Below are 115,343 nucleotides of genomic sequence, written 5' to 3' on the forward strand. Positions count from 1 at the left end.
CCAGATGTGGAAGCCCGGTAACGGGTGAAGCTGACTGGTACTAATAGGCCGAGGGCTTGTCCTCAGTTGCTCGCGTCCACTGTGTTAGTTCTGAAATAACGAACAGCTGTGTTCATGCCAGCGTTCAAATTTCATAGTGTTTCGGTGGTCATAGCGTTAGGGAAACGCCCGGTTACATTCCGAACCCGGAAGCTAAGCCTTTCAGCGCCGATGGTACTGCAGGGGGGACCCTGTGGGAGAGTAGGACGCCGCCGAACAACCCGCCCTTTTAGCTCAGTCGGTAGAGCGTCTCCATGGTAAGGAGAAGGTCAACGGTTCGATTCCGTTAAAGGGCTCCACTGAAAAAGGCCCCCGCCAATTGGCGGGGGCCTTTTTTGTTTTCCGGCACGGACACGCTCCTGCCGTACGGCCGGCAGGGCCGCCGAGGGCCGGAGGGGCGGGCCGTAGCCGAGCTGCCTACCATGGATGTGAAGGGTAGATAAGGTACGTCCGGCGGCTTCGAGGTGCCCCCACGGGCCGCTCGGCTGGCCCAGGAGGCGTGATGACCGTACCCCCCGACGCAGCGGCACCACAGCACACGCAGGGCGACCCCGAGGACGTCCTCAAGCACATCGGAAGTACGTGGCACTGGGCGCTCGGCTTCGCCCTCGCGACCCTGATCCCCGGCATCCTGGTGCTCGTCTGGCCGGACGAGACGCTGCACATCCTGGCCGTCATCATCGGTCTGCAGTTCCTGGTGGCGGGCGCCTTCCGGTTCGTCACCGCCTTTTCGCACAGCAGCGACGGGGGCAGCAGGCTGGCGGGTGTCCTGATCGCCATGCTCGCGTTCCTGGCAGGCGTGCTGGTGCTGCGTCATCCGATGCAGACGATCGGCGCGCTGAGCTTGATCATCGGAGTGTTCTGGCTGCTGTCCGGAGTGCTCATGGCGTTCACCGCGATCGCCGACCACACGCTCGTGCACCGGGGCCTGCAGTTCGGCCTGGGTGCTCTCGGCGCCGTCGCCGGAATCGTCGTGCTCTGCTTCCCGGTGGACTCCGCGGTGGCCCTGACCCGGCTGCTCGGACTCTGGCTCGTCCTGCTGGGCGTGTTCGAGCTGGTGATGGCCTTCGCACTGCGTTCCGCCACCCGCCGGGTCACGCCGGCCCGTCCGGGGTGACCCGGCGGGCGCCGACGTACTCGTACTCTCCTGAACCTGGGCTCGGCGCACGCCGAGCCCAGGTTTCTTGCGGAGACACGCGCCGGCTGTTCGCCTATTCGCCCGTGCGCTGTTCCGGGACGCGGAAGGCGAGGATCGCCATGTCGTCCGACGCGGGCTCTGCGGCGAAGCGTTCCACGGCGCGCAGGACACGGGAGGCGACCGCGCCCGCGGTGAGGCCCGTACACGTGGTGAGGACCTCGGCGAGGCCGTCGTCGCCCAGCATGCGGGTGCCCTCGCGGCGTTCGGTCACTCCGTCGGTGACGCAGAGCAGTACATCGCCGGGGTCGAGGGTGAGGGTCTGTTCGTAGAGGTCCAGGTCCTCGATCACGCCCAGCAGCGGCTGCGGGTCCGCGGCCGCGTCGACCTGGCCGTTCGGGCGCAGGCGCAGCGGCAGCGGGTGGCCCGCGCAGACCACCTTCATCAGGGCGCCGCCGTCGGGCTGGGGGTGCAGCTCGCCGTAGAGGAGGGTGAGGAAGCGGCTGCGGGCGCCCTCGTCGAGGATGGCCGCGTTGAGCCGCTCCAGTACGGCCGGGCCGCCGAGGCCCTCACGGGCCAGCAGGCGCAGTGCGTGCCGGGCGAGGCCGGTGACGGCGGCAGCTTCCGGGCCCGTACCGCAGACGTCGCCGATGGCGAAGCCGTACGCGCCGTCGCGGATCGGGAAGACGTCGTAGAAGTCTCCGCCGACCTCGTTGCCCTCGCCGGCCGCGCGGTAGATGACCTCGACCTCCATGCCGGGGATCGCGGGAGAGCCGGGCGGCAGCAGGCTGCGCTGGAGGGAGCGGCTGATCGCGGTGCGCTCGGAGTAGAGGCGGGCGTTGTCCAGGGCCAGGGCGGCCCTGCGGGAGAGGTCCTCGGCGAGTTCGAGGATCTCCTGGCGGAAGTGTTCCTCGCGCGGCTTGCCGAGGGTGAGCATGCCGATCACGCGGTTGCGGGCGAGGAGGGGGAGGACCACGGTCTCGCCGCCGACCGCGAGGGTCGCCTCGGCCCACGGGCGGGCGCCGGCCTCGCGGACCGGCTCGGGCGGGCTGACCCGGGAGAGCAGCTCCTTGAGGCCGTCGATGCGCTCCTCGTCCTCGTGCAGGACGTAGGAGAGGTACGGGTCGGAGGATTGGTCGGCGATCGTGTAGACGGCGCACCAGGTGGCGAGGGTCGGGACGGTCATCTGGGCCATCAGGGCCAGGGTCTGGTCCCGGTCGAGGGTGCCGGCCAGCAGGTCGGAGGCTTCGACGAGGAAGGAGAGGGAGCCGCGGCGCAGGCGTTCCAGTTCGCCGAGTCGGGCGGACTCGACGGCGAGGGCGATGCGGTCGGCGGCGAACTGGAGGTGCAGGGCCTCTTCGTTGGAGTAGCGGCCGGGGGTCTCGGCGGCGACACCGAGGGAGCCGGTGAGGCGGCCTTCCACCTTGAGGGGGACGGTGACGGCGGAGCGCATGCCGGTGGCCTCCAGGAGCGGCACGGCTCCGGGGGAGGCGATGAGGTCGTCGTGGACGGCGGGCATGCGGGCGGAGCCGTAGCGGTTGGTGCCGGCCTCGACGGGGACGCGGGCGAAGCGCTGGCGGGTGGAGGGCAGGCCGGTGGTGGCGCGGACCTCCAGCTCCGTCTCGTCGTCGGTGGCGAGCAGCAGGAAGGCGGCGTCGGCGTCGAGGAGGTCGCGGGCGCGCTCCACGGTGCGCTGGAGGAGCCCGTCGAGGTCGTCGGGGGCGGGGGAGCCGATGAAGACCTCGAAGGGGTCCGTGGGGCGGGGATCGGTGAAGTGGCCGCTGTCGGAGGTGGGCACCCGTACCGGGGTCTGGAGCAGGGCGCGCTCGTCGTCGTGGACGAGGAGGCAGACGATGGACGGTTCGCCGTGGGCGTCGCGGACCCGCAGGTGGGAGGCGAAGACGGGGATGACGCGGCCGTCGGCGCCGCGGACGCCGTAGCTGCCCTCCCAGCGGGACAGGCGCAGGGCCTCGGCGATGCCGGTTCCGGTGCCGGGGGTCTGGGGCCAGGCGGCGAGCTCGGCGAGCGGGCGGCCGAGTGCCTTCTCGGCGGGGTGGCCGAAGATGTGCTCGGCGTCGTCGTTCCAGGCGGAGATGGAGTCGGCCGAGTCGATCTGGAGGACGGCGACGCGGACCCGGCTGTCGGCCAGGGGCAGCAGCTGGTCGGGGACGACGGGGCCCGCGGAGCGGGTACCGACCGGCCGGTCTGGCAGGTCCAGGCGGAACCACACGTGCTTGTGGGTGGCGGTGTACTCGACGCCCCAGCGGGTGGCGAGGGCGGCGCAGAGCATCAGGCCGCGGCCGTTCTCGCGGTCGGGGTCGGCATAGGGGCGCTCGCCGGGGTGCTGGAGCGGGAGCTCACGCTCCGGATACCGGTCGGCGACCTCGACCCGTACGCCGCCCTCGGCGCGCAGGCACAGGACCTCGGCCCGGGTGCCGGCGTGGACCACGGCGTTGGTGACGAGCTCGCTGGTGAGGACCACCGCGTCGTCGACGATGTCCGCGAAGCCCCAGCCGTGCAGGGTGTCGCGGACGAACCCGCGGGCGGCGGCGACCGAGCGCCCGAGGGGATCGAAGCTGGCAGCCGCCCGTGCCGTGATCACGAGTCTCCTTCGACGCGGTTGGACATCGGGTGCCAGGTTACTTACCTTCGCGGTCGGCATGGTGCCGTCGTCGGGGATTCCACCCGCAGGGTACGGCGGGTGTGCGATGGTGCCGAAGTGTTATGGCCGGGTTCGGCCAGGGTGAAACACTGGGCAGGCTTGCAGAGCCGGCTTGTGACGAGTCAGGCGTCCGGTGGAAAAGTGGTCGACCCTTTCGGGAGGGACACGGTGGAGTCTGGCGCAGCGGTACGGCGTACGGGAACGCGGCCGAAGGGCGGACGTTCCCGGCGCAGTGGCACGACGGAGGTCGATACCGCCGCACTGAACCGGCTGCTCACGGCCCTGGTGTCGATGCGGGACGGGAATTTCCGCAAGCGGCTGACGGTGTCCGGCGAGGGCGTGATGGCGGAGATCGCCGCCGTCTACAACGAGGTCGCCGACCGCAATCTCCACCTGACCGGGGAGTTGTCCCGGGTGCGGCGGATGGTGGGCCGCGAGGGCAAGCTGAGCGAACGGCTGGAAACGGGTGCCTGTGAGGGTTCCTGGGCGGCTGCGATCGATGCCTCGAACCAGCTGGTGGACGATCTGGCCCGGCCGGTGTCCGAGGTGGGCCGGGTGCTGTCGGCGGTGGCCGAGGGCGATCTGGACCAGCGGATGGATCTGCGGACGCAGGCGGCCGAGGGGGCCGGGCATCCGCTGCGCGGGGAGTTCCTGAAGGTCGGGCGCACGGTCAACAACCTGGTCGACCAGCTGTCGGCGTTCACCGACGAGGTGACGCGCGTGGCGCTGGAGGTGGGTACCGAGGGCAAGCTCGGCGGTCAGGCCCAGGTGCGTGGGATGTCGGGTTCCTGGAAGGATCTGACCGACTCCGTCAACACGATGGCGTACCGGCTCACCGCTCAGGTGCGTGACATCGCTCTCGTCACGACGGCGGTCGCCAAGGGCGATCTGTCGCGCAAGGTCACGGTGCACGTGGCCGGCGAGATGCTCCAGCTGAAGAACACCGTGAACACGATGGTGGACCAGCTGTCGTCCTTCTCCTCCGAGGTGACCCGCGTCGCCCGCGAGGTGGGTACCGAGGGCGAGCTGGGCGGCCAGGCGAAGGTGCCCGGGGTCGCGGGTGTGTGGAAGGACCTGACCGACTCGGTCAACACCATGGCCGGGAACCTGACGGCCCAGGTGCGCGGCATCGCGCAGGTGACCACGGCGGTCGCGAACGGCGATCTGTCGCAGAAGGTACGGGTCAGCGCGCGCGGCGAGGTGGCGCAGCTGGCCGAAACGATCAATCAGATGACCGAGACGCTACGGACCTTCGCGGACGAGGTCACGCGCGTGGCCAGCGAGGTCGGGGCCAAGGGTCTGCTCGGCGGCCAAGCGCAGGTGCCGGGGGCGGCGGGGACGTGGAAGGACCTGACCGACTCGGTGAACACGGTCTTCCGCAACCTCACCACGCAGGTGCGGGACATCGCGCAGGTGACGACGGCGGTGGCGAACGGCGACCTGTCGCAGAAGGTCACGGTCGACGTGGCCGGCGAGATGCTGGAGTTGAAGAACACCGTCAACACGATGGTGGACCAGCTGTCCTCCTTCGGCGCGGAAGTGACGCGTGTGGCCCGTGAGGTGGGCGTCGAGGGTGAACTGGGCGGCCAGGCACAGGTGCCGGGGGCCGCCGGGACGTGGAAGGACCTCACCGACTCGGTCAACACCGCCTTCCGCAACCTCACCGGGCAGGTGCGCAACATCGCCCAGGTGACGACGGCGGTCGCCAACGGTGACCTTTCGCAGAAGGTGACCGTGGACGTCTCCGGCGAGATGCTCCAGCTGAAGAACACCGTCAACACGATGGTGGACCAGCTGTCCTCCTTCGCCGACCAGGTCACGCGGATGGCGCGGGACGTGGGTACGGAGGGCCGTCTCGGCGGCCAGGCCCGGGTGGAGGGGGTGTCCGGCACCTGGAAGGAGCTCACCGACTCCGTCAACTTCATGGCCGGGAACCTGACCTCGCAGGTGCGCCAGATCGCCCAGGTGACGACGGCGGTGGCGCGGGGCGACCTGTCGCAGAAGATCGACGTGGACGCCCGGGGCGAGATCCTGGAGCTGAAGAACACCATCAACACGATGGTCGACCAGCTCTCGGCCTTCGCCGAGCAGGTGACCCGGGTGGCCCGGGACGTGGGTACCGAAGGCCGGCTGGGCGGTCAGGCGCAGGTGCCCGGGGTGGCCGGCGTATGGCGCGACCTGACGGACTCCGTGAACGGCATGGCCGGGAACCTGACCTCGCAGGTGCGCAACATCGCGCAGGTCGCGACGGCGGTGGCGCGCGGTGACCTGTCGCAGAAGATCGACGTGGACGCCCGGGGCGAGATCCTGGAGCTGAAGAACACCCTCAACACCATGGTCGACCAGCTCTCGAACTTCGCGGAGCAGGTGACGCGGGTGGCGCGTGAGGTGGGTACCGAGGGCATCCTCGGCGGCCAGGCGGAGGTGAAGGGGGTGTCCGGTACCTGGAAGGACCTCACCCAGTCCGTCAACTTCATGGCGAACAACCTGACGTCCCAGGTGCGCAACATCGCCGAGGTGACCACGGCCGTGGCCATGGGCGACCTCTCCAAGAAGATCACCGTCGATGCCAAGGGCGAGATCCTCGAACTGGTCACCACCGTCAACACGATGGTGGACCAGCTGTCGTCCTTCGCGGAGCAGGTGACGCGGGTGGCGCGCGAGGTGGGCTCCGAGGGCATCCTCGGCGGCCAGGCCCGGGTGCGCGGGGTGACGGGCATCTGGAAGGACCTGACCGACAACGTCAACCTGATGGCCAACAACCTGACCTCCCAGGTGCGCAACATCTCGCAGGTCTCGGCGGCGGTCGCCAACGGCGACCTGACGAAGAAGGTCACGGTCGAGGCGCGCGGCGAGGTCGCGCAGCTCGCCGACACCGTCAACACGATGGTGAAGACGCTGTCCTCGTTCGCGGACGAGGTGACCCGGGTGGCCCGCGAGGTGGGTACGGAGGGCCGCCTCGGCGGCCAGGCGCACGTGCCGGGCGTCTCGGGGACGTGGAAGGACCTCACCGACTCGGTGAACTTCATGGCCTCCAACCTCACCGGTCAGGTGCGGCAGATCGCCATGGTCACGACCGCCATCGCCAAGGGCGACATGACCAAGAAGATCGACATCGATGCCCGCGGCGAGATCCTGGAGCTCAAGACCACCATCAACACGATGGTCGACCAGCTGTCCTCCTTTGCCGACCAGGTCACCCGTGTGGCCCGCGAGGTGGGTACCGAGGGCATCCTGGGCGGTCAGGCCCGGGTCCGGGACGTCGACGGCACGTGGCGGGACCTGACCGAGTCCGTGAACGAGATGGCCGGCAACCTCACCCGGCAGGTGCGCGCGATCGCGGCCGTGGCCACCGCGGTGACCCGCGGCGACCTCAACCTGAAGATCGACGTGGACGCGGCGGGCGAGATCCAGGTCCTCCAGGACAACATCAACACGATGATCGCGAACCTGCGCGACACCACCTTGGCCAACAAGGAGCAGGACTGGCTCAAGGGCAACCTCGCGCGGATCTCGGCCCTGATGCAGGGCCGCCGGGAGCTCGACGACGTGGCCTCGCTGATCATGAGCGAGCTGACCCCGGTGGTCTCCGCGCAGCACGGCGCCTTCTTCCTGGCGCTGCCGGCCGGCGGTACCACCGAGATCGGGACGGAGGGGGGCGCGGACGGCTCGTACGAGCTGCGGATGCGCGGGAGTTACGCGTACGCGGGCGGCCAGATGCCCATCTCCTTCCGGCCGGGGGAGGGGCTGATCGGGGCGGTCGCCGAGGAGAAGCGGATGATCCTCGTCGAGAACACCCCGCCGGGCTACCTGAAGATCTCCTCGGGGCTGGGCGAGGCTCCGCCGGCGCATGTGATCGTGCTGCCGGTGCTCTTCGAGGGGAAGGTGCTCGGCGTCATCGAGCTGGCCTCCTTCACGCCCTTCACCCAGATCCAGAAGGACTTCCTCAGCCAGATCGCCGAGATGATCGGTACGAGCGTCAACACCATCAGCGTCAACTCCAAGACGGAGATGCTGCTGAAGCAGTCGCAGGAGATGACCGAGCAGCTGCGCGAGCGCTCCGACGAGCTGGAGAACCGGCAGAAGGCGCTGCAGGCCGCCAACGCGGAGCTGGAGGAGAAGGCCGAGCTGCTGGCCCAGCAGAACCGGGACATCGAGGTGAAGAACACCGAGATCGAGGAGGCCCGGCAGGTCCTGGAGGAGCGCGCGGAGCAGCTCGCGGTTTCGATGCGCTACAAGTCCGAGTTCCTGGCGAACATGTCGCACGAGCTGCGGACCCCGCTCAACTCGCTGCTGATCCTGGCCAAGCTGCTCGCCGACAACGCGGAGGGGAACCTCTCGCCGAAGCAGGTGGAGTTCGCCGAGACCATCCACGGCGCGGGTTCTGACCTGCTGCAGCTGATCAACGACATCCTCGACCTGTCGAAGGTCGAGGCCGGGAAGATGGACGTGTCGCCGACCCGGATCGCGCTGGTCCAGCTCGTGGACTACGTGGAGGCGACCTTCCGGCCGCTGACGGCGGAGAAGGGCCTGGACTTCTCGGTACGGGTCTCCCCGGAGCTGCCCGCCACGCTGCACACCGACGAGCAGCGGCTGCTCCAGGTGCTGCGCAACCTGCTGTCCAACGCGGTGAAGTTCACCGACACCGGGGCGGTGGAGCTGGTGATCCGGCCGGCCGGCGCCGATGTGCCCACCGCGATCCGCGAGCAGCTGCTGGAGGCCGGTTCGCTGCGGGAGGCGGACGCGGACCTGATCGCCTTCTCGGTCACCGACACCGGGATCGGGATCGCCGCGAGCAAGATGCTGGTGATCTTCGAGGCGTTCAAGCAGGCGGACGGGACGACGAGCCGCAAGTACGGCGGCACCGGGCTGGGGCTGTCCATCAGCCGGGAGATCGCCCGGCTGCTGGGCGGGGAGATCCACGCGGCCAGCGAGCCCGGCCGCGGGTCCACCTTCACGCTGTACCTGCCGCTGCACCCGAGCGAGCTGCCTCCGCAGGGGTACGCGCCGCCGACCCCCGGTGGCGCCCGCGGGGAGCTGTACCGCAGGTCGCCGGCCGCGGGCCGGCCGGTGCTGCCGGGCACCCAGGCCGGGCCGGCGGCCATGCCGTCGGTGCAGGCGCAGCCCGTGCGGCCGGCGCTGTCGGCGGCCGAGCCGGCCGGGCAGGGGCAGGGCGGCGGGGCCGCGCTGTTCCGGCGGCGGCGCAAGGCGGCGAGCGATCTGGAGCCGCGTACGGCGGTGCCGGGCCAGCCGAACGTGGTGGGGGCCGAGGACGGCTGGGGCAGCGCGGACGAGGAGCTTCCGGTGGTGCCCCGGACGTACGACTTCCACGGCGAGAAGGTGCTCATCGTCGACGACGACGTCCGCAACGTCTTCGCGCTCACCAGCGTGCTGGAGCAGCACGGACTGGCCGTGCTGTACGCGGAGAACGGGCGGGAGGGAATCGAAGTCCTGGAGCAGCACGACGATGTGACGGTCGTACTGATGGACATCATGATGCCCGAGATGGACGGGTACGCGACGACCTCGGCGATCCGGCGGATGCCGCAGTTCGCCGGGCTGCCGATCATCGCGCTGACGGCGAAGGCGATGAAGGGGGACCGGGAGAAGGCGATCGACTCCGGTGCTTCCGACTACGTCACCAAGCCGGTCGATCCGGACTACCTGCTGTCGGTGATGGAGCAGTGGATGCGCGGCAAGTGATCGCCGGGAGAGCGGAAGGGCGCCGATCGCCGACCCACTGCGCCCGGAGCGGTGTGAGAGGGCTGTGAACGGGGAACCTTCTGCTCTCCCACCGCGTTTCCGCTTCGTGCACAGTGACATCTTGGTGACAGGGTGTGGCGATCTCGGGACTGGGGCTACGATGACCGGCACAAGGACGGACGGCGCAAGGATGCCGTCCTCTGGGGCGGGGCCCGGCGCACAGGCCGGAGCCCGGAGCCGGGGAGGCCCCATGCCGGGGCGAGGAGGACAGGGCATGGTGCAGAAGGCCAAGATCCTCCTGGTCGACGACCGGCCGGAGAATCTGCTGGCGCTGGAGGCCATCCTCTCCGCGCTCGATCAGACACTGGTCCGGGCGTCGTCGGGGGAGGAAGCGCTCAAAGCGCTGCTGACGGACGATTTCGCGGTCATCCTGCTGGATGTCCAGATGCCGGGCATGGACGGATTCGAAACCGCCGCGCACATCAAGCGGCGGGAACGGACCCGGGACATCCCGATCATCTTCCTCACCGCGATCAACCACGGTCCGCACCACACCTTCCGCGGTTACGCGGCGGGTGCGGTCGACTACATCTCCAAGCCGTTCGACCCGTGGGTGCTGCGGGCCAAGGTCTCGGTCTTCGTGGAGCTGTACACGAAGAACTGCCAACTGCGCGAGCAGGCGGCTCTGCTGCGGCTCCAGCTGGAGGGTGGCAACAGTTCCAACGGCGTGGACGCGAGCAAGGAGACGGCCGGACTGCTGGCCGAGCTCTCCGCGCGGCTCGCGGCCGTCGAGGAGCAGGCCGAGGCGCTCACCAAGCAGCTCGGCGAGGACTCCGCCGACGCCGGCGTGGTGGCGACCGCGGCGCACCTGGAACGCAAACTCACCGGGCTGCGGCGGGCACTCGACGCGCTGGAGCCCGGGACGGCCGGAGGGGCCTCGGTCCTGCCCGCGCAGAACTGACCGTGCGCGGGTCGGTACTGGCGGTGTGTCAAAGCGCCTACGGAGCCGACGACACGAACGGGTGAAGGGGTGGGCACGCGTGTCCACCGGCGCGCGCACCGGTAACCTCGGGCCCATGGCCTCACGTACGTCCGGTAAGGGTTCCCAGAGCACCGCGGGCACCGCGAAGGGCCGCACCGGCCGTACGACGGCGCCGGCGAAGAAGGCCGCGCCCGCGCGCAAGGCCCCGGCCAAGAAGGCCGCGGCCGCCAAGCGGGCCCCGGTCAAGAAGGTCGCGGCCAAGCCCGCGCCCTCCCCGACCGGGGGCGTGGTGCGGCTGGTGCGCGCCGTCTGGCTGGGCTGCGCGCACGCGGTCGGCGCTGTCTTCCGCGGGATCGGTCAGGGGGCCAGGAACCTCGACCCCGCGCACCGCAAGGACGGCGTGGCGCTGCTGCTCCTCGCCCTCGCGCTGATCGTCGCCGCCGGTACCTGGTCGAATCTGAGCGGTCCCGTCGGGGATCTGGTCACGATGCTGATCACCAGTCTCTTCGGACGGCTGGATCTGCTCGTGCCGATCCTGCTCGGCGTCATGGCGGTGCGTTTCATCCGTCATCCCGAGCAGGCCGATGCCAACGGCCGCATCGGCATCGGGCTGTCCGCCCTCGTCATCGGCGTCCTGGGCCTGGTCCACATCGCCTGCGGGGCGCCCGGCCGGGACGAGGGCACCACCGCGATGCAGAACGCGGGCGGACTCATCGGCTGGGGCGCCTCCAAGCCGCTGATCTTCACCATGGGCGCGCCGCTGGCCGTGCCCATGCTGGTGCTGCTCACGATCTTCGGGCTGCTCGTGGTCACGGCGACCCCGGTCAACGCGATCCCGCAGCGGCTGCGCAGGCTCGGCATCCGGCTCGGGATCATCGCCCCGAACGAGTACGACGAGGGCTACGGCGAGGACGCGGGCGCCGCCGGCGAGCGGCACGACCCGGAGCAGTGGCGGGCCCGTGGCGGAGCCGGTGAGGGCTCCGGCGACCCGGCGGACGAGGCCGAGGAGGAAGCGCTCGCCCGGCGGCGCAGGCCGCGCAGGACCCCGGCCCGGCCCGCCATGGAGCGGGGGATGGACGCCGTCGACGTGGCCGCGGCGGCCGCCGCCGCGCTGGACGGGGTGGTCTACGGCGGAATGCCGCCCTCCCCGCTCGTCGCCGACCTCACGCAGGGGATCGCCGTCGAGCGCGACGGCGCGGAGCTCACCGCTCCGGTGCCGACCGCCCGCGCGGAGCGTCCCGTACCGGACACCACCCCGGCGAGCGCCCCCGAGAGCGCCTCCGAACCGGCCGCCGGGCCGCCGCACGCCACCACCGCCGCGGCCTCCGGGACGCTGTCGGTGCCCGACCTGACCAAGGCCCCGCCGCAGACCCAGGCGCTGCCGCCGCGCGCCGAGCAGCTCCAGCTGCGCGGGGACATCACGTACGCCCTGCCCTCGCTGGACCTGCTGGAGAAGGGCGGGCCGGGCAAGACCCGCAGCGCCGCCAACGACGCGGTGGTCGCCTCGCTGCGGAACGTGTTCACCGAGTTCAAGGTCGACGCGGACGTCACCGGCTTCACCCGGGGGCCGACGGTCACCCGGTACGAGGTCACCCTGGGCGCCGCGGTCAAGGTCGAGCGGATCACCGCGCTGACCAAGAACATCGCCTACGCGGTGGCCTCGCCGGACGTCCGGATCATCAGCCCGATCCCGGGCAAGTCCGCGGTCGGCATCGAGATCCCGAACACCGACCGCGAGATGGTCAACCTCGGTGACGTGCTGCGCCTCGCGGACGCGGCCGAGGACGACCACCCGATGCTGGTCGCGCTGGGCAAGGACGTCGAGGGCGGCTACGTCATGGCCAACCTCGCCAAGATGCCGCACGTGCTGGTCGCCGGTGCCACCGGTTCCGGCAAGTCCTCCTGCATCAACTGCCTGATCACCTCGGTCATGGTCCGGGCCACCCCGGAGGACGTCCGGATGGTCCTCGTGGACCCCAAGCGGGTCGAGCTGACGGCGTACGAGGGCATCCCGCACCTGATCACGCCGATCATCACCAACCCCAAGCGGGCCGCCGAGGCGCTCCAGTGGGTCGTGCGCGAGATGGACCTGCGCTACGACGACCTGGCCGCCTTCGGCTACCGGCACATCGACGACTTCAACCAGGCCATCCGGGACGGCAAGATCAAACTGCCGCCGGGCAGCGAGCGGGAGCTCAGCCCGTACCCGTACCTGCTGGTGATCGTCGACGAGCTCGCCGACCTGATGATGGTGGCTCCGCGCGACGTCGAGGACTCGATCGTCCGCATCACCCAGCTGGCCCGCGCGGCCGGCATCCACCTGGTGCTCGCCACCCAGCGGCCCTCGGTGGACGTGGTCACCGGCCTGATCAAGGCGAACGTGCCCTCGCGCCTGGCCTTCGCCACCTCCTCGCTCGCCGACAGCCGGGTCATCCTCGACCAGCCGGGCGCCGAGAAGCTGATCGGCAAGGGCGACGGGCTCTTCCTGCCGATGGGCGCGAACAAGCCGGTCCGCCTGCAGGGCGCCTTCGTCACCGAGGACGAGATCGCCGGGATCGTCCAGCACTGCAAGGACCAGATGGCGCCCGTCTTCCGGAACGACGTCACCGTCGGGCAGAAGCAGAAGAAGGAGATCGACGAGGACATCGGCGACGACCTCGACCTGCTGTGCCAGGCGGCGGAACTGGTGGTCTCCACGCAGTTCGGGTCCACCTCGATGCTCCAGCGCAAGCTCCGGGTGGGGTTCGCGAAGGCCGGGCGGCTCATGGACCTCATGGAGTCGCGGGGAATCGTCGGCCCGAGCGAGGGTTCGAAGGCGCGCGACGTCCTGCTGAAGGCCGATGACCTGGACGGAGTGCTCGCGGTCATCCGCGGCGAGGCCCATCCGTAATGAAATTCCGGGCAACCGTTTCCCTTGGGCCCGCGTCAAGTTGAAGAGAGGTGGCGGTAGGCGCGCGAGATCGCTCACAGCGCCGGGCCGCCGCACCCGAGCATGACCTCCCTTCGCCATTCGGATGGCGTATGGAGTGCACCCTCCGGTTGCTCCACCCTTTCGTCACCCCCCTAGACTGGACTTCCAGCAGGTGGCTACACGCTCGAAAGGCGCCCACGTGTCCATCGGCAACTCCAACTCCCCCGAAGAAGAGCGGCCTTCGACCGACGACCGGTCCGAGGACCGCATCGTCGAACGTCCTGTCGAAGGACCGTCCATCGGGACGGCCCTCAAGAAGGCCCGGATCGCCGCCGGGCTCACAGTCGACGAGGTCAGTTCCACCACCCGCGTGCGCATCCCGATCGTGCACGCGATCGAAGAGGACGACTTCACGCGGTGCGGCGGCGACGTCTACGCCCGCGGTCACATCCGTACGCTCGCCCGCGCCGTCAACCTCGATCCGGCACCCCTGGTCGAGAGCTACGACGCGGCCCACGGCGGCCGGCCGGCACCCACGCCCGCCGCGCCGATGTTCGAAGCCGAGCGGATCCGCCCCGAGCGGCAGCGGCCCAACTGGACCGCGGCCATGGTCGCCGCCATCGTCGCCGTGATCGGCTTCGTGGGCTTCACCGCCTTCAGCGGTGGCGACGAGAAGGCCAAGCGCCCGGTGGCGGAAGGTTCCGCCTCCCCCAAGCCCGCACCCAAGCAGACCGGCGCCAAGCCGGTCCCCCAGCCCCCGCAGACCCCGCAGGCGCCCAAGCCGGAGCCCTCGGACAGTGCGATCGCCGCCGCGCCCAAGGACCTCGTCACGGTGGTCCTGACGGCCGACACGGGCGAGAGCTGGATCTCCGCGAAGGACTCCACCGGCCGGCTGCTCTTCGACGGCACCCTCACGCAGGGTGAGTCCAAGACCTTCACGGACAAGGAGTCCGTCGACCTCGTGCTCGGCGACGCCGGGGCCGTGAAGCTCTTCGTGAACGGCAAGGAGATCAAGGACGACTTCCAGCCGGGTCAGGTGGAGCGTCTGAAATACACGAAGGCCGACCCTGCCCAGGACCAGCCGCAGGCGGGCTGACGCGGGACCGCCCTAGGGCGGAAGGCTTGAATCCGGATCCCCGGGGTGCTGCGCCGCACCCCGGGGATCTTGCTGTACGGGGACTTGCGGCAGGGGCCGACGCCGGGACGAAGTAGTCTTGAGTCCATGCCCGAACGCCGTACCGTCGCCCTTGTCACTCTTGGCTGCGCCCGTAACGAGGTGGACTCGGAGGAGCTCGCAGGCCGCTTGGCGGCGGATGGCTGGGAGCTCGTCGAGGACGCCGCCGATGCGGACGTAGCCGTCGTCAACACCTGCGGCTTCGTCGAAGCCGCCAAAAAGGACTCCGTAGACGCCCTGCTGGAAGCCAACGATCTCAAGGATCACGGCAAGACCCAGGCCGTCGTCGCCGTCGGCTGTATGGCCGAGCGCTACGGCAAGGAACTCGCCGAAGCGCTCCCCGAGGCCGACGGAGTCCTCGGTTTCGACGACTACGCCGACATCTCCGACCGCCTCCAGACCATCCTCAACGGCGGCATCCACGCCTCCCACACCCCGCGCGACCGGCGCAAGCTGCTGCCGATCAGCCCGGCCGCGCGCCAGGCCGCCGACGTCTCCCTCCCGGGCCACGCCCAGGAGCCGGTCGCCGAGGCCCCCGCCGACCTGCCGGACGGGCTCGCGCCCGCCTCGGGCCCGCGCGCACCCCTGCGCCGCCGCCTGGACAAGAGCCCGGTCGCCTCGGTCAAGCTGGCCTCGGGCTGCGACCGGCGCTGCTCCTTCTGCGCCATCCCGTCCTTCCGCGGCTCCTTCATCTCCCGCCGCCCCAGCGACGTGCTGGGCGAGACCCGCTGGCTCGCCGAGCAGGGCGTCAAGGAGATCATGCTGGTCTCCGAGAACAACACCTCGTACGGCAAGGACCTCGGCGACATCCGGCTGCTGGAGACCCTGCTGCCGGAGCTGGCCGAAGTGGACGGCATCGAGCGCGTCCGCGTCAGCTACCTCCAGCCCGCCGAGATGCGGCCCGGCCTGATCGACGTACTCACCTCGACGCCCAAGGTCGTGCCGTACTTCGACCTGTCCTTCCAGCACTCGGCCCCCGACGTGCTGCGCGCCATGCGCCGCTTCGGTGACACCGACCGCTTCCTGGAGCTGCTGGACACCATCCGCTCCAAGGCCCCGACGGCCGGCGTCCGCTCCAACTTCATCGTCGGCTTCCCCGGCGAGAAGGAATCGGACTTCGCGGAGCTGGAGCGTTTCCTCACCCACGCGCGCCTCGACGCCATCGGCATCTTCGGCTACTCCGACGAGGACGGCACCGAGGCCGTCGGCTACGACCACAAGCTGGACGAGGACACCATCGCCGAGCGGCTCGCGCACATGCAGCGGCTCGCCGAGGAGCTCACCTCGCAGCGCGCCGAGGAGCGCATCGGGGAGACCCTCGAAGTGCTCGTCGAGACCGTGGAAGCGGTCGACGAGGACGGCGAGGGCGCCTACGGGCGCGCCGCGCACCAGGCACCCGAAACGGACGGCCAGGTGGTCTTCACGGACAGCACGGGCCTGGTCCCCGGGCGTATCGTCACGGCAAAGGTGGTCGGCACCCTGGGCGTGGACCTGGTGGCCGAGCCCCTCGGCATGGATCTTGAGGAGGCGGCCGGATGACCGGAGTCCCGGCATCTGCGGCGGGCGGGACCGGCCGCCGGCCCGTACCCGGCGCGAAGCTGGGGGCCGCGGCGGTCAATCAGGCCAGCCTGTGGAACATCGCCAACATCCTGACGATGATCCGGCTCGTGCTCGTGCCGGGCTTCGTCCTGCTGCTGCTCGCCGACGGCGGCTACGACCCGGCCTGGCGGGCCTGGGCCTGGGCGGCGTTCGCCGTGGCCATGATCACGGACATCTTCGACGGGCACCTGGCCCGGACGTACAACCTGGTCACGGACTTCGGCAAGATCGCCGACCCCATCGCCGACAAGGCGATCATGGGGTCGGCGCTGATCTGTCTCTCCTGGCTTGGTGACCTCCCCTGGTGGGTGACGGGGGTGATCCTCGGACGGGAGCTCGGGATCACCCTGCTCCGCTTCTGGGTCATCCGCTACGGAGTGATTCCGGCCAGCCGGGGCGGAAAGCTGAAGACCCTGGCCCAGGGCACGGCTGTGGGCATGTACGTACTCGCACTGACCGGGGCGCTGGCGACCATGCGCTTCTGGGTGATGGCGATCGCCGTCGTGCTGACCGTCGTCACCGGTTTGGACTACATCCGGCAGGCGGTCGTCATGCGCCGCCAGGGTCTCGCCGAGGAGCGGGCTGCGGAGCGGGCCGCGCGGTGACCCACGCGGCGGGGGATTTTCCGGCGGCGGAAGCCGTTTCGGGAGCGGTGGGTGCGGCCGGAGTGGCAGCGGATGCGCTGCGCCTGCTTGCGGAGAGTGACCAGACGATCGCCGTGGCGGAATCGCTGACCGGCGGCATGGTGGCCGCCGAGCTCACGGCCGTCCCCGGAGCCTCCCGGTCCTTCCGGGGCTCGGTCACGGCGTACGCGACGGAGATCAAGCACCTGGTCCTCGGGGTGGACGCGGGACTGCTTGCAGCCGAAGGTGCGGTAAACGCGCAGGTCGCGGCCGAGATGGCGGCCGGCGTGCGGCGCGTGATGGGCGCTTCGTGGGGAATCTCGACCACCGGGGTGGCGGGTCCGGAGCCGCAGGACGGGCAGCCGGTGGGCACCGTTTTCGTCGCGGTGGACGGTCCAGGGGGCAGGAAAACGGTCCGTCTGAGGTTGAAAGGCTCCCGCGCGGAAATCCGTAGGGAGAGTGCACGCACAGTGCTCAGCCTTCTCTCGGACCAACTCCGTGAGAATGCGCGGAGGCAGGATACGGAACAGAACGGGGGGATTTGATGTTTGCAGCCCTGAGTGAACACGACATCGCTCCCCGCACGGCCGCGGCGCGAGGCGGTACGGTGGGGCGTGAAGGATGCGGCTACACGGTCAGAGGAGGGAGCCACCGATGATTCTGCTCCGTCGCCTGCTGGGTGACGTGCTGCGTCGGCAGCGCCAGCGCCAGGGCCGTACTCTGCGCGAAGTCTCCTCGTCGGCCCGAGTTTCTCTCGGCTATCTCTCCGAGGTGGAGCGGGGGCAGAAGGAGGCATCCTCCGAGCTGCTCTCCGCGATCTGCGACGCGTTGGACGTACGGATGTCCGAGCTGATGCGCGAAGTCAGTGACGAACTGTCGCTGGCCGAGCTGGCACAGTCGGCCGCGGCAAGCGAACCGGTGAGTGTGCCGGTCCGCCCGATGCTCAATTCGGTCTCCATGGCTTCGGTCACGGGTGGACCGGAGCGGGTGACCATCAAGGCGCCTGCGGAAGCGGTGAATGTCGTAGCCGCGTGAGCGAGCACGTGCGTGTTTGAGCGTGGCCGGAGCCCCGGCCGGTGCCTGGTGCACCGGCCGGGGCTCCCGGCCGTTCTGGGTGCGGGCGCGCGGGGGGTGCGGGAGGATGGGGCCGTCCGGGTTCCGGCCCCTGGGAGGCAGTCGTGCGGCGGTTGCTGCGCATACCCGCGGTGTCGGTCCTCGCGCTGACGGTGGGGGCGCTGTGGTGGTGGGCCGTGCTGCGGCTGATCCTGGCGCCCGCCGAGTCCGGGGCCGTGGAGGGTGCGGTGGCGGTGGGCGGCTGGGGGCTGGGCCTGCTGCCGGTGCACTGTGTGCCGGGCCCGGTGCGGAAGGCGCGGCGGAAGGCGCTGGGGGCGGTCGGCGGGGCTACCAGGGCATGGACACCCCACCGTTCGGGCGAAGGATCTGACCCGTCATGAAGGACGAGGCGTCCGAGGCGAGGTAGAGCACCGCCCGGGCGATGTCCTCGGGCTCGCCGACCCGGCGCAGCGGGGACATGCGGACCATCGCCGCCTCGGTCTGCTGCTGGACCTCGGGACTGTGGCGTCCGGTCATGGGGGTGCGGATCCAGCCCGGCGCGACGGCGTTGACCCGTATGCCGTGCGGGCCGGCCTCGGTGGCGAGAGTCTTGGTCAGCTGGACGACGGCGGCCTTGGCGGCGCTGTAGCAGAGCAGGCCGGGCTGGGCGGCGTCCACGGCTCCGGAGGCCATGGTGACGATCGAGCCCGGGCGGCCCGCCGCGATCATGGAACGGGCGGCCTCCTGGCAGGTGCGCAGGACCCCCTTGAAATTGATGTCCAGGATCCGGTCGAGGTCCTCGTCGGTCGTCTCCAGGACGCTGCTCCTGTGCATGACTCCGGCGATGGCGGCCGTGATGTCGAGCGGGCCCGCCGCGGTGACGGCCGCCCGGAGCGCGGCCCGGTCGGTGACGTCGAGGGGATGGACGGTGGCGGAGCCGCCGGCTTTGGCGACGAGGGCGGACGTCTCGGCGAGACCCTGCTCGTCGCGGTCCGCGCAGTGCACGTGCGCGCCCGCCTCGGCGAGCAGGACGGCGGTGGCGCGGCCGATACCGCTGGCGGCGCCGGTGATCAGGGCGGTGCGGCCGGTGAGTCCGTACGGGGCTGTGGGTGTGGGCATGACCGGACCGTACGACCGTATCTGACGGACCGTCAATCGATGGGGCGGGTCGGGTCCGTGACGTCGGTGGCAGGGTATGCGGGACCGGACTCAGGGGGTCGGGCCCTGCTGGCAGCGGGGGCACCAGTAGGTGGGGCGGCCGTCCTGGGGGGCCTCGCGGACGGGGGTGCCGCAGCGCAGGCAGGGGCGGTGCGCACGGCCGTAGACGAAGAGGTCCTGCCCGGGGCGGCGGCTGCCGGTCGTGTTGCGCGGGCCCGGCCGCTCGCCGGTGTTCGCGGACAGCAGCCGGTGGGCGGCGGCGGCCAGCCGGGGGAGAGCGGACTCGGGGAGCGCGCCGACCGGGGTCCACGGGGTGACCTGGGCCAGGAAGCAGAGCTCGGCCTTGTAGATGTTGCCGATCCCGGCGAGGTTGCGCTGATCGAGCAGGGCCTCGCCGAGGGCGCGCTCGGGGGCGGCGAGGAGGTGGGCGGCGGCGAGGGCCGGATCCCAGTCCGGCCCGAGGAGGTCGGGGCCGAGGTGGCCCACGGCCCGGTCCTCCTCGGCGGTGCGGATCAGCTCCAGGACGGGGAGGCGGTAACCGACGGCGGTGTGGTCGGCCGTGCCGAGGACGGCCCGGATCTCGTGGGCGGGGCCGCCGCGCCACTTCTCGCCGGAGGCGAAGACGTGCCAGGCGCCGTCCATCCGGAGGTGGCTGTGCAGGGTGAGGCCGCCCTCGAAGCGGGTGAGGAGGTGCTTGCCGCGGGGGGTGACGTCGAGGGTGACGCGGCCGGTGAGGTCGGCGGTGGCGAAGCGGGGGACGCGCAGGTCGCTGCGGGTGAGTGCGCGGCCCGCGAGGGCGGTGTGGAGCCGGGTCGCCACGCGCCGGATGCTGTCGCCTTCGGGCATGGATTCATTGTGCCGCCGCTGTCCGCCGGTGCGGGGCCGGGCGCCGGGCGCGGGGCCGGGCGCGGCGCGCACGCGGCACCGGCGGGCCAGCGGAGCGCGGCCGGAAAGCCTGCGGGGCTTCGCCGGATCCGGGGTCGGGCGGTGGTGCGGTCGGCCGGCTCCTCGTCCGGAGGGCCGGCGATCCGTTCCCGGCGGTTCGGGGAGGGCCCTGCGGGCACCCGGCGGCCGGCGACCGCTGGGTGACTGCCGGCGCGGCGCGCGGGCCGGTCGGGACCCGGGCTCCCCGAGCGCACCTCCCCCCGGGGAGCCCGGGGCGGAGGTGCGCCGGGCTCGGCGACGGCCTCGTGACATGTTCAGGAGGTGAGTGGCACAGTCGGGACCGTTTGCGGCTGTCAGGAGCGCAGGCGCAACCCCCTCGGCGTGGCGTGGAAGCCGGCCGCCTCCAGGGCCGGGCCGAGGGGGGAGGTCAGGGCCGCCGCCGCGTTGATCCGCTCCACCGTGAGGGCCGGGAGCGTGCCCGCGCGGGAGGCGCCCGCCAGGGCGGCCGTGGCCGCCGTGAGCCGGGGGTCCTCCGGGGCGGGCCAGGCCAGCAGGGTCTTGCCGCCGCGCTCCAGGTACAGGATGAGCTCCCCGTCCACCAGAACCACCAGGGAGCCCGCCTTGCGGCCCGGTTTGTGGGTGGCCCCGGCCGGCGGCTCGGGCCAGGGCAGGGCCGCCCCGTACGCGTTCGCCGGGTCGGCGGCCGCCAGCACCACCGCCGCCAGCGGGGGCGGGGTCCGCTCGGCGGCCCGGAGCCGGTCCACCGCGCCGTCCATCGCGAACTGGGCCGCGCCCAGCCCTTCGACCACATAGCCCCGGCGGGCCTGGCCGCTGTCCTCGAAGGCCGACAGGACGCGGTAGACCGCGCTGAAGCCGCCCTCCACCCCTTCCGCGGCGACCGCCCCGCGGGTCACCACGCCGTGCCGGTCCAGCAGGGTGCGGGCCAGGGCGTGGGCCCGGTGCGTCGGGTCGGGGGCCGCGGCCGGCAGCAGGGACCAGCGCCCGGAGACCGTGGGCGGGCCGGTACGGGACACGGTCGCGCTGAGCGTGCCGTACCGGCCTCGGGGGACGGTGCGCCGGGCCCGGTGGGCCGTCGCGCCGGCGGTGCGACCCGAACCGAGCAGCGAGCGCAACGGGGCCAGGGTGTCGTTGGTGAGCCGGCCCGACCACGCCAGATCCCATACGACCTCGGAGAGGGCGACGTCGGACACCTCGGGGAACTCGCCGCGGATCGACTGCGCGATCTGCCGGAAGAACAGGCCGTACCCGCCCGCCAGCGACGCCAGGACCGCCTGGTGGAGGGGGCTCAGCTCCAGCGGGTGCGGCGGGGGCAGCAGCATCGGGGCCGCCTCGGCCAGGTAGAGCGAGATCCAGCCGTCCTTGCCCGGGAGCGCCCCGGCCCCCGCCCAGACCACCTCGCCCGCGGTGGTCAGTTCGTCCAGCAGGCCCGGCGAGTAGCCGCTCACCCGCGACGGGAGGATCAGGCGTTCCAGCGCCGAGGCCGGGACCGGGGCGCCCTGGAGCTGTTCCACCGCCCGGGCCAGCCCGTCCAGGCCGCGCAGAGCCCCGCCCAGGTGCTGCCACTGGGGGAGGAAGGTGGCCAGCGAGGTCGGCGGCACCGGCTCCAGCTCCTGGCGGAGCGCGGCGAGGGAGCGGCGGCGGAGCCTGCGCAGCACCGTCGCGTCGCACCACTCCTGGCCGATGCCCGCCGGGTGGAACTCGCCCTGCACCACCCGGCCGGCCGCGGCCAGCCGGTGCAGGGCGCCCTCGGTCACCGCCGCGCCCAGGCCGAAGCGGGCGGCGACGGTGGCCGTGGTGAAGGGCCCGTGGGTGCGGGCGTACCGGGCCAGCAGGTCCCCGAGCGGGTCCTTGACCGGCTCGGTGAACGCCTCCGGGACACCGACGGGCAGCGCCGTGCCCAGCGCGTCCCGCAGTCGGCCCGCGTCCTCGATCGCCGCCCAGTGGTCCGCGCCGCCGATCCTGACCGGGATGGCGCGGCGGGCCGCGGCGAGCTCGCGGGCCCAGGCCGGATCCGCCCCGCGCTCGGTCAACTGGTCCTGCGTCAGCGGGCCCAGCAGACGCAGCAGGTCGGCCACCGACTCGGGATCCTTGGCCCGCCGGTCCTCCGTGAGCCACTGGAGCTCCCGCTCCAGCTCCTCCAGCACCTGCGCGTCGAGGAGTTCGCGCAGCTCCGCCTGGCCGAGCAGCTCGGCCAGCAGCCGGGAGTCCAGCGACAGCGCGGCCGCCCTGCGCTCGGCCAGCGGCGAGTCCCCCTCGTAGAGGAACTGGGCCACGTACCCGAAGAGGAGCGAACGGGCGAAGGGGGAGGGCTCCGGCGTGGTGACCTCCACCATCCGCACGCGCCGCGCCTCGATGTCCCCCATCAGCTCGGTCAGGCCCGGCACGTCGAAGACGTCCTGGAGGCACTCCCGTACGGCTTCCAGCACGATCGGGAAGGAGCCGAACTCCGAGGCCACCTGGAGCAGCTGGGAGGCGCGCTGGCGCTGCTGCCACAGCGGGGTGCGCCGGCCGGGACTCCGGCGCGGCAGCAGCAGGGCGCGGGCCGCGCACTCGCGGAACCGGGAGGCGAACAGCGCGGAGCCGCCGACCTGGTCGGTGACGATCTGGTTGATGTCACCGTGGTCGAAGACGACATCGGCCGCGCCCAGCGGGGCCTTCTCGTCGTCGAACTCGAACCCGTGCGCGGCGGCCGGGTCGTGGTCCAGGAGGTCCATGGACAGCAGGTCCGCGTCGGGCAGCCGGAGCACGATCCCGTCGTCGGCGTGCATCACCTGCGCGTCCATGCCGTACTTCTCGGCGAGGCGGGCGCCCAGCGCCAGCGCCCACGGGGCGTGCACCTGCGCGCCGAAAGGGGAGTGGACCACGACCCGCCAGTCGCCCAGTTCGTCGCGGAACCGCTCGACCACGATGGTCCGGTCGTCGGGGACGTGACCGCAGGCCTCGCGCTGTTCGGCGAGGTACGCCAGCACGTTCTCGGCGGCCCAGGCGTCCAGGCCGGCCGCCAGCAGCCGCAGCCGGGCGTCCTCCTCGCCCATGCCGCCGAGCTCGCGGAGGAACGCGCCGACCGCACGGCCCAGTTCGAGCGGCCGGCCGAGCTGGTCGCCCTTCCAGAACGGCAGCCGGCCCGGCACCCCGGGGGCCGGGGTGACCAGGACCCGGTCGCGGGTGATGTCCTCGATCCGCCACGAGGTGGTGCCCAGGGTGAAGACGTCCCCGATGCGGGACTCGTAGACCATCTCCTCGTCGAGCTCCCCGACCCGGCCGCCGCCCTTCTTGGGGTCGGAGCCCGCCAGGAAGACACCGAACAGACCGCGGTCGGGGATCGTGCCGCCCGAGGTGACCGCGAGGCGCTGGGCACCCGGCCGGCCCGTGACCGTCCCCGCCACCCGGTCCCACACCACACGCGGCCGGAGCTCGGCGAACGCGTCCGAGGGATAGCGCCCGGCCAGCATGTCCAGCACCGCCGTGAACGCCGACTCCGGCAGCGCCGCGAAGGGCGCCGCCCGCCGCACCAGGGCGAGCAGGTCGTCCAGCTGCCAGGTGTCCATCGCGACCATCGCGACCAGCTGCTGCGCCAGTACGTCGAGGGGGTTGGACGGCACCCGCAGCGACTCGATCGCCCCCGTGCGCATCCGCTCGGTGACCACCGCCGCCTGCACCAGGTCGCCGCGGTACTTGGGGAAGACCACCCCGGTGGAGACCGCGCCCACCTGGTGCCCGGCCCGGCCCACCCGCTGCAGCCCGGAGGCCACCGAGGGCGGCGACTCCACCTGCACCACCAGGTCCACCGCGCCCATGTCGATACCCAGCTCCAGGCTGGAGGTGGCGACCACGGCGGGCAGCCGGCCCGCCTTCAGGTCCTCCTCCACCAGCGCCCGCTGCTCCTTGGACACCGAGCCGTGGTGCGCGCGGGCCAGCAGCGGCGGGGCGCCCAGGGCGGCGCCCGACTGAGCCATGATCTCGGCCGGGGGCTTGCCCTCCGGCAGCTTCTCGCCCAGAGCACGCTCGTACGCGATCTCGTTGAGCCGGTTGCACAACCGCTCGGCGAGCCGGCGGGAGTTGGCGAACACGATCGTCGAGCGGTGCGCCTGCACCAGATCGGCGATCCGCTCCTCCACATGCGGCCAGATCGACGGCTTGTCCCCGCCCTCCTTGCCCTCGGTCGCGGGGGAGCCGCCCAACTCGCCCATGTCCTGCACCGGGACGACCACCGACAGGTCGAACTCCTTGGCCGACGGCGGCTGGACGATCTCCACCTTGCCGCGCGGCGCCAGGTACCGGGCCACCTCGTCCACCGGCCGGACCGTCGCCGACAGCCCGATCCGCCGCGCCGGGCGCGGCAGCAGCTCGTCCAGCCGCTCCAGGGAGAGGGCGAGATGGGCGCCGCGCTTGGTCCCCGCGACCGCGTGCACCTCGTCCAGGATCACCGTCTCGATCCCGGCCAGGGCCTCCCGGGCCGCCGAGGTCAGCATCAGGAACAGCGACTCGGGCGTGGTGATGAGGATGTCCGGCGGGCGGGTGGCCAGCGCCCGCCGCTCGGCGGGCGGGGTGTCGCCGGAGCGGATCCCGACCCGGATGTCCGGCTCGGGCAGGCCCAGGCGGACCGACTCCTGGCGGATCCCGGTCAGCGGGCTGCGCAGATTGCGCTCCACGTCGACGGCCAGGGCCTTCAGGGGCGATACGTACAGCACGCGGCAGCGCTTCTTCGTCTCGGCGGGCGGCGGGGTCGACGCGAGCCGGTCGAGGGCGGCGAGGAACGCGGCCAGGGTCTTGCCGGAGCCGGTGGGGGCCACCACCAGCACGTCCGAGCCCTCCCCGATGGCCCGCCAGGCGCCCTCCTGCGCGTCGGTGGGCGTGACGAAGGCCCCCGTGAACCACGAGCGGGTCGCGGGGGAGAACGAGTCGAGCGCAGCGCCTGCCATGCCCCCATCGTGCACCCGGCCACTGACAACGGGCCGGACCTGGGGAAACGTGAGTCGGCGCGGGGGCGCAGAATGGGGGGATGGGGACGGACGAGGGCGCCGGGGGCCGCCGGGAGTGGGCACGCCACTGGCAGTACGCGGAACTGCCGGGGCTGGACCTGCTGCGCGCCCACTACGTACGCCACACCTTCCCGCGCCACGCCCACGACGGGTACGTCCTCGCAGCCGTCACCGGCGGCGTCGAGGAGGTAGGGCTGCCCGGCCACGTCGTGCAGGCCGGACCGGGCAGTGTGGTCCTGATCAACCCCGAAGTACCGCACACCGCGCGCGCCGGGGTGCCCGAGGGCTGGGCCTACGCCACCCTCTACCCCTCGCGCGACCTGATCGTCGAGGTCGCCGACGAGATCGGCATCCTGCGCGGCACCCCGGGCTTCACCACCGACATGGTCACCGACCCGCAGGGAGCCCGGGCGATCACCGAGATCCACCGGGCCGCCGAGGCGGGGAACGCGCTGGCCGCCGACACGCTGCTGCGGGGCCTGGTGGCACGGATGCTGACCCGGCACGCCGGACCGATGCCCGCCCGTACGGTCCGTGGCGCGGGCGGCGCCGACGCGGAGGCCGCCCGGGCCGTACTGCAGGAGCGGATGGCCGACCCGCCCTCGCTGGAGCGGCTCGCCGCGGAGCTGGGCACGAGCCCCTTCGCCCTGCTGCGGGCCTTCCGCGAGCGGTACGGGATGCCGCCGCACACCTGGCTGACCGACGCCCGCGTCCGGCAGGCGCGCCGGCTCCTCGACGCGGGCACGGCGCCCGCGGAGGCGGCCGTCACCGTGGGCTTCACCGACCAGCCGCACCTGAACCGGCACTTCACCCGCATCGTGGGCGTCCCACCGGGTGCGTACCGGCGTGAGCGGGCCGTCTAGTCCTGTGACCGGCAAACCTTGCCGGTCACAGCACTAGGGGGTGTCGTGCCGGCCATGGACATCGGGGGAGTACGGGCACGCTGCGAGGCGCAGGTGCCGGGACGGGTGCCCGAGTGGCCTCCCGTCGGCGCCGTGGTCGAGCGGGACGGACCCCTCGTCCGCACCCACTACGGCACGCACGGGACGGTGGAGCACGGCCCGGGCCCTCTCCGCCGACCGCGCCGCTCGGGGAACCCGTGCGGCGGCGCGACTGACGCCGGGCGGGCGCAAGAACGTACAAGACCCGTCCGGCGGGCACCCCGTAGTTTCGGAGCGTGCGAGAGAACCAGCTGGTCACAGAGCCAGAGATACGTGAGACACCCGCGCCCGACGAGCGGCCGCGCGCCGCCGTCGTACGCGACGCGCTCGGGGTCGGCGTTGCCGTCGGACTGTCCGGGTTCGCCTTCGGCGTGACCGCCGCCGGGGCCGGCATCAGCACCCTGCAGGCCTGTGTGCTCAGCCTGCTCGTCTTCACCGGCGCCTCGCAGTTCGCCCTGGTCGGGGCGCTCGCGGCGGGCGGGAACCCGTTCACCGCCGCCGCCGGGGCCTTCTTCCTCGGGACCCGGAACGCCTTCTACGGGCTGCGCCTGTCGCAGCTGCTCAAGCTGCCCCGCCCCGTGCGGCCCCTCGCCGCGCACTGGGTGATCGACGAGACCACCGCAGTCGCGCTGGCCCAGCCCGACCGGAAGTCGGCCCGGCTCGGCTTCACCGTCACCGGGCTCACCCTCTACGTGCTGTGGAACCTCACCACCCTGCTCGGCGCGCTCGGCGCCGAGGCCATCGGGGACACCAGGGCGTGGGGCCTGGACGCCGCCGGACCCGCCGTGTTCCTGGCGCTGCTGGCACCGATGCTGAAGACCTCCACCGAGCGGGCCGTGGCCGCCCTCGCGCTCGTCCTCGGGCTCGGCTTCCTGCCCGTACTTCCCGCCGGGGTGCCCGTGCTGATCGCGGCCCTGGCCGCCCCCGTCGTGCTGTGGATGAAGGGACGCCGCTCGTGAACGTCTGGATCGCCATCGGCCTCACCGTCGTCGGCTGCTACGCCGTCAAGCTCGCCGGGCTGCTCGTCCCCGCCGGGGCCCTGGAACGGCCGCTCGTGCGCCGCCTGGCCGCCCTGCTGCCGGTCGCCCTGCTCGCCGCGCTCACCGCCCAGCAGACCTTCAGCACCGGGTCCGCCCTCGTCGTCGACGCCCGCGCCGCCGGACTCGCGGCCGCCGGGCTGGCGCTGCTGCTGCGCGCCCCGTTCCTGGTCGTGGTCGCGGCCGCCGTCGTCGTCACCGCGGGGGTACGGGCCCTGGGCGGCTGACCTCCGCGGGCAGGCGCCCGTACGCCCGCAGGGTGAGCAGGGCCTCCAGGGTGGCGATCGGCCGCCGCTCCAGCGAACTCCCCGGCGCCCAGGCCCGCCGGCGCACCGGCCAGCCGCCGTCCGGCTGCTGTTCGGAGGCCAGGAAGTCCAGTGAGCGGCGCAGTTCCGCGTCGGTGAACCAGCCGCGGGCCAGCGACTCCGGCCGCCGGGCGAAGTCGTGCGGGTACAGCCGCTCGCCCGGCGCGTAGCCGGGGGCCTCCGGGTACTCCGCCCGCCGCACCGGATCGAGCACCACGAGCCTCTGCTCGCGCACCAGCCGGCCGAGCCGGTCGGCGGCCGCCGCCGCGCGCGCCCGGTCGGGGATGCCGTCGAGGAAGGCCACCGCGCTCTGGACCTCGTAGGGGTGCGAGTGGCGCAGGTTCTCGACCCGGTCCCAGCAGAAGTCCGTGGCCCGGAAGAGCCAGGCGTGCCAGACCCGGTTGCGGTGCAGTACGCCGACGACCGGGCCCGTGGTCAGCAGCTCGCCCGGCGGGTCGTCGTGCATCGGGTGGTAGGGGGCCGCGGGATAGTCGCGGGGGGCCGGGAAGACCACCGGAAGCGCGCCGTCCGCGGTGGAGACCCCGGTCAGGTGGCGGCAGAGCCGCTCGATGCGCTGCCCGGCGCAGCGGCCCAGGCTGTCGAGCACGCGCAGCGCGTGCGTGGTGTGCAGCGGCTGGCTGAGCGGACCGCGGAGATCCGGATCGAGTGCGTGACCGTAGCCTCCGTCCGCGTTGAGATACGAACCGAGGGCCGTGTCCACCGGGTCGGCGTCCCCGCCGAGGAAGTGGAACGCGAACCGCCGCTGCTCCAGCACGCGGGCCGTGAGCCAGATGAACCCCTCGGCGCGGGCCAGGGGGGTCTGCGGGGGCTGGGGGGTCTGGGGGGACGGCTGGGTCTGCGAGGAAGCTTCGTCTCCGGGCATGCGTGCAACCTAGGACGCGGTGGTGCGCCGGGGAGGGCCGAACGCGGGCGGTGCACTCTCCCGGGGCGGGATACTGGGGGCATGCGGTTGACGATTTTCTGGGAACGGATGGCGGAGCACTTCGGCGCGGGCTATGCGGACTCCTTCGCGCGGGACCACGTCATGACGGAGCTGGGCGGACGGACCGTCCACCAGGCGCTGGACGCGGGCTGGGAGGCCAAGGACGTGTGGCGCGCGGTGTGTTCGGCGATGGACGTGCCGGCGTCGCTGCGCTGACCGGCGCGCGGTTTCGCGGTGGCGGGCGCGGGTGGGACAGACTGGGCGCCGTGGCAGCCAGCGAAGAGACGACCGATCAGTCCGCCGACGCGCGGGGAGTGACACCGCCGGTGCAGGCGGAGGAGCCGGTGTCGCCGGGTCAGCCGGGTGGGCCGGGCCGGCCGGGTCCGCCCGCGCCGCCGGCTCCACCGCCCACCGGTGCGGCCCCCGCCCCGGACGATGCGCGCATGCCGCGCTGGCTGCCGCGCGCCGTGATCCTCGTACTGGCCCTCGTGGCCTGTTTCCAGCTCGGCAGCTGGGCCTTCCACCAGCTGATAGGCCTCCTCGTCAACATCCTGATCGCGTTCTTCCTCGCGCTCGCGATCGAACCGGCGGTGGCCAGGATGGCGGCCGGCGGCATGCGCCGCGGGGTCGCCACCTTCGTGATGTTCCTCGCGGTGCTCGTCGTGACCGCCGGCTTCCTCGCGCTGCTCGGCTCGCTGCTCGCCGGGCAGATCGTCGCCATGGTCGAGGGCTTCCCGGGCTATCTCGACTCGGTGATCAAAGCGATCAACTCCACCTTCCACACCGAACTGTCCCGGCTGGAGATCCAGGAGAGCGTGCTGCGCTCCGACTGGCTGCGCAAGTACGTGCAGAACAGCGCGTCCGGCGTGCTCGACGTCTCCGCCACCGTGCTCGGCGGCCTCTTCAAGCTGCTGACGATCGGACTGTTCTCCTTCTACTTCGCCGCCGACGGACCGCGCCTGCGGCGCGCGCTGTGCTCCGTACTGCCGCCCGCGAAGCAGGCCGAGGTGCTGCGCGCCTGGGAGATCGCCGTCGCCAAGACGGGCGGGTACCTCTACTCGCGCGGGCTGATGGCTCTGATCTCCGGTGTTGCGACGTACATCGTGCTGGCGGTCCTCGGGGTGCCGTACGCGCCCGCGCTCGCCGTGTGGGTGGGGCTGGTCTCGCAGTTCGTCCCCACCATCGGCACCTATCTCGCGGGCGCGCTGCCGGTCCTGCTCGCCTTCACCGTGGACCCCTGGTACGCGCTGTACGTACTGGGCTTCGTGGTGATCTACCAGCAGTTCGAGAACTACGTCCTGCAGCCGAAGCTGACCTCGAAGACCGTGGACATCCATCCGGCGGTGGCCTTCGGATCGGTCATCGCGGGCACCGCCCTGCTGGGCGCGGTCGGGGCGCTCATCGCGATCCCGGCCGTCGCCACGCTGCAGGCCTTCCTGGGCGCGTACGTCAAGCGCTACGAACTGACCCAGGACGCGGATTCCTCTACTTCTCGTCCGCGACGACGCGTACGACTGCCAAGGCTTCGCTGACGGTCGTCTCGACGGCGGGCTTGTCCAGACCGAGGCCGCTCAGCGGGCCCTCGCCGTTCTCCAGCTCCAGGAGCGCGAGCAGGACGTGCTCCGTGCCGACGAAGTCATGGCCGAGGCGAAGGGCCTCGCGGAAGGTGAGCTCCAGGATCTTCTTCGCGGACGCGTCGAAGGGGACCAGGTCGGGGACCTCCGGCTGGGCCGGGGGCAGCAGGGCGGTCACGGCGGCGCGTACGTCGTCCGCCGCGACCCCCTGGGCGCGCAGGGCGTACCCGGCGAGGCCCTCGGGTTCGGCGAGGAGGCCCAGGACCAGGTGCTCGGTGCGGATCTCGGTGTTGCCGGCGGCGCGGGCCTCGTTCTGGGCGGTCATGACGATGTTGCGGGCGCGGGGGGTGAAGCGGCCGAAGCCCGCGTTCGGGTCGAGGCCGCCGGCGCCCTCCTTGTCCGCCCTGGGGACGAAGCGCTTCTGGGCCGCCTGGCGGGTGACGCCCATGCTGCGGCCGATGTCGGTCCAGGAGGCGCCGGAGCGGCGGGCCTGGTCGACGAAGTGGCCGATGAGGTGGTCCGCGACGTCCCCGAGGGCCTCTGCCGCGACGACGGCGCCGCTGAGCTGCTCCAGGGGGTCGGTGTGGACCTTGTTGATGGCCTCGATCAGGTCGTCGAGGCGTACCGGATTGGTCATGCGAACGGGTTCCACCGAAGGGTTCGTCATAAGTGCAACCGTAGGTTGACACTTCGGCGGGTGTCAACCCTGGGTTGTCACCCGCGTGGGGTGTGCGTGGGTTCGGGGCCGCGGTGCCATCCTGAGGAGGAGGGGCGAGACGCGGAGGCTGCCATGGGGTTCTACGCCGAGCAGGCGGTGCCGCGGATCCTCAACGCCGCCTGCGGGGCCAGGATGGCCCGGCCGCTGCGCCGCCGGGTCTGCGCGGGGCTGGCGGGCGAGGTCGTCGAGATCGGCTTCGGCACGGGGCACAACGTCCCCTTCTATCCGCAGGGCGTCACCGGCGTCTCGGCGGTCGAGCCGTCCGACGTCGCATGGCGACTGGCCGCGGAGCGCGTACGCGGCGCCCGTGTCCCCGTCCGGCGGGCCGGCCTGGACGGCCAGTCGCTGCCTTTCGGGGACGGCGGTTTCGACGCGGCGCTGTCCACCTGGACGCTGTGCACCATCCCGGACGCCGGGGCCGCCCTGCGCGAGCTGCGCCGCGTACTCAAGCCCGGCGGGACCCTGCACTTCGTCGAACACGGGCTCGCCCCGGAGGGCGACTGGCGCGTACGCCGCCTGCAGCGACGGCTCGAACCGCTGAACATGCGGCTCCTGGGCGGCTGCCACCTCACCCGCTCCGCCCCGGACCTGCTGGCGGCGGCGGGATTCACGATCACCGCCCTCGACGTCTTCTACGAGGAGGGCGCGCCAAAGTTCCTGTGCGCCGAATCCCTCGGGACGGCGATCTCCGTCTGACCGGCGACCCGTCACGAAACCATCACGAGGGGCACGGGCCCGGAGCGTCCCTGGCAGCATCGGTCGGACCGATCCAGGGGGGTTCCAGGTTCCATGAGATTCCGTGTGCGCGTCCCCGCGGCGACCCGCGTCACCGCCGTCGTCACCGCCGTCGCAGCCGTCTCGCTGTTGCTGGGAGGCTGTTCCCAGACCCCGGCCGAGCGGCTGGAGGAGTGGTACAGCTCGGGTGGCGAGGCCCGGATCAGGAAGCTCAACGAGGACGCCGGCCGGGTCAACGAGGTGAGCATGCGCACGATCGACGTCCAGGGACCCGCCTGCCAGGACCTGCTCGCCCAGACCGCCAAGGCCGAGAAGCTCGACCCGATCCCGGACGAAGCCGCGCAGCGGTACTGGAAGGAGGCCCTCGGCGGATTCAGGCGGGGGGCGGGCGAATGCGCCGACGGGGCCGCGAAGAAGGACGGGAACCAGGTCTCCCGGGGCATCACGGCGGTCCAGACGGAAGGCCTCCCCAAGCTGGTGAGCACCGTCACGATGATCAAGGCGGCCCTGGCGCACAAGTGACGGGGCCGGTGTAGCCGACGGAGCTCCTGTCAGTGGCTGTTGCTAGCTTCCGCCGAAGTGTCGTTACCGGACGGGGAGGCGGGGCTGTCGTGGGCGCGTCGGGGTGGGAGTACTACGTTCCGTACCAAGAGGATCTCGGAGCGGCGCTGGATGCCCTGAGGCAGAGAGTCTTCGAGGGGCAGGACTACTACTGGGATCCCTGGGACGAGGACGAGGCGGGGGAAGTCGGAGAGCGGCCGTCCACGATCGACCGGCTGTGGGAGGACGAGCAGGTCCAGGAGGAGGGGACGCACTCGATCCTGGACATGCACAGGATGGTGCGGCCGGGCGAGTCTCCCGGTCACGGCACCGTGCAGCCCGTCCAGCCTGCCGAGGCGTACCGGCTGACCGGGACCGGCCGTCCCACGCGCGCACACGTACAGCTCATGGAACCGCTTGCCGACCGGCGGTGGGTCGGCAGGTGCGCGGTCCTGCACGATGCTCACGGCAGGCCGGAGGAGATCCTTTTCTGGGGCTTCTCCGGCGACTGAGGCCCCTGCGCCGGTCCACCGCGACGTCCGGGGCCCGGTCATCGTGTCGATCCCGGCGCGGGGCGCTGTCTACCCTGCTCGCATGGCTCATGCGAAGACCTCCTACGTCTGCCTGCCCTGCCGGGCCTCGTACAAGCAGCCCTACGACAGGGACCGGGAGCGGATCTGCCCGCGGTGTGCGGGACCCCTGGTCCACGTGGGCTCGGCCTTCGCCGTGCCGCGGCGCCGGGACGCCGCTGCATGGCGGACGCTCGGCGTGCTGCTGAACGCCGGCGTGCGTTTCCACAAGAGCTGCTGCGGCGGACCGGGTTACCGGCCGCGCACCCTGCACGAGGTGCGTGAGCGGATGACGTACGCGAAGCGGACCGGCAGGCCCTTCGCGGAGGCGCTCGTACTGCGCGACCTGCCGTGACCGGGGAGAGCGGGCAGAGCGGGCAGACCGGGCAGACCGGGTACGACGACGCCCTGGCGCGGCTCGTGACGCCGCCGGCCGTCCCCATCGACGCCCGTGGCGACTGGGATGCCGCCGAGAGCGCGGTCGGGGTGCGGCTGCCCGACGACTACAAGCGGATGGTCGCCACCTACGGATGGGGGGAGTTCTGCGACTTCCTCTACCTGCGGACACCGTTCGGCACGAGCGAGTACAACGGCATCGAGTGGCAGCGCACCTACCCACCGGGATCGCCCGATCCGGACACGGAGTGCTACCCGTACCCGCTGCACCCGGCGCCGGGCGGGCTGCTGATCTGGGGCACCACCATGAACGCCGATCGGCTGTGCTGGCTCACCGGAGGGGAGCCCGAGGAGTGGCCCGTCGTCGTGTGGAGCAGCGAGGGCTGGTACGAGACGCACCGCACGGGCGCGGCCGGATTCATCGGGGGCTGGGCCGCCGGCCGTATCCGCTCCGGCCTGCTCGGCACCATGGAGCCGGACCTGGCGCCCTGGTTCAACACCTTCCGGCCCCGCGTCGACCGGTGCCTGCGCCTGTCCGAGGGGCCCTTGCCCCACGACGAGCGCCTGAGGCTCCTCCGCGCGGCACTGGCCCCCACCACGGACCGGGGCACGTGGCGATCGGAGCACGACGAGATGGGACAGGACCATTTCGCGACCGTCGACACCGACTGGCTGCTCACCTACGAGGCGCCCCGCCCCCACCGGATCCGGATCGGCTTCCCGCCCGAAGACTCGGAGCACGTCCGCCGGCGGCTCTTCGCCGCCGCCGAGCTCATGGAATGCCAGGTGCTGGAGGTCCTGACCGCAGCGGGGACCCCGCTGGCGGCCTGGGACGCGGTCACGGACGAGGACGAGTAGCCCGGTGGGGTGGCCCGGTGAGCGTGGTGCGCTTGACAGGGAAATCGAACATCCATTCTGATGAGTTATCCACAGCCGAAACGCTCGTGGAGGCGCATTGTCAGTGGCAGGCATTAGCGTCAGTGACGTGAAGCGATCGACTCAAGCAAACCGGGTGGAACCCATGGCAGGCACCGACCGCGAGAAGGCTCTCGACGCCGCTCTCGCACAGATTGAACGGCAATTCGGCAAGGGTGCGGTCATGCGCCTCGGCGACAAGCCGAACGACCCCATCGAGGTCATCCCCACCGGGTCGACCGCGCTGGACATCGCCCTCGGCGTCGGCGGGCTGCCCCGCGGCCGTGTGATCGAGGTGTACGGCCCGGAGTCCTCCGGTAAGACGACCCTGACCCTGCACGCCGTGGCCAACGCGCAGAAGGCCGGCGGCACCGTCGCCTTCGTGGACGCCGAGCACGCGCTCGACCCCGAGTACGCGAAGGCCCTCGGCGTCGACACCGACAACCTCATCCTGTCGCAGCCGGACACCGGCGAGCAGGCACTGGAGATCGTGGACATGCTGGTCCGCTCCGGTGCCCTCGACCTGATCGTCATCGACTCCGTGGCGGCCCTCGTGCCGCGCGCGGAGATCGAGGGTGAGATGGGCGACTCGCACGTCGGTCTCCAGGCCCGACTGATGAGCCAGGCGCTCCGGAAGATCACCGGTGCGCTCAACCAGTCCAAGACCACCGCGATCTTCATCAACCAGCTCCGCGAGAAGATCGGTGTGATGTTCGGCTCGCCCGAGACCACCACCGGTGGTCGCGCGCTGAAGTTCTACGCCTCCGTGCGCCTCGACATCCGCCGCATCGAGACCCTCAAGGACGGCACGGACGCGGTCGGTAACCGCACCCGCGTCAAGGTCGTCAAGAACAAGGTCGCGCCCCCGTTCAAGCAGGCCGAGTTCGACATCCTCTACGGCCACGGCATCAGCCGCGAGGGCGGCCTGATCGACATGGGCGTGGAGCACGGCTTCGTGCGCAAGGCCGGCGCCTGGTACACGTACGAGGGCGACCAGCTCGGCCAGGGCAAGGAGAACGCCCGCAACTTCCTCAAGGACAACCCCGACCTCGCCAACGAGATCGAGCGGAAGATCAAGGAGAAGCTGGGCGTGGGTGTCCGCAAGGACGCCGCCGCCGAAGCCGGTACGGACGCGGCCGACGCCGCGGCCACCGCCGTGCCCGCCCCGGCATCGAAGGCCAAGACGACGGCCAAGGCCGCCGTGGCCAAGAGCTGACCCGTGCGGGAGCAGGAAGGGGGCGGCGAGCGCCGAGGCGGCCGTGAGGGCCGTTCGGAGCTGCCGCCCCAGAGCCCCGAAGAGCAGGCGCGGGCGATCTGTCTGCGCCTGCTCACCGGGAGCCCGCGTACCCGGCGCCAGCTCGCGGACGCCCTGCACAAGCGGGGCATCCCCGAGGAGGTGTCGCAGCAGGTCCTCTCCCGGTACGAGGAGGTGGGCCTGATCGACGACGCGGCCTTCGCCGGTGCCTGGGTCGAGTCCCGGCATCGCGGCAGGGGCCTGGCCCGCCGGGCGCTGGCCCAGGAGCTCCGGACCAAGGGGGTGCACGCCACCCTCGTGGAGGAGGCCCTGGAGCTGCTGGACTCCGACCAGGAGGAGCAGACCGCCCGGGAACTCGTGGAGCGCAAGCTCCGCTCCACCCGGGGTCTGGAGCGGGACAAGCGGATCCGGCGCCTCGCCGGGATGCTCGCCCGCAAGGGATACCCGGAGGGCATGGCCCTGCGGGTGGTGCGCCGCGCCCTGGAGACGGAGGGCGAGGACGCCGACGACCTGGGATATCCCGGGGAGTGAGCCGGTGGGCCCGGGGTGGGGGTAGCCCCCGGGACCGGACGCCGGAGTACGCCAGTGTCAGGCGCCGGGCACGGCGGCAGAGTTGACCGCATGATGCTGCGTTACGCCCTTCAGACCGTCAGGGACCGCAAGGCCGGCTTCCTCGGCGCCTTCGTCGCACTGCTGTGCGCGGCCGCCCTCGTCACCGCCTGCGGGACGCTTCTGGAAACGGGACTCCGCGGAAAGATCGGCACCGAGCGCTACGCGGCCACGCCGATCCTCGTCTCCGCCGACCAGAACGTCCACGAGACCACGGTCAAGGAGAAGAAGGGCGGACGGACCAAGACCAAGCACAAGGCCAAGCCCGTCGCCGGGCGGGCCTGGCTCCCCGCCGCCACCGTGGACACGGTCAGCGCCGTGCCCGGCGTCGAACGGGCCGTCCCCGAGCTCACCTTCCAGGCCGTCCCCCTGGTCAAGGCCCCCGGAAAGCCGCTGCCCTCGTACGGGCACGCCTGGACCTCCGCCGCACTGACCCCCTTCACCCTCACCGAGGGCCGCGCCCCGCAGAGCGGCGGCGAGGTCGTCGTCGACCGTGCGCTGGCCGCCCGCGCCGGGCTGGAACCCGGCTCCGAGCTCGCCGTGCAGTCCACCGGTGAACCCAGGACGTACCGGGTCAGCGGGGTCGCGACGACGGACCGGGGCGGCCTCGCCCAGCAGAGCGCGCTCTTCTTCAGCGATGACGAGGCCCAGCGGCTCGCCCCCCGCGACGGCCAGGTCAGCGCCGTCGGAGTGCTGCCCGCACCCGGTGTCGGCGCCGCCGAGCTCGCCGCCCGGGTCGAGCGGGCGCTGCAGGGCACCACCGCACAGGTCGCCACGGGCGACGAGCGCGGCCCCGTCGAATTCCTCGACGCCGCCGGCGCCCGCATCAAGCTGGTCTCCATGGGCGGCGCGATGGGCGGCACCTCGCTGCTCGTCGCGATCCTCGTGGTCGTCGGCACGTTCGCGCTCTCCGTCCAGCAGCGCTACCGCGAACTCGCCCTGCTGCGGGCCATCGCCGCCACTCCGGGGCAGCTACGGCGCATGATCGGCCGGGAAGCGCTGCTCGTCGGCCTGGCCGCCGGCGTCGCCGGAGCGCTCGCGGGGCTGCCGCTCGCCGCCTGGCTGCACGGCCGGTTCGTCGACAGCGGGGTCGTCCCCGTCACCCTGGAGCGCACCGCCGGCATCGTCCCGATGTTCGCGGCGGTCGCCGCCAGCCTGCTCGGAGCCTGGGCCGCCGCCCGGATCACCGGCCGCCGGATCGCCCGGATCCGCCCGGCCGAGGCGCTCGCCGAAGCCGCCGTCGAGCGGCGGCGGCCCGGCTGGATCCGCAGCGCGCTCGGGGTGCTGCTGCTGGCGGGCGGGGCGGTGCTGGTCGTCGTACTCGGCTCGCTGCGCACCGAGCCGGCCTCCACCCCGGTCACCTTCCTCGCCGTGGTGGTACTGGCCGGGGCGGTCTCGCTCCTCGGCCCGCTGCTCGTACGCGGCGCCACCGTGCTGCTCGCCGGACCGCTGCGGCTGGCCGGCCCGGGCGGCCACCTGGCCACCGCCAACCTGCGCGGGAACGCCACGCGCATGGCCTCCGCCGTCACCCCGCTCGCGCTGCTGATCGGCATGACCTGCACCGTGCTCTTCATCACCCCGACGCTCGGGGACGCCGCACGGGCCCAGGCCCGCGACGGGATCCGGGCCCAGTGGGTACTGGCCGCGCAGGGTCCCGGGGTCACGCGGGAGGCCGCCGAGCGGATCCGGCGTACCCCGGGGGTCACGGCGGCCACCGAGATCGTGCACACGTCGGTACGGGTGGGGCTGACGAAGTACGCCGCGCAGGGCGTGACCCCGGCCGGGCTGTCCCGGACCTGGGACCCCGAGGTCACCGGCGGCAGCCTGGACGGCTTCGCCGAGGGGAGCGCGGCGGTGAGCGAACTCGCCGCCGACCAGCTGGGGCTGAAGCCGGGAAGCCCGCTGAAGCTGACGCTGGGGGACGGAACGCCGGTCACGCTGACGGTCTCGGCCGTGTACGCGCGGGGGCTCGGCTTCGGCGATCTGACCCTGCCGCACGGGCTGGTGGCCGCGCACGCGGACAATCCGCTGGCCGGCGGCGTGCTGGTGGCGACCGAACCGGGTTCGGGGACAGGACGGGACCAACTGGCCGCAGCGGTACGGGAGTTCCCGGGCGTACAGGTGCTGTCCGCGGCGGACGCCGACGCGGCACGGGCGGAGCTGCAGGACGCCGGGGCGGAGATCAACCTGCTGGCGATGGGGCTGGTGCTGGCCTTCACCGCGATCGCGGTGGTGAACACGCTCGCGATGTCGACCGCCGAGCGGTTCCGGGAGTTCGCGATGCTGCGGCTGGCCGGGGCGAAGCGCCGGCAGGTGTTGCGGATGCTGCGGACGGAGGCGCTGGCGGTGGTTCTGATCGGGACGGCGCTGGGGTCGGGGATCGCGCTCGCGGTACTGACCGCGTTCAGCGTGGGCATGACGGGGGCGGCGGCGCCCGCGGTGCTGCCGGTGGCCTACGCGGCGGTGGTGGGGGTGGCCGGGGTGCTCGCCCTGGCGGCCACCGCCCTCCCGGGCCGGGTGGCGTTGCGGGTACCTCCGGTGGATGTCGCCACGGCGAAGGGGTAGCTCCCGGACCCCCGCGCCTCAAACGCCGCCGGGGCTGGATCTTCCAGCCCGTCCGGCGTTTGAGGACCGGGTCCGGGCGGAACCCGGAGAGCTCAGGCGGGCGTGACCGGGAGGCCCGCCGTCTTCCAGGCCTGGAAGCCGCCGGTCAGGTCCGTCGCGCGGTGCAGGCCCAGGGCGTGGAGCGAGGCCGCGGCGAGGCTGGACGCATAGCCCTCGTTGCAGATCACCACCACCTGGACGTCGTGGCTCGTGGCCTCGGGGAGGCGGTGGCTGCCCCGGGGGTCCAGGCGCCACTCCAGCTCGTTGCGCTCGACCACCAGCGCGCCCGGGATCAGCCCGTCCCGCTCGCGCAGCGCCTGGTAGCGGATGTCCACCAGCAGGGCCCCGGCGCGGGAGGCGGCGTACGCCTCCCGCGCATCCACGCGGGTGTAGCCCGCGCGGACCCGCTCCAGCAGCTCGTCGATGCCGACCGGGGCGCTCACTGCCAGTCCGCCGGACGCTCGACGTGCTCCAGGCTGAGCACCGGGCCGCTGCGGCTGTAGCGGCGGATCAGCGGGAGCGGCGGGTAGTAGGCGTGCACGGAGATCGCGTGCTCGGCCTGCGACTCGTTGAAGACCTCGTGCACGTGGTGTTCCCGGAAGGCGCGCCCCGAGCCCGCGGCCAGTGTGCGGCGGCGGTCGACGTCCGGGGCCAGTTCCAGGGACTTCCAGCCCTCCGAGGGCAGGCGCACGGTCAGCGAGTGCTCGGTGAGCCGGCCCCGGGCGGTGGCGAACGCGCCCCGCGATTCGGCGTGGTCGTGCCAGCCGGTGCCGGTGCCCGGCGGCCAGCCGATCAGCCATGCCTCGCTGCCGCCCGGCCCGTCCAGCCGGATCCAGGTGCGGCCCTCGGGGTCGAGCGGCAGCGAGGCCACGACCGTGGGGTCGGCCGCCGTGCGGAGGGCGAAGTCGAGGAGCTCGGCGGCCGTGGGGCCCCCGGCCGCGGAGCCGGACTCCGGGGCGTACGAGGGTGCGGATACGGGTGCAGACATGAAAGGGGACCGTTCCTGGGTTCGCGGAGGTGCGCGCAGGCCGGTGGACGGCACGGGGCGCGCGGAGGGAAGGGCGAATCAGCAGGAAGGGCGACACACGCAGCCCGCGTAGCGGAGCAGGTCCATATGGACCCTCCGCCACAGGCGTACGTCGTTGCCGGTCATTCCGCGAGTGAACCACGGAGTCCCGGAGACGGTCAATCGATCACCACGGTCGGTGTCGGTGTCGGTGTCGGCGCCGGGGTGGGTGTCGGGGTGGGTGTCGGGGTCGTCGTGGAGGGCGCCGGCACCCGGGACGCGGGCGCGCCCGCCCGTACCGTGTCCGCGGCCTCGTACAGCTCCGCCGGGCGGACGCCCGCGAAGGTCGCCGCCAGGTGCCCGTCCGGCCGCACCAGCAGCACGGTGTGCGCCGGGGCTCCCGGGTAGCTGTCCGCGACCAGCAGGTCGGTGCGGACCGGGAGGGCGCTCACCGCCGCCGCGAGACGGGGCATCAGCCCGGCGCCGAGCCAGTGGCGCCGGTCCCAGACCCCGGTGCCGGGAGCCACCAGGACCACCAGCAGCCGGCCCTGCCCGAGCAGGTCCCGCAGGGGCACGGTCGCCCCGTCGGGCGCGGTCACCGGGACGTTCGCCACCGGGCCGCCCGGGTCCGTGGCCGTCGGTACTTCCCGGACGGCGACCAGCGGCGCGTACGTGGGTTCGGCGCCCAGCGGCCCGCGCCCCAGGTGGCCGTCGGTGAGCAGGGATTCGGCGGAGCGCGCGGCGCCGGGGAGGTAGGTGCGCAGGCCGCCCCCGGCCCGCAGCGACGGGATCGCCTGATCGGCCGCACGCAGCCGGGAGGCGACCGCGGTGCGCCGCTCGCTCTCGTAGCTGTCGAGCAGGGCTTCGGAGGCCCCCTGGTGCCAGGCCAGGGAGAGTTTCCACGCCAGGTTCTCGGCGTCCCGGAGCCCCTCCTCGACCCCCTGGGTGCCGAGCGCGCCCAGCAGGTGCGCGGCGTCTCCGGCGAGGAAGGCGCGGCCGTCGCGCCAGCGGCGGGCGAGGCGGTGGTGCAGGGTGTGGACCCCGGTGTCGATGAGGTCGTACGGGGGTGTCGTGCCGCCGCACCACACCGCGAGGGTGTCGCGGATCAGGGTCACCAGCGCGTCGGGAGTGACGAGTTCCCCGCTGGGCGGGAGCAGCCAGTCCAGCCGCCACACCCCGTCGGGCAGCGGCCGACAGGTGACCTCTTGCGGCGGGCTGCGGTGCAGCAAGGCCTCGCCGGGCCAGGGCAGTTCGGTGCGCAGCGCGGCCACGGCGTGCCGCTCCACGGCGGTGCGGCCCGGGAAGCGGATGCCGAGCAGCTTGCGCACGGTGGAGCGGGCGCCGTCGCAGCCGACCAGGTAACTCCCGCGCCACCAGGTGGTCTCGGCGCCCCGGGTGTGCGCGGTGACGCCCCGGCCGTCCTGCTCCAGGGAGTCCAGTTTGCTGTCGGTGACCAGCTGGACGAGCGGGTGGGCCGTGGCGGCGTGGCGCAGTCCGCGCGTCAGCGCGTGCTGCGGAACGTGCAGCGGGGCCGGGTGGTCCTCGAAGGTGATCCGCCGGTCGGGCCGGCTGCGGCGCATCGTGCGCCAGGCGGCGAAGTACGCCCCCTCGTCGCGCAGCGTCGTACAGCCCAGCCGGTGCGCCATGGCCGCCGTTTCGGCGTGCAGCACGACGGTACGGGCCGGGCGGACCTCCTCTTTGCCGGGCCCTTCGTCGAGCACGACGGAAGGCACGCCCGCACCCGCGAGGGCGAGCGCGAGGGACAGCCCGACGGGGCCCGCGCCGACGACGATCACCGGGTCCATGGCACGGCTCCCGATGTCCGGTATGTGATCACAGAACGTATGCAACCCACTGTAGGTGCCCGCGTCAAGTGACCCTAGTCGGCGTGCCGACAAGGGGAGCATTAGATTCCGAATGTGGCATTACTTTATTCGAACAGTGAAGATCATTTTATTGCCGCCTCCTGAAATGGCTTGAGAATTGGACAGTGTGGCGCGTTTGATATGTGGCGAATTTCGGTCGCCGAGTTTCCAGAATTAGCCCTTCCGTCTCCGAAGCTCAAGCAACCCTCAGAGGCTTTATATCTACTTGCGGGGTCGCGGGCGGTGTGGAATTGTCATCGATGCGCGAGGGGCGGGTGATGCCGTCTGTTGCAAGAGGGGGGTGCGGCTTCGAATCGAGGTTGTTGCCTCAGCGTTTTTTGATTGACCCTTGAAGGGTCTTCCGTGCGAGAAAGTGGGTGAAGAAAGTTGCTGAAGAGTACTCGTCTTCGTGCCGCCGTAATTCCGGCGACGGGGCTGCTGCTGGCCGGTGTCTTCTCCATCGGAGCTGCTACCACCGCATCGGCTGCCGCTACGGGCCGTCCGGGAGGTTGTAAGTACGAGGTTCCCGGTAACTGGGGGGCGGTTGCCAGCTGTGGTAGCCACAACGGCGGTTCCTACCGAGCGTACGTCTTATGTACGGACTCCGAGAACGACCGAGTTTCGGGTTTCTATGGGCCGTGGAAGCAGGTGGGAACCTCTGTCGCCTACTGCCAGCACTCATTTCGGGCCACCTCTGCAGGCATTGAGACGTCCGTCCGCGATAACACCTGAGTTTTTCGGATCACGGGGAAAGGAACAGCGGTGATGAAAAAGGCATTCGTGGCGCTGGCTGCTGCGGCGATGGCATGTATCGGGCTTCAGGGAACGGCCAATGCTGCGCCTACGGGCTGGCCGGACGGTTGTGCGAGCTGGACTGTCCCCGAGAGTAACGGTCGGGCGGCCCACTGTTCCAACGGTAATGGCGGCCGATGGAAGGCGGTCGCCAAATGTCAGCCGTATAATGGTGAACCAGCCATTGAGTGGGATTCGAACTCCTGGTCCAGTAGTGGGGCTTCATTGGCCTTCTGTCCGCCGATGACTTACGTAATTGGCGGCACGTTCTGGACTCGCTCCTACTAGGGCTTCGAGCTGTTCTCTAGCGCTTGGCGCAAAGCCCGAACGGGTTGATGGTGATCGGTCGGGCGGAGGTGGTGCCTCATCGAATTTCGATGAGGCACCACAGTGGTTCGTTGCAGCGATTGCGCTTTGTTGGTGTTCTATCTTGGATGCTTGGGCACTGTTTGTCGTCGAAAATGAGACCGACGATTCAATCTTGGCGCACGACGGTGTTGGGCGAAGCCGGCTGTGGCAGCGGCGCTCCGATAGTGACCTCTGGTTGGGGAAAACTACTGACAGGTGCCGCCCGTAGCCGGAGGTGTGAACCGTCACACTGTTCCTCGAACGTGCTGAGATCGGTGTCGCAAGTGCCCGTTGGAATGCGGCAAGCCGCTGGATGCGCGCTTTCGCCACCATGCTGTGTACTCGTTGCGGCCGCAGCCGTGGTGCTGGAGTGTCCGATGACGGTGCCGGGGGTGCTCGTCGAGTGCGCCGCCAATCAAGCCCAGCCGGTGAGGACCGGCCGGGGCGGCTTGACACCCGCGACGCTGCTTGTGCCGAGTGACACGGCATCCGAACAAACGTGTGGTGCGGCGGATGAGATCCGCCGCACCACACTGCCGTGCTTGTGTACTGACCGAGTGTCAGAGATCTAGTGCCTCTGTGTACCGCCTCTGCGCAACGTGGCAGTTCCGGCCTCGCTGGTCGGCCGCTCGTGTCAGGGGGCCTTGCCCACGCCGGCCGCGCCGCCCGCGTCGACCTCGGCCACGTCGCCCTCGACGACGGCGCCGGTGCCCTTCTTCGACTTCCGCAGCCGGCCTTCCAGCTGGGAGGCGAAAGTGGTGAGGACGAAGTTCACCACGATGTAGATCAGCGCGATCACGAAGAGGGTGGCGATGGTGTTGCTGTAGTTGGCCGAGATCTGCCGGTACGTGGAGAGCAGTTCCGCGAAGCCGAGCAGGGCGCCGCCGATCGCGGTGTCCTTGAGGATCACCACGAGCTGGCTGACCAGAGCAGGCAGCATCGCCGTAACGGCCTGCGGGATCAGCACGTAGGTCATGGTCTGACCCTTGCGCATGCCGATCGCCTTGGCGGCGTCGCTCTGGCCGTGGGGCAGGGAGAGCACGCCCGCCCGGACGATCTCGCTGATGACGGCCGAGTTGTAGAGGACCAGGCCCGTGACCACGGCCCAGAAGGGCCGGGTGTCGGAGGGAACGTCCAAGAACCGCGGCGCCATCAGCGCGTTGCCGAACAGCATCAGCATCAGTACCGGGATGGCGCGGAAGAACTCGACCCAAGTGGCGACCGGCCCCCGCACCCACGCGTGGTCCGACAGCCGACCGATGCCCAGGAGCGCGCCCAGCGGGAGGGCGATCACCATGGCGAGCGCGCCGGCCTTGAGGGTCTCCAGCAGGCCGGGAATCAGGAAGGTGGTCCAGACCTGGCTGTCAGTGACGAAGGGAGTCCACTTGTCGGCGTCGAGCTGGTTCTTCTCGCCCATGAGGGACAGCACCCACCACAGGACGAGCCCGAACAGCACGACGAAGATCCCGCTGTAGATCCAGTTGCGCACCTTGGCCCTGGGGCCGGGGGCGTCGTACAGCACGGAGGTCATCGCTTCACCGCCACTCGCTTGGAAACCCAGCCCAGCAGCAGACCGGTGGGCAGGGTCAGCAGTACGAAGCCGAGGGCGAAGACCCCGAAGACGGCGAAGAGCGCGTCCGCCTCGTTCTCGATCATTTCCTTCATCAGCAGGGCCGCTTCGGCCACGCCGATGGTCGCCGCCACCGTGGTGTTCTTGGTGAGGGCGATCAGCACGTTGGTGAGCGGTGCGACGACCGCCCGGAAGGCCTGGGGGAGCACGATCAGGCGGAGTACCTGGAAGAAGCTCAGCCCCAGTGCGCGGGCCGCTTCGGCCTGGCCCACGGGCACGGTGTTGATGCCGGAGCGCAGGGCCTCACAGACGAAGGTGCCGGTGTAGGCGATCAGCCCGAGGACCGCGAGCCGGAAGCCGGTCTCCTTGGACGTGTCGCCGCCCAGGTTGATGCCGAGGGTCTGGTACAGACCCAGCGAGCAGGCGAGGATCAGCACGGTCAGCGGCGTGTTGCGTACCAGGTGGACGTACGCGGTGCCGAAGCCCCGCAGCAGCGGGACCGGGCTCACCCGCATCCCGGCCAGGACGGTGCCCCAGATCAGAGATCCAACCGCCGAATAGAGGGTGAGCTGAACCGTCACCCAGAAGGCTCCGAGCACGTCGTACTGCCCGGAATCAAGAAAATCGAACACGATGCCCTGCGCTCTCCCCAGGATGGCCGGTGAGGTACGCCGCCGCCCGCAGCAGGCGGGTGGCGACGCGCCTCACCGATGAATCAGCTGCCTTCGGTGATCTGCGGGGCAGGCTCGTTCTTATAGTTGGCCGGGCCGAGGTTCTTGTCCACGGCCTTCTGCCAGCTGCCGTCCTCGACCATCTTCTTGAGCGCGGCGTTGATCTTGGTCTGGAGTTCCTTGTCGCCCTTCTTCAGACCGATGCCGTAGTTCTCGTTGCTCATGCTCAGGCCGACGAGCTTGAACTTGCCCTTGTTGTTCTCCTGCGCGGCGTAGCCGGCCAGGATCGAGTTGTCCGTGGTCAGCGCGTCCACGGCCTTGTTCTCCAGGCCGGTGAGGCAGTCGGAGTAGCCGGGGTACTCCTGCAGGTCGGCCTCGGGGGCCAGGGTCTTCTTGATGTTCTGCGCAGAGGTGGAGCCGGTGACCGAGCAGAGCTTCTTCTTGTTCAGGTCCTCGACCTTGGTGATGCTCGTGTCGTCGGCGCGGACCAGCAGGTCCTGGTGCGCGAGGAAGTACGGGCCGGCGAAGTCGACCTTCTCCTTGCGCTTGTCGTTGATCGAGTAGGTCGCGACGACGAACTTCACGTCGCCGTTCGCGATCAGGTTCTCGCGCTCGGCGCTGACGGCCTGCTTGAACTCGATCTGGTTCGGCTCGTAGCCGAGCTCCTTGGCGACGTAGGTCGCGACGTCGACGTCGAAGCCCGTGAACTTGCCGTCCGGGGTCTTCAGGCCGAGGCCGGGCTGGTCGTACTTGATGCCGACGACGAGCTTGTCCTTGGCGCCACCGGAGGCACCGCCGTCACTGGCGGCGTCCTGCTTGCTGCCGCCACACGCGGTCGCGGTCAGGGCGAGAGCGACGGCGACAGCCGCGGCCGCAGCGGCCTTGGAGATCTTCATGATGAACTTCCCTCGGATGAGACGTTGTTGAACGACGGGCGACGCATACGGCGCACGCACGGCCGACAGGAACGATCCGGCGGTGATCCGCATACGGATGACTACCAGACGGAAACCTCAGTGGTGCAGGATCTTCGACAGGAAGTCCTTCGCCCGATCGCTGCGCGGGTTGCTGAAGAACTGCTCGGGAGTCGCTTCTTCGACGATCTTTCCGTCCGCCATGAAGACGACACGGTTGGCGGCGGAGCGGGCGAACCCCATCTCGTGCGTCACGACCACCATGGTCATGCCCTCCCGGGCGAGCTGCTGCATGACCTCCAGCACCTCGTTGATCATCTCCGGGTCCAGCGCCGAGGTCGGCTCGTCGAAGAGCATCACCTTCGGCTCCATGGCCAGCGCCCGGGCGATCGCCACACGCTGCTGCTGGCCACCGGAGAGCTGCGCCGGGTACTTGTCGGCCTGAGTGCCGACGCCCACCCGCTCCAGCAGGGACAGCGCCTTCGCCTTGGCCGCCGCCTGGTCGGTCTTGCGGACCTTCAGCTGGCCCAGCATGACGTTCTGCAGCACCGTCTTGTGCGCGAAGAGGTTGAACGACTGGAAGACCATGCCGACGTCGGCGCGCAGCCGGGCGAGTTCCTTGCCCTCCGAGGGCAGTTCCTTGCCGTCGAGCGTGATGGTGCCCGAGTCGATGGTCTCCAGGCGGTTGATGGTCCGGCACAGCGTGGACTTGCCCGATCCCGAGGGACCGATCACCACGACGACCTCACCGCGGGCAATGCTCAGATCGATGTCCTGAAGCACGTGCAGCGCGCCGAAGTGCTTGTTGACGTTGCTCAGTACGACCAGGTCGTCTGCGGTACCGGCCGCGTCCTGCACGTCCTTGGTCACTGATACTCCGCTCATCGGCTTCTTGCTCCGTCCTCCTCGGTTGGGAGGACAGTAGTGACGTGACGCGCACAACGTCATCACATCTGAGGGAGAATTGAGGATAACGATCCGGCCTCTTCCGGATACGCTCCGTGCGCACCACCGATGTGGTCGATCATGGACGCGTACCGGGTGCATAACGGAAGGCGCGCCGGGGCGGGACTCCCTTGACGTGGGACTCCGCATCGGCGTGGATGCATGGTGGCCCTATGTGCGGCCCTGCGTGTGACCATGCGTGGTGAAGCCCGAGTGAGAGAAGAGGAGAGGGGGACGGCATGAGACTGCTGCTCGTCGAGGACGACGATCACGTCGCGGCAGCCCTGTCCGCGATCCTCGCCCGCCACGGCTTCCAGGTCACCCACGCCCGCAACGGTGAAGAGGCCCTGCAGGCGCTCCTGGCCGCCGGCGCCCCGGCCTGCCCCCAGCCCTACGGTGTGATCCTGCTCGACCTCGGTCTGCCCGACCAGGACGGCTACGAGGTGTGCGGGAAGATCCGCAAGCGCACCGCCACACCCGTGATCATGGTGACCGCGCGGGCCGACGTACGCTCCCGCATCCACGGCCTGAACATGGGCGCCGACGACTACGTGGTCAAGCCCTACGACACCGGCGAGCTCCTCGCCCGGATCCACGCCGTCGCCCGGCGCACCGGCGCCGCCGAGGAGGCCGCCGCCCCCGGCACCGGTACGCCCGCGACCGTCCGCCTGGGCAACGTCAGCATCGAGTTGCCCACCCGCCGGGTCAGCGTGGACGGCGCCGACGTACCCCTCACCCGCAAGGAGTTCGACCTGCTGGCCCTGCTCGCGCAGCGGCCCGGCGTCGTCTTCCGCCGCGAGCAGATCATCAGCGAGGTGTGGCGCACCAGCTGGGAGGGGACCGGGCGCACCCTGGAGGTCCACGTCGCCTCGCTGCGCTCCAAGCTGCGCATGCCCGCCCTCATCGAGACCGTCCGAGGGGTGGGCTACCGGCTCGTCGCCCCGGCCGCTCCCTAGGGGCCCTCTGCCGTGCGTGCCCGTCTGCTCCCGCTGCTCGTCATCCTGATGGCGGGCACGCTGCTCGCCCTCGGCTTCCCGCTCGCGGTGAGCCTGGCCGCCGGCCAGCAGCAGCGGGTGGTGGTCGACCGGATCGACGACAGCGCCCGCTTCGCCGCCCTCGCACAGTTCTTCATCGACGCCGAGGGCTCGGGATCCACCACCGGAGCCGAAGAGCGCCGCGATGCCCTCGGGCTCGAACTCACCCGCTACCAGACCCTGTACGGAATCCGCGTCGGCATCTTCCACCGCAACTACAACGCCCTGGCCCGGTCCCCGGGCTGGTGGCAGCTCCCGGAAACGGCCGAGGGCCGCCGGGCCTTCGCGGAGGCGCTGGCCGGCCGGCGCAGCCATGATCCCCCGCAGGTGTGGCCCTGGCAGACCGACGGCAAACTGCTCGTCGTCTCCCCGGTCGTCCTCGACGGCGACGTGGTCGCCGTCGTCGCCACCGAATCCCCGACCGACCAGATGCGCGCCCGCATCCTGAAGGGCTGGCTGCTGATCGCGGGCGGGCTCGCCGCCGCCATGCTGGTCGCCTTCGGCGCCGCCCTCAAGCTCACTAGCTGGGTGCTCAAGCCCGTGCAGACCCTGGACGCGGCCGCCCACGGCATCGCCACGGGACGGATGAACTCGCGCGTCGCGGCCGCCGGCGGGCCCCCGGAACTCCAACGCCTGGCCCACTCGTTCAACGAGATGGCCGACAACGTCGAAGAGGTCCTGGAACAGCAGCGGGCGTTCGTCGCCGACGCCTCCCACCAGCTGCGCAATCCGCTCGCGGCGCTGCTCCTGCGGATCGAGCTGCTCGCCCTGGAACTGCCCGAGGGGAACGAGGAGATCGCCTCCGTGCGTACCGAGGGCAAGCGCCTGACCCAGGTCCTGGACGACCTGCTGGACCTGGCGCTGGCCGAGCACACCTCGGCCGAGATCAGCCTCACCGACATCGGGGCCCTGGCCGCCGAGCGGGTCGCCGCGTGGCGCCCGTACGCCGAGGAGAAGGGCGTACGGCTCACCGAGACGGGCCGGACCGCCGTCACCGGCTGGGCCGACCCCATCGCCCTGTCCAGCGCGCTCGACGCGGTCATCGACAACGCCCTCAAATTCACCCCCACGGGTGAGGAGGTCGAGGTCTCCGTCTCCAGCGAGGGGCGCTCCGTCCGTGTGGTCGTCGCCGACCGCGGCCCCGGCCTCACCGAGGACGAGCTGCTCCGCGTCGGCGACCGGTTCTGGCGCAGCGGCCGCCACCAGAACGTCAAGGGCTCCGGGCTCGGCCTGTCGATCTCCCGCGCCCTGCTCGCCGCGGGCGGCGGGACCCTCTCCTACGAGAAGAACCCGCCGCACGGGCTGCGGGTGACGGTGGCCGTCCCGCGCACCGACCCCCAGGGCGCCTGACCCCAGGCCTCGCGGGTCCGGCTACCAGACGAGGGTGGTGCGGGCCGCCTCCGACACCGCGTACAGCTCGTCGACGGCCCGGACCTCGAACGCCGCCGCCCGCTCCCGCCCGGCACGCGGGACGGCGGGCAGGTACAGGGCGGTGCCGCAGGTGCCCCCGAGGAAGCGCCGGGTGCCGTCCGGGAGGACCCGCCACACCTCGTAGTGGCGCGGACGCCCGCCGGGACCTGCCGCCGCCCGCCAGGACAGGCGCAGCCAGGCCCGGCCGTCCTGCCGGGACGAGGCGTCCACGACCGGTGCGGTGGGCGGAGCCGGGCGCCGGGTGCGGGTCTCGTCGCGCACCGACACGGCGCCGAGCCGCCACACCACCGGCTTCTTCCCGAGCGCGGTGATCCGTACCGCCAGGCCGTACGCGGTCCTGCCCGCCAGCGACGCCAGCCCGGCCCGCGTCGTGCGCCAGCCCTGCCCGGCATCCCGGGTCCCGGCCGGCAGCCACGTGTACGGGACCGGCTCGCCGGGGCCCGACGGCTCGCGGACGGCCACACCTACCTCCACCACGATCTCGGCCGCGATCTCGGCCGCGACCTCCGCCGTGCTCTCCGCCGGGACCGGCTCCGGACCGGTGGCGTGCACCAGCTCCAGGACCGATCCGGGGGTCAGCGGCAGCCGTGTGGAGTGCAGCCCGATGATCACGGGCGCGGTCAGCGCGCCTTCGACGAGCAGGCTGGAGCCGCCGCGCCAGGCGCCCGCGAAGTCCAGGGTGACCGAGGGGCGCGCCCCGGCGGTGTCCACCGCCCAGCGGCGGCCGGGGAGCCGGTCCTGGAGCCCGAAGTGGTTCCAGGGCGCGTCCGAGACGACCCTGCCGCCGTCGTACCAGCGCAGCCCGTGCCCGGCGTTGAAGGAGCAGGCGAAGGGGAGCCCGGCGACGGTGGACCGGTCGGCGACGACCGTAGCGGGGGCCCGCCAGCGGGACCCGGACGCGGCCGCGGACCCGGATTCGGGCGCGGGCCGGGCCGGGTCCAGGGACTCGCCCGTCCAGAACCGGTCGTCGGCGCGGTGGAAGGCTCCGGGGGAGCGGTCGGTGAGGTGGTTGCGGGTCCACTCGGGCCGGTAGAAGCCGTAGCTGACGACGTGGTCCCGCCCGCGCGGGACGATCGCGTCCCAGTCGACGACGGAGTCCCAGCCGCGGGACTCGGTGTCCACGGCGGCCCACAGTTCGTGGCGGGAGCGGCCGAGGCGGCCGGCGAGCGCGCCCGAGGCGGCCAGGGTGTCCGGGGTCCAGCGGAAGTCGACGAACATCGCGTCAGAGACCTTCCCGGCCCGGTCCTCGAAGAACTCCTGGTTGAGCGCGTTGAGGGCGCCCTGCCAGCCCACCCGGCCGGTGCTGTTCATGGCGTCGTACCAGGTGATGCGCAGACCGTGGGGCTCGCCGGCCGCCCGCAGGGCGCGCAGGAACTCCCGCATCCGGGTGGCGAGCGCACTGTCCCCGCCGTCGGTCTCGGCATTCAGGAACCAGCCGTCGAAGCCGTAGGACCGCGCCACCTGGACGAGCTTGTCGGCGATCGGGAAGCGGCCGCGGGAGTCCCGCCGCACCAGGTCGCGGGTCCACCGGAGGTCGCCGCCGTAGGCGACGGGCGGCAGGAACACGTTGCCCAGCACCCGGACCCCGTTGCGGTGGGCGGCGTCGACCACGGGCGCGTTCGGCGCGAGCACGATGCCCTCGCCGGCGGAGCCGCCCCAGAAGACCAGCTCGTCGATGTACGCCCAGTGCGTGAGCGCGTAGTGGTCGGCGGTCGGGGAGCCCTGGGACGGGTTCCCGGCCGTGGGCCCGAAGGAGACCAGGGAGGAGATACGGGCCTGGCCGGCGCGGGCGTCCCGGTTCGCCGGGACCGGGGTGAACCGTTCCGCCAGGGGCACGGTCGAGGTGTTGTGGGCCAGATCGGGGTCGCTCTCGGGGGTCCACCGGCTGAGCGAGCGCCACACGATCCCGGGGCCGGGGGTTCCCGAGGGGAGGGAGTCCGGGAACCAGTACGAGGCGTACGGGGCCAGGTCGGCCGGGGCCGGTGCCGACGTCCCCACGGGTAAGGGGGCGAGCGCGGCGGCGGCCCGGGCGCGGCCCGCCAGGCCCAGCAGCGCGGCGGCCCCGGCCCCGGTGGCCAGCACCCTGCGCCGGGTCGGCCGTACCGCGGCGGGCGGCGTGCGGGGATCGACGCCGTTGTCGGTCTCGGGCATGCGGGGCTCCTCACGAAGAGATCGGTGGATCGAAGGATCGGGGGATCGCTCGGTCAGGTCAGGGCAGGTCTGGTCAGGGCAGGTCACGTCACGTCACGTCGCGCACGCGCAGCACCTCGGTGATGCCGCGCGCGGCCAGATGGGCCGGGTCCGCGGCGCGTTCCGCGAGGACCACCGCAGGGCGCACCCCCTGGGCCGTCAGCGAGGCCCAGGCTTCGAAGAACCCGCCGCCGGGGGCGCACACCGAGCGCCCCGGAGCCCCCGCCGCCCCGTCGGCGTCAGCGCCCGCGACCTCGCCCGCATCCCCGCCGACGTCCACGGCGAGCGCGGTGGACCGCGGGGCCGGGCGGTGTGCGCGGCCCCGCCACCGCTCGGCGATCCGGGAGACGGCGGCGCCGGCCGGCTTGGTCCGGCGGTCGTTGGTGAGCAGGCCGAGGCCGTACTCCAGCTCCGGGAAGTCCGCGAGCTCCCGGGACACGTCGTGCGAACACCACCAGGTCACGCCCCACAGGTCCGGGCAGTCCAGGGCGTTCGCGACGGTGGCCTCGGTGAACCGCGCCGCGTGCTCGGGCGGGATCAGCGGCGCCGGGGCGCCGACCTCCTGGAGCCACACCGGGCGGTGCGGGTCCAGGGCCCAGGCCTTGGACAGCTCGATCAGGTACGCGGCATGGTGCTCGGTCGCCGTCCCGCTCCGGCCGTGGCGCTGGGCGGTGCCGTTGAACACCCAGGAGTGCACGGCGGTGGCCCCGCCCAGCCGGGCCGCCTGGGCCGCGGTGAAGGGGTGCCCGTCCTGGTACCAGGCCGCGTCGTACTCGGCATGCAGATGCAGCCGCCCCGGGGCGCCCGCCTCGCAGGCGGCGAGCATCCGCTCCAGCCAGCGGGCGGCCTGGTCCGGGGTGATCCGGTCGGGGTCGGGGTGCGGGGCGCCGGAGAACTGGTTGATCTCGTTGCCGACCGTCATGCCCAGGAAGTTCGGCCGGTCGGCGAGGGCCGCGGCGAGCGTGCGCAGGTACTCCTCCTGCCCGGCGACCACGTCCGGGTCGGTGAAGATGCTGCGCCGGTGCCAGGTCCGGGTCCAGGCGGGCAGGAAGTCGAAGCTCGACAAGTGCCCCTGCAGGCCGTCCACGTTGACGTCGAGCCCGTGCTCGGCGGCCGCGTCGGCGAGCGCGACGAGCTGCTCGACGGCGCGCGGCCGGATGAGCGTCCGGTTCGGCTGGAAGACCGGCCACAGCGGGAAGACGCGGATGTGGTCCAGCCCGAGCGCGGCGATCGAGTCGAGGTCGGCCCGCACCTCGGCGAGGTCGAAGTCCAGCCAGTGGTGGAACCAGCCGCGGGCCGGCGTGTAGTTGGCACCGAAGCGGAGCGCGTCATCGGGCACAGGGCGTCCTGGAGTTCTGGAGTACGCGAGTACTGGAGGAATTCACCGGATGCGGCACAACCTGCCGGTGCGGGTGGGGAAAGTCAACAGGGCCCACGCTTGTGCACTTATGCGCTTCAGCCCAGTTGACACAAGGGTTCCGGGGAGAAGAGCCTGAGAAAACTAATGCGCTTTAGTTGCGGCTGGCCGCAAGGAAGTGTGTGGAAATGGACAGTGGTATCAGCGGTATTTCGGTCACCCGGCCGCCACCCCGGCCCGGGCACCGCTGCGCGCGCTGCGGAGCCCCGGCTGCGACCTCACCGGGTTCCGGGACCTGCCGGCCCCGGTGCACACCGGGTCACCGGCGGAACCCGGCCGGGCCGTCGCCGCTTCGGGCCGCCTGGAGGCCGCCGGGCAGCCGACCGGGGTGGCCGGGCGCGCAGCTCCGTTCGTGCAGCTCCGTACGCGCAGCGGACCGCCGGAGCGCCTCGTGATGCGGGGTCAGGGATCAGGTGGAACGGCAGCCGCAGCAGACCGTGTTCAGTCGCTCCTGGCCGCACCGCACGGGGACGGGCCCGCTGGGGGACGTGCAGTACGGGGTGACGTGTCGCGGAGTGCCATCCGCCGATCGACACCCTCCCGGAAACCACCGGAAACCAATGGATCGTCATAAAAGCGGCCTGTCAGGGCAGGATCGCGTACGGTCCGGCCATTGCCGTCCGTATTCCGCCACGTGTGACGCACCCGAAGGACGAATGAGGCAGGCCATGGCCCGCAGACCCACGATCAAGGACATCGCCCGGCAGGCCGGTGTGTCGGAGAGCGCCGTCTCCTTCGCGCTCAACGACCGGCCGGGCGTCTCGCAGGACACCCGGTCCCGGATCCGGCGCGTCGCCGAGGAACTCGGCTGGCAGCCCAACAGCGCGGCCCGGGCCCTGTCCGGCGAACGCTCCGGGGCCGTCGGCCTGGTCCTCGCCCGGCCCGCGCACACGCTCGGCGTCGAGTCCTTCTTCCTCCAGCTCGTCTCCGGCATCCAGGAGGTCCTCTCCGCCGCCCGGACGGCCCTGCTGTTCCAGGTCGTCGAGGACATCGACGCCGAATGCGCCGTCTACCGCCGCTGGTGGGCCGAGCGACGGGTCGACGGGGTCCTCGTCGTCGACCCGCGCACGAGCGACCCGCGACCGGCGCTCCTCGAAGGACTGGCCCTGCCCGCGGTCACCATCGGCGAGGCCCTGTCCCCGGCCGGCGGCGCGGTCGGCGGCTTTGGAGACGGGGGCGTTGACGGGGGCGGGCGAGGTCCTTCCCCGGTTCCCTCCCCGGTTCCCGCCCCGGCTTCTGCCCCGGCTCCCTCCTCCGCGACCCTGTCGTCGGTCCGGGCCGACGACGCCGGCGCCATGGCCCAGGTCCTGGAGCACCTGTACGGGCTGGGCCACCGCCGGATCGTGCACGTCGCCGGGCTCCCCGGTCTCGCCCACACGGTCCGCCGGATGGAGTCCCTGCGGGCCGAGGCCGCACGTCGCGGCCTCGGCCCGGACCAGGTGCGCTCGGTGGTCACCGACTACTCCGACGCCGAGGGCGCGGCGGCCACCCGACGGGTCCTCGCCGAGCCCGATCCGCCCACGGCGCTCGTCTACGACAACGACGTGATGGCTGTGGCCGGGAGCGCGGTCGCCGCCGAGCTGGGCATCCCCGTCCCGGGCCGGCTGTCGATCGTGGCCTGGGACGACTCCGCGCTCTGCCGGGTGACCCATCCCCGGCTCACCGCACTCGTACGGGACACCCCGGGCTTCGGCCGGCTGGCAGCCGAGGAGCTCCTGGCCGTCCTCGCGGGCAGCCCGCCCGGGCTGCGGATCAGCGAGCGGCCGAGGCTGGAGCCTCGCGAGAGCACGGCGCCGCCCCCGGCGCATACTTAATCCTGAAACCTTCCTGGAGCCGCCACCGTGATCATTCCCAGCGCCCCGTTCCCCGCACCGCGGGCCGCCGCAGCGGCCTCCGGACCGACGGTGGCGATCGACATCGGGGGTACGAAGATCGCCGGTGCGCTGGTGCACCCCGACGGCACGATGACGGCCACCACCCGCCGCCCGACCCCGCGCGGGGCGGATGCCGACGCGGTCATGGCGGCGGTCGCCGAGGTCGTCGCCGACCTCTCCGCGTCGCCGCTGTGGGCCTCGGCGGTCCGCTGCGGGATCGGCAGCGCCGGCCCGGTGGACACCTCCCGGGGCACGGTCAGCCCGGTCAACATCGGGGCGTGGCGGGAGTTCCCGGTCCAGGAGCGCGTCGTGGCGGAGCTCGCGGCGCGCGGAGCCGACCTGCCGACCGTGCTGGCCGGCGACGGGGTGGCGATGACCGCCGCCGAGCACTGGCTGGGTGCGGCCCGGGGCCACGCGAACGCCCTGTGCATGGTGGTCTCCACGGGCGTGGGCGGCGGCCTGATCCTGAACAACCAGCTCCACCCCGGCCCCACGGGCAACGCGGGACACATCGGTCACATCAGCGTGGCCTTCGACGGCGAACCGTGTGTCTGCGGCGGCCGAGGCTGCGTCGAGTCGATCGCCTCCGGTACGGCGATCGCCCGCTGGGCCCTGGATCAGGGCTGGACCCCGTCGGACAACGGGTCGGACACGGCGGGCGGCGGAGGCGACGCCACGGCGGCGGGTGTGGCCGCTGCCGCCGCCGAGGGTGACCCGATCGCCCTGGCCGCCTTCGACCGGGCGGGCCGCGCCCTGGCCGCCGCCATCGCGGCCACTGCGACCCTCGTGGAGACGGACATCGCGGTCATCGGCGGTGGAGTGGCCATCGCCGGCGACACCCTCTTCGCCCCGATCCGCAGCCACCTCGCGGCCTACGCCACGCTCTCGTTCGTCAAGGACATCCAGGTGGTGCCGGCGATGCTGGGCACCCATGCGGGGCTGATCGGCGCGGCCGCGGCGGCGACCATGCTGCTGCCCGCGGCGCCGTCCCCTTCGTGACCCTGGGGAGCCTCGTGCCCCTGGGGACCCTCGTGACCCTCGGGACCCTCAGGGCTTGACGGACCGGTAGTACCGGCGCGCGCCCTCGTGCAGGTCCAGGGGGTCGGTGTAGATCGCGGTCCGCAGGTCCACGAGCTGCGCCGCGTGCACCTGGCGCCCGACGAGGTCGCGGCTGAGGATCACCGTCCGCGTCAGCTGCTCGGTGAGCTGGGGGTCGGTCCCCGCCGTGGTCACCAGCAGGTTCGGCACGGCCAGGGTCGACACCGAGCTGGTGTTGCGCGCCCGCCCGTAGGCGTCCTGCGGCATGACCGCCGTCCGGTAGTAGCGCGCCGGGCTGCCGCTCTCCTGCAGCTGTTCCATCAGGTCGCCGAGTTGCACGAGCCGGATGTCGAAGCGCTCCGACAGCTCGCGCACGGCGTTCGTCGGCAGGCCGCCGGACCAGAAGAACGCGTCGATCCGGCCGGCTTCCAGTTCGCCCGGCATGGTGTCGATGCCGATGGACACCGACGTGAGGTCCAGCACCGGGTCGATCTTGGCCGCCCTCAGCAGCCGCTCCGAGACCAGCCGCACGCCGGACCCCGGCTGGCCGATCGCGACCCGCTTGCCGCGCAGGTCACGGGCCGACTGCACCGGGGAGTCGGCCGGGACCACCAGCTGCACGTAGTCGTCGTAGAGCCGTGCGACCCCGCGCAGCAGGTCCGCGCCGGGCTTCTTGTCGAGCTGGTACTTGGCGACCGCGTCCGCCGTCGCCACCGTGAAGTCCGCCTCGCCGGTGGCCAGCCGCTTCAGGTTCTCCTGCGAGCCCTCGCTGGTCTCCAGGTGTACGTCCATCCCGGGCATGTCCCGGCCGAGCGCCTGCTCCAGGAGCTGCCCGTACCGGTGGTAGACCCCGGTCCGCGCGCCCGTGCTGAAGGTCAGCTCGCCCTGCAGTTCCGGCTGCCCGAAGGGCTTCAGCCACCACGTCAGGACCCCGAGCACGGCGAGTACGGCCACCATGACCCGCAGGGCGTGGCGCCTGCTGATCCGGGGCGGTACGAGAGGCATGGCCGCGATCCTGCCACCCGTCCGCCGTCCTGTCACGGCGCGGGCCGTCCGGGAGCTCCCGAGCGGAGCCTTCCCAGCAGCTTGCGCGCGGCCGGCCCGGGCGGTCCGTCCGTGCGCCAGGCCAGTGCGACCCTCCCGGTCAGCCCCGGCTCGGTGATCCGCAGCGCGCACAGCCCGGCGCTGCCGCTGCCGCTGCCGCTGCCGCTGTCGGTGTCGGTGTCGTTGCCGGCGCCGGCGGCCCGTGGGCTCGCTCCCGACTCCGCCCCGGACGGCACCACCGCCACCCCCAGGCCCCGCGCGGCCAGCCGGACCAGCACGGCGGGCGCCGCCGCCTCGAAGTCCACCCGCGGCGCGAAGCCCGCCTGCGCGCACGCCCGCTCCAGCACCCCGCGCAGCCCGGTCCCCCACGGCAGGCTGATCAGGGCCCGCCCGCGCAGGGCACTCAGCGGGATCCCGCCGTCCACGGCGGCCGCCACCAGCGGATCGTCCGCCCGCACCGCCGCGACCAGAGGTTCGTCGAGCACCACCTGGCAGGAGACGCCCGGCGGAGTTTCCCCCGCGAGGCCGACCACCGCCAGGTCCAGCTCCCCGCGCAGCAGCGCGGCCAGCATCCGCTCCGAGGTGTCCTCGGAGAGCGCGATCTCCACCCCGGGGTGCTCGTCGTGGAAGGCCCCGAGCACCTCCACCACGTCGAACCCGTCCACCACCGCCCCGGCCGCCCCCGGGACCAGCCCCAGGGCCACCCGCCCGCGCAGCAGGCCGGAGAACTCCTCGGCCGTCCGCCGTACGCCCTCCACCGCCGCCAGCGCGGCCCGCGCGTACGAGAGCACCGCCCGGCCCGCCTCCGTCGGGGTCACCCGCCGCCCGGACCGGTCGAGCAGCCGCTGCCCGAGCTCGCGTTCCAGCTGCGCGACCTGGGCGCTCACCCCGGGCTGTGACACGTGCAGCCGCGCCCCGGCCCGCGTGAAGCCGCCCTCTTCCACCACGGCCACGAAGTAGCGCAGCTGAGCCAGTTCCATAAGTACGGATTCTAGATCGCAGAAGGACCTGCTCTTGGACTTATACCCGGTGCCCCCTCGACCCTGAAGCCATGAGCCGATCAGCGCCCCGACCCACGCCCCGCTCCACTCCCCGACCCACGCCCCGACCCGCGTCCCGCTCCACCTCTCCCGCCTCCGTGCGCCGCCGTAACATCGCCGCGGCCGTCGCCGCCGAACGCCGCGAGCTCGCCGACGTACTGGACGGCCTCACCCCGGACCGGTGGGACGCCCCGTCGCTCTGCACCGGCTGGCGCGTCCGCGAGGTCGCCGCCCACCTGTCCCTCGGCTTCCGCACCACCCTCCCCGGCTTCGCCGCCGAACTGCTGCGGGCCCGCGGCAGCCTGCACCGGATGACCGACCGCACGGCCCGCCGCGACGCCGCCGCCTTCACCACGCGCGAGCTCGCCGCACTGCTCCGCGAGAACGCCGGCCACCCCTGGAAACCGCCCGCCGCCGGTCCCACCGGAGCCCTCGCCCACGACGTGGTCCACGGCCTCGACATCACCGTCGCCCTCGGCCACCCCCGCCGCGTCCCCGAGGACCGGCTGCGGCTCCTCCTCGACGCGGTCACCCCCCGGTCCCTGCGCTTCTTCGGCGCGGACCTGACCGGTGTCCAGCTGCGCGCGCAGGACCTGGACTGGTCCCACGGCGAGGGAACTCCGGTGTACGGAGAAGCCCAGGACCTGCTGCTCGTCCTCTTCGGCCGCCGCCTTCCCCCGGGTCGGCTGAACGGGGGACCGGAGGGCCACCGGGTACCGCCTACCCTTGTTGCATGACCAGCAGCGACCGGAGCCAGGCAGTGGACGTGAAGCGAAGCTACGAGGTGCGCACCTACGGGTGCCAGATGAACGTGCACGACTCGGAGCGGCTCTCCGGTCTGCTGGAGGACGCAGGCTACGTCCGGGCGCCCGAGGGCGCCGACGGCGACGCCGACGTCGTGGTCTTCAACACCTGTGCGGTCCGCGAGAACGCCGACAACAAGCTGTACGGCAACCTCGGCCGGCTGGCCCCGATGAAGACGAAGCGCCCCGGCATGCAGATCGCCGTCGGCGGCTGCCTCGCGCAGAAGGACCGCGACACCATCGTCAAGCGGGCCCCCTGGGTCGATGTCGTCTTCGGCACGCACAACATCGGCAAGCTGCCCGTGCTGCTGGAGCGCGCCCGCATCCAGGAAGAGGCGCAGGTCGAGATCGCCGAGTCGCTGGAGGCCTTCCCCTCCACGCTCCCGACCCGCCGCGAGTCCGCGTACGCCGCCTGGGTCTCGATCTCCGTCGGCTGCAACAACACCTGCACCTTCTGCATCGTCCCGGCCCTGCGCGGCAAGGAGGAGGACCGTCGCCCCGGCGACATCCTCGCCGAGGTGGAGGCCCTGGTCGCCGAGGGCGTCTCGGAGATCACCCTGCTCGGCCAGAACGTGAACGCCTACGGTTCGGACCTGGGTGACCGCGAGGCCTTCTCCAAGCTGCTGCGCGCCTGCGGTCAGATCGAGGGCCTGGAGCGGGTCCGTTTCACCTCCCCGCACCCGCGCGACTTCACGGACGACGTGATCGCGGCGATGGCCGAGACCCCGAACGTGATGCCGCAGCTGCACATGCCGATGCAGTCCGGATCGGACACGATCCTGAAGGCGATGCGCCGCTCGTACCGGCAGGAGCGATTCCTCGGGATCATCGAGAAGGTCCGCGCCGCGATCCCGCACGCCGCGATCTCCACCGACATCATCGTGGGCTTCCCCGGCGAGACGGAGGAGGACTTCCAGCAGACGATGCACGCGGTGCGCGAGGCCCGTTTCGCGAACGCCTTCACCTTCCAGTACTCCAAGCGGCCCGGCACCCCCGCCGCCGACATGGACGGGCAGATCCCCAAGGAGGTGGTCCAGGAGCGGTACATGCGCCTGGTCGCCCTCCAGGAGGAGATCTCCTGGGACGAGAACAAGAAGCAGGTCGGCCGCACGCTGGAGGTCATGGTCGCGGAGGGCGAGGGCCGCAAGGACGGCGCCACGCACCGCCTCTCCGGCCGCGCGCCCGACAACCGCCTGGTCCACTTCACGAAGCCGGAGGCGGAGGTCCGCCCGGGTGACGTGGTCACCGTGGACATCACCTACGCGGCCCCGCACCACCTGCTGGCCGAGGGCCCGACGCTGACCGTGCGCCGGACGCGCGCCGGCGACGCCTGGGAGAAGCGCAACGCCGCCCCCGCCCAGCCGGCGGGCGTCATGCTCGGCATCCCGACGCTGGGCGTCCCGGCGCCCCTGCCGACCGTCGCCTCCGGCTGCGCGGTGCCCGCCTCCTCCTGAGCGACACGGGTCCCGCGCCTGCGGCTAGGCTGCGGATCATGCTCGTAGCCGCTGCCGTCTGTCCCGCCCCGCCGCTGCTCGTGCCGGAGGTTGCCGCGGGGGCCGCCGCCGAACTCGGCGACGCCCGCACCGCCTGCTCCGACGCACTGGCGGTGCTCGCCGCGTCCCGGCCCGACCTGCTGGTCGTGGTCGGGGCCGCCGCCGAGGGCGGCGCGTACGACCAGGGCACCCCCGGCGGCTTCGCCGGGTTCGGGGTGGACCTGACCGTCACCCTGGGCCCCGACCTGGGCGAACCGCCGAGCGGCCACGCCACCGGGACCACCCTCCCGGCTTCCCTCGCGGTGGCCGGCTGGCTGCTCGGCCAGGCCCGCTGGGCGGCCGCCCCGGTCGCCGGAGTGGCCGTCGCCGTGGACCTCGCCCCGAGCGGGTGCGGCCTCCTCGGAGCGGACCTGGGCGGTTCCGCCGAACGCGTGGCCATGCTGGTCCTCGGGGACGGCAGTGCCTGCCGCACCCTCAAGGCCCCCGGCTACCTCGACGAGCGGGCCGCCGCCTTCGACGCCGCCGCCGCCCGCGCACTGGGCGCCGCGGACGTTGCCGCGCTGGCCGGGATCGACGCCGCGCTCGCGGCCGAGCTCCAGGCCGCCGGACGGGCCCCCTGGCAGGTGCTGGCCGGCGCCGCCGAGGGCGCGGAGCTGGAAGGGCGCCTGCTGTACGAGGACGCACCGTACGGCGTGGGGTACTTCGTGGCCGCCTGGTCGTAGCCGCCCGGCGGCCGCGGAGCCGACAGGGCCGACAGGGCCGACAGGGGCGGCCGTAGGGCTCCTGGAACGGCGAAGGGGCGCGGGACCGGCAGCTGCCGGTCCCCCGCCCCTTCGCCGGACCGCGTCAGGAGGCGGTCGGCGGCGTCGGCCCGCCGGGAGCGTCCTTGTGCGCGATCTTCCCCAGGGCGTCCTTCGCCTTGCCCGTCCCGCTCGTGATCTGGCCGCTGTACTTGCCCTTGGTCTTGGAGTCCACGGCCTTGGCCACCTTGTCCAGACTCTCGCCGATCTTGCCCTCGTGCTGCAGGGCGAGATCGCCGACCTTGTCCTTCGCCGGACCGAGCTTGGCCTTCAGATTGTCCAGCAGGCCCATGGGTCACCTTCCGTTGGCGGTCGCTACGTGCGGGCGCCCTCGCCGGTCTCGCTGTCCGCGGCCACCGGGGCCGCCAGCTGCTTCGGAATCTCCACGACTCCCGCCTCCGGAGACTCCTCGGCAACAGGCTCGGCCTCCTCGGCCACACCGGACTCCGCCGTCAGGTCCTCCGCCGTGACCTCCTCGGTCACAACCTCGTCCTTACGGCGAAAAAACCGATCAAAAACGCCCATGTCTACTCCCGTAACGTTACTCGTGTGAGTGAAGTTCCGCGTCGACCGGACCGGCCTGCGCCGGGCGTACGCAGGGCGCATGTCCGGCCGGAACCTCGCCAGGGCAACGACCCCGGCCTCACCCCGTCACGTAACTCGATCGGGTACATGCCGTGGGGTTTGCGAGACTGGTGCGGTGAGGAAAGCAGCCCCCGCCCCGCGGGTCATCGCCGTCGTAGGTCCCACCGCGGCAGGAAAGTCCGACCTGGGCGTAGCCCTGGCCCGCCATTTCGACGGCGAAGTCGTCAACGCCGACTCCATGCAGCTGTACCGGGGGATGGACATCGGCACCGCCAAACTGACGACCGAGGAACGCGGCGGTGTCCCGCACCACCTCCTCGACATCTGGGACGTCACCGACACCGCCAACGTCGCCGACTACCAGCGGCTGGCCCGCCTGGAGATCGACAAACTGCTCGCCGAGGGCCGCACCCCCGTCCTCGTCGGCGGATCCGGCCTGTACGTCCGCGGCGCCCTGGACGTCATGGAGTTCCCCGGCACCGACCCCGAGGTGCGGGCCCGCCTGGAGGAAGAGGTCACGCTCCGTGGCCCCGGCGCCCTGCACGCCCGCCTCGCCGCCGCCGACCCGGCCGCCGCGCAGGCCATCCTGCCCAGCAACGGCCGCCGCATCGTCCGCGCGCTCGAAGTGATCGAGATCACCGGCCGCCCCTTCACCGCCAACCTGCCCGGCCACGATTCCGTCTACGACACCGTGCAGATCGGCGTCGACGTGGCCCGCCCGGAGCTCGACGAGCGGATCGCCCTGCGGGTCGACCGGATGTGGGAGGCCGGGCTGGTGGACGAGGTCCGCGCGCTGGAGGCCCGCGGGCTGCGCGACGGAATCACCGCCTCCAGGGCGCTCGGCTACCAGCAGGTGCTGGCCGCGCTCGCCGGTGAGTGCACCGAGGACGAGGCCCGGGCCGAGACCGTCCGGGCGACCAAGCGGTTCGCCCGCCGCCAGGACTCCTGGTTCCGCCGCGACCCGCGCGTGCACTGGCTCAGCGGGGCCGTCGCCGACCGGGGGGAACTCCCCGGACTCGCGCAGTCGTTGGTCGAACGAGCGGTCACAGCCTGATCACGTGATGGCATCGGGACGCCTCACGCGCCAGTAGTGGGGCCAGGGGCGTGCCATCATCAAACTCCAGCGGGTGCGATCACCTGCGATGAACGGCGGCGTACTGAGTCCGAGTGGGGAGGGCGCGTGGCGATGGAGGCCGGCCCTCGCGACACCGGGCAGGACGACACCCGGAGGGAAGCGGATCCGATGCTTCTGGACGGGACGGACGGGACGGACGGGCCCACAGGGCTCGGGCTGCCCGCCGATCCGGCGCGACTGACCCCGGACGGCCCGGACACCCCGGACTCCGCCGAGGCGGAGGCCGCGGCCGGACCCGAGTTCGAGGTCGAACTGCGCCCACAGCGCCGCCTGCGCCTGTGGCAGATCGCCCCGATCGCGATGCTCGCCGCCACCGGTTCGCTGATGTTCGCCTTCCCGCTCGCCTTCGAGTTCGGCGACGGCGGCGCGGTGGTCGCCATGCTCGGCTTCCTGATCAGCTGCTGCGCCGGAGGCTGGGGAATGATGGCCGCCCGACGGGTCGGCCACACGTGGCCCGGTCTCCCGGCCCGGGGGAGCGGCCGCCGCCCGGACTGGCGCATGGCCGCGCTGTACGCCGTTGTCGCACTGGCCGTCGTAGGTCTCGCCGTGTACCGGGTCGCCCGGCTCCGCTGACCGCCGCCCGGCCGGTTCCACCTCCCCCGGTTCCGCCTCCCCGGCCGGTTCCGCCCCTCGGACGGTCCGGCACCTCTGAGCTGCGGCTCGGTACCATGGGCGGGTGACGCAGACCACCCTCTCCTTCCTCAAGGGCCACGGCACCGAGAACGACTTCGTGATCGTCCCGGACCCGGACAACGCCATCGAGCTGCCCGCCTCCGCCGTCGCGAAGCTGTGCGACCGGCGCGCCGGGATCGGCGCGGACGGCGTCCTGCACGTCGTCCGGTCCGCCGCGCACCCCGAGGCCGCGCACCTGGCCGACGAGGCGGAGTGGTTCATGGACTACCGCAACAGCGACGGCTCCATCGCCGAGATGTGCGGCAACGGCGTGCGCGTCTTCGCCCGCTACCTCCAGTACGCCGGACACGTCGAGCCGGGCGACCTCGCCGTCGCCACGCGCGGCGGCGTCAAGCGCGTACACCTCGACAAGGGCGGCGACGTCACCGTCTCCATGGGCCGCGCCGAGCTGCCCGAGGGCGAGGTCACGGTCAGCGTCGACGCCCGGAGCTGGACCGCGCGGAACGTGAACATGGGGAACCCGCACGCGGTGGCCTTCGTCGAGAGCCTCGACCACGCCGGGAACCTCTTCGCCGCCCCCGCGTTCAGCCCGGCGTCCGCCTACCCCGCCGGGGTCAACGTCGAGTTCGTCGTCGACCGCGGTCCCCGGCACGTCGCCATGCGCGTCCACGAGCGCGGCTCCGGCGAGACCCGCTCCTGCGGCACCGGCGCCTGCGCCGTCGCCGTGGCCGCCATCCGCCGCGACGGCGCCGACCCGGCCGCCACCGGCGAACCGGTCGCGTACACCGTCGACCTCCCCGGCGGAACCCTGATCATCACCGAACACCCCGACGGACAGATCGACATGACCGGACCGGCCGTGATCGTGGCTGCGGGGGAGTTCGACGGGACCTGGCTCACCGAAACGGCTTTCGGCTGAAGCTTCCCTCTAACGGGTGATCCGTTTCACGCTGAGCGAGAGGTGGACTGCGCCACGTGGTGGGGTCGGTAACATCAGGCACCGGCCCTGAGGGCTCACCCCATGCCCACCACCGCCGGTCGAAGCCGCCGGAGGTGCCCATGAGTGCAGAGGCCACGAACCCCGAAGCACACCCCGAAGCGCGCCCTGAGCTCCGCAGACGGGGGCGGACCAGGCTCGATCTGCGCCGGCTCGGGCGCGCGGCCCTGCTCGGGCCGACGTCACGAGACCGGCTTCCGGACGCGATCGGCCACGTGGCCGAGGCACACCGCGCCCACCATCCGGACGCCGATTTGTCCATTCTGCGCCGTGCGTATCTCCTCGCGGAGACCTCGCACCGGGGTCAGATGCGAAAAAGTGGTGAGCCGTACATCACACATCCGCTCGCCGTCACCCTGATCCTCGCCGAACTCGGCGCCGAAACCACCACCTTGACGGCCTCTCTGCTCCACGACACCGTCGAGGACACCGACGTGACCCTCGATCAGGTCCGGGCGGAGTTCGGCGACGAGGTGTGCTTCATCGTCGACGGCGTCACCAAGGTGGAGAAGATCGACTACGGCGCCGCCGCCGAACCCGAGACCTTCCGCAAGATGCTCGTCGCCACCGGCAACGACGTCCGCGTCATGTCCATCAAACTCGCCGACCGGCTGCACAACATGCGCACCCTGGGCGTGATGCGCCCCGAGAAGCAGGCCCGCATCGCCAAGGTCACCCGCGACGTCCTCATCCCGCTGGCCGAACGGCTCGGCGTGCAGGCCCTCAAGACCGAGCTGGAAGACCTCGTCTTCGCGATCCTGCATCCCGAGGAGTACGAGAGCACCCGCGCGCTCATCGCCGCCCACGCCGGGGAACGCGACCCGCTGCCCGCCATCGCCGACTCCGTACGCGGCGTCCTGCGCGACGCCGGCATCGCCGCCGAAGTACAGGTCCGGCCGAGGCACTTCGTCTCCGTGCACCGCATCGCACGCACCCGCGGCGAACTGCGCGGCTCCGACTTCGGCCGCATCCTCGTCCTCGTCGGTGAGAACGCCGACTGCTACGCCGTGCTCGGCGAGATGCACACCTGCTTCACCCCGGTCGTCTCGGAGTTCAAGGACTTCATCGCCGCCCCGAAGTTCAACCTCTACCAGTCACTGCACACCGCCGTCGCCACCCCCGAGGGCTACGTGGCCGAGGTCATCGTGCGGACCCGGCAGATGCACCGTGTCGCCGAGGCCGGCGTGGTCGCCCTCGGCAATCCGTACGCCACCGCGACCCCCGACGCCGCCACCGACCCGGACGAGGAGCGCGTGGACCCCACGCGGCCCGGCTGGCTGTCCCGGCTGCTCGACTGGCAGCAGTCCGCGCCCGACCCCGACACCTTCTGGACCGTGCTCCGGGCGGAGCTGGCCCAGGACCGGGAGATCACCGTGTTCCGGGCCGACGGGGGCACGCTGGGCCTGCCGGCCGGGGCCAGCTGTATCGACGCCGCCTACGCCCAGCACGGCGAGGCGGCCCACGGCTGTATCGGCGCCCGCGTCAACGGGCGCCTCACCTCCCTGTCCTCCCCGCTGTCCGACGGGGACACCGTCCAGCTGCTGCTCGCCCAGGACGCCTCCTCCGGACCCGCCGCCGAGTGGCTGGACCACGCGCGGACCCCCGCAGCCCGGATCGCCATCGGGAGCTGGCTCGAAGCCCACCCCGACCGGGCCATGGCCACGACCTCGGCCGCCCGGGCGCCGCTGTCGGTCGTCGGGGCCCGCGGCGGCGGGGGCAACGCGGTCGCCGATCTGCCGGACGCCACCGTGCGACTGGCGGGGTGCTGCACCCCGGTGCCGCCGGACGCCGTCGCCGGCTTCCTGGTCCGCGGCGGGGCCGTCACCGTGCACCGCATCCACTGCGCGGCGGTGGCACAGATGCGGGCGGTGGGGCGCACCTCCGTCGCGGTGCACTGGCGGGCCACGGCGGACGTCCGGGTCACCTTGCTCGCTGAATCGTTCGGCCGCCCGCATCTGCTGGCCGATCTGACCGAGGCGATCGCCCGCGAGGGGGTCGAGGTGGTCTCCGCGACCGTGGAACCGCCGGTCGAGCAGCGGGTCCGGCACAGCTACACCCTGCAGCTGCCCGACGCGGCCGGGCTGCCCGCGCTGATGCGGGCGATGCGGGACGTGCCGGGCGTGTACGACGTCAGCCGGGTGTAGCCGCCGGCCGGCCGGGCGCGGGTACGGACGTAGGCCGGTGCGGACACAGGCGGGTGCGGACGTAGGCCGGAACGACTCCGGAAGGCCCCGTTCGGGTGGACTCGTCGCGCGCCGTACGCGGCCGTGTGGCGGGCGCTGGTAAGCGGTGGTGGATGCAGCTCTCCTCCCCGCGCCTGCGGGCCACCCTGCTCGCCGCGGCCTCCCTCACCCTCGTCGCCGCCGTCCTGCCCCCGCCGAAGCCGCTGGGCATCGGCGACCGGCTCTTCCCGGAGCTCGGGAACCCCGGGTACGACGTGCTCTCGTACGACCTGTCCTTCGACTACAAGGACAACCTGAGCCCGCTCGACGCGGTCACCGTCATCGACGCCCGCGCCCTGGAGCGGCTGGAGCGCATCAATCTGGACTTCACCCACGGCAAGGTGGCGTCCGCCGAGATCAACGGGGAGCCGGCGCGGTTCGAGAGCGTGGCGGAGGACCTGGTCCTCACGCCCGCGCGCCCGGTGGCGGACAACATGCCGCTGCACATCACCATCCGGCACACCAGCGATCCGCGCGGCCGCGGCGACGGCGGCTGGGTGCCCACGGAGGACGGCCTGGCCATGGCCAACCAGGCCGACGCGGCGCACCGCGTCTTCCCCTGCAACGACCACCCCGCCGACAAGGCGTTCTTCACCTTCCGGATCACCGCCCCGGCCGGTCTCACGGCCGTCGCCAACGGGGAGCCGGTGGCCCCCGCCGTGCGCCTCGGCCCCACGACGACCTGGACGTACCGGACCCGGCACCCGATGGCCACCGAGCTGGCCCAGGTCTCGGTGGGCCGCTCCGAGGTCGTGCACGGCACCGGACCGCACGGGCTGCCGCTGCGCGACGTGGTGCCCGCCCAGGACCGGAAGCGGCTGGACCCCTGGCTCAGGAAGACCGCGGGCCACATCGAGTGGATGGAGGAGCGGGTCGGCCGCTACCCCTTCGAGAACTACGGGGTGCTGATCGCGCGGGCCACGACCGGCTTCGAACTGGAGACGCAGACCCTCTCGCTCTTCGAGAGCAACCTGTTCGCGGGCGAGGGGTACCCCGACTGGTACGTCGAGTCCGTGATGGTCCACGAGCTCGCCCACCAGTGGTTCGGCGACAGCGTCACCCCGCGGACCTGGTCCGACCTGTGGCTCAACGAGGGACACGCCACCTGGTACGAGGCCCTGTACGCGGACGGCCTCGGCAAGTACTCCCTGGAGCGGCGCATGCGCGAGGCGTACCAGCGCTCCGACCAGTGGCGGGCGGCGGGCGGCCCGCCGGCCGCCCCGAAGGCCGCCGCACCCGGCGAGAAGATCGGGCTGTTCCGGCCGGTGGTCTACGACGGGTCCGCACTGATCCTCTACGCCCTGCGGCAGGAGATCGGCACCGAGGCCTTCGAGAAGACCGAGCGGCGCTGGGTCACGGAGAACCGGGACGGGATCGCGGGGACGGCCGACTTCGTACGCCTGGCCTCGCAGGAGGCGGGCCGCGACCTCACGGCCTTCCTGGAGCCCTGGCTGTACGGGCCCACGACCCCGCCGATGCCGGGGCACCCGGAGTGGAGCGGCAAGGCGGCCTCCGGCAGGGCCGCGGCGGACGGGAGCGCCCAATAAAGGGTGTGACCGGTGAGGAACGGGCATGTCACCATCGACGGGACCGCGCGGGGAATCCCCCGGCCGTGTGACACGTTGGACGTGACAGTTAACGTGACACTGCTATTCGAATCGACGTAAGGATCCAATGACCTCCTCTTCTTCCCCTTCCCAGGACGCGCGGGACGCACAGGACGTGCGGGACTCGCAGAGCTTCACCGAGAGCCTTCGGGCCGATGCCCTGATGGAAGAGGACGTCGCCTGGAGCCACGAGGTCGACGGAGACCGGGACGGCGAGCAGTTCGAACGCTCCGAGCGCGCGGCCCTGCGCCGCGTCGCCGGCCTCTCCACCGAGCTCGAAGACGTCACCGAGGTCGAGTACCGGCAGCTGCGCCTGGAGCGCGTCGTACTGGTCGGTGTCTGGACCTCCGGCACGGTGAACGACGCGGAGAACTCCCTCGCGGAGCTCGCCGCCCTCGCGGAGACGGCGGGTGCCCTCGTACTCGACGGTGTCATCCAGCGCCGTGACAAGCCGGACCCCGCCACCTTCATCGGCTCGGGCAAGGCGCGCGAGCTGCGTGACATCGTCATGGAGAGCGGCGCCGACACCGTCGTGTGCGACGGTGAGCTCAGCCCCGGCCAGCTCATCGCCCTCGAAGACGTCGTCAAGGTCAAGGTGGTCGACCGGACCGCGCTGATCCTCGACATCTTCGCCCAGCACGCCAAGTCCCGAGAGGGCAAGGCGCAGGTCGCACTCGCGCAGATGCAGTACATGCTGCCGCGACTGCGAGGCTGGGGTGCCTCGCTGTCCCGCCAGATGGGTGGCGGCGGCGGTGGCGGCATGGCCACCCGAGGCCCCGGTGAGACCAAGATCGAGACCGACCGGCGACGGATCCGCGAGAAGATGGCGAAGATGCGCCGGGAGCTCGCGGAGATGAAGACCGGCCGTGATATCCAGCGGCAGGAACGGCGCCGCAACAAGGTGCCCTCGGTCGCCATCGCCGGTTACACCAACGCGGGCAAGTCCTCGCTGCTCAACCGCCTCACGGGCGCGGGCGTGCTGGTGGAGAACGCGCTGTTCGCCACCCTCGACCCGACCGTGCGCCGGGCCGAGACGCCGAGCGGCCGGATCTACACCCTGGCCGACACGGTCGGCTTCGTCCGGCACCTGCCCCACCACCTGGTCGAGGCGTTCCGCTCCACGATGGAGGAGGTCGGGGACTCCGACCTGATCCTGCACATCGTGGACGGTTCGCACCCGGCGCCGGAGGAGCAGCTGGCGGCGGTGCGCGAGGTGATTCGCGAGGTCGGCGCGGTGAACGTGCCCGAGATCGTCGTGATCAACAAGGCGGACGCCGCCGACCCGCTCGTCCTGCAGCGGCTGCTGCGGATCGAGCGGCACTCCATCGCCGTCTCGGCGCGGACGGGCATGGGCATCGAGGAACTCCTCGCGCTCATCGACTCCGAGCTGCCGCGGCCCGAGGTCGAGGTGGAGGCCATGGTGCCGTACACGCGCGGCTCGCTGGTCGCCAAGGCGCATGCCGAGGGCGAGGTGATCTCCGAGGAGCACACCCCGGACGGCACCCTGCTCAAGGCGCGGGTCCACCAGGACCTGGCGGCGGACCTGGCGCCGTACGCGCTGGCGAAGCGCTGAGAGTGCTTGACGGCTTGACGGCTGAGGCCCCCCTGCGGTGCAGGGGGGCCTCAGCCGTTCGGTCACGCTCAGGGTCCGGGGCTACTCGAACCGCTCGAACTACTTGAACTTGGCGCTGACGGCGTCGAAGATGCCCTTCGCCTCCGGACCCAGCCGGGGTCCGGCCAGCCAGCCCGCCTTGGCCGGGCCGATCGAGGTGTTCGACACCAGCGCCGGCTTGCCGTCGGAGCCCGCCGTGACCCAGCCGCCACCGGAGGCACCGCCGGTCATGGTGCAGCCGATGCGGTACATCACCGGGTCGTTCGCGTTCAGGGACAGCCGGCCCGGCCTGTCCGTGCACTGGAAGGCGCGCTGGCCGTCGAAGGGAGCCGCCGCCGGGTAGCCCGTCGCCGTGATGCTCGCGACCTTCGGCACGGCCTGCGCGTTGAACTCCACCGGGAGCGCCGAACCGACCGTCTCCTCCAGGGACTTGGTGCTGCCCTTCTCGGGCGCCACGTGCAGCACCGCGAAGTCGTACGGGGCACCCGCGCCGCCGGTCGGACCGCCGCTCGCGATCCACTGGTCGGAGGTCTGCGCCCAGTCGCTCCACCAGACGCCGTACGGGGCCACCGTCTCGCGGGGCGCGCCCTTGAGCTGAGCTGCCGGCTTGCCCGCGTTGTTGTACGACGGGACGAAGGCGATGTTGCGGTACCAGCCGCCGGCCTTGCCCGCGTGGACGCAGTGGCCCGCGGTCCAGACCATGTTGGACTTGCCGGGGTGGGCCGGGTCCTTGATCACGGTCGCCGAGCAGACCATCGAGCCCTCGGGGCCGTCGAAGAACACCTTGCCGGACGCCGGAACGCTCGTGTGGTAGGGCGGGGTGGCCTGCTTGGCCGCCACCGGGGCCGGGGTCGGGTCGGTGACGCCCTGGTCCTTGCCCGCGTCGGGGTCGACGGCCGGGCGCTGAGGCTGCTCGGCGTCACGCATGCGGTCCGGGTCCCACAGGCCCTCGATGACCGGGTTGATGTAGTCGCCCGCCTCGCGGAGCCAGTCCTCCTGCTTCCAGTTCTTCCACTCACCCCCCTTCCACTTCTCCAGGTCTATTCCGTGCTCCTTGAGCTTGTCCTTGAGCTGGTCCGGGATCTTGATCCCGTCCTGGCCCGGCAGGCTCGCGGCCACGGTCGGCTTGGCGTCGCCGCCGGCCTCCCCGTCGCCGGGGCCGCAGGCAGCCGCGGTCAGCGCGAGCGTGGCCGCGCACAGAATCGCGGTGACCGGTCGGTTCGGTCGCATGTCGTTCGTCCCCCTGGGAGTTCGAGGAGTGGAGTAGCCCCCCACTATGCCGCTGTCGCCGAGGACGACACAGGCCGGGGCTGCGGTTCCTGGCGCTCTCCCCTTGCGGGACAAGGATCTTGAGTCAACCCGTGATCCCTCGCCGTCACCGTCGTTGGTACGTACGGGGGATGGGGGAGCAGCGTTCATGTTCGAGACGCAATCCGGAAGAGCAATCAGTGCGGGAGGACCGACACTCGTGGCTGTCACCGAGCCTGCCGCGGCGGCGGCCGCGACAGAGATCCCGCCTCAAGTGCCGCCGCAGGGAAGCCGGGGATCGGGTCCGGACGTCCTGAATGCCCCGGACGGTCCGGGTGTGAGCGGTGGGCCGGGGGGTTCCGCCGCCCCCGAGGGCATCCTGCGCAGACAGGCGCAGCGGGAGTCCGCCGCCCGGACGTACGCGCGTTCGCTGCCCATCGTCCCGGTGCGGGCCCGCGGGCTGACCATCGAGGGCGCCGACGGGCGGCGTTACCTCGACTGCCTCTCCGGCGCAGGCTCGCTCGCCCTCGGGCACAACCACCCGGTGGTGCTCGAAGCCATCCGAGGCGTCCTCGACTCGGGCGCCCCGCTGCACGTGCTGGACCTCGCGACCCCCGTCAAGGACGCCTTCACCACCGAGCTGTTCGCCAACCTGCCGCCCGCGCTGGCCGCCGACGCGCGCATCCAGTTCTGCGGCCCGGCCGGTACGGATGCCGTGGAGGCCGCCCTCAAACTGGTGCGCACAGCGACCGGACGCCCTGGGCTGCTCGCCTTCACCGGGGCCTACCACGGCATGACCGCCGGGGCCCTGGACGCGTCGGGAGGCGCCCCCGGGGTGCGGGTGACCCGGTTGCCGTACCCGCAGGACCTGCGCTGCCCGTTCGGCGTCGGCGGCCCCGAGGGAGCCGAACTCTCCGCACGCTGGACGGAGAACCTGCTGGACGACCCGAAGGGCGGGGTGCCCGCCCCCGCCGGCATGATCGTCGAACCGGTGCAGGGCGAGGGCGGGGTGATCCCCGCCCCGGACGCCTGGCTGCGCCGGATGCGCGAGATCACCGCGGCGCGGGGGATCCCGCTCATCGCCGACGAGGTGCAGACGGGCGTCGGCCGGACCGGTGCCTTCTGGGGAGTCGACCACGCCGGGGTCGTGCCCGACGTCATGGTCCTCTCCAAGGCGATCGGCGGCAGCCTGCCGCTCGCCGTGATCGTGTACCGGGCCGGCCTGGACGTCTGGGCCCCCGGCGCGCACGCGGGTACCTTCCGCGGCAACCAGCTCGCCATGGCCGCCGGCGCCGCCACGCTCGCCTTCGTCCGCGAGAACCGGCTCGCCGAGCGCGCCGCCGCCCTCGGGGACCGGATGCTGGCGGCCCTGCACGGCCTGGCCTGCGGCCATCCCTGCATCGGAGAGGTACGCGGCCGGGGCCTGATGATCGGCCTCGAACTCGTCGACCCCGACACCGGGGCCGCCGCACCGTCCCTCGCCGCCGCCGTCCGCCAGGAGTGCCTGGACCGCGGCCTGATCGTCGAGCTCGGCGGCCGCCACGGCGCCGTGGTGCGCCTCCTTCCCCCGCTGACCCTGACCGACGAGCAGGCCGCGGCGGTTCTCGACCGCCTGGCTGACGCCATCCCGGCCGCCGCCCGCCGGACCCACTGACCCGCACCCCGAGGACCCGCGATGCCAGACCCGCACCAGTCCACCCCCATCACGGAGACCCAGCCGCTGTCTTGCGACCGGCCCGCCCCACCGTCGGGACCGGCCCAGGCGCAGCCGCGGCCGCTCCCGGACCATGAGGAGGCCGTCGCCCCGGGGCAGCCGTCACCGCCGCCCGGCACCGCGGCGCCGCTACGGGAGGCCGCGGAGCCTGCGTACCCGACGCCCCGGCTCGACGCGCCCGAGGCGCAGGGCTCGGGTTCCGCGGTCAGCCCGCCGGCCCGGCCCGTATCCGCCGAGGACGCACCGACCCCGACCCAGCCCCCGGCGGGCACGCCGTCCCACGCCGACGGGGCCACGGCCGAGCAGCCGCAGCCGGGCCCGGCGGGCGTACCCGGAGCACCGGCCGAGCAGCTCCCCCCGACGGTCATGGCCGCCACCGGGACCGGAGCCGGGGCAACGGCCACGGTGCCGCGGCAGAAGGACGGCACACCCCGGCCCCGTTCCGGATGGACGAGCCCCCTCCGGCTGGAGCCGACCACCCTGCCGGACCTCCTCAACCACCCCGACCCGGCGGTCGCCGCCGAGGCCGCGGCGGTGGAGAACCTGCTGCGCTGCTGGGTCCGCGAATCCGGTCTCGGCCGCCCCGACGGCCCCGCCGGAACCCCCCTGCGTATCCCCCTTCCCGCTTCCGGCACGGCCCTGCTCGTCCCTGTCCGCCACTGGTCCCAGGCCGGCTGGCACCGATTCGGTGCCGTCCGGCTCGAAGGAACGACCGCTGCCGCTCCCTCCCTCGACGCCGTCACCATTGCCGCGCTCATCGCCCGTGAGGGCACGAGCGGTGGCCGAGGCGCCGCCGACCTCGTCGGCCGGGTCGCCGACTCGGTGCGCCGTACCGCCGAGTTCATCGCCGACCGGCGGGAACGCCCCACCGCCCCGTCCCCCGTCGGCGGGGACCGTTTCCTCACCGCCGAACAGGCACTCCTCCTCGGTCACCCCCTCCAGCCGGACCCGAAGAGCCGTGAAGGACTCTCCGAGGCCGAGGTACGCCGCTACTCACCCGAACTCCACGGCTCATTTCCCCTGCACTGGTTCGCGGTCGAACCCGCGGCTCTCGCGAGCGAATCGGCCTGGACCGAGAGCGGCCGCCCCGTCTCCGCCCCACAGCTCCTCGGCAGACTTGCCCCCGGGCTCCCGCTGCCCAACGGCACCACCCCCCTTCCCCTGCACCCCTGGCAGGCCCGCGACCTGCTCCAGCGCCCCGCCGTCACCGCCCTCCGTGACGCGGGACTTCTGCACGACCTGGGCGCGCACGGCGAGCCCTGGTACCCCACCTCCTCCGTCCGCACCGTCCACCGCCCGGGCGCCCCCGCGATGCTCAAGCTCTCCCTGGGCCTGCGCATCACCAACTCCCGCCGCGAGAACCTCCGCAAGGAACTCCACCGCGGCGTCGAGGTGCACCGGCTGCTCCGCACCGGCCTCGCCGAGCAGTGGCAGGCGTCCCACCCCGCCTTCGACATCGTCCGCGACCCCGCCTGGGTCGCCGTGGACGCGCCGGACGGAACCCCCGTGCCCGGACTCGACGCCCTCCTGCGCCACAACCCCTTCCGTTCGGGCGACGACGCCGTCTGCATCGCCGCACTCACCGCTCCCCGCCCGTGGCCCGGCCGGACCACCATGAGCTCCCGCCTCGCCGAGCTCGTCACCGGGCTCGCCACCGCCACCGGCCACACCACGTCCGCCGTCGCCGCCGAGTGGTTCCTGCGCTACCTCGACCACGTGGTGCTGCCGGTCCTCGCCTTCGACGCGCTCGCCGGTATCGCCCTCGAAGCGCACCAGCAGAACACCCTGGTGCTCCTCGACCCGGCCGGCTGGCCGATCGGCGGCCGCTACCGCGACAACCAGGGCTACTACTTCCGCGAATCGCGCCGCGCGGAACTGGAGCACCGGCTCCCCGGCATCGGAAGCGCCAGTGACACCTTCGTCTCCGACGCCGTCACCGACGAACGCTTCGCCTACTACCTCGGCATCAACAACGTGCTCGGCCTCATCGGTGCCTTCGGATCCCAGCGGCTCGCGGACGAGCGGGTCCTCCTCGCCGCCTTCCGCCGCTTCCTCGCCAAGGCCGCAGGCCTCGGCCCGCTCCCCGCACGGCTGCTCGACTCGCCCACCCTGCGCTGCAAGGCGAATCTGCTCACCCGCCTGGGCGGTCTCGACGAGCTGGTCGGCCCCGTCGACACCCAGTCCGTCTACGTCACCATCACCAACCCCCTTCACGATTGACGCGTCGGCGCCGACGCGGAGAAGAGCCCCCGATGCCCTCCACCGACACCTCAGCCCCAGCTCCAGCCACCGGATCCGTCCACGGCACCCGCACCGCCACCGGCGTCGTCAAAGTTCCCGGCGGAAGGCGCGAACAACGCCTCGACGCACAACTGTTGCCTCTGCTCGCCGAGGCCGATCTGCTCGATTCCCCCGCCATCTGGGGCAGCGTCACCACACCCGCCGGAGCCTTCCGCCTCGAACCCGTGCGGCCCGGCCGTGACCTGGAGCTCCTCACCGGCTGGATGAACGATCCCGAGGTGGCCGCCTACTGGGAGCTCGCGGGCCCCGCCGCGGTCACCGCCGACCACCTCCGGGCCCAGCTCGACGGCGACGGCCGCAGCATCCCCTGCCTCGGCCTCCTCGACGGCACGCCGATGAGTTACTGGGAGATCTACCGGGCCGACCTCGACCCGCTCTCCGGGCACTACCCGGCGCGCCCCCACGACACGGGTATCCACCTGCTCATCGGAGACGGCACGAACCGCGGCCGCGGACTGGGAACAGCTCTGCTGCGCGCCGTCGCCGACCTGGTCCTCGGCAACCGCCCCCGCTGCACACGCGTCGTCGCGGAACCGGACATCCGCAACACCCCCTCCGTATCGGCCTTCCTGAACTCCGGCTTCCGCTGTTCCGCGGAAATCGACCTTCCCGAGAAGCGGGCCGCCCTGATGATCCGGGAGCGGGTGCTGCGCAATCTCCTCTGAGTGCCGCCCCGCAAAACCCGACCGTCGTCGGCAGCTCCGCACCTCTCCCTTCGATAACTCTGCGTAGCGAAGCAAAGTTCCCGACCTCCGAGGAGTCACGTGCCGAACTTCCCCGCAGCCCCCGACGCGGACGACCCCGCCGTGCCGCCGTCGCCCCAGCACCCCTGCACGCCGCCCGAACTCAACCGTGCGACCTGGGACTTCGCCGCCCGCCGGCTGCTCGCCAAGATGCTCGGCGAGTTCGCCTACGAGGAGATCATCCGCCCCGTCCCCGCACCGGCCGCCGCCGGGGACGCCTGGACCCTGACCCTCGACGACGGCAGCAGCCTCGGCTTCCGCGCCCGCCGGCGCTCGTACGGCAGCTGGCACGTCACCCCGGACACGATCACCCTGACCCCACCGGCGCCCGAGCCGCCCTCACCGCCCTCACCGACCGTGCCGGGCGGCCTCGGGAGCCCGACCGCCTTCGGGGACCCGTACGCCTTCCTCATCCGTGCCCGTACCCTCCTCGGCCTGGACGGACCCACCCTCGGTCACCTCGTCCGCGAGCTCAGCGCCACCCTCACCGCCGACGCCCGGCTCGACCACACCGCACTCACCGCCGACATCCTCGCCGACCTCGACTACGCCGCCCTCGAAGGCCACCAGACCGGCCACCCCTGGCTCGTCCCCAACAAGGGCCGCATCGGACTCTCCGCCTCCGACACCGCCGCCTGGGCCCCCGAGGCCCGCACCCGCCAGCGGCTGCCCTGGCTCGCCGCCCACACCTCGCTCGCCGCCTACCGCGGGACCGCCGGCCTGGAGGACCCCGCCCGCCTCTACACCGCCGAGCTCGACCCCGTCACCCGGGCCTCCTTCGACCGGTCCCTGCGCGACCGCGGCCTCGACCCGCTCCACTACCTCTACCTCCCGGTCCACCCCTGGCAGTGGGACGAGGTCGTCCTCCCCCTCTTCGCCCCGGCGCTCGCCTCCGGTGCCCTGGTGCCGCTCCCCGCCGATCCCGACGTGCGTCTCCCGCAGCAGTCCGTCCGCACCTTCCTCAACCTCAGCCGGCCCGACCGGCACAGCGTCAAACTCCCGCTCTCCGTCTTCAACACCATGGTCTGGCGCGGACTGCCCAGCGACCTCGCGCTCGCGGCCCCCGCCGTCACCGCCTGGATCCACTCCCTCCGCGACGGCGACCCCTTCCTCCGCGACGAGTGCCGGGTCGTCCTGCTCGGCGAGGTCGCCTCCGTCACCGTCCGTCACCCCGTCTACGACGAGCTCCCCGAGGTTCCGTACCAGTACAAGGAGCTCCTCGGCGCGATCTGGCGCGAGCCCCTGACCGGCCTGCTGGCACCCGGCGAGCGTGCCCGCACGCTCGCCTCCCTCCTCCACACCGACCCGCGCGGCCGGTCCTTCACCGCCGAGCTCGTCGCCCGGTCCGGACTGACCCCCACCGTCTGGCTGCAGCGCCTGTTCGCCGCCCTCCTGCCACCGCTGCTCCGCTTCCTCTACCGCTACGGCACCGTGTTCTCCCCGCACGGCGAGAACGCCATCGTGATCTTCGACGAGCAGGACGTCCCCGTCCGGCTCGCGGTCAAGGACTTCGTGGACGACGTCAACATCACCGACGAGCCGCTGCCCGAGCTGGAGTCCCTGCCCGCCGAGGTCCGAGCGGTCCTGCTCACCGAGCCCGCCGACTTCCTGCCCCAGTTCATCCACTCCGGGCTGTTCGTCGGCGTCTTCCGCTACCTCTCGGCCCTGTGCGAGGACGGCCTCGGCGTCCCGGAGAGCGAGTTCTGGTCCCTCGTACGAGCGGAGATCCTGCGCCACCAGACCCGCTTCCCGGAGCTCAAGGACCGCTACGAGCTCTTCGACCTGCTCGGCGAACGCATCGGACGGCTCTGCCTCAACCGGAACCGGCTCTACGAGGACGGCTACCGAGACCGTCCAGACCGCCCGCACGCCGTGCAGCACGGCACCGTACCCAACCCTCTGTACCGGCCATGATTGCTCACCGGTGCGTTCGCTGTCAGTGCGGCCCCGTAGGGTTGGCAGTGCTATGACGAAGCCCTCCCTCCCCGACCTGCTGCACGCCGCCGTCTCCGCCGTCGGCGGCACGGAGCGCCCCGGCCAGGTAGCCATGGCCGAAGCCGTCGCCGAAGCGATCGACGACAACTCCCACCGGCTGATCCAGGCCGGTACCGGTACCGGTAAGTCCCTCGGCTACCTGGTTCCGGCCCTCGCGCACGGCGAGCGCGTGGTCGTCGCCACGGCGACGCTCGCCCTCCAGCGGCAGCTCGTCGAACGCGATCTGCCACGCACGGTGGAAGCACTGCACCCGCAGCTGCGCCGCCGCCCTCAGTTCGCCATGCTCAAGGGCCGGTCCAATTACCTGTGCCTGCACCGCCTGCACGAGGGCGCTCCGCAGGACGAGGAGGACGGCCTCTTCGACCAGTTCGAGGCGGCCGCGCCCACCAGCAAGCTCGGCCAGGACCTGCTGCGCATGCGCGACTGGGCGGATGAGACCGAGACCGGTGACCGCGACGACCTGACCCCGGGTGTTTCGGACAAGGCCTGGTCGCAGATCTCCGTCTCCTCCCGCGAGTGCCTGGGCGCGACGAAGTGCGCGTACGGCGCCGAGTGCTTCGCGGAGGCCGCCCGGGAGCGGGCCAAGCTCGCGGACGTGGTCGTCACCAATCACGCCCTGCTCGCCATCGATGCCATCGAAGGCGCCCCCGTGCTGCCTCAGCACGAGGTGCTGATCGTGGACGAGGCCCACGAGCTGGTCTCCCGGGTGACCGGGGTCGCCACCGGCGAGCTCACCCCGGGCCAGGTCAACCGGGCCGTGAAGCGTGCCGCCAAGCTGGTCGACGAGAAGACCGCGGACTCCCTGCAGACCGCCTCCGAAACCTTCGAGCGGGTCATGGAGCTGGCGCTCCCGGGCCGTCTGGAGCAGATCCCCGAGGACCTCGGCTATGCGCTGATGTCCCTGCGGGACTCCGCGCGCAACGTGATCTCGGCGATCGGCGCGACCCGGGACAAGTCCGTCCACGACGAGGACGCGGTGCGCAAGCAGGCGCTGGCTGCGGTGGAGAGCATCCACGGGGTGGCGGAGCGGATCACCAACGGCTCCGAGTACGACGTGGTCTGGTACGAGCGCCACGACCGCTTCGGCGCCACCCTCCGGGTTGCGCCCCTGTCGGTGTCCGGCCTGCTGCGCGAGAAGCTGTTCGAGGACCGCTCCGTGGTCCTGACCTCCGCCACGCTCAAGCTGGGCGGCGACTTCAACGGGGTCGCGGCCTCCCTGGGGCTGTCCCCCGAGGGGGTCGAGGGCGACGACGTACCCGTCTGGCGCGGCCTCGACGTCGGCTCGCCCTTCGACTACCCCAAGCAGGGCATCCTCTACGTCGCCAAGCACCTGGCCACGCCGGGCCGCGAGGGGACCCGCGGCGACATGATGGACGAGCTCGCCGAGCTGATCGAGGCGGCCGGCGGCCGCACCCTTGGTCTCTTCTCCTCCATGCGCGGCGCCAAGGCGGCCGCCGAAGAGCTGCGCGGCCGGCTCGACAACCCGATCCTGCTCCAGGGCGAGGAAACCCTCGGCGAGCTGATCAAGTCCTTCGCCGCCGACCCGAAGACCTGCCTGTTCGGGACGCTGTCGCTCTGGCAGGGCGTGGACGTACCCGGTCCCAGCTGCCAGCTCGTGGTCATGGACCGGATTCCCTTCCCGCGCCCCGACGACCCGCTGATGAGCGCACGCCAGAAGTCGGTCGAGGAGCATGGCGGCAACGGCTTCATGGCCGTGGCGGCCACGCATGCCGCACTGCTGATGGCGCAGGGTGCGGGCCGTCTTGTACGAGCCTCGGGCGACCGGGGGGTCGTCGCGGTCCTGGACCCCCGGCTGGCGACGGCCCGGTACGGGAGCTTCCTGCGGGCCACGCTGCCGGACTTCTGGTACACCACGGATCGCAATCAGGTCCGGCGCTCCCTGGCGGCGATCGACGCGACGGCCAAGGCCGACGGCAAGTAGTTCTCGGGAGCACGAACGTCGACCATCAAGTCGGCAACCCAAGCGGCGAGCAACCACATCCGCGAGAGCGGCGGCGGTTCAGCCGCAAAGAACAGAACAACCCCCGGAACCGGCGCAGTGGGTCCCGGGGGCTGAATGGGGGCGGCGGGGGTCAGACCCGACGCAGTACCGCGACGACCTTGCCGAGGATCGTCGCCTCGTCGCCGGGGATCGGCTGGTAGGCGGCGTTGTGCGGGAGGAGCCAGACGTGGCCGTCCTCGCGCTTGAAGCGCTTGACCGTGGCTTCGCCGTCGAGCATCGCGGCGACGATGTCACCGTTCTCCGCGACCGGCTGGCGACGGACCGTGACCCAGTCACCGTCACAGATGGCGGCCTCGATCATCGAGTCGCCGACGACCTTGAGCACGAAGAGCTCGCCGTCGCCGACCAGCTGGCGGGGGAGCGGGAAGACGTCCTCGACCGACTCCTCGGCGAGGATCGGGCCGCCGGCCGCGATCCGGCCGACCAGGGGGACGTAGGAGGCGGCGGGCTTGCCGGTGGTGTCCGTGGGCTGCGAGCTCGGCTGGTCGGAGCCGCGCACCTCGTAGGCCCTGGGCCGGTGCGGGTCACGGCGCAGGAAGCCCTTGCGCTCCAGGGCCATCAGCTGGTGTGCGACCGACGAGGTGCTGGACAGGCCGACCGCCTGGCCGATCTCCCGCATCGACGGCGGGTACCCGCGTCGCTGCACGGAGTCGCGAATGACCTCGATGACCCTCCGCTGCCGGTCCGTGAGCCCGGAGCTGTCGGCGCGAATGCCTGGAGGTCGACCTGGCAGCGAGCGTGCGGGGCGTACTACGGGTTCCGCATCCGGGTTCACGTTTGCGTCGTTCATGGCATGCACCGGCTCGAGTCGGCTCTGGGAGCGGTTCTGGGCAGTGATGGCGGCACTGTCTGCGGTGGTGGTCACGTCGGCCCCTCTCGAAATGTTCTCCCTAGCTGGACAACGGTAGTAGCTTTCGAAAGGTTGCGCCAAACACACGTTCGAGTGAAAAATCGCAGATCGCCCTGTGTGGACATATCAAGGGGTGTATGGACGATCGGTTCGCCGAACGAGGGTTCGGCTCGGCATCCGCCGCTTACGGTACCCTTCCCGGTCGGATCGCCGCCTTCCGGGTCTGCGCCCAGTGTGGCACCGCAAGGCCCCGTGTCCGCCCATCGGACGCCGCGACACGCGGAGCCGCGTAAATCCGCCACAACCCAAGATCTAGTGGTTGGATGAGCGCTGCCACCCAGAGGTTGTGGTCCTCGGGTCTTCCGGGGGCCCCGTCATCGCATATGCTGGTGGCTGCTTCACGAGCCCCCGACGGAGTCCGCCTCCGTCGTTCAGGGGCTCCGTGAGGTGATTCGGTCGTGCCAAAAGGGAGGGTGAGGGAACCATGCACTGCCCCTTCTGCAGGCACCCCGACAGCCGCGTCGTCGACAGTCGCACCACGGACGACGGCACGTCGATCCGCAGGCGCCGTCAGTGCCCCGACTGCTCCCGTCGATTCACGACGGTGGAGACGGCCTCCCTGATGGTGATCAAGCGCAGCGGAGTGACGGAACCCTTCAGCCGTACCAAGGTCATCTCCGGCGTCCGCAAGGCGTGCCAGGGACGGCCGGTCACCGAGGACGCCCTCGCCAAGCTCGGCCAGCGGGTCGAGGAGGCGCTGCGCGCCACCGGGAGTGCCGAGCTGACCACCCACGACGTGGGTCTGGCCATACTCGGCCCGTTGCAGGAGCTCGACCTGGTCGCGTACCTGCGCTTCGCCTCCGTTTACAAAGCTTTCGACACCCTTGAAGACTTCGAGACCGCCATCGCGGAACTCCGCGTGTCGCGGTCTCATCCTGCAGAGTGCGAGTGCGGTGGGACCGCCCAGGTCCCCGTGCCCGCCTCCGCCGCCGACTGACCGGACCACCCGTGCCGGGGCGCTCACGCGTCGTGACACGGCCGGCCGGCCAGGCGAAGAGACGTAGATACAAGACACAGCACCGTGCCGCGGAATATCGATGGCACTTTAGGGCGTTTTTGCCCGCATATGGGAGGAAGCGGCATGACAGAGACGGCGAGCGGCTCGGCACGTGGTTCCCGCGCCAAGGGGACCAAGGCTGCCAAGGGCGGCCTGCGTATCGAGCGCATCCACACCACCCCGGGCGTGCACCCCTACGACGAGGTGAGCTGGGAGCGCCGTGACGTCGTCATGACCAACTGGCGCGACGGCTCGGTCAACTTCGAGCAGCGTGGTGTCGAGTTCCCCGACTTCTGGTCGGTGAACGCGGTCAACATCGTCACCAGCAAGTACTTCCGCGGCGCGGTCGGCACCCCGCAGCGCGAGACCGGTCTGAAGCAGCTGATCGACCGGATCGTGAAGACGTACACGAAGGCCGGCGAGGACTTCGACTACTTCTCGTCGCCCGCCGACGCGGAGATCTTCGAGCACGAGCTGACCTACGCCCTCCTGCACCAGATCTTCAGCTTCAACTCCCCGGTGTGGTTCAACGTCGGTACGCCCCAGCCGCAGCAGGTCTCCGCCTGCTTCATCCTGGCCGTCGACGACTCCATGGAGTCGATCCTCGACTGGTACAAGGAAGAGGGCATGATCTTCAAGGGCGGCTCCGGCGCCGGCCTGAACCTCTCCCGCATCCGCTCCTCCAAGGAGCTCCTCTCCTCCGGCGGCAACGCCTCCGGCCCGGTCTCCTTCATGCGCGGCGCCGACGCGTCCGCAGGAACGATCAAGTCGGGCGGCGCCACCCGCCGCGCGGCCAAGATGGTCGTCCTGGACGTGGACCACCCGGACGTCGAGGCCTTCATCGAGACCAAGGTGAAGGAGGAGGAGAAGATCCGCGCCCTGCGCGACGCGGGCTTCGACATGGACCTGGGCGGCGACGACATCACGTCCGTCCAATACCAGAACGCCAACAACTCCGTCCGCGTGAACGACGAGTTCATGACGGCCGTCGAGAACGGCACCGAGTTCGGCCTGCGTGCCCGTATGACCGGTGAGGTCATCGAGAAGGTCGACGCCAAGGCGCTCTTCCGCAAGCTCGCCGAGGCCGCGTGGGCCTGTGCCGACCCGGGCATCCAGTACGACGGTGTGATCAACAACTGGCACACCTGCCCCGAGTCCGGCCGCATCACCGCGTCCAACCCGTGCAGCGAGTACATGCACCTGGACAACACGTCCTGCAACCTCGCCTCGCTCAACCTGATGAAGTTCCTGAACGACGACGGCAAGGGCAACCAGTCCTTCGACGCCGAGCGCTTCGCCAAGGTCGTCGAGCTCGTCATCACCGCGATGGACATCTCCATCTGCTTCGCGGACTTCCCGACGCAGAAGATCGGCGACAACACCCGCGCCTTCCGCCAGCTGGGCATCGGCTACGCCAACCTCGGCGCCCTGCTGATGGCCACCGGCCACGCGTACGACTCCGACGGCGGCCGCACTCTCGCCGCGTCGATCACCTCGCTGATGACCGGCACCGCGTACAAGCGCTCCGCCGAGCTGGCCGCCATCGTCGGCCCGTACGACGGCTACGCCCGCAACGCCGAGTCCCACAAGCGCGTCATGAAGCAGCACGCCGACGCCAACGCGGTCGCGCCGCGCACCGAGGACCTGGACAACAGCATCTGGGCCGCGGCCACCGAGGCCTGGCAGGACGTTCTGCGCCTCGGCGAGAAGAACGGCTTCCGCAACTCCCAGGCCTCCGTCCTCGCGCCGACCGGCACCATCGGTCTCGCGATGTCCTGCGACACCACCGGTGTCGAGCCGGACCTGGCCCTGGTCAAGTTCAAGAAGCTCGTCGGCGGCGGCTCGATGCAGATCGTCAACGGCACCGTCCCGCAGGCCCTGCGCCGCCTGGGTTACCAGGAGGAGCAGATCGAGGCGATCGTCTCCCACATCGCCGAGCACGGTGTGGTCGTCGACGCCCCGGGCCTGAAGACCGAGCACTACTCGGTGTTCGACTGCGCCATGGGCGAGCGCTCCATCTCCGCGATGGGCCACGTCCGCATGATGGCCGCGATCCAGCCCTGGATCTCCGGCGCGATCTCGAAGACGGTCAACATGCCGGAGACGGCGACCGTCGAGGAGATCGAGGAAATCTACTTCGAGGCGTGGAAGATGGGCGTCAAGGCGCTCGCGATCTACCGCGACAACTGCAAGGTCGGCCAGCCCCTCTCCGCCAAGAAGAAGGAGGCGGAGAAGGAAGAGGTCACCGTCAAGACGGAGGAGACCATCCGCGCCGCCGTCGAGAAGGTCATCGAGTACCGCCCCGTCCGCAAGCGCCTTCCCAAGGGCCGTCCGGGCATCACCACCTCCTTCACGGTCGGTGGCGCCGAGGGCTACATGACGGCGAACTCCTACCCGGACGACGGTCTGGGCGAGGTCTTCCTGAAGATGTCCAAGCAGGGCTCGACCCTCGCGGGCATGATGGACGCCTTCTCGATCGCCGTCTCGGTCGGTCTGCAGTACGGCGTTCCGCTGGAGACGTACGTCTCGAAGTTCACGAACATGCGTTTCGAGCCGGCCGGCATGACGGACGACCCGGACGTGCGGATGGCGCAGTCGATCGTCGACTACATCTTCCGCCGCTTGGCGCTGGACTTCCTGCCCTTCGAGACCCGCTCGGCCCTCGGCATCCACACCGCCGATGAGCGCCAGCGTCACCTGGACACCGGCTCCTACGAGCCGCTCGACGACGAGCTGGACACCGAGTCCCTGACGCAGGCGATCCCGCTGGCCGCGGTCCCGTCGGCCCCGAAGCCGGTCGCGGCCGTCCCCGTCCCGGCCCCGAAGACGGCGCACAGCAACGCCGAACTGGTCGAGATGCAGCTCGGCGTCTCCGCCGACGCCCCGCTCTGCTTCTCCTGCGGTACGAAGATGCAGCGCGCAGGCTCCTGCTACATCTGCGAGGGCTGCGGCTCGACGAGCGGCTGCAGCTGATCATGACGCCCTGCGGGGCGTGAGGTAGCTGTTCGGGTGGGGTGTTCGCGGTGACGCGGACACCCCACCGCGTTTCACCGACGCTGCGGTTGAATCGGGTGCACATGCGGCCGATCACGGTGGGTTTCCGGTGGTCGTGCACGGGTTCGCACCGGCCACGGCGGGAGACCTGGCCACTCTGGCCGGACTCGCGCGCAAACACCCGTCCGTCCCCCTGGTGATCAGCCAACTCGGCGGGTCGAACGGGCTGACGGCCATCGAGCTGGCCCGGGAGACCCCGAACCTGTACCTGGAACTGTCGACGGCCGGCGTCGTCTTCGCGGTGCGGCTGGCGATCGACGAGGTGCCCGACCGCACCTTGTTCGGCTCGGACGCGCCGTACGGCGATCCGTTCCTCGCTCGGGCCACCGTCGAACGCGTCACCAGGCCGGGCACCGTGCGCGATCGCGTTCTGGGTGGCACCCTCGCGGAACTGCTCGGACTTTGACCACCGGCACGGGTCAGTGGGGGATGCGGCGGGACGGACGGGTGACCAGCTCCTCGCGGAACTCGGCGATCCGGGAATGGACCTGGCGCATCAGGTGGGTGTCCTCGATGCGGTCCAGGTAGAGGCAGCGCGCGGCGAGCCCCGGCAGGTCGAAGGCGAAGCACAGTGACATCAGCGGGTTCACGAAGAGCTCGCTGCCCCGTGTGCGGCTGGTGAACTGCACGTCGCCGAAGGAACCCCGGACGGCCGCGGCGATCGAGCCGTTCACGATGCTGGGCCGGTCCGGGGTCTGCTCCTGGGCATGGGCCACCGCGTCCAGGAAGAGAGCGCCCTCCCTGGTGGCGCGCGGTATGGAGAACGCGCCGAGGTAGGCGCCCGCGCGCTCCAGCGCCGCGATGTTCTCCAGCACCAGGCCGTGACTGACCCCGTGGTACGCGTCCACACCGAAGCCCACCGACACGACGAGGCGCTCGGGTACGTCCTCCAGAGCGGCGAGTGCCGCGACGCTGGTGAGGTCCTCCTCGGGGGTGCCGAGGCCGGCTTCGTCGCCCCGCATCAGGATGTCCGTGCCGCCGTCGACCAGGACGATCGCGTCGATGCGGTGGAGGTCGATCAGCTCGCGGTAGGCGGCGCGCAGCGGCTGCACCCCGGTCTGGGGGAAGGCGTACACGGTGGCCGGGTAGCCGTGCGCCTGCAGCCACTGGGCCAGGGTCCGCTCCGGGAAGTAGGACAGGTGGGGCGCGGAGTCAGGGGTGACGGCGGCCAGGTCGGGGGCCACCCACGCATCGGTGGGCAGTCCGGCGAGCGCGCTGAAGGAGAGGTTCGCCAGGCGGACCTGCTTGCCCTGGTGCATGAGGGACAGGGCCACGGGGAGGCCGGCGTAGATGTCGAAGCCGCCGCCCGCCCCGGTGACCAGGATGTTTTCGGCGTCGGCGAGGCGGTCGAAAAGCGGGTTGGAGTGCAGGGCCGTCATGCTGATCATTGTGCGGGGCGTGTGTGACAGCGCGCCTGCGGATTTCACGGCAGTGCGGTGGCCGACGAGCGGGGGAACGGGGAGATGGTCAGTCATGTGGAGCGGTGACGAGCTGGGCCTGGACGCGTATCTGGACCGGATCGGATATCGGGGGGACCGAGGGCCGTCCGGGGAACTCCGGCCGGACCTCCGCACGTTGTACGCAGTGCACCGCGCCCATACCGCCGCCATCACCTTCGAGAGCCTGGACGTCCTGCTCGGCCGCCCCGTCGCGCTGGACCTCAAGTCGATCGAGGACAAGCTCGTGCACAACCGCCGCGGCGGCTACTGCTACGAGCAGAACTCGCTGCTGGCCGCCGCCCTGGAGCGGATCGGCTTCGAGGTCTCCGGGCGCGGTGCCCGCAACCGCACCCGCGGGGACTCCGTCCTCGCGGTGACGCACGCCGTCCTCGTCGTCACCGTCGAGGGTGAACCGTGGCTGTGCGACGCCGGGTTCGGATTCCAGGGGCCCCGGGAGCCGGTGCCGCTGGGACGGCCGGGCGCCGAGGTGCGGCAGGGCGAGTGGACGTACCGCGTCCGCGAGGAGGAGGACGGCGTCCTCGTGCTGTGCCTGCTGCGCGGCGACACCTGGAGGGACCTGTACACCTTCTCCCCGCAGCGCTACCACCCCGTCGACTACGTCGTACTCAACCACTACAGCTCCAGCCACCCCACCTCCTCCTTCGTCGGGCGGCTGATCGTCCAGCACCCGGGCGACGGCGTCCGCCAGGCGCTCGTCGGGCGGGAACTGACCCGGCTGCACCCCGACGGCCGGGCCGAGCAGGAGATCGTCGGCCCGGACGGGCTGCTCGACCTGCTCGACCGGGAGTTCGGGCTTCGGCTGCCCGATCGGGACGCGGCGGAACTGGTGCGGATCCACCGCGCCGAGGACTGACCGGGGCCGCGCCTGGCCCGTACGATGGCGCAGTGCTGGTCAAGTGGATTCGCTGCACGGTGACGGACCGACGCGGGTTCGAGCGGGGGCAGCGAAAATGGGCGGGGCTGCCGGGTGAGCCGGGATTCCGGGGGCAGGGCGGCGGCTGGAGCCGGGGCCGGCAGGGGGTCGCGCATGTCTTCGCGTTCTGGGAGAGCCGCTCCTTCTACGACTCCTTCATGGCCCGCTCGCACGACCGGCTGGCCGCCTCCCAGAACGGCACCTACACCGATCTGCGGGTCACTCTCTTCGACCACCGCTTCGACGTGAAGACCGGCTTCGAGCCGCGCTTCACCGATGCCGACGTCGTACGGGTCGCGCACACACGGGTACGAGAGGGCCGGGTCGACCACTTCGCCCTCATGCAGGAGAAGGTGTGGAATCCGGCGATGGCGGGCTCGCCCGGTATGGTCCGCGGCCTCTTCGGGGAGGCCCCGGGCCGGGAGTTCCTGGTGCTCTCGATGTGGCACGCCGCCGCCGAGCACGGCAAGTACCGGCAGGAGCGGGTCGAGCGGCTCTCCCTGCGCGCCCAGATCCAGGCCGATGTCGAGGCCCTCACCGGCGATGTCGTCGACCTCGAACCCTCCTGGACGGTATGACCGTACGACGATCGCAGGGGGCCCGTCGGCGTGCCCGGTCGGCGGGCCGCCCGGTCGCCGAATAGGCTCGTGGAATGGTTCGACCACGGCGCATCGTCCTTGTCCGACATGGGGAATCGGAGGGGAACGCCGACGACTCCGTGTACGAGCGGGAGCCCGACCACGCCCTGCGGCTGACCGCTGCCGGGCGCGAGCAGGCGTCGGCGGCAGGCGTCCGGCTGCGCGAGCTCTTCGGCACCGAGACGATCAGCGCGTACGTCTCCCCGTACCGCCGCACCCTGCAGACCTTCCGGGAGCTCCGGCTGGACCCGACGCGGGTGCGGATGCGCGAGGAGCCGCGTCTGCGCGAGCAGGACTGGGGGAACTGGCAGGACCAGAACGACGTACGGCTGCAGAAGGCGTACCGGGACGCGTACGGCCACTTCTTCTACCGGTTCGCGCAGGGCGAGTCGGGGGCCGATGTGTACGACAGGGTCGGGTCCTTCCTGGAAAGTCTCTACCGCAGTTTCGAGGCCCCCGACCATCCCGAGAACGTGCTGCTGGTGACGCACGGCCTGACGATGCGGCTGTTCTGCATGCGCTGGTTCCACTGGTCCGTGGCCGAATTCGAGGCCTTGTCCAATCCGGGCAACGGCGAATTCCGGGTGCTCCTGCTCGGCCCGGACGGCCGGTACCGGTTGGACCGCCCGTTTGAGCGGTGGACCACACCCGAGCCTTATGACCTGGACGGCTAGAGTGGCCCGCGATGACGCCTGATTCCACTCCCGAACGGCGCTACGCGCGCGCCATGGCCAGCCTCCGAGGGCTGGCGCTGGGGGACGCCCTGGGCTCCCAGTACTTCGTCCCCGTGAACTACCCGCTGCTCAAGCGGCGCGAGCTGCCCACCGGCGCCGAGGCGTGGCAGTGGACCGACGACACCGAGATGGCCTGCTCGGTGGTGGCCGTGCTGGCCGACCACGGGCGGATCGACCAGGACGCGCTCGCGAGTTCCTTCGCCCACCACCACGACTTCGACCGTGGTTACGGGCCTGCGGTGAACCGGATGCTGCGTCTGGTGCGGGAGGGGCAGGACTGGCGCACGCTGGCCGCCGAACTGTTCAACGGGCAGGGCTCGTGGGGCAACGGCGCCGCGATGCGCATCGCGCCGCTCGGTGCCTGGTACGCCGACGACCCTGAGCAGGCCACCCACCAGGCGGAGATCTCCGCCTACACCACCCACCAGCACCGTGAGGCCGTGTGCGGGGCGATGGCCGTCGCAGCTGCGGCGGCACTGGCCGCGGGCACCGACGGCCCGCCGAAGGCCTCCGACCTGCTGGACGGGGTCATCGCACTGGTGCCCCGCAGCGCGGTGGGCGCGGGGCTGCGGCGCGCGCGGGACATGCTGGACTACGGCGACGCCACCACGGTCGCGGCGGTCCTGGGCTGCGGGCGGCGTACGAGCGCGCACGACACCGTGCCGTTCGCCCTGTGGTCGGCGGCGCGGGCGCTGGACGACTACGAGCGGGCGTTCTGGACCACCGCGCAGGTGGGCGGGGACGTCGACACGACCTGCGCGATCGTCGGCGGGGTGCTGGGCGCGCGCGGTGACGCCGTGCTGCCGGCCGCATGGCTGGCGCGTACCGAGGCACTGCCGGCCTGGCTGCCCGAGGTCGCGGCGGGTTGACGCCCGTGGACCGACCCGACGGGACGCCGGGGAGTCGGTGTGGGGTCGGTCAGGGTCGGTGCGAATCAGCCGCCTCAGGCGTCTGCGGAGCGTTCGGTGCCTCCGGTGCCTCGGGCGCGTCCGGCGCGCGGTGAAATATCCCCCTCCGATTGTCACGGTCCTGCCACAGCACTCTTTTGATCCTGTTCAAAACCGCATCGCACCGGCCTACCCTGTCCGCATCGCCGCCCCGACCTGAACTCCGGGGCGGCCGACAGGGGAGGGAACCCGATGTCAGAGAACACCGGCGGGGCGGACGAAGCCCGGACCGAGGACGCGGTCAACGCAGAGGCCACGGCCGGGGATTCGCCCGCAAGGCCGGATCCGGTCGGCGGCAGACACAACGGTGCGGCCGGCCCACCGCGGGGGGCGCAGGCCGGCCCTCGGCCGATGGCGCAGGCCGGTCCTCAGCCGGGGGCGTGGGCCGGCGCGGCGCCCGGGAACCCGTGGCAGGTGCAGCAACGCTCGGCCGCGCCCTCCTGGGCCACCCTGGTGCGCCCCGCCGAGGCCGCCCCCATCCGGACCGCGACCCTCGCCGCCGTCCTCGCCTCCGGTCTCGCCACCGCGCTGCTGCTCGGTGACGGCATGGGCCCCGGCCTGCTGCTCGCGGTGGTGCCCGCCGTCGTCGCGGCGTACGTCGCCGCCCGCGCGGCCCGCCGCAGCGCCCGACCCTGGACCGTGGCCTGGGTGATCGGCTGTCTCGCCCTGCTCGCCGTACCGGCGCTGCGCGACTCCGCCTGGCCGGCCACACTGGCGATCCTGTCCGCCGTCCTGCTCGGCGCGCTGGCCCTGCACGGCAGCCGCACCTGGCCGGGCGTCCTGCTCAGCCCGCTCGGCTTCCTCGACGCCGCCGTGTCCGGGATCGGCTGGCTGCTGACCGGGCTGCGCTCACGTGGCGGGATCAGAAAGGACCGCTGGCTCCCCGTCGCCAAGGCGACCGGAGTGGCCGTCGTCCTGCTGGTGCTCTTCGGCGCGCTGTTCGCCTCCGCGGATGCGGCCTTCGCCGATCTGCTGGGCGACCTGCTGCCCGATGTGTCGGTCGAGGACGGGCCCATCCGGTTCATGCTCTTCCTCCTCGGCGCCGTCCTCGCGCTTGCCGCGGCCCGCACCGCCGCGGCCCCGCTGCGCTGGGACCGGATCAAGGTGGCCCCGGGCAAGCCGCGCTCCCGCGTCGAATGGGCCCTTCCGCTCATCCTGCTCAACCTGCTCTTCGCCGGCTTCAACGCCGTCCAGCTGGCCGTCCTTTTCGGCGGCTACGACAAGGTCCTGCGGAGCACCGGCCTCACCTACGCCGAATACGCCCGCCAGGGCTTCTGGCAGCTGCTCTGGGCCACCCTGCTCACCCTCGCCGTGATCGCGCTCGCCCTGCGCTGGGCCCCGCGCTCCGGAGCGGGCGACCGACGGTTCGTCCGGGTCGTCCTCGGCGTGCTGTGCGCGCTGACGCTGGTCGTCGTCGCCGCCGCGCTGCGCCGGATGGACCTCTACGTGGAGGCGTACGGGCTGACCAGGCTGCGTGTGTCGGTGGCCGCGATGGAGCTGTGGCTCGGGCTGGTCATCGTATTGATCATGGCGGCCGGGCTGTTCGGCGGACGCTGGCTGGCGCGCGCGTTCGCGGCCAGCGCGGCCGCGGCCGTCCTGGCCTTCGGTCTGCTCTCCCCGGACGGGATGGTCGCCGAGCGCAACGTGGCCCGCTTCGAGGCGGATGCGAAGATCGACCTCTCCTACTTCCAGTCCCTGTCGGCGGACGCCGTTCCCGCCCTGGACCGGCTGCCCGAGCCGCAGCGGTCCTGCGCCCTGCGCGGGATCAACGACGAGATGGCCAAGGCCGGGGACGTCCCCTGGTACGCGATGAGCCTGGGCGAGTACCAGGCCCGGCAGATCCTGCGCGAGCGTCCGGTGACCGTCTCGTACGAGGTCTGCTCGCGCCTGGGTGCCTTCGGCAGCCGCGTCGAGTACTAGGGGGAGGTTCCGGGGAGGACACGTACGGGGCCAGGCGCGGGGATCGTTCCCCGCGCCCGGCCCCGGCCCCGTACGGAAGATCTCGCTCAGGCGGCCGGACCGGCCTCCGCGGCGGCTCCGGCCAGGGCCTCCAGGTCGCTCTTGCGCACCCGGATCACCAGCAGGGCGGTTGCCAGGGCCAGGCCCGCCATGGCGACGGCGGCGTAGAACGCGGTGGAGATGCCGTGGGCGAGGACCAGGTCGCCCCAGGGGTCGGGCAGGAAACCGGTCTCCTTGAAGGCGGCGATCTGTTCGGGGTCCGCCTGCGTCATGAAGGACGGGACCTGCTTCGTGGCCTCGTCACGACTGGCTGTCCCGAAGACGGTGACCAGGATGGACAGACCGAGCGAGCCGCCGACCTGCTGGCTGGCGTTGAGCAGCCCGGAGGCCGCGCCCGCCTCCTTCGGCGCCACGCCGGAGACGGCGGTGAGGGTGAGGGTCACGAAGTTGAGGCCCATGCCGAAGCCGAACAGCAGCATCGGACCGAGCACTCCGGAGACGTAGGAGCTGTCGGTCCGGATGAAGGTCAGCCAGGCCAGCCCGGTTCCGGTGAGCGCGGACCCGAGGACCATGAAGGGCTTGGGCCCGAAGCGGGGCAGGAAGCGCTGCGAGAGGCCGGCGGCGGTGATGATGGCGACCGTCACGGGCAGGAAGCCGAGTCCGGACTGGATCGGGGAGAAGCCCAGCACGTTCTGCACGAACTGGACGATGAAGAAGAACATGCCGAACATCGCTGCGGCCAGGCCGAGCATGATCACGTAGGTGCCGGTGCGGTTGCGGTCGGCGAACATGCGCAGCGGGATGATCGGCTCGCGGGCCTGCGACTCGATGACGACGAAGAGTCCGAGCAGGACCAGGGCCGCGGCGAACGAGCCGAGGGTGATCGCGTCGCGCCAGCCCTTCTCCGCGGCGCTGATGAACCCGTACACGAGGGAGGCCATGCCGCCGGTGGAGGTGAGGGCTCCGGCGATGTCGAAGCGGCCGGGGTGGCGCTCGGACTCGGTGATGTAGAGCGGCGTGAGGACCGCGATCAGCACGCCGATCGGTACGTTGACGAAGAGGACCCAGCGCCAGTCGAGCCACTCGGTCAGCATGCCGCCGGCCAGCAGGCCGATCGCGCCGCCTCCCGCGGAGACGGCGGCGAACACCCCGAACGCCCGGTTCCGCTCGGGGCCTTCGGGGAAGGTCGTGGTGATCAGGGCGAGCGAGGTCGGCGAGGCGATCGCGCCGCCGACCCCCTGCAGGGCGCGGGCCGCGAGCAGCTGCCAGGGCTCCTGGGCGAAACCGCCGAGGAGGGAGGCCAGGGTGAAGAGCAGGATTCCGGCCAGGAACACGCGGCGTCGGCCCAGGATGTCGCCCGCCCGGCCGCCGAGCAGCAGCAGGCCGCCGAAGGTGAGGGTGTAGGCGCTGAGCACCCACGAGAGGTCGGTGGTGGTGAAGTCGAGGGCGCTCTGGATGTGCGGGAGCGCGATGTTCACGATCGTCGCGTCGAGGACGACCATGAGCTGGCACGCGGCGATGACGGTGAGCGCCACTCCGGGGCGCCCCTCCCGGCGTGCCGCGCCCGGTATCCGGGGTGTGGCGAGTTGAGAGCTTGTCACTGAGGATCCCCCCAAAGTGAAATAGTGAACGCATTCGTTCACTGCGGGTCCACGGTAGGAGCCGCGCCTTAGTGAACGCAAGCGTTCACTAAGGCTGAAAATATGTGCGTCGAACGCGCAAGCCGGTCGGAGGTGGGGAGATGGTGGGTTCGCGCTGGTCAGCGGCGTCGCCGGGGCGCAGGCGGGGTCCGGAGCTCGAACGGGCGATTCTCGACGCCGCGTTGGAGCAGCTGAGCACGGTCGGTTGGAACGCGCTCACCATGGAGGGTGTCGCGTCCGGCGCGCAGACGGGCAAGGCCGCGCTCTACCGCCGCTGGCCGTCGAAGGCGGACCTGGTGGCCGATGCGCTGCGCAGCGGTCTGCCGCGGATCGGTGACATTCCCGACTGTGGTTCGATCCGCGAGGACCTCTACCTGCTGTGTGTGGGCACGCGGGATGTGATGCACTCGCGCGCCGGACAGGCTCTGCGGTCAGTGCTTCACGAATGCGATCACATGCATGCCGATCGGTTTCGCGGAGTCATCTGGTCCGGTCTGCACGAGCCGGCCCAGCGTCTGATCAGGGAGCTTGTGGAGCGTGGAATCGTGCGGGGCGACGTGCGGTCGGACGCGACTGGTCCGTTTGTCGTGGATGTCATTCCGGCGATGCTGATGTACCGCGCCAAGGTGTGCGGAAGTGAATGGGCGGACGCGGATATCGCGGCGCTGATCGACGAGGTGATGGTGCCGCTGCTCAGGGTGTGAGACGCGGCGGGGGCGGCTCGGGGCGCGCGGAGCGGGGTTCACGTCCGATCTCGGGCGGGTCGGACCGGGGCGGGGGTGTGCAGTCGGCTCGGGGCGGCGTAACCTTGCTGGCGCCATGCCGTACGAAGCACCCACCCACACCGTCGAACGCTCCCTCCGTGCAACCACCGGCGCCAAGGTCATCGCCGGGGTCGACGAAGTCGGACGAGGGGCCTGGGCCGGACCCGTCACCGTGTGTGCGGCGATCACCGGCCTGCGCCGGCCGCCCGCCGGGCTCACCGACTCCAAACTGCTCACCCCCAAGCGACGCGACGCCCTGCTCGATGTCCTGGAGGGCTGGGTCACCGCGTACGCGCTCGGGCACTCCTCGCCCGAGGAGATCGACGAGCTGGGGATGACTGCCGCCCTCCGACTGGCGGCGGAGCGCGCGCTGGAGGCGCTGCCGGTGCGCCCCGACGCGGTGATACTCGACGGTAAGCACGACTATCTCGGCCCGCCCTGGCGGGTCCGTACGGTGATCAAGGGCGACCAGTCCTGTATCGCCGTCTCCGCGGCCTCGGTCATCGCCAAGGTCCGCCGTGACCGCATGATGGCCGAACTCGGTGAACGGGGCGGTGGAATCGAGGACTTCGCCTTCGCCGCGAACGCCGGATACCCCTCGCCCGTGCATCGGGCGGCGCTGGAGGAGCTGGGGCCCACCCCCTACCACCGGCTCTCGTGGTCGTACCTCGACGCGCTGCCCCGGTGGCGCCATCTCAAGAAGGTGCGCCGCAGCGAGGAGTCGATGGAGCTGGAAAACGGAGGCCAACTCGGCTTCGATTTCTGATCGCACGCGTGTGCCACCGACCGGTACGTTTCGTACCGGTGTTTGATAGATATCAACTCATGCCTCTCACCCCCGCCATCGAGGAGCCTCAGATTCACGAGAGTGCCCAGGGTCCCCGCGTCACGCCGGCCGCGAGCCGCACCGCGCAGACCCCCCGCCCTGTACCTGGTCCGCGTCCCGCCGCCGTACCGCGGCCCGGCCGCCCCGGTCCCGCCAGGCCCGCACCGCCCGCGCAGCGTGCGCCGCAGGCCACCTCCGGACCCGTTCCCGCAGCCCCTGCCGCTGCCCCCACCGCACCGTCCGTCTCCGCGGCGGTGCCGCAGATCCAGCTGATCCCGGCCTCCGCCGAGGGCGCGCTGGACGCGGCCGAAGAGGCCGTCGACCTGCTGCTCGACACCGGGCGCGCGCCCGGCGACATCCTGGTGCTCACCAGTGGCGACCCGCACCCGTGGGCCGCGCACGAGCTGTCCTTCGGCGAGGCCGCGTACTGGGCCCTGCACGACGCCGGGGACGACGTCTTCTACGCGGACGCGGCGCAGGTCCAGCGCGCCGCCGACCGTCCCGTCGTGGTCTTCGCGGCCAACGGCGGAGCGGTCGACACCATCGTGGGGGCCCTGCCGGTCGCGCTCACCCGGGCGGGTGCGCTGCTGATCGTGTGCGGCGACCCGCAGCAGATCAACTCCGTGCTGGGTGCGGGCGTCTGACGCCCTGTACCCCGGCACGGGCGAGGGGCGGGGCGGGCCATGGGCCGGCCCCGCTGAAGCCCGCACCGGGGCCCGGGTCGGAGCCTGAGGCCTGATCCGCCGTACGCCCGTTCCCGGGTGTACGGCCGTGAGGCATGCCCGCACGCAAGGCGAGCGTGCCGTGCCGTGCCGTTGTACGAGTGGCAGCCGCACGGGTGGCGGCCCCGCGGTGACAGCGGCACGGGCGCGGGCCGTACCCGTGGGGTTGCACCCGGGGGCTCTACGGGGGTCAGCGCGCGGCGGTCCGCCGCAGGGCCTCGACCGCGCCGCCCCCGGTGTGCAGGGCCAGCGGAGAGAACTCGGCCACGGTGTCGCCCAGGCGCTGCGGCCGCGAGTCGGAGCTCGGGCGCCGACCGCCACGGCCCTCGCCCAGCACCTGCCAGCCCCCGTGGGTCAGCGTGATGTACGCGCCGCAGCGCAGGCCGTGCAGGGTGCAGGCGTCCCGCAGCCCCCACATCCACGCCCCGTCCTCCTCGGTCCACCGCTCGTCGCCCTCGCGGCAGTAGAGGAGCACCGCCGTCCGTACCGGGGTCCGTCTGCGCAGGTCGTGCGGGAGGACCCGGCGCAGCCGGGACAGCAGGGCGTTGCGGTACTCCCAGCCGTCGGCCGAGGCCGACCGCTGCACGAAGGAGGCGCTCGCCACGAGCTGCTCCTCCGGGCCGAGGACGGCGATGACCGCGGTCGAGGGCACGGGGCTGTGCCGGGAGTGCAGTCCGCTGACGACTTCGCGCGGATTGCGGAGCAGCGGAATGCCCGCCGCTGTCCATTCCGCGGGTTCCAGCAGTCTGCCGTGCCGGCTTGTGCCGCCGGTGGCTGTCGCCAGGGACGTGGTCGGGGGCGGCACGAATCCGAAGGTCACGGTCCTCCCTTCGGGTACACGCCCGCGAACGGGCACGGTGGAGTCAGGGCGCGCCGCAGCGCGGCCCAGGAGGGTGCCGAGGAGCCGAGCGGGAGCACCCCAATTCTCGCGTGGCTTCTGAGCGTGCGGCAACGAGCAATTGACGCCGCCGACCGGAATTCGCCGGTATGCCGTTCATATCCTTGCCCCGCCACGCCGAAGATGACGCATTCGGCTAGCCCTGAAGCGCCAGCACCAGCGGGAACACCTCTTTCGCGCCTGCCCGTCGCAGCAGCCGGGCGGCGACCGCGACGGTCCACCCGCTCTCCGTACGGTCGTCGACGAGCAGCACCGGGCCCGCGGACTGCGTCAGCGCATCGGCCAGCGCCGGGGGCACAGCGAGGGCTTGGTGGAGCCCCCGTACCCGCTGTGCGCTGTTCGAGGACACCGAGCCGAATTCCGGGGCCTGGTCCGTGTAGGCGAGCGCACCGAGCAGCGGCATCCTTCCGATCTCCGCGATCCGCGCGGCCAGCGAACCGATCAGCTGGGGGTGGCTGCGCGAGGGCAGGGCGACCACGCCCACCGGCCGGGCCGGTGCGTCAGGCGCCCCCGAGGCCCAGCCGCCGGGGCCCCGGGCCCAATCCGCGAGCACCGCGACCACGGCCTGCGCGACATCGTCGGGAACCGGCTGGTCCGGAGCTTGCGGGGCCAGCATCGGACGCAGCCGGTTGCCCCATCCGATGTCGGACAGCCGGCCCAGCGCCCGGCCCGTCGAGGCCTGCTCCCCGGCGGGGATGCGGCCCTTGAGGTCGACGCCGACCGCCGCGAGCCCGGTCGGCCACATCTTGCGGGGCTCCAGCTCGACGCCCGGGCGGCCGAGTTCACCGCGCGCGGTGTCCAGTGCCGTGGTGGAGACCTCCGCGGTGAACCGGGCCCCGGCGCAGTTGTCACAGCGGCCGCAGGGCGCCGCCTCCTCGTCATCGAGCTGGCGGCGCAGGAATTCCATCCGGCATCCGGTGGCCGCGGCGTAGTCGCGCATGGCCTGCTGTTCCGTGGCCCGCTGGCGGGCGACCCACGCGTAGCGCTCGGCGTCGTAGGCCCAGGGCTCGCCCGTCGAGGTCCAGCCGCCCTTGACGCGGTGCACGGCGCCGTCGACGTCGAGCACCTTGAGCATGGTCTCCAGCCGGGTGCGGCGCAGATCGACCAGCGGCTCCATCGCGGGCAGCGACAGCGGCCGGCCGGCCTGGGCCAGGACGTCGAGCGTGCGGCGCACCTGCTCCTCCGGCGGGAAGGCCACCGAGGCGAAGTACTGCCAGATCGCCTCGTCCTCCCGGCCGGGGAGCAGCAGGACCTCCGCGTGCTCCACGCCACGGCCCGCGCGGCCGACCTGCTGGTAGTAGGCGATGGGGGAGGAGGGCGAGCCGAGGTGCACCACGAAGCCCAGGTCGGGCTTGTCGAAGCCCATCCCGAGGGCGGAGGTGGCCACGAGCGCCTTGACCCGGTTCGCCTGGAGGTCGTCCTCGGCCTGCTGGCGGTCGGCGTTCTCCGTCTTGCCGGTGTACGAGGCCACGGTGTGCCCCCGGTGGCGCAAGTAGGCGGTGACCTCCTCGGCGGCCGCCACGGTCAGCGTGTAGATGATTCCGGAGCCGGGCAGGTCCCCGAGGTGGTCGGCGAGCCAGGCCAGCCGGTGCGCCGCGTCGGGCAGCGTCAGCACCGCCAGGCTCAGGCTCTCGCGGTCCAGAGGGCCGCGCAGCACCAGAGCGTCCGTACCGGCCCCGGTGCCGAGCTGTTCGGCGACGTCGGCGGTCACGCGGGCATTGGCCGTGGCGGTCGTGGCCAGCACCGGGACACCCGGCGGCAGGTCGGCCAGCATGGTGCGCAGCCGGCGGTAGTCGGGGCGGAAGTCGTGACCCCAGTCGGAGATGCAGTGCGCCTCGTCGACCACGAGCAGCCCGGTGGCGGCGGAGAGCTTGGGGAGGACCTGGTCGCGGAAATCAGGGTTGTTGAGCCGCTCCGGACTCACCAGCAGGACATCGACCTCACCGGCCGCCACCTCGGCCTGGATGCCCTCCCACTCCTCGGGGTTGGCGGAGTTGATGGTGCGGGCGCGAATCCCCGCCCGTGCTGCGGCCTCTACCTGATTGCGCATCAGCGCGAGGAGCGGGGAGACGATCACGGTGGGGCCGGCGCCGTTCGCCCGCAGCAGCGAGGTGGCGACGAAGTACACCGCGGACTTGCCCCAGCCGGTGCGCTGTACCACCAGCGCCCGCCGCTTGTGCGCGACCAGCGCCTCGATCGCCCGCCACTGGTCCTCGCGCAGCCTGGCGGCGCCCGTGGGGTCGCCCACGAGACGGGCTAGTACGGAGTCGGCCGAGGACCTCAGGTCTGCGTTCATGCCCCCATGCAACCTGATGCCTCCGACATCGCGCCAATGCCGCTCCGGGCCTGTGGACGGCGGCGGCGGGAGTTATCCACAGGGCTTTCGGGATCGGATCATGCGCGGGACCTTCGTGGCATGACGAACAACCACGAATCACGCACCCCGTCCGACCGGCCCTCCATCAGCCCGGCCGAAGCCGCCACCGGACCCCAGATCACCCTGCGCAGCCCGGCAGAACTGGCCGACGCACTGCCCTACATGCTCGGCTTCCACCCGACCGACTCCCTCGTCATGGTCGCCGTGCACGGCGAGGGCGGGCGCTTCGGCGGCCGGCTCCGCGTCGGTATCCCCAGCTCGCCCGCGGAATGGGAGGACACCGCCCGACAGGTCGCCGAGTGCCTGATCAGGGGCAGCGAACGGCGCGGCGGCAAGCCCGACGGCATCGTCGTCTACCTCTGCCAGGAGCCGAGCGGGGAGGAGAGCGGCCGGCGGGTGATGGCCCGCCTGCGGCCGCTCGCCCAGGGGATCCGGCTGGCCTGCGGTGCGCTGGACGTGCCCGTACTGGAAGCCCTGTGCCTGTCCGCAGGACGGTTCTGGTCCTACGTATGCCCCGACGAGCGGTGCTGCCCGGCCGAGGGCAGCCGGCTGGCCGCCGTCGGCACCTCGGTGCTGGCGGCGACGGCCACTTTCGCCGGACTGCAGGTCAGGGGCTCCCTCAAGGAGATCGAGGGCCGGATGGCACCGCTGCGCGGGGCCGTGGCCGAAGAGGCGGAACAGGCCCTCGACCGGGCCGCCGCCGCCCTGATGCCCAGGATCCTCGACGGGGCCACCCGCGAGGAGGTCGGCGCCGAGACCATCGCCCTGGCGCGGACCTTGATGCGGCGCCTGACGCTGGCCCCGCCCGTCGAGGGCGCCGCCCACGCCGACGACTGGGACGACGCGCTGCTCGGCCACGACGAGGCCGCCTCACTGATCCTGGGCCTCCAGGACCGCGAGATCCGGGACATCGCGGCGGAATGGATGGAGGACGAGGACGCGGCCCCGGCCCTGCGGCTGTGGCGGGCCCTGGCCCGGCGCTGCGTCGGGGCCTACGGCGAGCACGCCGCGGCCCCGCTCACCCTCGCCGGCTGGGTCTCGTGGTCCACGGGGGACGAGCCGACCGCCCGGATCGCCTTCGGCCTGGCGCTGCGGGCGGACGCCGAGTACCGCTTCGCCCAGCTGCTCCACCACGCATGCAACGAAGGGATCGACCCCGAGGGGCTGCGGCAGTGCCTGCGGGAGGAGCGGCGGCGCCGGGAGCCCCGGCGAGGGCGCTCCTCGGCCGGCACCCGTCCTCCCGGCCGACGGGGCCGCACGGCCTCCCGCCGCGGGTCCCGCCGTACCGCGGGGAGCGAACAGTGAGCGCGCGCCGGTTCACGTCGTCCGGCGGTCCGGTGCGACCGCTCCGGTACGCCCTGGGCCTGCCCCGGCGGCGCGGGCTTCACCCCGGGCACGCCCGGACGGCGCCCGGGCCCGTGACCCGGGCGGGGGTGGGGGCGTTCAGCTGGGGGGTGGTGGGGGCCCGGCCGCGCCGCCGCCCAGCTGAACCGACCGGAGCGCAGACAAGGCGACACATGTCTCACCCCGCACCTCCCCGCCCACCCGGCGTGCCCGCCGCCCGCAGGTCCGAACTGCCGCCCGTGCACGGCGCCGTCATCTGCGTCGCCGCGCCCTGTCTGGTCATCTCCCCGGAGCACGGCCAGCTGACCGGGCGGGGGATCGACGGGATCTACCGGTCCGGGCGCCGCCTCCTCTCCCGCTGCGTGCTGCGTGTCGGCGGCCGGGACCCGGTCGCCGTGCAGGGACGCAGCCTCGCTGCAGACCGGGCCGTCTTCACCGCGACCGTGCGCACCGGCGCCGAGCCCGGCCCCGACCCCGACATCGGCGTGGAAAGGGTCCGGCACGCGGACGGCACCGAGCGGATCACCCTGCGCAGTTTCACGGCCCGGCCGGTACGCCTGCCCGTGGAGGTGCTGCTCGGCACCGACCTGGCGGAGCTGGCCGCCGTGGCCGCGGGCCGGGCCGGGCCCGAGCTGCCCGCCGGGGTACACGCCGCCGGGCTGCGCTGGAGCACCGGCGAGGCGCAGGCCGTGACCGCCGCCGACCCGCCGCCGGACGACGCGCTGGCTTCGGCGGGGCTGCTGCGCTGGCAGCTCGAACTGGCTCCCGGCGAATCCCGCACCATCGAGCTGCGGACCACGCAGCAACGGGTGGGGCGGGCCCCCGCCGGGCAGGTGGCGAACCCGCTGGCCGACGCCCGGGCCGAAGGGGACGATCCGAGGGCCAAGGCATGGTTCCGGACCAGCGTCGAGGACCTGGGCGCGCTGCTCCTGAGGGACCCCGAGCAGCCGGGCGACGCCTTCGCCGCGGCGGGAGCGCCCTGGCGGCTCGGCCTTGCCCCGGCGGAATCGCTCTGGGCCGCCCGGATGGCGCTGCCGCTCGGGACCGGTCTCGCCGCGGCCACCCTGCGCATCCTGGCCCGGACCCAGACCGAGGAGCGGGGGCCCGACCTCGGGAAGATCCCGGGCCCCCTGCGCGGAGCGGGCGCGCAGCTTCCGCCGGGGTGCACCGGTACCGAGGCGACCCTGGCCTTCCCCGCGGTGCTGGCCGAGGCCCGGCTCTGGGGCATGCCCGAAGAGGAGGTGGCCCGGCTGCTCCCGGCCGCCGAGCGGTGCCTGCACTGGCTGCGTGGCGCGTGGGGGGAGGACGGCTTCCTGGCCGATCCCGACCCGGGTCCGCGGCGCTGCGAGACCCAGGCCCACGCCCATCGGGCCGCCGTGCTCGGCGCCGATCTCCTCGCCGCGTGCGGACGGCCCGGAGCCGAGGAGTGGCGGGAGCGGGCGGCCGGGCTGCGGGAGCGGTTCCGGGCCGGGTTCTGGATCGACGGCCCGGACGGCGGCCGGCCCGCGTCGGCCCTCCACCCCGACGGGAGACCGCTGCCACGGCTGACGGGGGCCGCCGCCCACCTGCTCGACACCGGACTGCTCAGCGGCGGCCGGCTTGCCCCGGGACTCCTGGACCGCACCCGAGCCGAGCAGCTGGCCCGGCTGCTCGGAGCCCCCGCCATGGATTCCGGATGGGGGCTGCGGAGCATGGCCGCCAAGGAGCCGGGGCACAATCCGTTCGGCCACCGCTCGGGCGCCGTACGGGCGTACGAGAGCGCGGTGGCCGTGGCCGGCCTGGCCCAGGCCGGCTTCGAGAAGGAGGCCGCGGGCCTGCTCGGAGGCCTGCTGGACGCGGCGGAGGCCTTCGGGTACCGGCTACCGGAGATGTTCGCGGCCGAGCAGCGCACCGCGGGCAGCGCCCCCGTGCCGCACCCGGCGGCCTGCCGACCTGCCGCCGTGGCCGCGGCGGCCGGGATCCACGCGCTGACCGCCCTCGCCGGAATCCGCCCCGACGCCCCCGCCGGCACGGTCGCCCTCGCGCCCCTCCCCGGAGCACCCCTGGGCGGGCTCAGACTCTCGGGTCTGAGGGTGGCGGGGGAGCCCTTCGCCGTCCGGATCAGCCGGCTCGGCCTCGGCATGGTGGAGGAGGCGGCCGATGCGCTCCAGTTGGGTGGCTGAGCACGCTCGCCCCGCTCAGGCCGGACCGGTCCGCTCGATCGAAGGCCCCGCCTCCGGGGCACTGTCTTCAAGGTCACCAAAGCGCTGTTTATCGTCAGGCAGACGACTATGATCGCGGCATGTCGCCCTACGACCCGTCGGCCTATCCGCCCTTCGCCGTCACCGTCGACCTGGTCGTGCTCACCGTGCGGCGCCACGCGCTCTGCGCGCTGGTCGTCCGGAGAGGTGAGCAGCCGTTCCAGGGGCGCTGGGCGCTGCCCGGAGGATTCGTCCGCGGGGACGAGGACCTGGCGGGGGCCGCCGCCAGGGAGCTCTCCGAGGAGACCGGCCTGTGCGCGCACGACCCCGCCCTGCCCGGCGCGGGCAACGGGGCGCACCTCGAACAGCTGGCCACCTACGGTGATCCGAAGCGGGATCCGCGGATGCGCGTCGTCAGCGTGGCGCACCTGGTGCTGGCTCCGGACCTGCCTGCGCCCCGGGCCGGGGGCGATGCCAACAGCGCGCGCTGGGCCCCGGTCGACGAGGTGCTGGCCGACACCGACGAGGCCTCGACGGGGCTGGCCTTCGATCACGCCCGGATCCTCGCCGACGGTGTGGAGCGGGCCCGCTCGAAGATCGAGTACTCCTCGCTGGCCACCGCCTTCTGCCCGCCGGAGTTCACCGTCGGCGAGCTGCGCCGGGTCTACGAGGCGGTCTGGGGTGTGTCCCTCGACCCGCGCAACTTCCACCGCAAGGTCACCGGTACTCCCGGATTCCTGGTGCCGGCCGGAGGCACGACGACACGTCAGGGCGGGCGTCCGGCCCAGTTGTTCCGGGCGGGCGGGGCCACCCTCCTCAACCCGCCGATGCTGCGTCCGGAAGTCTGACACCGCGGCGTACGAGGCGCCGTCGGAAGCGGCGGGACCACCGTGCCCGATCCCAGGTCCGGCACCCGGTCCGGCACCGCCGTCCGTGCGAGGCCCGGCGGCAGTATCGGCATTCCATCGGACCGGTTGCGTTGAATATCGGACATATCGCGTTATCTTGCTTGCGGTACCCACCCTGCCGCTGAGCGGTCTCACCCCCCGCGAGAGAAGCGATGCTCCAGGCCATCGGACTCACCAGCAAGCCCCGCCCCGACGCCCCGCCCCTCGTGGACGACCTCACCTTCGAGGCCCGCCCGGGGCACGTGACCGCCCTGCTCGGCGAGCCGGGATCGGGCAAGACCACCGCACTGCGGCTCATGCTCGAACTCGAACCCGGCCGCGGCGTCACCTACTTCCGCGGCCGCGCGCTGCACCGGATCCCGCACCCCGGCCGTGAGGTCGGAGTGCTCCTCGGCGACGTTCCCGGCAACCCCGCGCGGACCGTCCGCAACCAGCTGCGGATGCTCTGCGCCGCAGCCGGGGTGCCGGCCTCCCGGGCCGACACCATGCTGGAAGTCGTCGGCATCGCGGGACTGCGGGACCAACGCCTCGGCTCGCTGTCGCTCGGCATGGAACGCCGGGTCGCCCTGGCCTCGGCACTGCTCGCCGATCCGTGCACCCTGCTGCTCGACGAGCCCGGCGCCGGACTCTCCCCCCGCGAACGCGGCTGGCTGCACGGGCTGCTGCGCGGCCACGCCTCCCTCGGCGGCGCGGTCCTCTTCACCACCGACGACGCCAAGGAGGCCGCCCGCAGCGCCGACCGTGTCGTCAGCATCGAGGCGGGCCGCCTCGTCGCCGACCAGGACGCGGCCGAGTTCGCCCGGACGAGGCTGCGGCCACGGGTCGCCGTGCGCACCCCGCACGCGGCCCGGCTGGCCGACGTACTGGGCCGCGAGGCCCGGGCCGCCCGGCGCGCGGTGGAGATCGTCGCCGAGAGCGGCAGCCGCCTGTCGGTGTACGGCAGCAACTGCGCCGAGGTCGGCGAGGCGGCGTTCCGGCACGGCGTGCTGGTCCACCAGCTCGCCGACGAGACGGGCGACGCCGGGGCGCCGACGGCGCCCGTCCCGGCCGCTCGTACCGCGGCCGGGACGCCACCGGAGCCCGGCGCGGCCCGCAGGGAAGCCGCTGCCGAGTCTGGCGCCGAGTCTGCCGCCGAGGCCTGCGGCGACCACCCCCGGCGGATCCGCTCCGGGCGCCCGGCCTCGGCCGTGCGCCGCGTGGGCGGCCCGCTGCGTCCCCTGCGCTACGAGTTGCTCCGGGTCTTCGGGACGGCCACCCCCGTCCTCACCGCCTCCCTCGTCGTCGCCGTCTCCGTCCTCACCGCCCTGGTACTGGCCCGGACCGGGCAGACCCCGCAGAACCGGCTGCTCGCCGCCTGGCCCGAACTGCTGCCGCTGCCGCCCGCCGCCCTGGGCGCGGGCCTGCTCGGCGCGCTGGCCTTCGGCGAGGAGTACCGCTACCCCGCACTCGCCGCCGACCGGGGCACCGTGCCCCGCCGGATGGGCCTGCTCACCGCCAAGCTGGGCATCTGCGCCGCGCTCGCACTGCTGCTGGGCGCCCTCACGGTGGCCGCCGACGCCGCCGCCCTCGCGCTGGTCTTCGACAGCGGCCCGCTGCGCACCCCGGTGGAGTGGCTCTCCCCGGCCGTGAGTTGGGCCGGGCTGCTCATCGGCTGCGCCTGGGCCGGCGTACTGGCCTCCGGTGTCTTCCGGTCCGCCACCGCGGGACTGGCCGCGGTGCTCGCCGTACCGGTGATGGTGGTTCCGCTGGTGCGCAAGGCGCTGGAGGGCTCTTCCGCGTACCCGTCGACCGGGCTCGGGTCCCGCCTGCGCGGCCTGACCTGGGGGCAGTGGCCGCCGGAGGTCGACCGCCTGCTGGCGGGGGCCCTCCGGGTGATGGCCCAACCCGTCGGGACCGCGCTGGTGTTGTCGCTGATGGTCCTGTTGTGCGCCTATGGGTTCACCGGACTGCGCAGCCGGGTCCGTTGGTGATCGTTCCGGTTCGGGAGAAGTCGCGGACGGGACCGTTGCGGTCCGTGTCACGTCAAGCGGACCGCAACTCCCCGCAAAAGGTCTGGTTCTTTACGATAAGTCGTCAATTGCGTAGGTGGCACCGATCACCCTTTCGTGTGCTTTTCACCAAAGACCTCAAGGGTCATGGAGGCACGGCCGACAAAGGATTCGTGAGTACCCTTGCGCACACCATGATGACCGCCGCCCGCCACGCCGACTCCGGCCTCGCCGGCCCGGGCGAACTCGACCGCTACCCCTACGCGGAGACCCCCGGGTCCGACCGCGTCGGAGCACCCCACTGGGACGGTGCCGACGTCGAGTTGAGCCGCGTGGGCCGCCGAGCGGCAGGCAGCCGCGGACGCGGACTGCACGGCCAACTCGTCCAGCAGCTCGGCCAGATGATCGTTTCCGGTGACCTCGGTGCGGACCGCCCGCTGGTCCCCGAGGAGATCGGCCAGCGTTTCGAGGTCTCCCGCACGGTCGTCCGCGAATCGCTGCGGGTCCTGGAGGCCAAGGGCCTCGTCAGCGCCCGCCCCAACGTCGGCACCCGGGTCCGTCCCGTCGCCGACTGGAACCTGCTCGACCCCGACATCATCGAATGGCGCGCCTTCGGTCCGCAGCGCGACGACCAGCGCCGCGAGCTCGGTGAGCTCCGCTGGACCATCGAGCCGCTCGCCGCCCGCCTCGCCGCCGGCCATGGCCGGCCGGACATCCAGCAGCGCCTCGCGGACATGGTCGAGATCATGGGCCACGCCCTCGGCCAGGGCGACGCGATCACCTTCGCGCGCGCCGACAACGAATTCCACGCGCTCCTCATCCAGGTCGCCGGAAACCGCATGCTGGAGCACCTTTCCGGCATCGTCTCCGCCGCCCTCCAGGTCTCCGGCAGCCCGATCACCGCCTGCGACCGCCCGAGCGAGACCTGCGTCGCGCACCACGCGCGGATGGTCGAGGCCCTCGCCGCGGGTGACGCCACGGGCGCGGAGAACGCCATGCGCCAGCTCCTGACGGTTCATCCGGAGGTCGAGCGCGTGGTCCCCGCCCCGCGCGAGCACTGACGGGCGGACGCGCGGGGGTGCAGAACATGTCGCCGGGCCCGGTCGGGTCCGGCGACACCGGCGTGAGGCCCCCTTTCGTGGCGGTTCGGCATGCCTGGAACACCGGGTTCGACCACAGGAGCGGCACTCGTGCGTACGGGGTGTGACTCGGGCCACGAAGATTGGGCGTAACGCTCTGCGAGGTCACGCGATGACGTAAGAGGTGATGGCCGACGGAGGGAAGACAGCAGCCCTTGGGGGTGCTGTGCAGCTCCCCGGCCCCTGCCCGCGCCGCCGGCCCATCCCCGGTCGGTGGTCGTCGGCTCCGGTCCAGCACCACCAGGCCCGGGGTCGGAAGCCGTTCCCATCGTTCCGAGAGGTTGTTCGTGTCGGCCAGCACATCCCGTACGCTCCCGCCGGAGATCGCCGATTCCGAGTCTGTGATGGCGCTCATCGAGCGGGGCAAGGCCGAGGGGCAGATCGCCGGCGATGACGTGCGTCGGGCCTTCGAGGCTGACCAGATTCCTGCGACCCAGTGGAAGAATGTTCTGCGCAGCCTCAACCAGATCCTCGAGGAAGAGGGTGTGACGCTGATGGTCAGTGCCGCGGAGTCGCCCAAGCGCACCACCCGCAAGAGCGTCGCAGCCAAGAGCCCGGCCAAGCGGACGGCCACCGAGACCGTCAAGAAGACGGCGGCCCGGACGACGGCAGCGCAGCCCGCGGCCACCGCGGTCCCGGCGGACGCGGACATCGCGGAAGCCCTCGCGGAAGAGCCCGGAATGGAGCCCGCCGCCAAGAAGGCGGCGGCGAAGAAGACGGCGGCCAAGAAGGCGGCGCCCGCCAAGAAGACCGCGGCCAAGAAGACGGCGGCGAAGAAGACCGCCTCCAAGAAGGACGCGGACGAGGGCGAGGACGAGACCGCGGAGGAGGGTCCGGACGCCGCCAAGGCCGAGGCCGAGGAAGAGGAGGAGGGCGGGGAGAACAAGGGCTTCGTCATCTCCGACGACGAGGACGACGCCCCCGCCCAGCAGGTCGTGGTCGCCGGCGCCACCGCCGACCCGGTCAAGGACTACCTCAAGCAGATCGGCAAGGTCCCCCTCCTCAACGCCGAGCAGGAGGTGGAGCTCGCCAAGCGCATCGAGGCGGGTCTGTTCGCCGAGGACAAGCTGGCGAACTCCGACAAGCTGGCGCCCAAGCTGAAGCGTGAGCTGGAGATCATCGCCGAGGACGGCCGCCGCGCGAAGAACCACCTGCTGGAGGCCAACCTCCGCCTCGTGGTCTCCCTCGCCAAGCGCTACACGGGCCGCGGCATGCTCTTCCTGGACCTGATCCAGGAGGGCAACCTGGGTCTGATCCGCGCGGTCGAGAAGTTCGACTACACCAAGGGCTACAAGTTCTCGACCTATGCCACGTGGTGGATCCGGCAGGCGATCACGCGCGCCATGGCCGACCAGGCGCGCACCATCCGTATCCCGGTGCACATGGTCGAGGTCATCAACAAGCTCGCCCGCGTCCAGCGCCAGATGCTCCAGGACCTGGGCCGCGAGCCCACCCCGGAGGAGCTGGCCAAGGAACTCGACATGACCCCCGAGAAGGTCATCGAGGTCCAGAAGTACGGCCGTGAGCCGATCTCCCTGCACACGCCGCTCGGCGAGGACGGCGACAGCGAGTTCGGCGACCTCATCGAGGACTCCGAGGCGGTCGTTCCGGCCGATGCCGTGAGCTTCACGCTGCTGCAGGAGCAGCTGCACTCGGTGCTCGACACCCTGAGCGAGCGCGAGGCCGGCGTGGTCTCGATGCGCTTCGGCCTCACGGACGGCCAGCCCAAGACGCTCGACGAGATCGGCAAGGTCTACGGGGTCACGCGTGAGCGGATCCGCCAGATCGAGTCGAAGACGATGTCGAAGCTCCGGCACCCGTCGCGCTCCCAGGTGCTGCGCGACTACCTGGACTGACCGGGCGGCTTCCGGCGGCGCCGGCCGCCGCCGGAAGCCGATGGGGACGGCAGGGCGACGGTGACCGCGCGGGTGCGCTCGGCCACCGGGCGACCCACTCTGGGTGGAGTCATGCACACTCGGAGTCAGGAGGCCTCATGCGTCGTCCCTTTGCCCGTGCTCTGGCGGGAGCGCTGACCCTGGCGGCGGGAGCGGCCGCGGCGCCGTTCGCCCAGGTGCCGCAGGCGGCCGCGGACAGCGTGGTGATCGGCGGGAAGCCGGTGAAGGTGGCCGACAGCCCCTGGGTCGTCGCCCTCGCCAGCCGTGACCGGTTCGGGGGTACGCGGGGCGGCCAGTTCTGCGGAGGCGTGGTCGTGTCCCCGACCAGGGTGCTGACGGCGGCGCACTGCCTGGGAAGCCAGGTGCTGGGCGGCCCGGTCGAATCCGTGGCCGACTTCCGGGTGATCGCCGGGCGTACGGAGCTCCGGGCGGCCGAGGGCCGGGAGATCGCGGTGCGCGGGGCGAGGGTGAACCCCGCCTACGACCCGGCGAGCAATGCCGGGGACCTCGCCGTTCTGGAGCTGGCCGAGTCGGTACCGGCCCACTACGTGCTGCCGATGGCGGGGGCGGGACATTCAGCCTACGCCGCGGGGACCGAGGCGGCGGTGTACGGATGGGGCGACACGAGCGGCTTTGGTGACTACGCGTACGGGCTGCGCGCCGCTGGGGTGACGGTGCTGGCGGACGAGGTCTGCGGGCGCGCGTACCCCGGGGACGCGGACGGGCAGTACCGCGCGGAGTCCATGGTGTGCGCGGGTGACAGCGGCGGCGGCAAGGACGCCTGCCAGGGCGACAGCGGCGGGCCGCTGGTGGCCCAGGGGCGGCTCATCGGGCTGGTCTCGTGGGGCCGGGGCTGTGGGCGCGCCGACAGCCCCGGGGTCTACACGCGCATCGCCCCGTTGGTCGACTTCGTGCTGGCCCCGGAGACGGGCGCGCAGCCCGGGGAGGTCCAGGGCATCGGGTGGGACGCCCACGGGGCCTCTGGGCCGCAGACAGGGCCCGCGCAGGGGCATCGCACGCCCTAGCGGCAGGGTCGCGGATGTGTGGATGTGCGGATGTGAGGACGGGCGGCACCCCTGGGTCTCAGGAGTGCCGCCCGTCGACCGGCCTGGCCGGTCCTGGCTCGTCGGATGCGAGGTGCAGGCCTGTGTCAGCGGTCCTCGGGTTCGGCATTGGCAGCCGGAGCGGACGTGAGCCGCTCGGTCTCATCCTGTATTTCCGCGGCGATCTTCTTGAGTTCCGGCTCGAACTTGCGCCCGTGGTGGGCGCAGAAGAGCAGTTCACCGCCGCTCAGCAGGACGACGCGCAGATATGCCTGGGCGCCGCAACGGTCGCATCGGTCAGCGGCCGTCAGCGGGGTCGCGGGTGTCAGAACAGTAGTCACGTCGCCTCTTCTCTAGCTCGACGAGCTGTCGTACCAGGGTCAACATCCAACCAGGCCGAAAACGTTCCCGCTCGCGGCTTTTCCTCGAAACTTCCTTCCGAAGCTGGCCGGCTGTTGCCGGTTGGCGGCGAAGGAGCCGTATTGCGTTGCTTTACGGTTTCGCGTTGTCAGTCGTGCGCTTGTTGCAGTTCCATCCTCCCCCGGCGTGAGTGCCAGGTTGTTCATGAGGACGTGCCCGAACCCTAAATGGTTCATGCGCGGAAGGGAACGTGATGTTTCCTTCACCCGCGCGGGGGATCGAACATCCGTACGGATCTGGACTAGGCTGAGGAATGCGCGAGGGTGGCGTTGCATCGGCTCTACCTGGCCTCGGTACCCTTCGAGCGGCACCCGAGCCACCCCTGCGCCCGACCGGGCCAGAAAAGAAATTCAGCGAGGAGCGAACTGCGTGACCGCCGACACGTCCGTGCCTTCCAGCGCGCTGCTGTCCGGAGCAGACCGGGACGGTTCCAACTACACCGCGCGGCACCTGCTCGTCCTCGAAGGGCTGGAGGCCGTCCGCAAGCGCCCCGGCATGTATATCGGCTCCACCGACAGCCGGGGCCTCATGCACTGCCTGTGGGAGATCATCGACAATTCCGTCGACGAGGCCCTGGGCGGCTACTGCGACCACATCGAGGTGATCCTCCACGAGGACGCCTCCGTCGAGGTCCGGGACAACGGCCGCGGCATCCCCGTGGACGTCGAGCCCAAGACCGGCCTGTCCGGCATCGAGGTCGTCATGACCAAGCTGCACGCCGGCGGCAAGTTCGGCGGTGGCTCGTACGCGGCCTCCGGCGGCCTGCACGGCGTCGGTGCCTCCGTGGTCAACGCCCTCTCCGCACGCCTCGACGTCGAGGTCGACCGCAACAGCGCGACCCACGCGATCAGCTTCCGGCGCGGCGTCCCGGGAATGTTCACCGAGCAGGGCCCCGAGAGCCCCTTCGACCCCGCCAACGGCCTCCGCAAGGTCAAGCGGGTCGCCAAGGGCCGGACCGGCACCCGGGTCCGCTACTGGGCCGACCGCCAGATCTTCCTCAAGGACGCCCGGCTCAACCTGGAGACGCTCTACCAGCGCGCCCGCCAGACCGCCTTCCTCGTCCCCGGCCTGACCCTGGTCGTCCGCGACGAGCGCGGCATCGACGGGGCCGGCAAGACCGAGGAGACCTTCCGCTTCGACGGCGGCATCAGCGAATTCTGCGAGTACCTCGCCCAGGACAAGGCCGTCTGCGACGTCCTGCGCCTGACCGGCACGGGCACCTTCAAGGAGACCGTCCCGGTCCTCGACGACCGCGGCCACATGACCCCCACCGAGGTCACCCGCGAGCTCGGCGTGGACATCGCCCTGCGCTGGGGCACGGGGTACGAGACCAACGCCAAGTCCTTCGTGAACATCATCGCCACCCCCAAGGGCGGCACCCACGTCTCCGGCTTCGAGCGCTCGGTCGCCAAGACCGTGAACGAGGTGCTGCGCTCGGCCAAGCTGCTGCGCGTCGCCGAGGACGACGTGGTCAAGGACGACGCGATGGAGGGCATGACGGCCGTCGTCACCGTCCGGCTCGCCGAGCCGCAGTTCGAGGGCCAGACCAAGGAGGTGCTCGGCACCTCCGCGGCCACCCGGATCGTCGCCGCCGTGGTCGCCAAGGAGCTCAAGGCCTTCCTGACCTCCACCAAGCGCGACGACAAGCAGCAGGCCCGCGCCGTGATGGAGAAGATCGTCGCGGCGGCCCGGACCAGGATCGCGGCCCGTCAGCACAAGGAGGCGCAGCGTCGCAAGACCGCGCTGGAGACCTCCTCGCTCCCCGCCAAGCTGGCCGACTGCCGCAGCGACGACGTGGACCGCAGCGAGCTCTTCATCGTCGAGGGCGACTCCGCCCTCGGCACCGCGAAGCTCGCCCGGAACTCCGAGTTCCAGGCGCTCCTGCCCATCCGCGGCAAGATCCTCAATGTCCAGAAGTCCTCGATCTCGGACATGCTGAAGAACGCCGAGTGCGGGGCGATCATCCAGGTCATAGGAGCCGGCTCGGGCCGGACCTTCGACATCGACGCCGCCCGGTACGGCAAGATCGTGCTGCTCGTGGACGCCGACGTCGACGGCGCGCACATCCGCTGCCTGCTGCTCACGCTCTTCCAGCGGTACATGCGGCCGATGGTCGAGGCCGGCCGGGTCTTCGCGGCCGTGCCGCCGCTGCACCGGATCGAGCTGGTCCAGCCGAAGAAGGGCCAGGACAAGTACGTCTACACGTACTCGGACAGCGAGCTGCGCCAGACCCTGCTGGAGTACCAGCGCAAGAACATCCGGTACAAGGACTCGATCCAGCGCTACAAGGGCCTCGGCGAGATGGACGCGGACCAGCTGGCGGAGACCACCATGGATCCCCGCTTCCGCACCCTGCGCCGGATCAACATCGGCGACCTGGACTCGGCCGAGCAGGTCTTCGACCTGCTCATGGGCAATGAGGTGGCCCCACGCAAGGAGTTCATCACGAGCTCCGCGGCGACCCTGGACCGCTCGCGCATCGACGCCTGATCCGGGTGCCGCCGGAGCCCGGCGGCACCGAACACCGAAGGCGCCACGGCATACCGGTGCTCTTCGCTCCATCACCTGTTGGAGTGAAGAGCACCGGTACACCAGTCCGGAAAGCGCCCATTCCGCACATCCTTGTGGGCACGCGGCCAATGCGGCAGCGGACAAGGAGAGTTCGGTGGACAAGCACGAAGGTCGTGATACCGGAACGATCCGGCTCGACGACCCCTGGTACGACGCGCTGGCCGTCGGGTGGGGCGAGGGTGAGGAAACGTCCCAGCCGGTCCCGGCCCCCGGTGGCGGGCGCCCCGCGCCCGGCGCATCCGACATCTACCTCGAAGTGCAGCGCAGCGCCGCCTTCCAGGAGGTTCGCACCCGCTACCGCAGGTTCGTCGTCCCCGCCACCGTCGGGTTCTTCCTCTGGTACGTCGCCTACGTGGTCGCCGCCACCGCCGCGCCCGGCCTGATGGCCCGGCCCGTGGTGGGCGCGGTCAACGTGGCCATGCTGGCGGGGCTCGGCCAGTTCCTCAGCACCTTCCTGCTGACCTGGGCGTACGCCCGGCACGCGCGGCTGCGCCGGGACCGGGCCGCGCTCGATCTGCGCTGGACCGTCTTCGAGCAGGAACGCGGCCAGGAGCGGACCCGGGCGAGGAGGGCCGGCCGGTGACCACCGAGCACCAGACCCTCGCGCTGATCCTGTTCAGCGTCTTCATCGCGGTGACCCTCGGCATCACCACCTGGGTCAGCCGGAACCGGCACGGGTCGGCCGAGGAGTTCTACGCGGGCGGGCGATTGTTCTCCCCGATGGAGAACGGTTTCGCCATCGCGGGCGACTACATGTCCGCGGCCTCGTTCCTCGGCATCTCCGGCCTGATCGCCCTCTTCGGCTACGACGGGCTGCTGTACTCGGTGGGCTTCCTCGTGGCCTGGCTCGTGGTGCTGTTCCTCGTCGCCGAACTGGTCCGCAACTGCGGGCGCTTCACCCTCGCCGACGTGGTTGCCGCCCGGATGAGCGAACGTCCGGTGCGGATCGCGGCCGGCACCTCCTCGGTCGTCGTCTCCGTGCTCTACCTCATCGCGCAGATGGTCGGCGCGGGCAGTCTCGTCGGCCTGCTGCTCGGCAGTTCGGGCCCCGCCGCCCGGACACTCGCCGTGGTGGGGGTCGGCGCACTGATGGTGGTCTACGTCTCCTTCGGCGGGATGCGGGCCACCACCTGGATCCAGATCGTGAAGGCCGTGCTGCTGATGGGCGGCGCGATCACCCTGACCGTGCTCGTGCTGCTGCGCTTCCACGGGAACTTCGACCAGCTGCTCACCAGCGCCGCCGACCGCAGCGGGCACGGCAGGGCGTTCCTGAGCCCCGGCCTCAAGTACGGCGGGGACTGGACCGCCCGCGTCGACTTCATGAGCCTCGGTCTGGCGCTGGTCCTCGGGACCGCCGGGCTGCCGCACATCCTGTCGCGGTTCTACACCGTGCCCACCGCGCGGTCGGCCCGCCGGTCGGTGGTGTGGGCGATCGCGCTGATCGGCGGGTTCTACCTGATGACCATCGTGCTCGGCTTCGGGGCGGCCGCGCTGGTGGGACCGGACGACGTACGAGCCTCCAACGCCTCCGGGAACACGGCAGTTCCGCTGCTGGCCGCCTTCCTCGGCGGGGGCGCGGAAACCACCGGGGGTGCCGTCCTGTTCGCCTTCGTCGCCGCCATCGCCTTCGCCACCATCCTGGCCGTGGTCGCCGGCATCACCCTGGCCTCCTCGGCCTCCGTGGCACACGACCTGTACGCCTCCCTCAAGCGCCGGCACGCCCGGCAGCGCAGCGAGGTCGCGGTGGCCCGGGTCGCGGCCGTCGGCATCGGGGCGATCGCGATCGCCCTCGGACTGCTCGCCCAGGACCTCAACGTGGCGTTCCTGGTGGGACTGGCCTTCGCGGTGGCGGCTTCGGCCAATCTGCCGGTGCTGCTGTACTCGCTCTTCTGGCGCGGCTTCACCACGCGCGGAGCCGTCTGGTCGGTGTACGGCGGCCTGATTCCGGCGGTGCTGCTGGTGCTGGTCTCGCCGGTGGTGTCGGGCAGCGCCGAATCGCTCTTCCCCGGAGTGGACTTCCAGTACTTCCCGCTCCAGAACCCGGGGATCGTCTCGATCCCGCTCGGCTTCCTGGCGGGTTGGCTGGGCACGGTCACCTCGGGCGAGGAGGCGGACGAGGCGAAGCACGCGGAGACGGAGGTCCGTTCCCTGACCGGGGCCGGAGCGGTCTGAGTCCTCTGAGCGGTGGTGCGGCGGCCGGTCGGCCCGGGGCTGCCGGTCGGCCGGCCGCCCGGCGTCAGGACGGCCCCTCCGACGGGAGCCAGGTGTAGCGGTGCTCCGGACGGCCGGTCTCGCCGTAGCGCAGGGCGAGGCTGACCCGGGCGGTGCGTTCGAGGAGCTTCACGTAGCGCTGGGCGGTCTGCCGGCTGATGCCCGCGCGGTCGGCGATCTGCTGGGTGGACAAGGGACCTTCGGCGGACCGCAGCACCTGGCGGACGAGCTCCGCGGTACTGGCGGAGTGGCCCTTGGGGAGCTCGTTCGGGGATCCTGCGGCGGCGAGGACGCCGAAGATCCGGTCCACCTCGGCCTGTTCGGCCTCACCGCCCGTGTCCAGGGTGCGGCGCAGGGCCCCGTACGCCTCCAGCCGGCTGCGCAGTCCGCCGAAGGTGAAGGGTTTGACCAGGTACTGCAGGGCGCCGAGGCGCATGGCGGCCTGCACGGTGGCGAGGTCGCGGGCGGCGGTGACCATGATCACATCGGTGCGGTGGCCGAGCTGGCGCAGGCGCCGGACGAGGTCCAGGCCGTTCTCGTCGGGCAGGTAGTGGTCCAGGAGGACGAGGTCCACCGGATGTGAGGTGAGGAACTCCAGGGCCTCGGCGGCCGAATGGGCCTGCGCCGTCACCAGGAACCCGGGAACTTTCGCCACGTACGCCGCGTTGATCCGGGCAACACGCATGTCGTCGTCGACGACCAATACGTGGATCGGGGTCTCGTTCACCGCAGGGCCTCCGGGAGTACGACGGAGAATTCCGCCCCTCCGTCCGCTGCTTCACCGGCCCGGGCGCTGCCGCCCTGCCGCTCCGCGAGGCGGCGTACGAGGGCGAGGCCCAGACCGCGCTCGCGGTGGGCCTTGGGCTGCTTGGTCGACCAGCCCTCCGTGAAGATCTCCTCACGGCGCGCGGCGGGCACCCCGGGGCCGCTGTCGCGTACCCGCAGCACGGCGGTACGGCCCTCCGCGCGCAGCTCCACCTCGACCAGGGGCGCCGCTGAACCCGCGGCGGCGTCCAGGGCGTTGTCCACGAGGTTGCCGAGGATCGTGACCAGGCCGCCCGGGTCCACCAGGCGGTCGGGGAGGAGGGTGGAGCCGGCCAGCCGCAGGGGGACACCGCGCTCGGCGGCGACGGTCGCCTTGCCCACCAGCAGGGCGGCCAGAAGAGGGTCGTGGACCTTCTCGGTGACCTGTTCGGCCGTGGTGCGGTGCACGCCGGCGACCTCGGTCACGAACTCCACCGCCTCCTCGTGCAGGCCCAGCTCCAGCAGGCCGAGGAGGGTGTGGAGGCGGTTGGCGTGCTCGTGGTCCTGAGCGCGCAGGGCATCGATCAGGCCCCGGGTGGAGTCGAGCTCGCGGCCCAGGTGCTCCAGCTCGGTGCGGTCGCGCAGGGTGGCGACGGCGCCGCCGTCCTCGGTGGGCATGCGGTTGGCCACCAGCACCCGGGGGCCCTGCACGGTGAGCAGGTCCCGGCCGGTGACACGGCCCGACAGGACGTCCGCGGTGCGGCCCGCACCCAGTACGTCCTCCAGCGGGCGCCCCGCGCAGCCGTCGGCGGCGTCCGGGGCGAGGCCCAGCAGGCGGGCGGCCTCGTCGTTGACCAGCCGGACCCTGCCGTCGGGGGCCAGGGCGATCACGCCCTCGCGGAT

Annotated in this window: 91 protein-coding genes, 1 tRNA gene and 1 rRNA gene (1 of these 93 running past the window's edge); 64 read left to right on the top strand and 29 right to left on the bottom strand. The window is 72.0% G+C overall.

All coding sequences use genetic code 11. From position 1 onward, the window contains the following. Positions 1–140 precede the first annotated feature (140 nt). The 3 genes from rrf (at position 141) to ACFY0D_RS13650 (ending at position 1,156) form a co-directional block, all read left to right on the top strand. A 5S ribosomal RNA gene (rrf, locus tag ACFY0D_RS13640) occupies positions 141–257 on the top strand. 5 nt (positions 258–262) lie between these two features. Next, positions 263–338, top strand: a tRNA-Thr gene (locus tag ACFY0D_RS13645). A gap of 203 nt (positions 339–541) precedes the next feature. Next, a complete protein-coding gene (locus ACFY0D_RS13650; RefSeq protein WP_390798520.1) occupies positions 542–1,156 on the top strand; it encodes an HdeD family acid-resistance protein in 615 nt (204 codons plus the stop codon). Positions 1,157–1,250: 94 nt separating this feature from the next. Here the strand turns inward: ACFY0D_RS13650 and ACFY0D_RS13655 are convergent, their stop codons facing one another. Continuing rightward, positions 1,251–3,836: a SpoIIE family protein phosphatase gene (locus tag ACFY0D_RS13655; protein ID WP_390798521.1), complete on the bottom strand. Its 2,586-nt coding sequence runs from the start codon at positions 3,834–3,836 to the stop codon at positions 1,251–1,253. A 168-nt stretch (positions 3,837–4,004) separates the two neighbouring features. Here ACFY0D_RS13655 and ACFY0D_RS13660 point away from each other — a divergent pair, with 168 nt between their 5' ends. The 9 genes from ACFY0D_RS13660 (at position 4,005) to ACFY0D_RS13700 (ending at position 18,282) form a co-directional block, all read left to right on the top strand. Continuing rightward, entirely contained in the window at positions 4,005–9,539 is a 5,535-nt protein-coding gene (locus tag ACFY0D_RS13660; protein WP_390798522.1) for a HAMP domain-containing protein, read from the top strand. Between the two features lie 274 nt (positions 9,540–9,813). Continuing rightward, positions 9,814–10,500, top strand: coding sequence for a two-component system response regulator (locus ACFY0D_RS13665; protein ID WP_390798523.1), 687 nt, complete (start codon positions 9,814–9,816; stop codon positions 10,498–10,500). 115 nt (positions 10,501–10,615) lie between these two features. Then, the gene (locus ACFY0D_RS13670; protein ID WP_390798524.1) at positions 10,616–13,411 is read left to right on the top strand and encodes a DNA translocase FtsK; all 2,796 of its coding nucleotides are present in this window, start codon (positions 10,616–10,618) and stop codon (positions 13,409–13,411) included. 220 nt (positions 13,412–13,631) lie between these two features. After that, complete coding sequence (locus tag ACFY0D_RS13675; RefSeq protein WP_390798525.1) at positions 13,632–14,528, top strand: helix-turn-helix domain-containing protein; 897 nt, start codon at positions 13,632–13,634, stop codon at positions 14,526–14,528. 126 nt (positions 14,529–14,654) lie between these two features. Beyond that, positions 14,655–16,145 carry a 30S ribosomal protein S12 methylthiotransferase RimO gene (gene rimO / locus ACFY0D_RS13680; protein WP_390798526.1) on the top strand — a complete coding sequence of 497 codons (1,491 nt, stop codon included), beginning with the start codon at positions 14,655–14,657 and terminating at the stop codon, positions 16,143–16,145. Further along, the gene (gene pgsA, locus ACFY0D_RS13685) at positions 16,142–16,810 is read left to right on the top strand and encodes a CDP-diacylglycerol--glycerol-3-phosphate 3-phosphatidyltransferase (protein WP_390798527.1); all 669 of its coding nucleotides are present in this window, start codon (positions 16,142–16,144) and stop codon (positions 16,808–16,810) included. Before rimO ends, pgsA begins: the two co-directional genes overlap by 4 nt. A 47-nt stretch (positions 16,811–16,857) precedes the next feature. Further along, positions 16,858–17,373: a CinA family protein gene (locus ACFY0D_RS13690; protein ID WP_390798806.1), complete on the top strand. Its 516-nt coding sequence runs from the start codon at positions 16,858–16,860 to the stop codon at positions 17,371–17,373. Positions 17,374–17,482: 109 nt separating this feature from the next. Beyond that, positions 17,483–17,863, top strand: a complete 381-nt coding sequence (locus tag ACFY0D_RS13695; RefSeq protein WP_030012484.1) for a helix-turn-helix domain-containing protein — start codon at positions 17,483–17,485, stop codon at positions 17,861–17,863. A 143-nt stretch (positions 17,864–18,006) separates the two neighbouring features. Next, complete coding sequence (locus tag ACFY0D_RS13700; RefSeq protein ID WP_390798528.1) at positions 18,007–18,282, top strand: hypothetical protein; 276 nt, start codon at positions 18,007–18,009, stop codon at positions 18,280–18,282. On the opposite strand, the gene ACFY0D_RS13705 is transcribed toward ACFY0D_RS13700, so the two are convergent. The 3 genes from ACFY0D_RS13705 to ACFY0D_RS13715 all read right to left on the bottom strand — a co-directional run bounded on the left by ACFY0D_RS13705 (position 18,230) and on the right by ACFY0D_RS13715 (position 24,867). Further along, positions 18,230–19,000 carry an SDR family NAD(P)-dependent oxidoreductase gene (locus ACFY0D_RS13705; protein ID WP_390798529.1) on the bottom strand — a complete coding sequence of 257 codons (771 nt, stop codon included), beginning with the start codon at positions 18,998–19,000 and terminating at the stop codon, positions 18,230–18,232. The genes ACFY0D_RS13700 and ACFY0D_RS13705 overlap by 53 nt on opposite strands. Before the next feature lie 90 nt (positions 19,001–19,090). Next, complete coding sequence (locus tag ACFY0D_RS13710) at positions 19,091–19,885, bottom strand: Fpg/Nei family DNA glycosylase (protein ID WP_390798530.1); 795 nt, start codon at positions 19,883–19,885, stop codon at positions 19,091–19,093. A 392-nt stretch (positions 19,886–20,277) separates the two neighbouring features. Then, positions 20,278–24,867 (bottom strand): ATP-dependent helicase, encoded by a 4,590-nt coding sequence (locus tag ACFY0D_RS13715; RefSeq protein ID WP_390798531.1) that lies wholly within the window; start codon positions 24,865–24,867, stop codon positions 20,278–20,280. A gap of 80 nt (positions 24,868–24,947) precedes the next feature. Here ACFY0D_RS13715 and ACFY0D_RS13720 point away from each other — a divergent pair, with 80 nt between their 5' ends. From ACFY0D_RS13720 to ACFY0D_RS13730, 3 genes are all read left to right on the top strand, one after another. Next, entirely contained in the window at positions 24,948–25,790 is an 843-nt protein-coding gene (locus ACFY0D_RS13720) for an AraC family transcriptional regulator (RefSeq protein WP_390798532.1), read from the top strand. A 347-nt stretch (positions 25,791–26,137) separates the two neighbouring features. Beyond that, positions 26,138–26,827, top strand: coding sequence for an AzlC family ABC transporter permease (locus ACFY0D_RS13725; protein WP_351162435.1), 690 nt, complete (start codon positions 26,138–26,140; stop codon positions 26,825–26,827). Then, positions 26,824–27,132, top strand: coding sequence for an AzlD domain-containing protein (locus ACFY0D_RS13730; RefSeq protein WP_030010743.1), 309 nt, complete (start codon positions 26,824–26,826; stop codon positions 27,130–27,132). Before ACFY0D_RS13725 ends, ACFY0D_RS13730 begins: the two co-directional genes overlap by 4 nt. Here the strand turns inward: ACFY0D_RS13730 and ACFY0D_RS13735 are convergent. After that, positions 27,101–28,093, bottom strand: a complete 993-nt coding sequence (locus ACFY0D_RS13735; RefSeq protein ID WP_390798533.1) for a hypothetical protein — start codon at positions 28,091–28,093, stop codon at positions 27,101–27,103. The genes ACFY0D_RS13730 and ACFY0D_RS13735 overlap by 32 nt on opposite strands. Positions 28,094–28,174: 81 nt before the next feature. Between ACFY0D_RS13735 and ACFY0D_RS13740 the strand changes: the two genes are divergently transcribed. Both ACFY0D_RS13740 and ACFY0D_RS13745 read left to right on the top strand, forming a co-directional pair. Further along, on the top strand, positions 28,175–28,369 hold the full coding sequence (locus tag ACFY0D_RS13740) for a DUF3046 domain-containing protein (protein ID WP_030154244.1): 195 nt from the start codon (positions 28,175–28,177) through the stop codon (positions 28,367–28,369). A 128-nt stretch (positions 28,370–28,497) separates the two neighbouring features. After that, on the top strand, positions 28,498–29,685 hold the full coding sequence (locus ACFY0D_RS13745) for an AI-2E family transporter (protein WP_390798807.1): 1,188 nt from the start codon (positions 28,498–28,500) through the stop codon (positions 29,683–29,685). On the opposite strand, the gene ACFY0D_RS13750 is transcribed toward ACFY0D_RS13745, so the two are convergent. After that, on the bottom strand, positions 29,639–30,394 hold the full coding sequence (locus tag ACFY0D_RS13750) for a Clp protease N-terminal domain-containing protein (protein ID WP_390798534.1): 756 nt from the start codon (positions 30,392–30,394) through the stop codon (positions 29,639–29,641). The genes ACFY0D_RS13745 and ACFY0D_RS13750 overlap by 47 nt on opposite strands. Positions 30,395–30,517: 123 nt before the next feature. Between ACFY0D_RS13750 and ACFY0D_RS13755 the strand changes: the two genes are divergently transcribed. The 8 genes from ACFY0D_RS13755 (at position 30,518) to ACFY0D_RS13790 (ending at position 38,029) form a co-directional block, all read left to right on the top strand. Further along, positions 30,518–31,141, top strand: coding sequence for a class I SAM-dependent methyltransferase (locus ACFY0D_RS13755; RefSeq protein ID WP_390798535.1), 624 nt, complete (start codon positions 30,518–30,520; stop codon positions 31,139–31,141). 93 nt (positions 31,142–31,234) lie between these two features. Beyond that, a complete protein-coding gene (locus ACFY0D_RS13760) occupies positions 31,235–31,702 on the top strand; it encodes a hypothetical protein (protein ID WP_390798536.1) in 468 nt (155 codons plus the stop codon). 89 nt (positions 31,703–31,791) lie between these two features. Then, positions 31,792–32,232, top strand: a complete 441-nt coding sequence (locus ACFY0D_RS13765; protein WP_390798537.1) for a hypothetical protein — start codon at positions 31,792–31,794, stop codon at positions 32,230–32,232. Positions 32,233–32,314: 82 nt separating this feature from the next. Then, on the top strand, positions 32,315–32,644 hold the full coding sequence (locus ACFY0D_RS13770; RefSeq protein ID WP_390798538.1) for a deoxyxylulose-5-phosphate synthase: 330 nt from the start codon (positions 32,315–32,317) through the stop codon (positions 32,642–32,644). Then, positions 32,641–33,543, top strand: a complete 903-nt coding sequence (locus ACFY0D_RS13775; RefSeq protein WP_390798539.1) for an SMI1/KNR4 family protein — start codon at positions 32,641–32,643, stop codon at positions 33,541–33,543. Before ACFY0D_RS13770 ends, ACFY0D_RS13775 begins: the two co-directional genes overlap by 4 nt. Positions 33,544–33,706: 163 nt before the next feature. Further along, complete coding sequence (gene recA, locus ACFY0D_RS13780) at positions 33,707–34,816, top strand: recombinase RecA (RefSeq protein WP_390798540.1); 1,110 nt, start codon at positions 33,707–33,709, stop codon at positions 34,814–34,816. 3 nt (positions 34,817–34,819) lie between these two features. Beyond that, on the top strand, positions 34,820–35,386 hold the full coding sequence (gene recX, locus ACFY0D_RS13785) for a recombination regulator RecX (protein ID WP_301366004.1): 567 nt from the start codon (positions 34,820–34,822) through the stop codon (positions 35,384–35,386). Positions 35,387–35,476: 90 nt separating this feature from the next. Further along, positions 35,477–38,029 carry an FtsX-like permease family protein gene (locus ACFY0D_RS13790; protein ID WP_390798541.1) on the top strand — a complete coding sequence of 851 codons (2,553 nt, stop codon included), beginning with the start codon at positions 35,477–35,479 and terminating at the stop codon, positions 38,027–38,029. A gap of 92 nt (positions 38,030–38,121) precedes the next feature. Here the strand turns inward: ACFY0D_RS13790 and ACFY0D_RS13795 are convergent, their stop codons facing one another. The 8 genes from ACFY0D_RS13795 to ACFY0D_RS13830 all read right to left on the bottom strand — a co-directional run bounded on the left by ACFY0D_RS13795 (position 38,122) and on the right by ACFY0D_RS13830 (position 46,119). After that, the gene (locus ACFY0D_RS13795) at positions 38,122–38,511 is read right to left on the bottom strand and encodes a rhodanese-like domain-containing protein (RefSeq protein WP_390798542.1); all 390 of its coding nucleotides are present in this window, start codon (positions 38,509–38,511) and stop codon (positions 38,122–38,124) included. Continuing rightward, complete coding sequence (locus tag ACFY0D_RS13800) at positions 38,508–39,056, bottom strand: cysteine dioxygenase (RefSeq protein WP_351163237.1); 549 nt, start codon at positions 39,054–39,056, stop codon at positions 38,508–38,510. The genes ACFY0D_RS13795 and ACFY0D_RS13800 overlap by 4 nt, the downstream gene beginning before the upstream one ends. 78 nt (positions 39,057–39,134) lie before the next feature. After that, entirely contained in the window at positions 39,135–39,221 is an 87-nt protein-coding gene (locus tag ACFY0D_RS13805) for a putative leader peptide (protein WP_311318651.1), read from the bottom strand. 32 nt (positions 39,222–39,253) lie between these two features. Continuing rightward, entirely contained in the window at positions 39,254–40,879 is a 1,626-nt protein-coding gene (locus ACFY0D_RS13810; RefSeq protein WP_390798543.1) for an FAD-dependent monooxygenase, read from the bottom strand. A gap of 1,834 nt (positions 40,880–42,713) precedes the next feature. Next, positions 42,714–43,610: an amino acid ABC transporter permease gene (locus ACFY0D_RS13815; RefSeq protein ID WP_390798544.1), complete on the bottom strand. Its 897-nt coding sequence runs from the start codon at positions 43,608–43,610 to the stop codon at positions 42,714–42,716. After that, positions 43,607–44,281 carry an amino acid ABC transporter permease gene (locus ACFY0D_RS13820; protein WP_319725043.1) on the bottom strand — a complete coding sequence of 225 codons (675 nt, stop codon included), beginning with the start codon at positions 44,279–44,281 and terminating at the stop codon, positions 43,607–43,609. The genes ACFY0D_RS13815 and ACFY0D_RS13820 overlap by 4 nt, the downstream gene beginning before the upstream one ends. Positions 44,282–44,364: 83 nt before the next feature. Further along, a complete protein-coding gene (locus ACFY0D_RS13825; RefSeq protein WP_390798545.1) occupies positions 44,365–45,216 on the bottom strand; it encodes a glutamate ABC transporter substrate-binding protein in 852 nt (283 codons plus the stop codon). Positions 45,217–45,333: 117 nt separating this feature from the next. Further along, the gene (locus tag ACFY0D_RS13830; protein WP_390798546.1) at positions 45,334–46,119 is read right to left on the bottom strand and encodes an amino acid ABC transporter ATP-binding protein; all 786 of its coding nucleotides are present in this window, start codon (positions 46,117–46,119) and stop codon (positions 45,334–45,336) included. A gap of 299 nt (positions 46,120–46,418) precedes the next feature. On the opposite strand from ACFY0D_RS13830, the gene ACFY0D_RS13835 reads away from it, so the two are divergent. Both ACFY0D_RS13835 and ACFY0D_RS13840 read left to right on the top strand, forming a co-directional pair. Next, positions 46,419–47,135 carry a response regulator transcription factor gene (locus ACFY0D_RS13835; protein WP_351163225.1) on the top strand — a complete coding sequence of 239 codons (717 nt, stop codon included), beginning with the start codon at positions 46,419–46,421 and terminating at the stop codon, positions 47,133–47,135. Between the two features lie 12 nt (positions 47,136–47,147). Further along, positions 47,148–48,563 carry an ATP-binding protein gene (locus tag ACFY0D_RS13840; RefSeq protein WP_390798547.1) on the top strand — a complete coding sequence of 472 codons (1,416 nt, stop codon included), beginning with the start codon at positions 47,148–47,150 and terminating at the stop codon, positions 48,561–48,563. 21 nt (positions 48,564–48,584) lie between these two features. On the opposite strand, the gene ACFY0D_RS13845 is transcribed toward ACFY0D_RS13840, so the two are convergent. Further along, on the bottom strand, positions 48,585–50,795 hold the full coding sequence (locus ACFY0D_RS13845; protein WP_390798548.1) for an endo-beta-N-acetylglucosaminidase: 2,211 nt from the start codon (positions 50,793–50,795) through the stop codon (positions 48,585–48,587). Between the two features lie 88 nt (positions 50,796–50,883). Continuing rightward, positions 50,884–52,173: a glycosyl hydrolase gene (locus ACFY0D_RS13850; RefSeq protein WP_390798549.1), complete on the bottom strand. Its 1,290-nt coding sequence runs from the start codon at positions 52,171–52,173 to the stop codon at positions 50,884–50,886. Between the two features lie 746 nt (positions 52,174–52,919). On the opposite strand from ACFY0D_RS13850, the gene ACFY0D_RS13855 reads away from it, so the two are divergent. Next, positions 52,920–54,065: a LacI family DNA-binding transcriptional regulator gene (locus ACFY0D_RS13855; RefSeq protein WP_390798550.1), complete on the top strand. Its 1,146-nt coding sequence runs from the start codon at positions 52,920–52,922 to the stop codon at positions 54,063–54,065. 33 nt (positions 54,066–54,098) lie between these two features. Next, entirely contained in the window at positions 54,099–55,124 is a 1,026-nt protein-coding gene (locus ACFY0D_RS13860; RefSeq protein WP_390798808.1) for an ROK family protein, read from the top strand. Between the two features lie 48 nt (positions 55,125–55,172). On the opposite strand, the gene ACFY0D_RS13865 is transcribed toward ACFY0D_RS13860, so the two are convergent. Both ACFY0D_RS13865 and ACFY0D_RS13870 read right to left on the bottom strand, forming a co-directional pair. Next, positions 55,173–56,168, bottom strand: a complete 996-nt coding sequence (locus ACFY0D_RS13865) for a TAXI family TRAP transporter solute-binding subunit (RefSeq protein WP_390798551.1) — start codon at positions 56,166–56,168, stop codon at positions 55,173–55,175. Between the two features lie 32 nt (positions 56,169–56,200). After that, complete coding sequence (locus tag ACFY0D_RS13870; RefSeq protein WP_390798552.1) at positions 56,201–57,187, bottom strand: LysR family transcriptional regulator; 987 nt, start codon at positions 57,185–57,187, stop codon at positions 56,201–56,203. 158 nt (positions 57,188–57,345) lie between these two features. Between ACFY0D_RS13870 and ACFY0D_RS13875 the strand changes: the two genes are divergently transcribed. Genes ACFY0D_RS13875 through ACFY0D_RS13885 form a run of 3 tightly spaced genes read left to right on the top strand, consistent with a single transcriptional unit; the run spans position 57,346 to position 60,265 of the window. After that, complete coding sequence (locus ACFY0D_RS13875) at positions 57,346–57,984, top strand: maleylpyruvate isomerase family mycothiol-dependent enzyme (protein WP_390798553.1); 639 nt, start codon at positions 57,346–57,348, stop codon at positions 57,982–57,984. Continuing rightward, positions 57,981–59,504 carry a tRNA (N6-isopentenyl adenosine(37)-C2)-methylthiotransferase MiaB gene (gene miaB, locus ACFY0D_RS13880; RefSeq protein WP_390798554.1) on the top strand — a complete coding sequence of 508 codons (1,524 nt, stop codon included), beginning with the start codon at positions 57,981–57,983 and terminating at the stop codon, positions 59,502–59,504. The genes ACFY0D_RS13875 and miaB overlap by 4 nt, the downstream gene beginning before the upstream one ends. Before the next feature lie 38 nt (positions 59,505–59,542). After that, a complete protein-coding gene (locus ACFY0D_RS13885) occupies positions 59,543–60,265 on the top strand; it encodes a hypothetical protein (RefSeq protein ID WP_390798555.1) in 723 nt (240 codons plus the stop codon). Between the two features lie 124 nt (positions 60,266–60,389). On the opposite strand, the gene ACFY0D_RS13890 is transcribed toward ACFY0D_RS13885, so the two are convergent. Next, positions 60,390–60,635, bottom strand: coding sequence for an antitoxin (locus ACFY0D_RS13890; protein WP_390798556.1), 246 nt, complete (start codon positions 60,633–60,635; stop codon positions 60,390–60,392). A gap of 23 nt (positions 60,636–60,658) precedes the next feature. Next, positions 60,659–60,826 carry a gliding motility protein gene (locus ACFY0D_RS13895; protein WP_390798557.1) on the bottom strand — a complete coding sequence of 56 codons (168 nt, stop codon included), beginning with the start codon at positions 60,824–60,826 and terminating at the stop codon, positions 60,659–60,661. A 217-nt stretch (positions 60,827–61,043) separates the two neighbouring features. Here ACFY0D_RS13895 and miaA point away from each other — a divergent pair, with 217 nt between their 5' ends. The 6 genes from miaA (at position 61,044) to hflX (ending at position 69,095) form a co-directional block, all read left to right on the top strand. Next, positions 61,044–61,982: a tRNA (adenosine(37)-N6)-dimethylallyltransferase MiaA gene (miaA, locus tag ACFY0D_RS13900; RefSeq protein ID WP_382545099.1), complete on the top strand. Its 939-nt coding sequence runs from the start codon at positions 61,044–61,046 to the stop codon at positions 61,980–61,982. 126 nt (positions 61,983–62,108) lie between these two features. Next, positions 62,109–62,636: a hypothetical protein gene (locus tag ACFY0D_RS13905; protein WP_390798558.1), complete on the top strand. Its 528-nt coding sequence runs from the start codon at positions 62,109–62,111 to the stop codon at positions 62,634–62,636. A gap of 103 nt (positions 62,637–62,739) precedes the next feature. Beyond that, complete coding sequence (gene dapF / locus ACFY0D_RS13910; protein ID WP_390798559.1) at positions 62,740–63,615, top strand: diaminopimelate epimerase; 876 nt, start codon at positions 62,740–62,742, stop codon at positions 63,613–63,615. A gap of 140 nt (positions 63,616–63,755) precedes the next feature. Beyond that, positions 63,756–65,837, top strand: a complete 2,082-nt coding sequence (locus ACFY0D_RS13915; protein WP_390798560.1) for a RelA/SpoT family protein — start codon at positions 63,756–63,758, stop codon at positions 65,835–65,837. Between the two features lie 152 nt (positions 65,838–65,989). Beyond that, a complete protein-coding gene (locus ACFY0D_RS13920; RefSeq protein WP_390798561.1) occupies positions 65,990–67,462 on the top strand; it encodes a M1 family metallopeptidase in 1,473 nt (490 codons plus the stop codon). Between the two features lie 127 nt (positions 67,463–67,589). After that, the gene (gene hflX, locus ACFY0D_RS13925; RefSeq protein ID WP_390798562.1) at positions 67,590–69,095 is read left to right on the top strand and encodes a GTPase HflX; all 1,506 of its coding nucleotides are present in this window, start codon (positions 67,590–67,592) and stop codon (positions 69,093–69,095) included. A 99-nt stretch (positions 69,096–69,194) separates the two neighbouring features. On the opposite strand, the gene ACFY0D_RS13930 is transcribed toward hflX, so the two are convergent. Next, positions 69,195–70,364 (bottom strand): trypsin-like serine peptidase, encoded by a 1,170-nt coding sequence (locus ACFY0D_RS13930; protein WP_390798563.1) that lies wholly within the window; start codon positions 70,362–70,364, stop codon positions 69,195–69,197. Positions 70,365–70,551: 187 nt separating this feature from the next. Here ACFY0D_RS13930 and ACFY0D_RS13935 point away from each other — a divergent pair, with 187 nt between their 5' ends. The 5 genes from ACFY0D_RS13935 (at position 70,552) to ACFY0D_RS13955 (ending at position 79,077) form a co-directional block, all read left to right on the top strand. Beyond that, a complete protein-coding gene (locus ACFY0D_RS13935; protein WP_390798564.1) occupies positions 70,552–72,036 on the top strand; it encodes a diaminobutyrate--2-oxoglutarate transaminase family protein in 1,485 nt (494 codons plus the stop codon). A gap of 21 nt (positions 72,037–72,057) precedes the next feature. After that, positions 72,058–74,316 (top strand): IucA/IucC family protein, encoded by a 2,259-nt coding sequence (locus ACFY0D_RS13940; protein WP_390798565.1) that lies wholly within the window; start codon positions 72,058–72,060, stop codon positions 74,314–74,316. A 32-nt stretch (positions 74,317–74,348) separates the two neighbouring features. Continuing rightward, positions 74,349–75,062, top strand: a complete 714-nt coding sequence (locus ACFY0D_RS13945; protein ID WP_390798566.1) for a GNAT family N-acetyltransferase — start codon at positions 74,349–74,351, stop codon at positions 75,060–75,062. A 99-nt stretch (positions 75,063–75,161) separates the two neighbouring features. Further along, positions 75,162–77,054, top strand: coding sequence for an IucA/IucC family protein (locus tag ACFY0D_RS13950; protein WP_390798567.1), 1,893 nt, complete (start codon positions 75,162–75,164; stop codon positions 77,052–77,054). A 52-nt stretch (positions 77,055–77,106) separates the two neighbouring features. Beyond that, positions 77,107–79,077 carry an ATP-dependent DNA helicase gene (locus ACFY0D_RS13955; RefSeq protein ID WP_390798568.1) on the top strand — a complete coding sequence of 657 codons (1,971 nt, stop codon included), beginning with the start codon at positions 77,107–77,109 and terminating at the stop codon, positions 79,075–79,077. A gap of 151 nt (positions 79,078–79,228) precedes the next feature. Here ACFY0D_RS13955 and lexA read toward each other — a convergent pair whose 3' ends face one another. Next, positions 79,229–80,023, bottom strand: coding sequence for a transcriptional repressor LexA (lexA, locus tag ACFY0D_RS13960; protein WP_390798569.1), 795 nt, complete (start codon positions 80,021–80,023; stop codon positions 79,229–79,231). A 469-nt stretch (positions 80,024–80,492) separates the two neighbouring features. On the opposite strand from lexA, the gene nrdR reads away from it, so the two are divergent. The 3 genes from nrdR (at position 80,493) to ACFY0D_RS13975 (ending at position 84,525) form a co-directional block, all read left to right on the top strand. Continuing rightward, positions 80,493–81,005 carry a transcriptional regulator NrdR gene (gene nrdR / locus ACFY0D_RS13965; RefSeq protein ID WP_390798570.1) on the top strand — a complete coding sequence of 171 codons (513 nt, stop codon included), beginning with the start codon at positions 80,493–80,495 and terminating at the stop codon, positions 81,003–81,005. Positions 81,006–81,149: 144 nt separating this feature from the next. After that, positions 81,150–84,038, top strand: a complete 2,889-nt coding sequence (locus tag ACFY0D_RS13970) for a vitamin B12-dependent ribonucleotide reductase (RefSeq protein ID WP_390798571.1) — start codon at positions 81,150–81,152, stop codon at positions 84,036–84,038. Between the two features lie 28 nt (positions 84,039–84,066). Beyond that, entirely contained in the window at positions 84,067–84,525 is a 459-nt protein-coding gene (locus ACFY0D_RS13975; protein ID WP_390798809.1) for an amidohydrolase family protein, read from the top strand. Positions 84,526–84,538: 13 nt separating this feature from the next. Here the strand turns inward: ACFY0D_RS13975 and ACFY0D_RS13980 are convergent, their stop codons facing one another. Then, positions 84,539–85,498 (bottom strand): DUF1152 domain-containing protein, encoded by a 960-nt coding sequence (locus ACFY0D_RS13980; RefSeq protein ID WP_390798572.1) that lies wholly within the window; start codon positions 85,496–85,498, stop codon positions 84,539–84,541. A 94-nt stretch (positions 85,499–85,592) separates the two neighbouring features. Here ACFY0D_RS13980 and ACFY0D_RS13985 point away from each other — a divergent pair, with 94 nt between their 5' ends. From ACFY0D_RS13985 to ACFY0D_RS14005, 5 genes are all read left to right on the top strand, one after another. Further along, the gene (locus tag ACFY0D_RS13985) at positions 85,593–86,432 is read left to right on the top strand and encodes an arylamine N-acetyltransferase (RefSeq protein ID WP_390798573.1); all 840 of its coding nucleotides are present in this window, start codon (positions 85,593–85,595) and stop codon (positions 86,430–86,432) included. Positions 86,433–86,464: 32 nt separating this feature from the next. Further along, positions 86,465–87,070: a YdbC family protein gene (locus ACFY0D_RS13990; protein WP_030008846.1), complete on the top strand. Its 606-nt coding sequence runs from the start codon at positions 86,465–86,467 to the stop codon at positions 87,068–87,070. A 74-nt stretch (positions 87,071–87,144) separates the two neighbouring features. After that, positions 87,145–87,804 carry a histidine phosphatase family protein gene (locus tag ACFY0D_RS13995; RefSeq protein ID WP_390798574.1) on the top strand — a complete coding sequence of 220 codons (660 nt, stop codon included), beginning with the start codon at positions 87,145–87,147 and terminating at the stop codon, positions 87,802–87,804. Positions 87,805–87,815: 11 nt separating this feature from the next. Beyond that, entirely contained in the window at positions 87,816–88,733 is a 918-nt protein-coding gene (locus ACFY0D_RS14000) for an ADP-ribosylglycohydrolase family protein (protein ID WP_301365938.1), read from the top strand. A gap of 270 nt (positions 88,734–89,003) precedes the next feature. After that, the gene (locus ACFY0D_RS14005) at positions 89,004–90,731 is read left to right on the top strand and encodes a DUF4153 domain-containing protein (RefSeq protein ID WP_390798575.1); all 1,728 of its coding nucleotides are present in this window, start codon (positions 89,004–89,006) and stop codon (positions 90,729–90,731) included. Between the two features lie 86 nt (positions 90,732–90,817). Here ACFY0D_RS14005 and ACFY0D_RS14010 read toward each other — a convergent pair whose 3' ends face one another. Beyond that, on the bottom strand, positions 90,818–92,371 hold the full coding sequence (locus ACFY0D_RS14010) for an MFS transporter (RefSeq protein ID WP_390798576.1): 1,554 nt from the start codon (positions 92,369–92,371) through the stop codon (positions 90,818–90,820). A gap of 140 nt (positions 92,372–92,511) precedes the next feature. Here ACFY0D_RS14010 and ACFY0D_RS14015 point away from each other — a divergent pair, with 140 nt between their 5' ends. From ACFY0D_RS14015 to ACFY0D_RS14025, 3 genes are all read left to right on the top strand, one after another. Further along, positions 92,512–93,114 carry a TetR/AcrR family transcriptional regulator gene (locus ACFY0D_RS14015; protein WP_390798577.1) on the top strand — a complete coding sequence of 201 codons (603 nt, stop codon included), beginning with the start codon at positions 92,512–92,514 and terminating at the stop codon, positions 93,112–93,114. A 115-nt stretch (positions 93,115–93,229) separates the two neighbouring features. Further along, positions 93,230–93,940 (top strand): ribonuclease HII, encoded by a 711-nt coding sequence (locus ACFY0D_RS14020; protein WP_390798578.1) that lies wholly within the window; start codon positions 93,230–93,232, stop codon positions 93,938–93,940. Between the two features lie 59 nt (positions 93,941–93,999). Beyond that, the gene (locus ACFY0D_RS14025; protein WP_390798579.1) at positions 94,000–94,644 is read left to right on the top strand and encodes a hypothetical protein; all 645 of its coding nucleotides are present in this window, start codon (positions 94,000–94,002) and stop codon (positions 94,642–94,644) included. A 268-nt stretch (positions 94,645–94,912) separates the two neighbouring features. Here ACFY0D_RS14025 and ACFY0D_RS14030 read toward each other — a convergent pair whose 3' ends face one another. Together ACFY0D_RS14030 and ACFY0D_RS14035 are read right to left on the bottom strand one after the other, a co-directional pair. Beyond that, complete coding sequence (locus ACFY0D_RS14030) at positions 94,913–95,542, bottom strand: hypothetical protein (RefSeq protein WP_390798580.1); 630 nt, start codon at positions 95,540–95,542, stop codon at positions 94,913–94,915. 214 nt (positions 95,543–95,756) lie between these two features. Next, entirely contained in the window at positions 95,757–97,916 is a 2,160-nt protein-coding gene (locus tag ACFY0D_RS14035; RefSeq protein ID WP_390798581.1) for a RecQ family ATP-dependent DNA helicase, read from the bottom strand. Between the two features lie 120 nt (positions 97,917–98,036). Between ACFY0D_RS14035 and ACFY0D_RS14040 the strand changes: the two genes are divergently transcribed. From ACFY0D_RS14040 to ACFY0D_RS14070, 7 genes are all read left to right on the top strand, one after another. Next, entirely contained in the window at positions 98,037–99,302 is a 1,266-nt protein-coding gene (locus ACFY0D_RS14040; protein WP_390798582.1) for a DUF4192 domain-containing protein, read from the top strand. Between the two features lie 212 nt (positions 99,303–99,514). Next, the gene (locus ACFY0D_RS14045) at positions 99,515–101,503 is read left to right on the top strand and encodes a glycogen debranching N-terminal domain-containing protein (RefSeq protein ID WP_390798583.1); all 1,989 of its coding nucleotides are present in this window, start codon (positions 99,515–99,517) and stop codon (positions 101,501–101,503) included. Positions 101,504–101,622: 119 nt separating this feature from the next. Further along, positions 101,623–102,369, top strand: coding sequence for an NUDIX domain-containing protein (locus tag ACFY0D_RS14050; protein WP_390798584.1), 747 nt, complete (start codon positions 101,623–101,625; stop codon positions 102,367–102,369). 212 nt (positions 102,370–102,581) lie between these two features. Then, positions 102,582–104,399 carry an ATP-binding cassette domain-containing protein gene (locus ACFY0D_RS14055; RefSeq protein ID WP_390798585.1) on the top strand — a complete coding sequence of 606 codons (1,818 nt, stop codon included), beginning with the start codon at positions 102,582–102,584 and terminating at the stop codon, positions 104,397–104,399. A 191-nt stretch (positions 104,400–104,590) separates the two neighbouring features. Further along, complete coding sequence (locus ACFY0D_RS14060; RefSeq protein WP_314248682.1) at positions 104,591–105,478, top strand: FadR/GntR family transcriptional regulator; 888 nt, start codon at positions 104,591–104,593, stop codon at positions 105,476–105,478. A gap of 365 nt (positions 105,479–105,843) precedes the next feature. After that, a complete protein-coding gene (locus ACFY0D_RS14065) occupies positions 105,844–107,412 on the top strand; it encodes an RNA polymerase sigma factor (RefSeq protein WP_390798586.1) in 1,569 nt (522 codons plus the stop codon). Between the two features lie 137 nt (positions 107,413–107,549). Further along, the gene (locus ACFY0D_RS14070) at positions 107,550–108,476 is read left to right on the top strand and encodes a serine protease (RefSeq protein WP_390798587.1); all 927 of its coding nucleotides are present in this window, start codon (positions 107,550–107,552) and stop codon (positions 108,474–108,476) included. A 125-nt stretch (positions 108,477–108,601) separates the two neighbouring features. Here ACFY0D_RS14070 and ACFY0D_RS14075 read toward each other — a convergent pair whose 3' ends face one another. Further along, the gene (locus ACFY0D_RS14075) at positions 108,602–108,835 is read right to left on the bottom strand and encodes a hypothetical protein (protein ID WP_030016583.1); all 234 of its coding nucleotides are present in this window, start codon (positions 108,833–108,835) and stop codon (positions 108,602–108,604) included. Positions 108,836–109,283: 448 nt separating this feature from the next. On the opposite strand from ACFY0D_RS14075, the gene ACFY0D_RS14080 reads away from it, so the two are divergent. The 3 genes from ACFY0D_RS14080 (at position 109,284) to ACFY0D_RS14090 (ending at position 113,657) form a co-directional block, all read left to right on the top strand. Beyond that, entirely contained in the window at positions 109,284–111,404 is a 2,121-nt protein-coding gene (locus ACFY0D_RS14080; protein WP_390798588.1) for a type IIA DNA topoisomerase subunit B, read from the top strand. Between the two features lie 175 nt (positions 111,405–111,579). Next, positions 111,580–112,068, top strand: a complete 489-nt coding sequence (locus tag ACFY0D_RS14085) for a DUF485 domain-containing protein (protein WP_390798589.1) — start codon at positions 111,580–111,582, stop codon at positions 112,066–112,068. Beyond that, entirely contained in the window at positions 112,065–113,657 is a 1,593-nt protein-coding gene (locus ACFY0D_RS14090) for a cation acetate symporter (RefSeq protein ID WP_390798590.1), read from the top strand. Before ACFY0D_RS14085 ends, ACFY0D_RS14090 begins: the two co-directional genes overlap by 4 nt. A 64-nt stretch (positions 113,658–113,721) precedes the next feature. On the opposite strand, the gene ACFY0D_RS14095 is transcribed toward ACFY0D_RS14090, so the two are convergent. Together ACFY0D_RS14095 and ACFY0D_RS14100 are read right to left on the bottom strand one after the other, a co-directional pair. Then, entirely contained in the window at positions 113,722–114,381 is a 660-nt protein-coding gene (locus ACFY0D_RS14095; RefSeq protein ID WP_390798810.1) for a response regulator, read from the bottom strand. A 38-nt stretch (positions 114,382–114,419) separates the two neighbouring features. Continuing rightward, positions 114,420–115,343, bottom strand: partial view of an ATP-binding protein gene (locus tag ACFY0D_RS14100; protein ID WP_390798591.1) — the 3' portion only. It continues 678 nt past the right edge of the window; the window shows 924 of its 1,602 coding nt (coding positions 679–1,602); its start codon lies off the right edge, out of view; it ends in the stop codon at positions 114,420–114,422.

Origin of the sequence: Streptomyces sp. NPDC001502, from assembly GCF_042894785.1 — a bacterium.
GTDB classification, from domain to species: domain Bacteria; phylum Actinomycetota; class Actinomycetes; order Streptomycetales; family Streptomycetaceae; genus Streptomyces; species Streptomyces kutzneri.

Coding starts and splice junctions, on each gene's coding strand:
- ACFY0D_RS13650 (WP_390798520.1), top strand. CDS start 542: ATGACCGTACCCCCCGACGCAGCGGCACCACAGCACACGCAGGGCGAC.
- ACFY0D_RS13655 (WP_390798521.1), bottom strand. CDS start 3,836: ATGCCGACCGCGAAGGTAAGTAACCTGGCACCCGATGTCCAACCGCGT.
- ACFY0D_RS13665 (WP_390798523.1), top strand. CDS start 9,814: ATGGTGCAGAAGGCCAAGATCCTCCTGGTCGACGACCGGCCGGAGAAT.
- ACFY0D_RS13670 (WP_390798524.1), top strand. CDS start 10,616: ATGGCCTCACGTACGTCCGGTAAGGGTTCCCAGAGCACCGCGGGCACC.
- rimO (WP_390798526.1), top strand. CDS start 14,655: ATGCCCGAACGCCGTACCGTCGCCCTTGTCACTCTTGGCTGCGCCCGT.
- pgsA (WP_390798527.1), top strand. CDS start 16,142: ATGACCGGAGTCCCGGCATCTGCGGCGGGCGGGACCGGCCGCCGGCCC.
- ACFY0D_RS13695 (WP_030012484.1), top strand. CDS start 17,483: ATGATTCTGCTCCGTCGCCTGCTGGGTGACGTGCTGCGTCGGCAGCGC.
- ACFY0D_RS13705 (WP_390798529.1), bottom strand. CDS start 19,000: ATGCCCACACCCACAGCCCCGTACGGACTCACCGGCCGCACCGCCCTG.
- ACFY0D_RS13710 (WP_390798530.1), bottom strand. CDS start 19,885: ATGCCCGAAGGCGACAGCATCCGGCGCGTGGCGACCCGGCTCCACACC.
- ACFY0D_RS13715 (WP_390798531.1), bottom strand. CDS start 24,867: ATGGCAGGCGCTGCGCTCGACTCGTTCTCCCCCGCGACCCGCTCGTGG.
- ACFY0D_RS13720 (WP_390798532.1), top strand. CDS start 24,948: ATGGGGACGGACGAGGGCGCCGGGGGCCGCCGGGAGTGGGCACGCCAC.
- ACFY0D_RS13735 (WP_390798533.1), bottom strand. CDS start 28,093: ATGCCCGGAGACGAAGCTTCCTCGCAGACCCAGCCGTCCCCCCAGACC.
- ACFY0D_RS13740 (WP_030154244.1), top strand. CDS start 28,175: ATGCGGTTGACGATTTTCTGGGAACGGATGGCGGAGCACTTCGGCGCG.
- ACFY0D_RS13750 (WP_390798534.1), bottom strand. CDS start 30,394: ATGACGAACCCTTCGGTGGAACCCGTTCGCATGACCAATCCGGTACGC.
- ACFY0D_RS13755 (WP_390798535.1), top strand. CDS start 30,518: ATGGGGTTCTACGCCGAGCAGGCGGTGCCGCGGATCCTCAACGCCGCC.
- ACFY0D_RS13760 (WP_390798536.1), top strand. CDS start 31,235: ATGAGATTCCGTGTGCGCGTCCCCGCGGCGACCCGCGTCACCGCCGTC.
- ACFY0D_RS13770 (WP_390798538.1), top strand. CDS start 32,315: ATGGCTCATGCGAAGACCTCCTACGTCTGCCTGCCCTGCCGGGCCTCG.
- recA (WP_390798540.1), top strand. CDS start 33,707: ATGGCAGGCACCGACCGCGAGAAGGCTCTCGACGCCGCTCTCGCACAG.
- ACFY0D_RS13790 (WP_390798541.1), top strand. CDS start 35,477: ATGATGCTGCGTTACGCCCTTCAGACCGTCAGGGACCGCAAGGCCGGC.
- ACFY0D_RS13800 (WP_351163237.1), bottom strand. CDS start 39,056: ATGTCTGCACCCGTATCCGCACCCTCGTACGCCCCGGAGTCCGGCTCC.
- ACFY0D_RS13805 (WP_311318651.1), bottom strand. CDS start 39,221: ATGACCGGCAACGACGTACGCCTGTGGCGGAGGGTCCATATGGACCTG.
- ACFY0D_RS13810 (WP_390798543.1), bottom strand. CDS start 40,879: ATGGACCCGGTGATCGTCGTCGGCGCGGGCCCCGTCGGGCTGTCCCTC.
- ACFY0D_RS13815 (WP_390798544.1), bottom strand. CDS start 43,610: ATGACCTCCGTGCTGTACGACGCCCCCGGCCCCAGGGCCAAGGTGCGC.
- ACFY0D_RS13825 (WP_390798545.1), bottom strand. CDS start 45,216: ATGAAGATCTCCAAGGCCGCTGCGGCCGCGGCTGTCGCCGTCGCTCTC.
- ACFY0D_RS13830 (WP_390798546.1), bottom strand. CDS start 46,119: ATGAGCGGAGTATCAGTGACCAAGGACGTGCAGGACGCGGCCGGTACC.
- ACFY0D_RS13835 (WP_351163225.1), top strand. CDS start 46,419: ATGAGACTGCTGCTCGTCGAGGACGACGATCACGTCGCGGCAGCCCTG.
- ACFY0D_RS13845 (WP_390798548.1), bottom strand. CDS start 50,795: ATGCCCGAGACCGACAACGGCGTCGATCCCCGCACGCCGCCCGCCGCG.
- ACFY0D_RS13855 (WP_390798550.1), top strand. CDS start 52,920: ATGGCCCGCAGACCCACGATCAAGGACATCGCCCGGCAGGCCGGTGTG.
- ACFY0D_RS13865 (WP_390798551.1), bottom strand. CDS start 56,168: ATGCCTCTCGTACCGCCCCGGATCAGCAGGCGCCACGCCCTGCGGGTC.
- ACFY0D_RS13870 (WP_390798552.1), bottom strand. CDS start 57,187: ATGGAACTGGCTCAGCTGCGCTACTTCGTGGCCGTGGTGGAAGAGGGC.
- miaB (WP_390798554.1), top strand. CDS start 57,981: ATGACCAGCAGCGACCGGAGCCAGGCAGTGGACGTGAAGCGAAGCTAC.
- ACFY0D_RS13885 (WP_390798555.1), top strand. CDS start 59,543: ATGCTCGTAGCCGCTGCCGTCTGTCCCGCCCCGCCGCTGCTCGTGCCG.
- ACFY0D_RS13890 (WP_390798556.1), bottom strand. CDS start 60,635: ATGGGCCTGCTGGACAATCTGAAGGCCAAGCTCGGTCCGGCGAAGGAC.
- ACFY0D_RS13915 (WP_390798560.1), top strand. CDS start 63,756: ATGAGTGCAGAGGCCACGAACCCCGAAGCACACCCCGAAGCGCGCCCT.
- ACFY0D_RS13920 (WP_390798561.1), top strand. CDS start 65,990: ATGCAGCTCTCCTCCCCGCGCCTGCGGGCCACCCTGCTCGCCGCGGCC.
- hflX (WP_390798562.1), top strand. CDS start 67,590: ATGACCTCCTCTTCTTCCCCTTCCCAGGACGCGCGGGACGCACAGGAC.
- ACFY0D_RS13930 (WP_390798563.1), bottom strand. CDS start 70,364: ATGCGACCGAACCGACCGGTCACCGCGATTCTGTGCGCGGCCACGCTC.
- ACFY0D_RS13935 (WP_390798564.1), top strand. CDS start 70,552: ATGTTCGAGACGCAATCCGGAAGAGCAATCAGTGCGGGAGGACCGACA.
- ACFY0D_RS13940 (WP_390798565.1), top strand. CDS start 72,058: ATGCCAGACCCGCACCAGTCCACCCCCATCACGGAGACCCAGCCGCTG.
- ACFY0D_RS13945 (WP_390798566.1), top strand. CDS start 74,349: ATGCCCTCCACCGACACCTCAGCCCCAGCTCCAGCCACCGGATCCGTC.
- ACFY0D_RS13955 (WP_390798568.1), top strand. CDS start 77,107: ATGACGAAGCCCTCCCTCCCCGACCTGCTGCACGCCGCCGTCTCCGCC.
- nrdR (WP_390798570.1), top strand. CDS start 80,493: ATGCACTGCCCCTTCTGCAGGCACCCCGACAGCCGCGTCGTCGACAGT.
- ACFY0D_RS13970 (WP_390798571.1), top strand. CDS start 81,150: ATGACAGAGACGGCGAGCGGCTCGGCACGTGGTTCCCGCGCCAAGGGG.
- ACFY0D_RS13980 (WP_390798572.1), bottom strand. CDS start 85,498: ATGACGGCCCTGCACTCCAACCCGCTTTTCGACCGCCTCGCCGACGCC.
- ACFY0D_RS13985 (WP_390798573.1), top strand. CDS start 85,593: ATGTGGAGCGGTGACGAGCTGGGCCTGGACGCGTATCTGGACCGGATC.
- ACFY0D_RS13995 (WP_390798574.1), top strand. CDS start 87,145: ATGGTTCGACCACGGCGCATCGTCCTTGTCCGACATGGGGAATCGGAG.
- ACFY0D_RS14000 (WP_301365938.1), top strand. CDS start 87,816: ATGACGCCTGATTCCACTCCCGAACGGCGCTACGCGCGCGCCATGGCC.
- ACFY0D_RS14005 (WP_390798575.1), top strand. CDS start 89,004: ATGTCAGAGAACACCGGCGGGGCGGACGAAGCCCGGACCGAGGACGCG.
- ACFY0D_RS14015 (WP_390798577.1), top strand. CDS start 92,512: ATGGTGGGTTCGCGCTGGTCAGCGGCGTCGCCGGGGCGCAGGCGGGGT.
- ACFY0D_RS14020 (WP_390798578.1), top strand. CDS start 93,230: ATGCCGTACGAAGCACCCACCCACACCGTCGAACGCTCCCTCCGTGCA.
- ACFY0D_RS14025 (WP_390798579.1), top strand. CDS start 94,000: ATGCCTCTCACCCCCGCCATCGAGGAGCCTCAGATTCACGAGAGTGCC.
- ACFY0D_RS14035 (WP_390798581.1), bottom strand. CDS start 97,916: ATGAACGCAGACCTGAGGTCCTCGGCCGACTCCGTACTAGCCCGTCTC.
- ACFY0D_RS14040 (WP_390798582.1), top strand. CDS start 98,037: ATGACGAACAACCACGAATCACGCACCCCGTCCGACCGGCCCTCCATC.
- ACFY0D_RS14045 (WP_390798583.1), top strand. CDS start 99,515: ATGTCTCACCCCGCACCTCCCCGCCCACCCGGCGTGCCCGCCGCCCGC.
- ACFY0D_RS14050 (WP_390798584.1), top strand. CDS start 101,623: ATGTCGCCCTACGACCCGTCGGCCTATCCGCCCTTCGCCGTCACCGTC.
- ACFY0D_RS14055 (WP_390798585.1), top strand. CDS start 102,582: ATGCTCCAGGCCATCGGACTCACCAGCAAGCCCCGCCCCGACGCCCCG.
- ACFY0D_RS14070 (WP_390798587.1), top strand. CDS start 107,550: ATGCGTCGTCCCTTTGCCCGTGCTCTGGCGGGAGCGCTGACCCTGGCG.
- ACFY0D_RS14095 (WP_390798810.1), bottom strand. CDS start 114,381: ATGCGTGTTGCCCGGATCAACGCGGCGTACGTGGCGAAAGTTCCCGGG.